The sequence below is a fragment of the Bradyrhizobium sp. R2.2-H genome (assembly GCF_004346455.1).
Lineage (GTDB): Bacteria > Pseudomonadota > Alphaproteobacteria > Rhizobiales > Xanthobacteraceae > Bradyrhizobium > Bradyrhizobium diversitatis.
Map to the genome: position 1 here is coordinate 732,057 of NZ_SMBR01000001.1, position 115,343 is coordinate 847,399.

97 protein-coding genes and 2 pseudogenes (1 of these 99 only partly in view) are annotated in these 115,343 nt (G+C 64.6%); 53 read left to right on the plus strand and 46 right to left on the minus strand.

Translation table 11 applies throughout. The features are described 5' to 3' along the window. Both EDE08_RS03495 and EDE08_RS03500 read left to right on the plus strand, forming a co-directional pair. Positions 1 to 1,106, plus strand: partial view of an efflux RND transporter permease subunit gene (locus EDE08_RS03495; protein ID WP_131867179.1) — the 3' end only. The gene continues 2,074 nt to the left of window position 1, outside the view; only the last 1,106 of its 3,180 coding nucleotides appear in the window; its start codon lies beyond the left edge, outside the window; it ends in the stop codon at positions 1,104 to 1,106. Continuing rightward, the gene (locus EDE08_RS03500; protein ID WP_131867181.1) at positions 1,093 to 2,289 is read left to right on the plus strand and encodes an efflux RND transporter periplasmic adaptor subunit; all 1,197 of its coding nucleotides are present in this window, start codon (positions 1,093 to 1,095) and stop codon (positions 2,287 to 2,289) included. The genes EDE08_RS03495 and EDE08_RS03500 overlap by 14 nt, the downstream gene beginning before the upstream one ends. A 151-nt stretch (positions 2,290 to 2,440) precedes the next feature. On the opposite strand, the gene EDE08_RS03505 is transcribed toward EDE08_RS03500, so the two are convergent. Then, entirely contained in the window at positions 2,441 to 3,946 is a 1,506-nt protein-coding gene (locus EDE08_RS03505) for an acetyl-CoA acetyltransferase (RefSeq protein ID WP_131867183.1), read from the minus strand. Between the two features lie 138 nt (positions 3,947 to 4,084). After that, the gene (locus EDE08_RS03510; protein ID WP_131867185.1) at positions 4,085 to 5,218 is read right to left on the minus strand and encodes a nitronate monooxygenase; all 1,134 of its coding nucleotides are present in this window, start codon (positions 5,216 to 5,218) and stop codon (positions 4,085 to 4,087) included. A 368-nt stretch (positions 5,219 to 5,586) separates the two neighbouring features. Between EDE08_RS03510 and yghU the strand changes: the two genes are divergently transcribed. Next, on the plus strand, positions 5,587 to 6,462 hold the full coding sequence (gene yghU, locus EDE08_RS03515; RefSeq protein WP_131867187.1) for a glutathione-dependent disulfide-bond oxidoreductase: 876 nt from the start codon (positions 5,587 to 5,589) through the stop codon (positions 6,460 to 6,462). A gap of 90 nt (positions 6,463 to 6,552) precedes the next feature. Here the strand turns inward: yghU and EDE08_RS03520 are convergent, their stop codons facing one another. The 6 genes and pseudogenes from EDE08_RS03520 to EDE08_RS03540 form a co-directional block, all read right to left on the minus strand. Next, a complete protein-coding gene (locus EDE08_RS03520; RefSeq protein ID WP_502700567.1) occupies positions 6,553 to 6,981 on the minus strand; it encodes a GFA family protein in 429 nt (142 codons plus the stop codon). Positions 6,982 to 7,023: 42 nt separating this feature from the next. Beyond that, a pseudogene (locus EDE08_RS38960) lies at positions 7,024 to 7,281 on the minus strand (GNAT family N-acetyltransferase); the annotation flags it as partial. Positions 7,282 to 7,298: 17 nt separating this feature from the next. Then, entirely contained in the window at positions 7,299 to 7,916 is a 618-nt protein-coding gene (locus EDE08_RS03525; RefSeq protein ID WP_131867191.1) for a flavin reductase family protein, read from the minus strand. Between the two features lie 172 nt (positions 7,917 to 8,088). Continuing rightward, complete coding sequence (locus EDE08_RS03530) at positions 8,089 to 9,366, minus strand: acyl-CoA dehydrogenase family protein (protein ID WP_131867193.1); 1,278 nt, start codon at positions 9,364 to 9,366, stop codon at positions 8,089 to 8,091. Between the two features lie 308 nt (positions 9,367 to 9,674). Next, complete coding sequence (locus EDE08_RS03535; RefSeq protein ID WP_131867195.1) at positions 9,675 to 10,055, minus strand: VOC family protein; 381 nt, start codon at positions 10,053 to 10,055, stop codon at positions 9,675 to 9,677. Between the two features lie 111 nt (positions 10,056 to 10,166). Then, positions 10,167 to 10,946: an SDR family NAD(P)-dependent oxidoreductase gene (locus EDE08_RS03540; RefSeq protein WP_131867197.1), complete on the minus strand. Its 780-nt coding sequence runs from the start codon at positions 10,944 to 10,946 to the stop codon at positions 10,167 to 10,169. 191 nt (positions 10,947 to 11,137) lie between these two features. On the opposite strand from EDE08_RS03540, the gene EDE08_RS03545 reads away from it, so the two are divergent. Genes EDE08_RS03545 through EDE08_RS03555 form a run of 3 tightly spaced genes read left to right on the plus strand, consistent with a single transcriptional unit; the run spans position 11,138 to position 13,290 of the window. Further along, a complete protein-coding gene (locus tag EDE08_RS03545) occupies positions 11,138 to 11,926 on the plus strand; it encodes an enoyl-CoA hydratase/isomerase (protein WP_131867199.1) in 789 nt (262 codons plus the stop codon). Further along, positions 11,923 to 12,909, plus strand: a complete 987-nt coding sequence (locus tag EDE08_RS03550; RefSeq protein ID WP_131867201.1) for a phosphotransferase family protein — start codon at positions 11,923 to 11,925, stop codon at positions 12,907 to 12,909. The genes EDE08_RS03545 and EDE08_RS03550 overlap by 4 nt, the downstream gene beginning before the upstream one ends. A 3-nt stretch (positions 12,910 to 12,912) precedes the next feature. Continuing rightward, on the plus strand, positions 12,913 to 13,290 hold the full coding sequence (locus EDE08_RS03555; protein ID WP_131867203.1) for a DUF6285 domain-containing protein: 378 nt from the start codon (positions 12,913 to 12,915) through the stop codon (positions 13,288 to 13,290). Positions 13,291 to 13,540: 250 nt separating this feature from the next. Here EDE08_RS03555 and EDE08_RS03565 read toward each other — a convergent pair whose 3' ends face one another. Beyond that, complete coding sequence (locus tag EDE08_RS03565; RefSeq protein ID WP_131867207.1) at positions 13,541 to 14,320, minus strand: enoyl-CoA hydratase-related protein; 780 nt, start codon at positions 14,318 to 14,320, stop codon at positions 13,541 to 13,543. Positions 14,321 to 14,533: 213 nt separating this feature from the next. On the opposite strand from EDE08_RS03565, the gene EDE08_RS03570 reads away from it, so the two are divergent. Beyond that, positions 14,534 to 15,808 (plus strand): acyl-CoA dehydrogenase family protein, encoded by a 1,275-nt coding sequence (locus EDE08_RS03570; protein WP_131867209.1) that lies wholly within the window; start codon positions 14,534 to 14,536, stop codon positions 15,806 to 15,808. A 197-nt stretch (positions 15,809 to 16,005) separates the two neighbouring features. Here the strand turns inward: EDE08_RS03570 and EDE08_RS03575 are convergent, their stop codons facing one another. Further along, positions 16,006 to 17,583: a fatty acid--CoA ligase gene (locus EDE08_RS03575; protein WP_131867211.1), complete on the minus strand. Its 1,578-nt coding sequence runs from the start codon at positions 17,581 to 17,583 to the stop codon at positions 16,006 to 16,008. A gap of 281 nt (positions 17,584 to 17,864) precedes the next feature. Further along, positions 17,865 to 18,737, minus strand: a complete 873-nt coding sequence (locus EDE08_RS03580) for an SDR family oxidoreductase (protein WP_131867213.1) — start codon at positions 18,735 to 18,737, stop codon at positions 17,865 to 17,867. Between the two features lie 105 nt (positions 18,738 to 18,842). On the opposite strand from EDE08_RS03580, the gene EDE08_RS03585 reads away from it, so the two are divergent. The 4 genes from EDE08_RS03585 to EDE08_RS03600 all read left to right on the plus strand — a co-directional run bounded on the left by EDE08_RS03585 (position 18,843) and on the right by EDE08_RS03600 (position 22,742). Then, positions 18,843 to 19,652 carry a crotonase/enoyl-CoA hydratase family protein gene (locus EDE08_RS03585; protein WP_131867215.1) on the plus strand — a complete coding sequence of 270 codons (810 nt, stop codon included), beginning with the start codon at positions 18,843 to 18,845 and terminating at the stop codon, positions 19,650 to 19,652. A 157-nt stretch (positions 19,653 to 19,809) separates the two neighbouring features. After that, positions 19,810 to 21,354 (plus strand): acyl-CoA synthetase, encoded by a 1,545-nt coding sequence (locus tag EDE08_RS03590; RefSeq protein WP_131867217.1) that lies wholly within the window; start codon positions 19,810 to 19,812, stop codon positions 21,352 to 21,354. Positions 21,355 to 21,461: 107 nt separating this feature from the next. After that, entirely contained in the window at positions 21,462 to 22,256 is a 795-nt protein-coding gene (locus EDE08_RS03595) for an enoyl-CoA hydratase/isomerase family protein (RefSeq protein ID WP_131867219.1), read from the plus strand. An 81-nt stretch (positions 22,257 to 22,337) separates the two neighbouring features. Further along, positions 22,338 to 22,742 (plus strand): YccF domain-containing protein, encoded by a 405-nt coding sequence (locus EDE08_RS03600; RefSeq protein WP_131867221.1) that lies wholly within the window; start codon positions 22,338 to 22,340, stop codon positions 22,740 to 22,742. Positions 22,743 to 22,845: 103 nt separating this feature from the next. On the opposite strand, the gene EDE08_RS03605 is transcribed toward EDE08_RS03600, so the two are convergent. After that, positions 22,846 to 23,847, minus strand: coding sequence for an AraC family transcriptional regulator (locus tag EDE08_RS03605; RefSeq protein ID WP_131867223.1), 1,002 nt, complete (start codon positions 23,845 to 23,847; stop codon positions 22,846 to 22,848). A 106-nt stretch (positions 23,848 to 23,953) separates the two neighbouring features. Here EDE08_RS03605 and EDE08_RS03610 point away from each other — a divergent pair, with 106 nt between their 5' ends. The 5 genes from EDE08_RS03610 to EDE08_RS03630 all read left to right on the plus strand — a co-directional run bounded on the left by EDE08_RS03610 (position 23,954) and on the right by EDE08_RS03630 (position 29,692). After that, entirely contained in the window at positions 23,954 to 24,508 is a 555-nt protein-coding gene (locus EDE08_RS03610; RefSeq protein WP_131867225.1) for a helix-turn-helix domain-containing protein, read from the plus strand. Positions 24,509 to 24,710: 202 nt separating this feature from the next. Then, entirely contained in the window at positions 24,711 to 25,370 is a 660-nt protein-coding gene (locus EDE08_RS03615) for a hypothetical protein (RefSeq protein WP_502700561.1), read from the plus strand. Positions 25,371 to 25,464: 94 nt separating this feature from the next. Continuing rightward, on the plus strand, positions 25,465 to 26,895 hold the full coding sequence (locus tag EDE08_RS03620) for a DUF1254 domain-containing protein (protein ID WP_131867460.1): 1,431 nt from the start codon (positions 25,465 to 25,467) through the stop codon (positions 26,893 to 26,895). A 148-nt stretch (positions 26,896 to 27,043) separates the two neighbouring features. Beyond that, on the plus strand, positions 27,044 to 28,483 hold the full coding sequence (locus EDE08_RS03625; protein ID WP_131867462.1) for a DUF1254 domain-containing protein: 1,440 nt from the start codon (positions 27,044 to 27,046) through the stop codon (positions 28,481 to 28,483). A 201-nt stretch (positions 28,484 to 28,684) separates the two neighbouring features. Next, positions 28,685 to 29,692, plus strand: a complete 1,008-nt coding sequence (locus EDE08_RS03630; RefSeq protein WP_245524693.1) for a SphA family protein — start codon at positions 28,685 to 28,687, stop codon at positions 29,690 to 29,692. Between the two features lie 79 nt (positions 29,693 to 29,771). On the opposite strand, the gene EDE08_RS03635 is transcribed toward EDE08_RS03630, so the two are convergent. Beyond that, the gene (locus tag EDE08_RS03635; RefSeq protein ID WP_131867229.1) at positions 29,772 to 30,233 is read right to left on the minus strand and encodes a hypothetical protein; all 462 of its coding nucleotides are present in this window, start codon (positions 30,231 to 30,233) and stop codon (positions 29,772 to 29,774) included. A gap of 797 nt (positions 30,234 to 31,030) precedes the next feature. Between EDE08_RS03635 and ppc the strand changes: the two genes are divergently transcribed. Beyond that, on the plus strand, positions 31,031 to 33,826 hold the full coding sequence (ppc, locus tag EDE08_RS03640) for a phosphoenolpyruvate carboxylase (protein ID WP_131867231.1): 2,796 nt from the start codon (positions 31,031 to 31,033) through the stop codon (positions 33,824 to 33,826). A 133-nt stretch (positions 33,827 to 33,959) separates the two neighbouring features. Here ppc and EDE08_RS03645 read toward each other — a convergent pair whose 3' ends face one another. The 4 genes from EDE08_RS03645 to EDE08_RS03660 all read right to left on the minus strand — a co-directional run bounded on the left by EDE08_RS03645 (position 33,960) and on the right by EDE08_RS03660 (position 37,825). Continuing rightward, positions 33,960 to 35,072 carry an SMP-30/gluconolactonase/LRE family protein gene (locus EDE08_RS03645; RefSeq protein ID WP_131867233.1) on the minus strand — a complete coding sequence of 371 codons (1,113 nt, stop codon included), beginning with the start codon at positions 35,070 to 35,072 and terminating at the stop codon, positions 33,960 to 33,962. A 115-nt stretch (positions 35,073 to 35,187) separates the two neighbouring features. Then, on the minus strand, positions 35,188 to 36,102 hold the full coding sequence (locus EDE08_RS03650) for an SDR family NAD(P)-dependent oxidoreductase (protein WP_131867235.1): 915 nt from the start codon (positions 36,100 to 36,102) through the stop codon (positions 35,188 to 35,190). 166 nt (positions 36,103 to 36,268) lie between these two features. Further along, the gene (locus tag EDE08_RS03655) at positions 36,269 to 37,408 is read right to left on the minus strand and encodes a thiolase C-terminal domain-containing protein (RefSeq protein ID WP_131867237.1); all 1,140 of its coding nucleotides are present in this window, start codon (positions 37,406 to 37,408) and stop codon (positions 36,269 to 36,271) included. A gap of 3 nt (positions 37,409 to 37,411) precedes the next feature. Continuing rightward, the gene (locus EDE08_RS03660) at positions 37,412 to 37,825 is read right to left on the minus strand and encodes a Zn-ribbon domain-containing OB-fold protein (RefSeq protein ID WP_061020211.1); all 414 of its coding nucleotides are present in this window, start codon (positions 37,823 to 37,825) and stop codon (positions 37,412 to 37,414) included. Between the two features lie 176 nt (positions 37,826 to 38,001). Between EDE08_RS03660 and EDE08_RS03665 the strand changes: the two genes are divergently transcribed. From EDE08_RS03665 to EDE08_RS03685, 5 genes are all read left to right on the plus strand, one after another. Further along, positions 38,002 to 39,351: an amidase gene (locus EDE08_RS03665; protein ID WP_131867239.1), complete on the plus strand. Its 1,350-nt coding sequence runs from the start codon at positions 38,002 to 38,004 to the stop codon at positions 39,349 to 39,351. Continuing rightward, positions 39,344 to 40,030, plus strand: coding sequence for a DUF2848 domain-containing protein (locus EDE08_RS03670; RefSeq protein ID WP_131867241.1), 687 nt, complete (start codon positions 39,344 to 39,346; stop codon positions 40,028 to 40,030). Before EDE08_RS03665 ends, EDE08_RS03670 begins: the two co-directional genes overlap by 8 nt. A gap of 104 nt (positions 40,031 to 40,134) precedes the next feature. Then, the gene (locus EDE08_RS03675) at positions 40,135 to 40,881 is read left to right on the plus strand and encodes a 2OG-Fe(II) oxygenase (RefSeq protein WP_131867243.1); all 747 of its coding nucleotides are present in this window, start codon (positions 40,135 to 40,137) and stop codon (positions 40,879 to 40,881) included. A gap of 9 nt (positions 40,882 to 40,890) precedes the next feature. Further along, positions 40,891 to 41,544: a DNA oxidative demethylase AlkB gene (gene alkB / locus EDE08_RS03680; protein ID WP_131867245.1), complete on the plus strand. Its 654-nt coding sequence runs from the start codon at positions 40,891 to 40,893 to the stop codon at positions 41,542 to 41,544. A gap of 77 nt (positions 41,545 to 41,621) precedes the next feature. After that, positions 41,622 to 42,866, plus strand: coding sequence for an MFS transporter (locus tag EDE08_RS03685; RefSeq protein ID WP_131867247.1), 1,245 nt, complete (start codon positions 41,622 to 41,624; stop codon positions 42,864 to 42,866). Here EDE08_RS03685 and EDE08_RS03690 read toward each other — a convergent pair. The 6 genes from EDE08_RS03690 to hpaH all read right to left on the minus strand — a co-directional run bounded on the left by EDE08_RS03690 (position 42,844) and on the right by hpaH (position 49,253). Further along, a complete protein-coding gene (locus EDE08_RS03690; protein WP_131867249.1) occupies positions 42,844 to 44,472 on the minus strand; it encodes a thiamine pyrophosphate-dependent enzyme in 1,629 nt (542 codons plus the stop codon). The two genes, EDE08_RS03685 and EDE08_RS03690, sit on opposite strands and share 23 nt — an antisense overlap. A gap of 25 nt (positions 44,473 to 44,497) precedes the next feature. Next, positions 44,498 to 45,367 carry a fumarylacetoacetate hydrolase family protein gene (locus EDE08_RS03695; RefSeq protein WP_131867251.1) on the minus strand — a complete coding sequence of 290 codons (870 nt, stop codon included), beginning with the start codon at positions 45,365 to 45,367 and terminating at the stop codon, positions 44,498 to 44,500. Next, a complete protein-coding gene (gene hpaD, locus EDE08_RS03700) occupies positions 45,367 to 46,350 on the minus strand; it encodes a 3,4-dihydroxyphenylacetate 2,3-dioxygenase (RefSeq protein ID WP_131867253.1) in 984 nt (327 codons plus the stop codon). The genes EDE08_RS03695 and hpaD overlap by 1 nt, the downstream gene beginning before the upstream one ends. Before the next feature lie 135 nt (positions 46,351 to 46,485). Continuing rightward, positions 46,486 to 48,024 (minus strand): 5-carboxymethyl-2-hydroxymuconate semialdehyde dehydrogenase, encoded by a 1,539-nt coding sequence (gene hpaE / locus EDE08_RS03705; protein WP_131867254.1) that lies wholly within the window; start codon positions 48,022 to 48,024, stop codon positions 46,486 to 46,488. Beyond that, positions 48,017 to 48,415 carry a 5-carboxymethyl-2-hydroxymuconate Delta-isomerase gene (locus EDE08_RS03710; protein ID WP_131867256.1) on the minus strand — a complete coding sequence of 133 codons (399 nt, stop codon included), beginning with the start codon at positions 48,413 to 48,415 and terminating at the stop codon, positions 48,017 to 48,019. Before EDE08_RS03710 ends, hpaE begins: the two co-directional genes overlap by 8 nt. 31 nt (positions 48,416 to 48,446) lie before the next feature. Then, positions 48,447 to 49,253: a 2-oxo-hept-4-ene-1,7-dioate hydratase gene (gene hpaH / locus EDE08_RS03715; RefSeq protein WP_131867258.1), complete on the minus strand. Its 807-nt coding sequence runs from the start codon at positions 49,251 to 49,253 to the stop codon at positions 48,447 to 48,449. A gap of 110 nt (positions 49,254 to 49,363) precedes the next feature. Here hpaH and hpaR point away from each other — a divergent pair, with 110 nt between their 5' ends. From hpaR to EDE08_RS03760, 9 genes are all read left to right on the plus strand, one after another. Continuing rightward, on the plus strand, positions 49,364 to 49,894 hold the full coding sequence (hpaR, locus tag EDE08_RS03720) for a homoprotocatechuate degradation operon regulator HpaR (RefSeq protein ID WP_131867260.1): 531 nt from the start codon (positions 49,364 to 49,366) through the stop codon (positions 49,892 to 49,894). A 115-nt stretch (positions 49,895 to 50,009) separates the two neighbouring features. Further along, a complete protein-coding gene (locus EDE08_RS03725) occupies positions 50,010 to 51,095 on the plus strand; it encodes a malate/lactate/ureidoglycolate dehydrogenase (RefSeq protein WP_131867262.1) in 1,086 nt (361 codons plus the stop codon). 162 nt (positions 51,096 to 51,257) lie between these two features. Beyond that, entirely contained in the window at positions 51,258 to 52,034 is a 777-nt protein-coding gene (locus EDE08_RS03730; protein ID WP_131867264.1) for an HpcH/HpaI aldolase family protein, read from the plus strand. A 174-nt stretch (positions 52,035 to 52,208) separates the two neighbouring features. Beyond that, the gene (locus EDE08_RS03735) at positions 52,209 to 53,732 is read left to right on the plus strand and encodes a UxaA family hydrolase (RefSeq protein ID WP_131867266.1); all 1,524 of its coding nucleotides are present in this window, start codon (positions 52,209 to 52,211) and stop codon (positions 53,730 to 53,732) included. 230 nt (positions 53,733 to 53,962) lie between these two features. Continuing rightward, positions 53,963 to 54,481 carry a PAS domain-containing protein gene (locus EDE08_RS03740; protein ID WP_131867268.1) on the plus strand — a complete coding sequence of 173 codons (519 nt, stop codon included), beginning with the start codon at positions 53,963 to 53,965 and terminating at the stop codon, positions 54,479 to 54,481. Further along, positions 54,459 to 55,763, plus strand: a complete 1,305-nt coding sequence (locus EDE08_RS03745; RefSeq protein WP_165935667.1) for a methyl-accepting chemotaxis protein — start codon at positions 54,459 to 54,461, stop codon at positions 55,761 to 55,763. Before EDE08_RS03740 ends, EDE08_RS03745 begins: the two co-directional genes overlap by 23 nt. A gap of 365 nt (positions 55,764 to 56,128) precedes the next feature. Beyond that, the gene (locus EDE08_RS03750; RefSeq protein ID WP_131867272.1) at positions 56,129 to 59,398 is read left to right on the plus strand and encodes a transglutaminase family protein; all 3,270 of its coding nucleotides are present in this window, start codon (positions 56,129 to 56,131) and stop codon (positions 59,396 to 59,398) included. A gap of 27 nt (positions 59,399 to 59,425) precedes the next feature. Next, positions 59,426 to 61,951: a circularly permuted type 2 ATP-grasp protein gene (locus EDE08_RS03755; protein WP_131867274.1), complete on the plus strand. Its 2,526-nt coding sequence runs from the start codon at positions 59,426 to 59,428 to the stop codon at positions 61,949 to 61,951. Beyond that, complete coding sequence (locus EDE08_RS03760) at positions 61,948 to 62,826, plus strand: transglutaminase family protein (RefSeq protein ID WP_131867276.1); 879 nt, start codon at positions 61,948 to 61,950, stop codon at positions 62,824 to 62,826. The genes EDE08_RS03755 and EDE08_RS03760 overlap by 4 nt, the downstream gene beginning before the upstream one ends. 170 nt (positions 62,827 to 62,996) lie before the next feature. Here EDE08_RS03760 and EDE08_RS03765 read toward each other — a convergent pair whose 3' ends face one another. The 3 genes from EDE08_RS03765 to EDE08_RS03775 are packed head-to-tail and all read right to left on the minus strand — an operon-like array spanning position 62,997 to position 66,711. Then, complete coding sequence (locus tag EDE08_RS03765; protein ID WP_131867278.1) at positions 62,997 to 65,108, minus strand: xanthine dehydrogenase family protein molybdopterin-binding subunit; 2,112 nt, start codon at positions 65,106 to 65,108, stop codon at positions 62,997 to 62,999. Next, positions 65,105 to 66,082, minus strand: coding sequence for an FAD binding domain-containing protein (locus EDE08_RS03770; protein WP_131867280.1), 978 nt, complete (start codon positions 66,080 to 66,082; stop codon positions 65,105 to 65,107). Before EDE08_RS03770 ends, EDE08_RS03765 begins: the two co-directional genes overlap by 4 nt. Positions 66,083 to 66,084: 2 nt before the next feature. Beyond that, entirely contained in the window at positions 66,085 to 66,711 is a 627-nt protein-coding gene (locus EDE08_RS03775; RefSeq protein WP_131867464.1) for a (2Fe-2S)-binding protein, read from the minus strand. Between the two features lie 235 nt (positions 66,712 to 66,946). Here EDE08_RS03775 and EDE08_RS03780 point away from each other — a divergent pair, with 235 nt between their 5' ends. Continuing rightward, positions 66,947 to 67,966 (plus strand): AraC family transcriptional regulator, encoded by a 1,020-nt coding sequence (locus EDE08_RS03780; protein ID WP_131867282.1) that lies wholly within the window; start codon positions 66,947 to 66,949, stop codon positions 67,964 to 67,966. Positions 67,967 to 68,109: 143 nt separating this feature from the next. Here the strand turns inward: EDE08_RS03780 and EDE08_RS03785 are convergent, their stop codons facing one another. The 5 genes from EDE08_RS03785 to EDE08_RS03805 all read right to left on the minus strand — a co-directional run bounded on the left by EDE08_RS03785 (position 68,110) and on the right by EDE08_RS03805 (position 73,237). After that, a complete protein-coding gene (locus EDE08_RS03785; RefSeq protein ID WP_131867284.1) occupies positions 68,110 to 68,934 on the minus strand; it encodes a phosphodiesterase in 825 nt (274 codons plus the stop codon). 68 nt (positions 68,935 to 69,002) lie between these two features. Next, entirely contained in the window at positions 69,003 to 70,283 is a 1,281-nt protein-coding gene (locus tag EDE08_RS03790) for an ABC transporter substrate-binding protein (protein ID WP_131867286.1), read from the minus strand. A gap of 29 nt (positions 70,284 to 70,312) precedes the next feature. Then, entirely contained in the window at positions 70,313 to 71,149 is an 837-nt protein-coding gene (locus EDE08_RS03795) for a carbohydrate ABC transporter permease (protein ID WP_131867288.1), read from the minus strand. Further along, a complete protein-coding gene (locus EDE08_RS03800; RefSeq protein ID WP_131867290.1) occupies positions 71,146 to 72,093 on the minus strand; it encodes a carbohydrate ABC transporter permease in 948 nt (315 codons plus the stop codon). The genes EDE08_RS03795 and EDE08_RS03800 overlap by 4 nt, the downstream gene beginning before the upstream one ends. Then, complete coding sequence (locus tag EDE08_RS03805; RefSeq protein WP_131867292.1) at positions 72,086 to 73,237, minus strand: ABC transporter ATP-binding protein; 1,152 nt, start codon at positions 73,235 to 73,237, stop codon at positions 72,086 to 72,088. Before EDE08_RS03805 ends, EDE08_RS03800 begins: the two co-directional genes overlap by 8 nt. A 151-nt stretch (positions 73,238 to 73,388) precedes the next feature. On the opposite strand from EDE08_RS03805, the gene EDE08_RS03810 reads away from it, so the two are divergent. The 6 genes from EDE08_RS03810 to EDE08_RS03835 all read left to right on the plus strand — a co-directional run bounded on the left by EDE08_RS03810 (position 73,389) and on the right by EDE08_RS03835 (position 79,818). After that, entirely contained in the window at positions 73,389 to 74,288 is a 900-nt protein-coding gene (locus EDE08_RS03810) for a LysR substrate-binding domain-containing protein (protein WP_131867294.1), read from the plus strand. A 225-nt stretch (positions 74,289 to 74,513) separates the two neighbouring features. Next, positions 74,514 to 75,341 (plus strand): HD domain-containing protein, encoded by an 828-nt coding sequence (locus tag EDE08_RS03815; RefSeq protein WP_131867296.1) that lies wholly within the window; start codon positions 74,514 to 74,516, stop codon positions 75,339 to 75,341. A 36-nt stretch (positions 75,342 to 75,377) separates the two neighbouring features. Continuing rightward, positions 75,378 to 76,274, plus strand: a complete 897-nt coding sequence (locus EDE08_RS03820; RefSeq protein WP_131867298.1) for an alpha/beta fold hydrolase — start codon at positions 75,378 to 75,380, stop codon at positions 76,272 to 76,274. A gap of 151 nt (positions 76,275 to 76,425) precedes the next feature. Continuing rightward, positions 76,426 to 77,001, plus strand: a complete 576-nt coding sequence (locus EDE08_RS03825; RefSeq protein ID WP_061878090.1) for an HdeD family acid-resistance protein — start codon at positions 76,426 to 76,428, stop codon at positions 76,999 to 77,001. A 210-nt stretch (positions 77,002 to 77,211) separates the two neighbouring features. Then, the gene (locus EDE08_RS03830; RefSeq protein ID WP_131867300.1) at positions 77,212 to 78,423 is read left to right on the plus strand and encodes an ABC transporter substrate-binding protein; all 1,212 of its coding nucleotides are present in this window, start codon (positions 77,212 to 77,214) and stop codon (positions 78,421 to 78,423) included. Between the two features lie 180 nt (positions 78,424 to 78,603). Next, positions 78,604 to 79,818 (plus strand): acyl-CoA dehydrogenase family protein, encoded by a 1,215-nt coding sequence (locus tag EDE08_RS03835; protein ID WP_131867302.1) that lies wholly within the window; start codon positions 78,604 to 78,606, stop codon positions 79,816 to 79,818. Positions 79,819 to 79,877: 59 nt separating this feature from the next. On the opposite strand, the gene EDE08_RS03840 is transcribed toward EDE08_RS03835, so the two are convergent. The 5 genes from EDE08_RS03840 to EDE08_RS03865 all read right to left on the minus strand — a co-directional run bounded on the left by EDE08_RS03840 (position 79,878) and on the right by EDE08_RS03865 (position 86,333). After that, complete coding sequence (locus tag EDE08_RS03840; RefSeq protein ID WP_131867304.1) at positions 79,878 to 80,318, minus strand: response regulator; 441 nt, start codon at positions 80,316 to 80,318, stop codon at positions 79,878 to 79,880. A gap of 26 nt (positions 80,319 to 80,344) precedes the next feature. Then, complete coding sequence (locus EDE08_RS03845; protein ID WP_131867306.1) at positions 80,345 to 80,818, minus strand: response regulator; 474 nt, start codon at positions 80,816 to 80,818, stop codon at positions 80,345 to 80,347. A 283-nt stretch (positions 80,819 to 81,101) separates the two neighbouring features. Next, complete coding sequence (arsA, locus tag EDE08_RS03855) at positions 81,102 to 82,856, minus strand: arsenical pump-driving ATPase (protein WP_131867308.1); 1,755 nt, start codon at positions 82,854 to 82,856, stop codon at positions 81,102 to 81,104. 71 nt (positions 82,857 to 82,927) lie between these two features. Continuing rightward, complete coding sequence (locus tag EDE08_RS03860) at positions 82,928 to 84,115, minus strand: acetyl-CoA C-acyltransferase (protein WP_131867310.1); 1,188 nt, start codon at positions 84,113 to 84,115, stop codon at positions 82,928 to 82,930. A gap of 478 nt (positions 84,116 to 84,593) precedes the next feature. After that, positions 84,594 to 86,333 carry a methyl-accepting chemotaxis protein gene (locus tag EDE08_RS03865; RefSeq protein WP_131867312.1) on the minus strand — a complete coding sequence of 580 codons (1,740 nt, stop codon included), beginning with the start codon at positions 86,331 to 86,333 and terminating at the stop codon, positions 84,594 to 84,596. 254 nt (positions 86,334 to 86,587) lie between these two features. Here EDE08_RS03865 and EDE08_RS03870 point away from each other — a divergent pair, with 254 nt between their 5' ends. The 4 genes from EDE08_RS03870 (at position 86,588) to EDE08_RS03885 (ending at position 93,071) form a co-directional block, all read left to right on the plus strand. After that, the gene (locus tag EDE08_RS03870; protein ID WP_131867466.1) at positions 86,588 to 87,970 is read left to right on the plus strand and encodes an ethanolamine ammonia-lyase subunit EutB; all 1,383 of its coding nucleotides are present in this window, start codon (positions 86,588 to 86,590) and stop codon (positions 87,968 to 87,970) included. 146 nt (positions 87,971 to 88,116) lie between these two features. Then, positions 88,117 to 89,703 (plus strand): B12-binding domain-containing radical SAM protein, encoded by a 1,587-nt coding sequence (locus tag EDE08_RS03875; protein WP_131867314.1) that lies wholly within the window; start codon positions 88,117 to 88,119, stop codon positions 89,701 to 89,703. Between the two features lie 6 nt (positions 89,704 to 89,709). Beyond that, positions 89,710 to 90,495, plus strand: a complete 786-nt coding sequence (gene eutC / locus EDE08_RS03880) for an ethanolamine ammonia-lyase subunit EutC (RefSeq protein ID WP_131867316.1) — start codon at positions 89,710 to 89,712, stop codon at positions 90,493 to 90,495. Between the two features lie 209 nt (positions 90,496 to 90,704). Further along, complete coding sequence (locus tag EDE08_RS03885) at positions 90,705 to 93,071, plus strand: efflux RND transporter permease subunit (protein WP_131867318.1); 2,367 nt, start codon at positions 90,705 to 90,707, stop codon at positions 93,069 to 93,071. 81 nt (positions 93,072 to 93,152) lie between these two features. Here the strand turns inward: EDE08_RS03885 and EDE08_RS03890 are convergent, their stop codons facing one another. Next, positions 93,153 to 93,650, minus strand: a complete 498-nt coding sequence (locus EDE08_RS03890) for a hypothetical protein (RefSeq protein ID WP_061878080.1) — start codon at positions 93,648 to 93,650, stop codon at positions 93,153 to 93,155. Between the two features lie 457 nt (positions 93,651 to 94,107). On the opposite strand from EDE08_RS03890, the gene EDE08_RS03900 reads away from it, so the two are divergent. From EDE08_RS03900 to EDE08_RS03925, 6 genes are all read left to right on the plus strand, one after another. Further along, positions 94,108 to 94,341 carry a hypothetical protein gene (locus tag EDE08_RS03900; protein WP_025035011.1) on the plus strand — a complete coding sequence of 78 codons (234 nt, stop codon included), beginning with the start codon at positions 94,108 to 94,110 and terminating at the stop codon, positions 94,339 to 94,341. A 191-nt stretch (positions 94,342 to 94,532) separates the two neighbouring features. Continuing rightward, on the plus strand, positions 94,533 to 95,417 hold the full coding sequence (hpnC, locus tag EDE08_RS03905; protein WP_131867320.1) for a squalene synthase HpnC: 885 nt from the start codon (positions 94,533 to 94,535) through the stop codon (positions 95,415 to 95,417). Continuing rightward, positions 95,407 to 96,246 (plus strand): presqualene diphosphate synthase HpnD, encoded by an 840-nt coding sequence (hpnD, locus tag EDE08_RS03910; protein ID WP_131867322.1) that lies wholly within the window; start codon positions 95,407 to 95,409, stop codon positions 96,244 to 96,246. Before hpnC ends, hpnD begins: the two co-directional genes overlap by 11 nt. After that, positions 96,246 to 97,514, plus strand: a complete 1,269-nt coding sequence (hpnE, locus tag EDE08_RS03915) for a hydroxysqualene dehydroxylase HpnE (protein ID WP_131867324.1) — start codon at positions 96,246 to 96,248, stop codon at positions 97,512 to 97,514. Before hpnD ends, hpnE begins: the two co-directional genes overlap by 1 nt. 65 nt (positions 97,515 to 97,579) lie before the next feature. After that, positions 97,580 to 99,532: a squalene--hopene cyclase gene (shc, locus tag EDE08_RS03920; RefSeq protein ID WP_131867326.1), complete on the plus strand. Its 1,953-nt coding sequence runs from the start codon at positions 97,580 to 97,582 to the stop codon at positions 99,530 to 99,532. Beyond that, positions 99,529 to 100,278: a phosphorylase gene (locus tag EDE08_RS03925; protein ID WP_165935666.1), complete on the plus strand. Its 750-nt coding sequence runs from the start codon at positions 99,529 to 99,531 to the stop codon at positions 100,276 to 100,278. Before shc ends, EDE08_RS03925 begins: the two co-directional genes overlap by 4 nt. A 122-nt stretch (positions 100,279 to 100,400) precedes the next feature. On the opposite strand, the gene EDE08_RS38970 is transcribed toward EDE08_RS03925, so the two are convergent. Continuing rightward, entirely contained in the window at positions 100,401 to 100,694 is a 294-nt protein-coding gene (locus tag EDE08_RS38970; RefSeq protein WP_245524682.1) for a cupin domain-containing protein, read from the minus strand. 520 nt (positions 100,695 to 101,214) lie between these two features. Between EDE08_RS38970 and EDE08_RS03935 the strand changes: the two are divergent. After that, positions 101,215 to 101,361, plus strand: a pseudogene (locus tag EDE08_RS03935) (phosphorylase); the annotation flags it as partial. Positions 101,362 to 101,585: 224 nt separating this feature from the next. Here EDE08_RS03935 and EDE08_RS03940 read toward each other — a convergent pair. The 5 genes from EDE08_RS03940 to EDE08_RS03960 form a co-directional block, all read right to left on the minus strand. Continuing rightward, positions 101,586 to 102,404 carry an outer membrane protein gene (locus tag EDE08_RS03940; protein WP_131867330.1) on the minus strand — a complete coding sequence of 273 codons (819 nt, stop codon included), beginning with the start codon at positions 102,402 to 102,404 and terminating at the stop codon, positions 101,586 to 101,588. Positions 102,405 to 102,584: 180 nt separating this feature from the next. Beyond that, entirely contained in the window at positions 102,585 to 103,358 is a 774-nt protein-coding gene (locus EDE08_RS03945) for an ABC transporter ATP-binding protein (protein WP_245524683.1), read from the minus strand. After that, the gene (locus EDE08_RS03950; protein WP_131867332.1) at positions 103,289 to 104,452 is read right to left on the minus strand and encodes an ABC transporter permease; all 1,164 of its coding nucleotides are present in this window, start codon (positions 104,450 to 104,452) and stop codon (positions 103,289 to 103,291) included. Before EDE08_RS03950 ends, EDE08_RS03945 begins: the two co-directional genes overlap by 70 nt. Further along, complete coding sequence (locus EDE08_RS03955) at positions 104,449 to 105,567, minus strand: efflux RND transporter periplasmic adaptor subunit (RefSeq protein WP_165935665.1); 1,119 nt, start codon at positions 105,565 to 105,567, stop codon at positions 104,449 to 104,451. The genes EDE08_RS03950 and EDE08_RS03955 overlap by 4 nt, the downstream gene beginning before the upstream one ends. A gap of 375 nt (positions 105,568 to 105,942) precedes the next feature. Then, the gene (locus EDE08_RS03960; RefSeq protein ID WP_131867336.1) at positions 105,943 to 106,251 is read right to left on the minus strand and encodes a cysteine rich repeat-containing protein; all 309 of its coding nucleotides are present in this window, start codon (positions 106,249 to 106,251) and stop codon (positions 105,943 to 105,945) included. Between the two features lie 287 nt (positions 106,252 to 106,538). Between EDE08_RS03960 and EDE08_RS03965 the strand changes: the two genes are divergently transcribed. The 3 genes from EDE08_RS03965 to EDE08_RS38975 all read left to right on the plus strand — a co-directional run bounded on the left by EDE08_RS03965 (position 106,539) and on the right by EDE08_RS38975 (position 109,358). Next, positions 106,539 to 107,255, plus strand: a complete 717-nt coding sequence (locus tag EDE08_RS03965; protein ID WP_131867338.1) for a response regulator — start codon at positions 106,539 to 106,541, stop codon at positions 107,253 to 107,255. A 32-nt stretch (positions 107,256 to 107,287) separates the two neighbouring features. Next, positions 107,288 to 108,607 carry a sensor histidine kinase gene (locus EDE08_RS03970; protein ID WP_245524684.1) on the plus strand — a complete coding sequence of 440 codons (1,320 nt, stop codon included), beginning with the start codon at positions 107,288 to 107,290 and terminating at the stop codon, positions 108,605 to 108,607. A 169-nt stretch (positions 108,608 to 108,776) separates the two neighbouring features. After that, complete coding sequence (locus tag EDE08_RS38975) at positions 108,777 to 109,358, plus strand: hypothetical protein (RefSeq protein WP_245524685.1); 582 nt, start codon at positions 108,777 to 108,779, stop codon at positions 109,356 to 109,358. Between the two features lie 123 nt (positions 109,359 to 109,481). Here EDE08_RS38975 and hpnH read toward each other — a convergent pair whose 3' ends face one another. Together hpnH and ispH are read right to left on the minus strand one after the other, a co-directional pair. Then, positions 109,482 to 110,642 (minus strand): adenosyl-hopene transferase HpnH, encoded by a 1,161-nt coding sequence (gene hpnH, locus EDE08_RS03985; RefSeq protein WP_131867342.1) that lies wholly within the window; start codon positions 110,640 to 110,642, stop codon positions 109,482 to 109,484. A gap of 35 nt (positions 110,643 to 110,677) precedes the next feature. After that, positions 110,678 to 111,604 (minus strand): 4-hydroxy-3-methylbut-2-enyl diphosphate reductase, encoded by a 927-nt coding sequence (gene ispH / locus EDE08_RS03990; protein WP_131867344.1) that lies wholly within the window; start codon positions 111,602 to 111,604, stop codon positions 110,678 to 110,680. A gap of 451 nt (positions 111,605 to 112,055) precedes the next feature. Between ispH and hpnN the strand changes: the two genes are divergently transcribed. Beyond that, positions 112,056 to 114,644, plus strand: coding sequence for a hopanoid transporter HpnN (gene hpnN / locus EDE08_RS03995; protein WP_131867346.1), 2,589 nt, complete (start codon positions 112,056 to 112,058; stop codon positions 114,642 to 114,644). Here hpnN and EDE08_RS04000 read toward each other — a convergent pair. Next, positions 114,612 to 115,265, minus strand: a complete 654-nt coding sequence (locus EDE08_RS04000) for a DUF2147 domain-containing protein (RefSeq protein WP_165935664.1) — start codon at positions 115,263 to 115,265, stop codon at positions 114,612 to 114,614. The genes hpnN and EDE08_RS04000 overlap by 33 nt on opposite strands. Positions 115,266 to 115,343: the final 78 nt, after the last annotated feature.

Consider the following 115,343-nt stretch of genomic DNA (forward strand, 5'->3'; position numbering starts at 1 on the left):
GCGGCGCCAATGTCAGCGCGAATTTCGCCTATGCCAACAGCCTGCTGGCGAAGGTCCGCAAGATTCCCGGCGTTGCCGATGCGCGCATCCAGCAGTCGCCGAACAACCCGACCTTCAACATCGATGTCGACCGAACCCGCGCGCAATATGTCGGCCTGACCGAGCGCGACGTCACCAACAGTCTCGTGGTCAATCTCGCCGGCTCCTCGCAGGTGGCGCCGACTTATTATCTCAATCCCGACAACGGCGTGTCCTATTCGATCGTGATGCAGACGCCGCAATACCAGATCGACTCGCTCAGTGCGCTGCAGACCCTGCCGATCACCGCGGCCAGCAATGCGCAGTCGCCGATCCTCGGCGGCATCGCCGACATCAAGCGCTTGACCTCGAGCGCCGTGGTCTCGCAATACGACATCCAGTCCATGGTGCAGATCTTTGCCACGACCTCGGGCCGCGATCTCGGCGCGGTTGCCGCCGACATCCGCCAGCTGATCGCCGACACCGCGAAGGATGTGCCGAAGGGCTCTTCCGTGGTGCTGCTCGGCCAGGTGCAGACCATGAACAGCGCCTTCACCGGCCTGCTGTTCGGCCTGCTCGGGGCCGTCGTGCTGATCTACTTCCTGATCGTCGTGAACTTCCAGTCCTGGTCCGACCCGTTCGTGATCATCACCGCCTTGCCGGCCGCGCTCGCCGGCATCGTCTGGATTCTGTTCATGACCGAGACCACGCTGTCGGTGCCGGCGCTCACCGGCGCCATCATGTGCATGGGGGTTGCCACTGCCAACAGCGTGCTCGTGATCTCCTTTGCCCGCGAGCGCTACGAGGAACTCGGCGATCCCATCGCCGCGGCGCTCGAAGCCGGCTTCGTCCGGTTCCGCCCGGTGCTGATGACCGCGCTCGCCATGATCATCGGCATGGCGCCGATGGCGCTCGGGTTGGGTGAGGGCGGCGAGCAGAATGCACCGCTCGGCCGGGCCGTGATCGGCGGCCTGATCTTTGCAACCTTCGCCACGCTGATGTTTGTTCCCGTGGTGTTCAGCATGGTTCACAAGAAACAAGGCGCCGAAGCCGCCGCCTCATTGGAGACTCCGCATGTCGCCCACTGAACCCCGCTCCCCGGTCTCGCACCGGAAACTGGGCATCTTCGGCGTGGTGGCGCTGATTGCGGCAGGCCTCGTCGTGGGCACGGGCATCAGAGCCCGCGAGGAGCAGGGCTCCAAGCTGAAAGAATGGACTGACGACCAGGCCATTCCCAGCGTGGCAGTGACGCTGCCCAATGCCAAGGAACTCAACGCCACCATCGAGCTGCCGGGCCGGCTGGAAGCCTACTACCGCGCCCCGATCTTCGCGCGCGTGTCGGGCTACCTGACGAGGTGGAGCGCCGACATCGGCGCGCGCGTCAAGGCCGGCCAGGTGATTGCCGAGATCGAGGCGCCCGACCTCGATCAGCAGCTGCTGCAAGCCCGCGCCGACCTCGCCAGCCAGCAGGCCAGCGCCAGGCTGTCGGAGGCAACGCTGAACCGGCGCAAGACGCTGGTCGCCTCCAACTTCGTTTCCGCGCAGGAGATCGACGAGCGCACCGCCGACCTCTCCAACAAGAAGGCCGCCGTCAATTCGGGGCAGGCCAATGTCGAACGGCTGGAAGCGCTCGCCGGCTACAAGAAGATCACGGCGCCGTTCGACGGCGTCGTCACCGCGCGCGACACCGACGTCGGCGCGCTCATCAATGCCGGCGGCGGCTCGGGCCCGGCGATGTTCGTGATCTCGGACATCACCAAGCTGCGCGTCTACGTCAACGTGCCCCAGAACTACGTGCCGGCGATCAAGATCGGGGCCAAGGCGATCATCACGCTGCCGGAATATCCCAACCGGACCTTTCAGGCGACGGTGGAGGCTTCATCGCAGGCCGTCGACGTCGCCTCCGGCACCACGCGCATGCAGCTCGGGCTCGACAATTCCAGAGGGGAGTTGATGCCCGGCGGCTATGCCAGCGTGAAGCTCAGCCTCCAGCGCGACTCCGCGCCGCTCAGCATCCCCGCCAGCGCCCTGATCTTCAACGGCAGCGGCCTGCGTGTTGCGACCGTCGGTGCGGACGACAAGGTGCTGTTCAAGCCTGTGACGATCGCGCGTGATCTCGGCCGGGAAATCGAGCTCGCGTCGGGCATTGCGCCGGACGATCGCGTCATCACCGCCCCGCCGGATGGTCTCTCGGATGGCGATCAGGTGCGCGTCGTCGGTGCCAAGGGTAAGCCGGCAACGGCGTCTGAGAAGCAGGCACCGAAGAGCTAGGGTGGTCTCGTGCCCCGGACGCGGCGCAGCATGCAATGATGCGCTGCTGAGCCGGGGCCCATCTCTCCTTCTGTGCCGTGCTGCCTTTTTGGGTCCCGGCTCTGCGGAGCGGCATTACATGCCGCACCGCGTCCGGGACACGAGAGCGAGATCACGCCATCCGCCACTCCGGCACGCCATCCGCGGCCATCGCGACCTCGCCGATTGAGCCGACCGGCGTGCGGTCCATGTCGAGCAGATGCGCGAGCGCCGCGCCGTCGGTCGCCGGAATCCGCGCCAGCGTGCGCCGGTCGTCTTCGGTGCGCAGCATCACCACGCCGTGCTCGACATCGCCGCTGCGGCCATAGAGCACCGTAAAGCTCTCGACCTTGCCTTTGCCTCCGGCCTCGGTGACGAACTCCGGCACCGCGCGCTTGTTGCGGTCAGCCTCCGTTTGCACGCTCGTCTCCTGGACCAGCGCCTCGCGCGGCGGGGTCTTCGACACCACCAAGGCATGATGCTTGGTGACGAAGCCGCCCTGGCCGTAGAGCAGGCCGAGCTCGGCGCCGCCGCGCAGGCGCCGCACCATCGCGCAGGCCGCATGCGTCATGTAGGTGTTGAGCGGCGCGCCGAAGAAGGTGAGGCCGCCGGTCACGGTCGGCTGCACGTCGTCGCCGAGCCCAAGCGTCCGCCGCGCCATCTTGGGCACGCAGGGGAAGCAGCTATAGAGCTCGATCGCATCGAACTTTCTGCCGTCGCCGCCGGAGAGGTCCATCACGGCGTTCAGCACCGCGTTCTGCGGATGGCTCTCGTAAAACTGGTCCCGCAGCAGATAGTCGCGCGGCTCCTCCGCCGAGGCGCCGCCGAGCGGGTAGACCAGCCTATCCTCGGGAATCCCCGCGGCGCGCGCCTTGGCAAGGCTGGTGAGCAGCAGCGCGCCGCCCATATTGACGCTCGGGTTGGCAACCATGAGCTTGTTGTAGGGCCATGCGATCAGGCGGTTGTCGGCGGTCGGCGTCGTGATCTCCTCGGGCGTATAGCACCGCTTCAGCCAGGCATTCGGATTGTGCGCGGCGGCTTCGGAATAACGCGACCACAGCACACCGGACTCGGCCATCGCCTCTCGCGGCGTCTGGCCCCAATGGGCAGAGGAGGCCGCCTCATAGAACGGATAGACCGTGACGGGACGGAACACGCCGAGCTTGACCGCCAGCGGCTTCTGGAACGCCGCGCCGCGCTTGGGTTCCTCGACGTCATGGGCGAACGGGGTCCATGGCAGATCGACGCTCGCACGCTCCGCCTTGGTCGCGGTCGACTGCGCCTCCGCGCCGCACACGGCCGCCACGGTGCATTCGCCGCGCGCAATGCGCTTTGCGGCCTCGTGGATGTAGCGGATCGGACTCTCGCCGCCGACCGGGCCGTAATAACAATGCGCGGGCGAGATGCCGAGACGCTGCGCCAAAAGCTGCTCGGGATCGCGATAGCGCCAGCTCAGGAAATTGACGACGTCGAGCGACTGCACCTCGCCGAGCAGTCTTGCGCCCGCATCGGCCTCGGCGCGCCGCAGCGCCTGTTCGAGCAGGTCGAGCGGCTCGAGGCCGTCGGTGATCTCCTTCGGTCGATCGACGATCTCGCCGATGCCGACGATGACGGGAATGCGGTCTTCGGAAACAGTCATTGTTCTTGCTTCTTTGCTCTTTCAGAAATCTCGACCTCATCCTGAGGAGCCTGCAAAGCAGGCGTCTCGAAGGATGGGCCGCGGGCTCTCATGGTTCGAGACGGCGCTTGCGCGCCTCCTCACCATGAGGGTCTACACCTACTCCGCCACCAGCGCATTCATGTGCTCGACGGCTTCCGCAAATTCTTCCTTGAATTCCTGCACCACCGCGCCTGCTGATTTCACGCTGTCGACAAGGCCGACGCCTTGGCCGACGAAGTAACTCACGAGATCGCGCGCCCTCGCATTCCCGCTCGCCGCCGCGCGGTCGATCGAATGGAAGGCGTCGCGGCTGATGATGCTTTGCATCGGCATCGGCAGCGCGCCGGGGCTTTCCGGCGCGCGATCCCAGGCATCGGTCCAGACCGAGCGGAGTTGCCGCGCCGGCTTGCCGGTGCGGCCCTTCGAGCGCACGGCGTCGCGCGAGGAGGCCGCGATCATCTTCTCGCGAAAGATCTCGGTGGTCTCGGCCTCGACGGTCGCAAGCCACACCGACCCGGTCCACGCGCCCGCCGCGCCCATCGCCATGCAGGCGGCCATCTGCCGTCCCGTCATGATGCCGCCGGCCGCGAGCACCGGCACGTCGCGGATCTTCCTGATCGCCTTGATCACCTCCGGCACCAGCACCATGGTCGAGACCTCGCCGCAATGGCCGCCGGCCTCGGTGCCCTGCACCACGAGGATGTCGACGCCGGCCGCGACCTGGCGCAGCGCGTGCTCCTTGGCGCCGACCAGTGCCGCAACGGGGACGCAGTGTTTCCTGCCCATCTCGATCATCGCCTTCGGCGGCACGCCCAGCGCGTTGGCGATCAGCCGGATCGGATGACGAAAAGAGACTTCGAGCAGCTCAAGCGCCGTCTTGGCATCGAACGGCTGCGGCTGGTCGTCCGCGACCTCCGTGGTGATCAGTTCGATGTCGTACTTCTTCAGGAGGTCGCGCGTATAGTTGCGATGCTCTTGCGGCACCCGCGCCTCCAGGCTCTTCCAGGTGACGTCCTTCTCGCCCGCGGTCGAGATGTTCTCGGGTATCAACACGTCGATGCCGTAGGGCTTGCCGTCGACATGCGCATCGATCCATGCCAGTTCGCGTTCGAGCGTCTCAGGCGTGTGCACGGTCGCGCCCAGCACGCCGAAGCCGCCGGCGCGGCTGACGGCGGCAACGACATCGCGGCAATGGCTGAAGGCGAGCAGCGGGAACTCGATACCCAGCATGTCGCAGATCGGCGATTTCATGGCTCTCTCCCGGCGGCTTTTGCGTTCGCGTTGCTTTCGCTCAGGAAGCAAAGTGACGCTAGCCGATCGACACGCGCGATGCCACGCCGGATTCGGCGATGCATCTTGCGTGTAGACGTTGCGCTGCTGCCTGCCCTCTGTCATCCCGGGCGGTCGCGAAGCGACGAGCCCGGAATCCATTTTTTCAGAGCATTCCTGGCGGCCCGATGGATTCCGGGCTCGCCCTGCGGGCGCCCCGGAATGACGGGGAGGGAGCTTGCCATGACGAAACGGTGAGATGCCCCGCCCGGCAATGCGTCTAGGAGGGCTTGCCATCGGCCGATCGCGGGCTAATTAATGCAGACGCATCCTTTTTCCCGGAGCCCCGCATGACCGATGCCCCCGCCTACGTGCCGCCCAAAGTCTGGACCTGGAACAAGGAGAACGGTGGGCAATTCGCCAGCATCAACCGCCCGATCGCCGGGCCCACTCACGAGAAGGAGCTGCCGGTCGGCAAGCACCCCTTGCAGCTCTATTCGCTGGCGACGCCGAACGGGGTGAAGGTGACGGTGATGCTGGAGGAGCTCCTGGCGCTCGGCCACAAGGGCGCTGAATACGACGCCTGGCTGATCAAGATCGGCAACGGCGATCAGTTCGGCAGCAGCTTCGTCGATATCAATCCGAACTCCAAAATTCCAGCGCTGATGGACCGCTCCGGACCCGAGCCGATCCGCGTGTTCGAGTCCGGCTCGATCCTGTTCTACCTCGCCGAGAAGTTCGGCGCCTTCCTGCCGAAGGACATCAAGACACGCACCGAGGCGATGTCCTGGCTGTTCTGGCAGATGGGCAGCGCGCCGTATCTCGGCGGCGGCTTCGGCCATTTCTATGCGTACGCGCCATTCAAGATCGAATACGCCATCGATCGTTTCGCGATGGAAGTCAAACGCCAGCTCGACGTGCTCGACCGCCGCCTCGCCGACAACGAATATCTCGCGGGCAAGGAATACACCATCGCCGACATGGCGGTGTGGCCCTGGTATGGCGCGCTCGCCAAGGGGCTGGTCTATGGCGCCGGCGAATTCCTTTCGGTGCAGGACTACAAGAACGTGCAGCGCTGGACCGACCAGATCGCCAAGCGTCCAGCCGTGAAGCGCGGCCGCATGGTCAACCGCATCTCCGGCGATCCCGCCAGCCAGCTCCACGAGCGGCACGACGCGAGCGATTTCGAGACCAGGACGCAGGACAAGCTCGCACCGGCGACGTAACTGCGTAGGGCGGATTAGCCGTAGGCGTAATCCGCCATTCTTCGTCCCGCATGTGTTCGGCGGATTACGCTTCGCTAATCCGCCCTACGGTCAATCCGGCAGCATCTCGCCGGAGCCGCCGAGCTCCGCCGGCAGGTCGGCATATTTCGGCAGGCCATCCCGGACCGACACCATCTTGCTCGCGTAGTTCGCGTGCAGGGTCGGCTGGTGCTGGTATCCCTTCAGCAGATTGGCGTAGACATCGATCAGCCGCATCCGCGGATGCTCGGTCATGACGTGGCCGCCGCAGCGCTTGCAGAACTTTCGATAGGAATGCTCGGTCTTGTTGAACGTCCCGAGCTCCGCCTCGCCCTTGGTGATGCGCACGCCGTCCGATTTCCACAGGCTGAACGCGTTGATCGGCGCCGCTGACCACGCCTGGCAGTCGGCGCAATGGCAATAGCCTGCAAACATCGGCTTGCCGGTCACCTCGACCTCCACGGTGCCGCAGAAGCAGCCGGCACGATAGCTCGGCTGCAGCTCGGCATGCGTGTCCCCGTCATCCACCAGGAGGTCGTTGTAGCCGGGATCTTTCCGCATGAAATTGCGGATGAAATCGCACTCGACCGAAAGCTTGCGTCGCTGCGCCCGTACCGCATCCAGCGTGGCGCGGCCGAGCTTCGAGCCGATGCCGCGGCCGCCCAGTTCCGGCGGCACCTCGGTGTGCACCAGCGTGATCGCACTGTCGGTCTTGCGGTACGTCACGAAGGCGATTGGTCCGTCGACGTCGAGCTCGAACCGGCTGCGTTCTTCGTTGTCGCGAAAAGCTTCCGGCATCATCTCGCTCCCGGGTTCGGTTATCTGGTCTTGGCGCCTTCGGCCGCCGGAAACACCACGCGATCATCGGTGCGGCAATAGCGGTCGGCGAACATGCGGCCGATCGGGTGATAGCGCTCCATGTGCACCCGCATCGCCTCGGGATCCCAGAGCTCGTCGCGGATGTGAAAGTGGATGCCTTCGCCCATGATCAGGCGGCGATCATCGTTGACGTCGATCAGCTTCCAGAGCTTGCACTCCATCGCCCATGGCGTGTCGGCGAGGCGCGGCACCGCGATGCTGGTGGATGGCGCCAGCTTCAGGCCGAGATAGTCGGGCTCGCCGATCTCGGGCGGAAAATCGCCGCTGCTCTCGTGCATCGCTTTCGCCAGCGGCTCGTCGGCGAGGTTGACCACGAACTCGCCGGTGCGCTGGATGTTGAGGAACGTGTCCTTGTCCTCGCCGTTCGGCTTGCGGTTCGCCGCGAACATGCAGAGCGGCGGATCCTCGCAGAAGGCGTTGAAGAAGCTGAACGGGGCGGCGTTGACCACGCCGGTCGGCCCGAGCGAGGTCACCCACGCGATCGGCCGCGGCAAGATGAAGGAGGTCAGCACCTTGTAGCGCTCGCGTGGCGTCAGGTCGCTGGCGGCGTAGTCCATGATGGCTCCAGGGGCTTGCTTTCTTCACCTCTCCCCCGCTTGCGGGGAGAGGTCGAATTCGATCGAAGATCGAATTCGGGTGAGGGGGTACAGGTGCCTCAGCGATCGCGAGTGCGGAGAGAGACCCCTCACCCAACCATCTCCCCGTAAGAACGGGGAGAGGGAGAGACCCTTACGCCATGCTCAGCTCGTGGCGGCCGACCACCATCCAGTGCACCTCGTCCGGGCCGTCGGCAAAGCGCAGGTGGCGCACGTCCTGATACATTTCGGCCAGCGGGGTCCAGTGCGAGATGCCGGTGGCGCCGTGCATCTGGATCGCCTGATCGATGATCTTGCAGGCGCGCTCCGGCACCATGGCCTTGACCATGGAGACCCAGACGCGGGCCTCCTTGTTGCCGAGCACGTCCATCGCCTTGGCGGCCTTCAGCACCATCAGCCGCATCGCCTCGATCTCGCAGCGCGCCTGCGCGATGATCTGCATGTTGCCGCCGAGATGGGCGATCTTCTTGCCGAAGGCCTCGCGGGTGAGGCCGCGCTGCACCATGAGGTCGAGCGCCTTCTCGGCCTTGCCGATGGTGCGCATGCAGTGATGGATGCGGCCCGGGCCGAGGCGGAGCTGCGAGATTTCGAAGCCGCGGCCTTCGCCGAGCAGGATGTTCTCCTTTGGCACGCGCACGTTGTTGAAACGCATGTGCATGTGGCCGCGCGGGGCATGGTCCTGGCCGAACACGTGCATGGGGCCGAGCACCTCGACGCCGGGCGTGTCGCGCGGCACCAGGATCTGCGACTGCTGCTTGCTCGGCGCCGCGTCGGGATTGGTCTTCACCATCACGATCAGGATCTTGCAGCGGGGATCGCCGACACCCGAGATGTAGTACTTCTCGCCGTTGATGACCCATTCGTCGCCGACGAGCTTGGCGGTGGTCGAGATGTTCTTGGCGTCGGAGGAGGCGACGTTCGGCTCGGTCATGACATAGGCCGAGCGGATCTCGCCGTTGAGCAGCGGTTTCAGCCATTTCTCCTTCTGCTCCTTGGTGCCGACGCGCTCCAGCACCTCCATGTTGCCGGTGTCGGGCGCGGAGCAGTTCATGGTCTCGGAGGCCAGCGGGCTCTTGCCGAGCTCGGCGGCGATATAGGCGTAGTCGAGGTTCTTCAGGCCCTGGCCGGTCTCGTCATCGGGCAGGAAGAAGTTCCAGAGACCTTCCTGCTTGGCCTTGTTCTTGGCCTTCTCCAGCACCTCGAGCTGCTTCGGCGTGAAGCTCCAGCGATCCTCCTTGCCTTCGCCCGCCTTGGCGAACTCGATCGACATCGGCTCGACGGTGTCGCGGATGAACTTCTTGACGTGGTCATAGAGCGGACGGACCTGGTCCGACATCCGGAGGTCGTTGAGCTCGTCGCCGGGATTGAGAGTGTAGTTGGTGGTGCGGGGAATGTAGGCGTGTTTTGTCATTGTTCCTCCCGGGGACGCTGAGATCGTTCTGGCGGCAGAATAGTGCCAGTGAGGCCAAAGTGCGAGCGCGCATTTGTTCGCGCCGAGCCGTGCCACGCGATGGAATATCGCGAGGTCGTTTGAAATGTTGTTTGAATGAGGCTGGAGAACTCTCTCCAGTGTCGTCCCGGACAAGCGAAGCGCAGATCCGGGACCCAGCCACAGGGAGACGTTTGGCGAAGACTCGGAGTGACCAACTTGTCCCATAACCGCTTCCTGGGGTTATGGGTCCCGGCGTTCGCCGGGACGACACCGAGTTTGGAGCCAGCTCAGTTCGGCATCCGGTGCATCGCGCAGATCTTGTTGCCGTCGAGGTCGCGCAGATAGGCGAGATAGAGCTTGCCGCCAGGGCCCTGACGCACCCCTGGCGGATCCTCGATGGATTTTGCGCCGGCTGCGACACCAGCCGCGTGCCAGGCGTCGACCTGCTCCGGGGAGCCGCAGGCAAAGCCGATCGTGCCGCCATTCGCGCAGGTCGCCGGTTCGCCGTTGATCGGCTTCGAGACCGAGAACACGCCGGTCTTGGTGATGTAGAAGATGCGATGGCCGTCGACCCTGGCTGGCCGGACCTCGAGCGTGCTCAGCAGATTGTCGTAGAACGTCTTGGCCTTGTCGAGGTCGTTGGTGCCGATCATGACGTGTGAGAACATTTGCCCATTCCCTCAGAGTTTGTTGCCCGGACGGAGCGTAGCGAAATCCGGGTCTGTTTTGCTTTGGCCGTCCCGGATCGCGCCTCGCTCCATCCGGCGGTACTCGAAAGATCAAAACGCCGTATAGCCGCCGTCGATCACGAACGTGTCCGCGGTGTGATAAGAAGAGGCCTTGCTCATCAGATACACTGCGATGCCGCCGAAATCGGACGCCTCGCCGAAGCGCCGCATCGGAATCCGCGGCATGACGTTGCCGACGAACTTGTCGTTGGCCATGAGCCCTGCCGTCATGTCGCTCTTGATCCATCCCGGCAGGATCGCATTCGCGGTGACTCCGTGGCGCGCCAGCTCGACGCCGAGCGCGCGCACCAGCGCGTTGATCGCCGCCTTGGTCGCCGCATAGTGCTCGTTGCGCGCGGTGCCGAAGATCGAGGCGAGGCTCGAGGTCGCGACGAGGCGGCCGAAGGGATCGCCGGCATTGGCGCGCTCGGTCATGTGTTTCGCCGCGGCCTGGAACGCGTGGAACACGCCGTCCAGATTGGTCGCGAACATCGTGCGCCATTCCTCCTCGGTGCGCTCGATGAAGGAGCGCCGGCCGCCGCCGCCGATGCCGGCATTGGCGAAGCAGCCGTCGACCCGGCCGAACGCATCGAGCGTCGCCTTCATCGCTGCGTTGACCGACGCGGGATCGGTGACGTCGCAGACGCGGGTGTCGACCTTGCCGGCAAGGCCGGCCAGGCTGGCGGCCGCAGCCTTGTTCTTGTCCGCATTGCGGCCCCAGATCGAGACGTTGCAGCCCTGGGCCGCGAGCGCCTGGGCGATGCCGAGCCCGATGCCGCCATTGCCGCCGGTGATCACGGCGACGCGGCCGGAGAGGTCGAAAAGGTTCATGCGCGTTTCCTGCTATTGGCAAGGTCTCGGCAAGTCATCCTGGCATGCTGCAGCATCAGCCGCTGCGCACAAGATTGCTTGCCATGCGCCGATCACCATGGACAAGGTCGCGACAAAAATCAAATATGCGCCCCGGCAAAAAGTAATTCCGGTCTGCGAAACTGTCGCAAGCCGCAACCGACGAGGAAACCATGCAGTTCAAACACGTCACGCTCGATTTCGATGGCGCGGTCGCAATCCTCAAGCTCGACCATCAGGAGGTGATGAACGCGGTCTCCGTCGACATGCTGGGTGGCCTTGCCGAGGCGCTCGATGCGATCGAGGAGAAGAGGGACGAGGTGCGCTGCGTGGTGCTGACCGGCGCGGGCCGCGCGTTCTGCACCGGTGCGAATCTGCAGGGCCGCAACAATCAGTCGAAGAAGACCAAGGCCGGCCTGACGCTGGAAACCGGCTTCCACCCTTTCCTGCGCCGCATCCGCAATCTGCATTGCCCGATCGTCACCGCGGTCAACGGTCCCGCCGCCGGCGCCGGCATGAGCTTCGCGCTGCTCGGCGACATGATCCTGTGCGCGCGCTCGTCATATTTCCTGCAGGCCTTCCGCCGCATCGGCCTCGTGCCGGATTGCGGCTCGACCTGGCTGCTGCCGCGGCTCGTCGGCCGCGCGCGTTCGATCGAATTGTCGCTGATGGGCGAGCGGCTTCCGGCCGAGAAGGCGCTGGAATGGGGGCTCGTCAACCGCGTCTATGACGACGGCGTGCTGATGGAGGAGGCGATGAAGCTCGCGCGCGATCTAGCGAGCGGCCCGACGGTGGCACTGTCGCTGATCCGCAAGCTCTATTGGGACAGTCCGGAAAATTCCTTCGAGGATCAGCTGAATCTCGAGTTCCAGTGCCAGCTCCGTGCCGGCGACACCCAGGACTTCCGGGAGGGCGTCGGCGCGTTCCTCGAGAAGCGGCCCGCGCAGTTCAAAGGCAAATGATCGAGGTCGAACTCTCTCGAAGCGTCGCGCGCTGGTGCAGCGGGGCGAGCGGCGTCACTGGAGCGGCCAAGCTGTCCGGCGGCGCCAGCCAGGAAACCTGGCGCTTCGACATCGTGCATCCCGATGGACCGATCGGCGCGATCCTCCGCCGCTCACCGAAGGGCTACGGCGCAGCACCGACGCGTGCGGCGGGTCTTGCCGCGGAAGCGCAGCTGATGCAGCTCGCCTACGAGGCCGGTGTGCCGTCACCGCGCGTGATGCATGTGCTGGTGCCGGAAGACGATCTCGGCACCGGCTTCATCATGCAGCGGGTCGAGGGCGAGACCATCGCGCGCAAGATTTTGCGCGACGACGAATACGCCACGGCGCGGCCGCTTCTGGCGCGGCAGATCGGCGGCATTCTTGCGGCCCTTCACAGGCTGCCGCAGGACAGATTGCCCGAACTGCGCATCCGGGGCGCGACCCAGGAAATCGCCGAATTCGAGCGCGACTATCGCAGCCTGAACTGGCCCAAGCCGGTGTTCGAGCTGGCGCTGCGCTGGCTGCGCGACCACGATCCCGGTCCCGCGCCCGAGACCACGCTGGTGCATGGCGATTTCCGCAACGGCAATCTCATCATCGGCGCCGAGGGCGTGCGCGCGGTGCTGGACTGGGAGCTCGCCCATCTCGGCGATCCCATGGAAGATCTCGGCTGGGTCTGTGTCAACTCGTGGCGCTTCGGGGAGATCGACAAGCCGGTCGGCGGTTTTGGCCCGCGCGAGGAGCTGTTCGCCGGCTATGAAGCGGCGGGCCGCAAGGTCGACGCAGCGCGCGTAAAATTCTGGGAAGTGATGGGCACCTTGCGCTGGGGCATCATGTGCGGCGGCATGATGCAGCGATTCCGCGAGGGACCCGACCATTCGATGGAACGGGCCATGATCGGCCGCCGCGCGAGTGAAACCGAGATCGATCTGTTGCGGCTCCTGGCGCCGCGCGGGAGCTGACACATGCAGGACGAGCCGACCCCGATCGAGCTGACCAAGTCCGTCGCCGATTTCCTCCGCAACGACATCAACCCGCTGATCTCCGGCCACCAAGCCTTCAAGCTGCGCGTCGCCGTCAACATCCTCGATCTCGTGACCCGGCAGCTGACGCGGGAGGAGGGGAGCGATGCCGCGGAAGTGGAGCGCCTGCGCGCGCTGCTTGGTGTTGATGGCTCGGTTACCGATCTCAACCGCGCGCTCGCCGAGCGCATCGCCAAGGGCGAGGTCGATCTCGCAACCCCAGGCCTCGCCGATCACCTCTGGGCGACCACGATGGACAAGCTAGCCGTCGATCAGCCGAACTATGCGTCCTATAAGCGTGAGCTATCGAGAGACAGGTAAACCTCTCCTCGTCATTGCGAGGAGCTCTTGCGACGAAACAATCCAGAATCTTTCCGCGGATGCAATTCTGGATTGCTTCGCTGCGCTCGCAATGACGGTGTTGAAGCAATCGCCCGCGCTCTCTGCCGTCATTCCGGGGCGACGCGTAGCGACGAACCCGGAATCCATTCATCCACGCGTTCTGGCGCCTGATGGATTCCGGGTTCGCGCCCAAGCGGGGCGCGCCCCGGAATGACCACGCAAAGCGGGGTCACTTCCCCACCCATTTCGGCGGCCGCTTCTCCGCAAACGCCTTCGGGCCCTCGATGTAGTCCTGCGAGGCGACCATCGCCTTCACCGCCGGATACTCGCGCTGCTCCTCGATCGCCTGTTCCAGCGACACGCCAAGCCCCTTCTGGATCGCCTGCTTCGAGGCCCGGATCGACATCGGCGAATTCTTAGCGATCATCTCGGCCCAGCGCAGCGCGCCCGCGAGTGCCTCGCCCTGCGGCACGACCTCGTTGACGAAGCCGAGCTCGAGCCCTTCCTTGGCGCTGACATGGCGCGCGGTCAGGATCATCCCCATCGCGCGCTTGAGCCCGATCTGCCGCGGCAGCCGGTGCAGGCCGCCGGCGAGGGCGGCGAGGCCGACGCGCGGCTCGGGCAGGGCGAAGGTCGCGTTCTCCGACGCAATGATCAGGTCGCACGCCAGCGCGATCTCGAAGCCGCCGCCCATCGCGACGCCATTGACCGCAGCGATGATCGGCTTGTCGCAGTCGAACCGCGAGGTCAGGCCGGCAAAGCCGCCCTTGTCCCAGCCGCGCTTGCCGCCGGCCGCCTGCCACTTCAGGTCGTTGCCGGCGCAGAATGCCTTGTCACCGGCGCCGGTGACGATCGCAATCCACTGTTCCGGATCTCCGGAGAAATCGTCGAACACCTTCTGAAGCTCGAAATGCGCATCGGTGTGCAGCGCGTTGTAGACCTCGGGCCGCGACAGCGTGACGATCGTGATCGGCCCCTTGCGTTCCACTTTCGAAAACTTCAGCTCCATGGTCGCTCCCCGCATTTTCTCGTCAAGGAATATTGGTGGCATAGTAGCGCGCGTCGGCGACGGAGCACCATCGAATTGCGCTGGCGTGCTTTGCGCAATCGTCACGCCTTGGCTTGCTTGACTTGAGCGCGCTCTTCTCCGCTTAATCGCGCGAAGGACTAACGCCCCTAGCGCCTTAACGCAAAACGATAAAATCATTCCGGGAGAGAACCCTTGGATTTCTCACTGCCTGCCGATCTCGTCGCCTATCTCGGAGAGCTCGACCGTTTCATCGAACGCGAGATCAAGCCGCTGGAGGAGGCCGACGACAACATCCGCTTCTTCGACCACCGCCGCGAATGGGCACGTACCGATTTCGAGAACGGCGGTCTGCCGCGCCACGAATGGGAAACGCTGCTGCGCCAGGCCAAGGATCTCGCCGACGCTGCCGGCCATCTGCGTTTTCCGGTGCCGAAGCAATATGGCGGCAAGGACGGGTCCAACCTCTGGATGGCCGTGATCCGCGAGCACTTCGCAGCGAAGGGGCTTGGCCTCCACAACGATCTCCAGAACGAGCACTCGATCGTCGGCAACTTCCCCGTCGTCACCATGCTCGACCGCTACGGCCGCGACGACCAGAAGGCGATGATCGACGGCTCGATCAGGGGCAAGTACCGCATCACGTTCGGCCTGACCGAGCCGCATCACGGCTCGGATGCCACCCACATGGAAACGCGCGCGGTGCCTGCGACCCGCGACAACGTCAAGGGCTGGATCATCAACGGCGAGAAGATGTGGACCACCGGCATGCATGTCGCCACCCACTGCGCGCTGTTCGCGCGCACGTCGGGCAACGACGGCGATGCGCGAGGGATCACCTGCTTCCTGGTGCCGGCCAAGAGCTATGGCGTCAAGGTCGAGGAATACATGTGGACCTTCAACATGCCGACCGATCATCCCCGCGTCAGCTTCACCGACGTGTTCGTGCCCGAAGATGCGCTGTTCGGAGAGGTCGGTCGCGGCCTGTCGCTGGCGCAGTGCTTCGTGCACCAAAACCGCATCCGGCAGGCGGCGAGCTCGCTGGGCGCTGCGGTCTACTGCATCAACGAGAGCGTCAAATATGCCCGCGAGCGCAAGCCGTTCGGCCGGGCGCTCGCCGAGAACCAGGCGATCCAGTTTCCGCTGGTCGAACTCGCCACCCAGGCCGAGATGCTGCGCCTGTTGATCCGCAAGACCGCCTGGGAGATGGACCAGCTCACCGAGGAACAGATCGAGCGCACGCTCTCCGATCGCGTCTCGATGTGCAACTATTGGGCAAATCGCCTCTGCTGCGAATCCGCCGACCGCGCCATGCAGGTCCATGGCGGCATGGGCTATTCACGCCACAAGCCGTTCGAGCACATCTACCGCCACCACCGCCGCTACCGCATCACCGAAGGCAGCGAGGAGATCCAGATGCGGAAAGTGGCGGGGTTCCTGTTCGGCTATATGGGGCCGGGGAAGCATTGAGTCGTTACCGCGCGTTATCTCTCCCGAGTCGTCCCCGCCTAGTGCGCAATTGCGCACGGGGGCGGGGACCCATAACCCCAGGGAGAAGTGTGGCGCGGGAAAGCAACTCCGTGTCGTCGCCAAACTCTACCCTGTGGATATGGGTCCCGGGCTCGCGCTACGCGCGCCCCGGGACGACGAAATGGATAGACCGCGGATCAATTCACCCTTCGATCCTTCCCCGCCCAATAGGGCTCCCGCAATTGCCGCCGCAGGATCTTGCCCGATGGATTGCGCGGCAGCGCCGGCAGGAATTCCACGCTCTTCGGCGTCTTGTAGCCGGCGATACGCTCGCGCGCGAAGTTGATGATGTCGGTGGCGGTCGCCTGCTTGCCCGGTTTCATCACCACCACCGCCTTCACCGCCTCGCCCCATTTGTCGTCGGGCACGCCGATCACGGCGGCCTCGGCGACATCAGGATGATCGCACAGCGCGCTCTCGACCTCGGCCGGGTAGATGTTCTCGCCGCCGGAGATGATCATGTCCTTGATGCGGTCGTGGATGTAGAGATAGCCGTCCTCGTCCATGTAGCCGGCGTCGCCCGTGCGCAGCCAGCCGTCGCTGCGCAGCGTCGCAGCGGTGGCTTCAGGCAAGTTCCAGTAGCCGGCCATGTTCGAGCCCGAACGCGTCACGATCTCGCCGACCTGGCGCGGCGGCAGCGGCTTGCCGTCCGGATCCAGGATCGCGATCTCGACGCCCGGTAGCGCCTTGCCCGCCGAGCGCATCCGTTCGAGTCCCTCGACGTGATCCTCCGGCGGCAGCGCGACGATGGTGCCGGTGGTCTCGGTCATGCCGTACATCTGCACGAAGCCGCATTTGAAGACGTCGATGCACTCCTTCAGCAGCGCCGCCGGAATCGGGGAAGCGCCGTAGAGCATGTATTTCAACCGCGAGAAATCGACCGTCCTGGCGCGCGGCTGCCGCACAACGAACTGCATCGCCGCCGGCACCATGAACAGCTTCGTGATGCCCAACTGCTCGAAGAAGTCCAGAACCTTGGTCGGATCGAATTCGCGCGCGATCACGCCGCGGGCGCCATGATAGAGCCCCATCACACCCCAGCCGGAGCCGCCGATGTGGAAGATCGGCATCGCGACCAGCGAGACGTCATCGGTCGACCACCGGTTCCATTCCGGCTTGTCCTCGGCATTGCCTGTCTGCACCAAGTTGAGGAAGTTCGCGTGGCTCAGCATCGCGCCCTTCGGCTTGCCTGTCGTGCCCGAGGTGTAGAGCTGGATCGCGATGTCCCTGGTGTCGATCGGCACTTTCGGGTCGTCGCCACTCTGTGCATCGCGCCAGGCCGTAAAGTCCGGCCACTCCGGTGCGCCGCCTTCGGTGGTGATGACGGTGCGCACGCCGGGCAGCCGGTCCCTGATCTGGCGGACCTGTGTGATGAACTCCGGCCCGACGAAAAGCAGCGCCGCTTTGCAGTCTTCGACGATGAAGGCGACTTCGGGCCCCGCGAGCCGCCAGTTCACCGGCGCCATCACGACGCCGGCTTTCATCGCGCCCATCAGCAGCTCGAAATAGAGATCGCTGTTCTTGCCGAGATAGGCGATACGGTCGCCCTTCTTCAGGCCCATCTCGATCAGGGCGTTGGCGACCTTGTTGGTCTTGATGTCGAACTCTGCAAAGCTGGTGCGGCGGCTCTCGAATTCATAGGCGATGGCGTTGCCGCGGCTCTTCGCGCGCTCGCGCACCATGTCGGCGAGGTTCGCCAATGGCTGTGTGGACATGTTTCTCCCGTGACGTCTTGTTCTTATGCCTGGGAGTGTGGCGTCATCTGCCAGTAAAGACAATACGCGAGAAGGCAAGCTGTCGTCCCGGACAAGCGCGCCATAGGCGCGCGCAGATCCGGGACCCATAATCACAGGAAGTGGTTTGGCGAAGACTCGGAGTTACCGACTCGCGCGACATTGTTCCCTGTGGTTATGGGTCCCCGCGTTCGCGGGGACGACAGGTGAGGGCGGGGCGAAAGACCTAGCCCCTTACATATGCGCGCACTCGCAACGCGTCCTCACCCCCGCTTCGCCCGGTCCTTCTCGTTCTGCGCCATGATGCTCTCGCGCGCGGTCTTCCAGTCGTCGTCGCTCCAGTCGCGGAGCTGATAGAAATTGCCGCCCATGGCGAGGGCCTGCGCGCCGTCCATCGCGATGGTCTCGCCGTTGATCCAGTCGCAGCCGCCGGAGATCAGGAACACGGCGACGTTCTGCAGTTCCTCCATGGTGCCGACGCGGCCCATCGGGTTCATCGCCTTGGTACGCGCGCCGGCCTCGTCACCGGGCTTGATGCGCTTGCTCATGCCTTCGGTCGGGATCTCGCCCGGGGCGATGGTGTTGAGGCGGATGCCGTAGCGGCCCCATTCGGTCGCCAGCGACATCGTCATGGCGTGGATCGCCGACTTGCTCATTGCCGACGGCACCACGTAAGGCGAGCCGTTGCGCACCCAGGTCGTGGTGATCGAGACGACGTTGCCGGGCTGCTTCAAGGCGATCCAGCGCTTGCCGACCGCATGTGTCACGTAGAAGGTGCCGTGCATGACGATGTTGGCGACGGCATCGAAGCCGCGCGGCGACAGTTCCTCGGTGCGCGAGATGAAATTGCCGGCGGCGTTGTTGATGAGGTCGGTCAGCGGAGCCTCGCGGAAGATGTTCTCCACCATCTCCTCGACCGCGAGCGCGTTGCGGATGTCGACGCCGTGGCTGGTGACGCGGCCGCCATGGCGATCCATCAGCTCGGTCGCGGTCTCGTCGCAGACGATCTTACGTCGGCCGCAAATGTGCACGTCGGCGCCGAGCTGGAGGAAGCGCGCCGCCATCGACTTGCCGAGACCTGTGCCGCCGCCGGTCACGAGAATGCTCCGGCCGGCGAGAAGATTTTCCTTGAACATGGCTGTTTCCCCCGTAGGGATTGTCAGTTAATTGGTCGATTGACTAAATCCGGCCGCCAGCGTCCTGTAAAGCGGCACTGAACAAGAACAGGGGAGAATTCGTCCATGGAAGAGCGCGTCTCGATCTCGATCTCGGAAGGCGTCGCCGACGTGCGGCTGGTACGCGCGGACAAGATGAATGCGCTCGATCAGGCGATGTTCGAGGCCCTTGTCGCCGCAACCGAGCGGCTTTCCAGGGAGAAAGGCCTGCGCGCCGTCGTGCTGTCGGGTGAAGGACGCGCCTTCTGCGCCGGGCTCGACATGGGGCGTTTTGCCGCCATGAAGGAGAAGGGCGGCAACGGAATTCCGGGTGGCGAAAATCGCGATCTCACCAAGCGCACGCACGGCCAGGCGAACTTTCCGCAAGCTGCGGTGTGGGGCTGGCGCCAGCTTCCGGTACCCGTGATCGCGGCCGTGCACGGCGTTGCGTTCGGCGGCGGTTTCCAGCTCTCGCTCGGTGCCGACATGCGCTTTCTCTCGGCGGATGCGCGGATGTCGATCATGGAGATCAAATGGGGCCTCGTGCCGGACATGGCCGGCACGCCGATCCTGGCCTCGCTCGTGCGCGACGACATCCTGCGCGATCTCACCTACACAGGGCGCATCTTCTCGGCACAGGAAGCCATGACATACGGCCTCGCCACGCGCATCTGCGACGACCCGCGCGCGAGCGCCCTCGAAGCCGCGCGCGAGATCGCCGGCAAGAGCCCCGATGCGATCCGCGCGGCAAAGCGCCTGCTCAACAATCTCGCGGTCGATCCCGGCCCGGCGCTGCTTGCCGAGTCCGTCGAGCAGCAGAAGCTGATCGGCAGCGCCAACCAAACCGAAGCGGTCCGCGCCAACTTGGAGAAGCGCGCGCCGAAGTTCGCGGATTAGCTTTCCGTCATTCCGGGGCGATGCGAAGCATCGAGCTCGGAATCCATAACCACGATCGGGAGTATGGATTCCGGGCCTGCGCCTTTGGCGCATCCCGGAATGACGACGGTAGGTTTGGCCGCATTCTCGAACCCGACGAAAGATCGGAAAAGCAACAATGAGCGAAACGCCCCAATTCCTCGGCATCGTCTCCGGCGAGCGCCGTCGTGCCCATGCCGAGGTCGCAGACCGTAGCGACCGCATCGCCTCCGGCCTCGCCAAGCTCGGCGTCAAGCCTGGCGATTGCGTCTGCATGCTGATGCGTAACGACATCGCCTTCCTCGAAGCCGCCTACGCCGCGATGCGGCTCGGCGCCTATGGCGTGCCGATCAACTGGCACTTCAAGCCGGAGGAGATCACCTACATCCTCGGCGACACCGGCACTTCCGTGCTGATCGGACATGCCGACATGCTGCATGCCTTGCGCGATGCGATACCGAAGGGCGTCACCGTGCTCAGCGTGCCGACGCCGCCGGAAATCCTCTCCAACTACAAGATCGATCCAGATCATCTGACGACGCCCGATTTCGCGATCGATTTTGAGACGTGGCTCGCGCAGCACCGGCCCTATGACGGCCCGATCGTGCCGCAGCCCATGAACATGATCTACACGTCGGGCACGACAGGCCATCCCAAGGGCGTGCGGCGCAACGCGCCGACGCCGGAGCAGGCCGCGGCCGGCGAGCGCATGCGCGCGATGATCTACGGGCTCAAGCCCGGCGCCCGCGCGCTGCTGCCGGGCCCGCTCTATCACTCGGCGCCGAACTCCTTCGGCATCCGTGCCGGCAAGCTCGGCGGCGCGCTGGTGCTGATGCCGCGCTTCGAAGCCGAGGAGTTCCTGGAACTGATCGAGCGCTATGAGATCGACACCATCTTCATGGTGCCGACCATGTTCATCCGCCTGATGAAGCTGCCCGAGCCGGTGCGCAGAAAGTACGACGTCTCCTCGCTGCGCCACGTCATCCACGCCGCCGCGCCATGCCCGGCAGACGTCAAGCGCGCCATGATCGAATGGTGGGGACCGGTGATCTACGAGTTCTACGGCTCGACCGAATCCAGCGCCGTCACCTTCGCGACGTCGGAGGACGCGCTGAAGAAGCCCGGTACCGTCGGCAGGATTTCGCCGGGCGCCGAATTGCGGTTCATCGGCGAGGACGGCCGCGTGCTTGGCGTCGGCGAGATCGGCGAGATCTATTCCCGCATGGCCGAGATGGCCGATTTCACCTATCACAACAAGCCGGAGAAGCGCGCCGAGATCGACCGCGACGGCTTCATCACCTCCGGCGACGTCGGTTACATCGACGAGGACGGCTACGTCTTCATCTGCGACCGCAAGCGCGACATGGTGATCTCGGGTGGCGTCAACATCTACCCGGCCGAGATCGAGTCCGTGCTGCATGCCGTGCCCGGCGTGCATGATTGCGCCGTGTTCGGCATCCCCGACGCTGAATTCGGTGAGGCGCTGATGGCGGTGGTCGAGCCGCAGGCCGGTGTCACGCTCGATGAAGCCGGAGTCCGCGCCGCGTTGAAGGCGCATCTGGCCGACTACAAGGTCCCCAGGCACATCGAGATCCGCTCCGGGCTGCCGCGCGAAGATTCCGGCAAGATCTTCAAGCGCCGCCTTCGCGATCCCTATTGGGAGCAGGTGGGCCGGAAGATCTGACGTTGCGTAGCCCGGATGAGCGAAGCGATATCCGGGACAGTGCGAGTTAAGGCCCCGGATGGCGCTTCGCTCATCCGGGCTACAAGAACCGATGAGGAGGGGCTCCCATGACCGACGCCGCCAACGAAGTCCTCTACGCAGTCGCCGACCACATCGCGACCATCACGCTGAACGCGCCGGAGCGCATGAACACGATCTCCGGGCCGATGCTGAACGATCTCGCCCGTCTGCTGACCGAGGCCAATGAGGACAGGAATGTCCGCGTCGTGATCCTCACCGGCAAGGGCAAGGCGTTCTGCGCCGGCCTCGACCTGCGCAAGGAGCGCGACGGAAACGGCCTCAGCGCGGCGTCCTCCCCGACCACGATCAACCTCCGCAACACCCCGCCGACGGTCCTGCATGCGATGGACAAGCCGACCATCTGCGCCGTCAACGGCGGCGCGGCTGGGTACGGTATGGATACTGCGCTGGGCTGCGACATCCGCATCATGGCTGAGTCCGCAAAGCTCGCCGCAGCCTTCGTCAAGCGCGGCGTGGTGCCGGAGTCCGGCGGCACCTGGCTGTTGCCGCGCATGCTCGGCTGGGCCAAGGCCTCCGAGCTGATCTTCACGGGCCGCACGCTTGGCGCCCGCGAGTGCCTGGAATGGGGCCTCGCCAACGAGGTGGTGCCGGATGCCGAGCTGATGAGCCGTGCCACGGCGATCGCCCGCGAGATCGCCGCCAACGCGCCGCTCGCGGTGCAGGCCTCCAAGCGCATGATGCGGATGGGCCTGAACGAAAACTTCCCCGACCACGTTCATCATGTCTATCTGCAGCTCCTGCCGCTGTTCAAGACTGAGGACATGGCCGAGGGCATCAAGGCCTTCATGGAGAAGCGCGATCCGAAATTCCAGGGGCGGTAGCGGGTTGTGCCTGGCGGGTCGTCTTAGCAGCGACAGATTTCGTGCCTATATGAGCGGGGTCATTGACCTCTGGATCATCCCATGACCCCCGTTTCCATGCTGCTCAACATCCTCTGGATCCTGATCGGCGGCGCCTGGATGGCGTTCGGCTGGCTGGTGGCTGCCATCATCATGGCCATCACCATCATCGGCCTGCCCTGGGCGCGGGCGGCGTTCAACATCGCCGTCTACACGCTGCTGCCGTTCGGCTCGCGCGCGGTCAATCGCTATGACGTCACCGGTGTCGAGGATATAGGCACCGGCCCGCTCGGGGTGATCGGCAACATCATCTGGTTCGTGCTCGCCGGCTGGTGGCTGGCGCTCGGCCACGTCCTGACCGCGCTGGTCCTCGCGATCACCATCATCGGCATCCCCTTCGCCTGGGCCCATCTCAAGCTCGCGGGCATCGCGCTCTGGCCGATCGGCAAGGTGATCGTGCCGGCTTGAGGCGCGCGGACGCGTCTATGTCGGTCGCGGGGGCCGGTGCGCTCCGGCGAAGCAGACTTTGGAGCCTCGCGGCAATCGACGCTCCTGTGGGACTTTCGCATCGCTAGGCTCGCGGCGAGTTCTCTCGAAACTCGCTTGGCGTTATGCCCGCCATGCGGCGGAACGCACGGGCAAAGTGAGCCGGGTCGGTGTAACCCGTGGCAAACGCAACATCGATTATTCTGGCGTCCGTCTTGCGCAGCAAGTCGGCTCCTTTCTCGAACCGGACCTGATCGAGCAAACGAGAGTATGTCAGTCCTGCGCTTGCGAGGCCGCGCTGAAGGCTTCTTACGCTGATCCCGGCGATCTCCGCCACCTCGGCGATGCCGGGGGGGCCCTCATCCAGGTACGATGGAAGCATCATCTTGAGCGATGTTATGGCATCGGTGCCGATACGCCGAAACTCGCGCTCCGATGGACCTGATGCCGCGGGCTTCACCGGATTGGGCAAGCTCAGCATTGAAATGGGCACATCAATCCATGAAACCTTCTGACCCGATAGGAAGCGGGTGTGAGGCCACCGGGATTGGGTCTCGGGACCAGGCGTGTATCGAGCTTCAAAGGCGATCGTCGCCGGCGCCCAATTCGGCCCTGCAAACTGGCGGATGACGTACACCATCATCACGTTCTGCAGCCATTGCGTATGCTCGAGATGCAGAGTTCCAGCAGTTCCGGAGATGCTGTTGCAAACCCTCAAGAGGTCATCATGACGCTCGAGCCAATAGCGGACGAAGTTGTCTTCGATCTGGATAAGCTGACACCATTGCTCCAAGACGGAAAACAGGGTCGGCGCGTGGCGAACCGCAGCTTGAAGTTGGTCACTCATATGACCAAAGTGCATTCGTTGGACGGCCCGAAATCCAAGATCCGTAATCCCCTGCGATGATTGTGCAATCGTTGCGAACTGAAGGGCGGGAATGAGCGGGAAATAGTCGTTGGGCTTCTGTTCGGGATGTGCTGGCAGGCCGAACCTGCTCAGCATCCGTTCAGCCGGGGCCCCGGCCTCGTTCAAAACCTCGACGAAAGGTGCAAGCAGGGCGCAACGCGCCACGACAATGGCCTTCATGGTCGTGCCCCGGGACGACACGGCTTTCCGCTGTCCCGGCCTCCCAAGGTGATGCAACCGTGCGCCTTGCGCATGATGCTACTTTAGACTGAGTTCGAGATCAACCTTGCCACGCTGCGGCATCATGCCGGTGCTACCCTTCGCAACGGTCGGCGAGGTCGCATTTTGGCGCGCGATGGCCATACGTCATGGCGTCTTCTGCGTAAACATTGGCGAATATGTCGGAAGAGCGGAGGTTTTGCGCCGCATCATGAAGCGAGTCTCCACGCCGTCCCGATACGCTGTCCGGGCGGCCATCGCCGCGTCGCTGCGCCAGGACCGTGCGGTGCTCCCGCAAACGGCGCACCGGCTCGGCATCAGTGCCCGCTCGCTGCAGCGCCGCCTTGCCGAGATGGGCACCACCTACGCTGAGCTCGTCGCGGAGGTTCGGCTCGACACCGCCTGCCATCTGCTCGCGGAATCGGACGAAAACATCGCCGACATCGCTGCGCGTTTGGGTTTCGCAGGTGCCAGCAGCTTCAGCCGCAACTTCGCGCGCTTGATGAAGATCCAACCCATTGCCTATCGGCGACAGCAGTCAAACCGGACGAATGGCTCGAAATGCGGTCCTTTTGCCCGAAAGCCGGCAGGCAAGCGCTTCTCAGGACCTCGAAATGACTAACTCGACCTCGGAATGATTGGCGCGAAATGGCAAGACGCGGCGACATCGAGAGATCATTCTGCACGCTGTGCGAGCGTGCCTCGATTGTCAGTGAACCGGGAAGCGCGTCATGCAGGCATTTGGAATACCTGCCGCTAACCATTGGGTTTTGGCAGGCAACAGCAAACGAAAAAGACGAGCGGCAAACAGGAGTGAACGTCACATGCGGATCGCTGGACTAGATCGGATTATCGCAATTCTCGCCCTGGCCATGACGTTTTGCAGCGCCAGTGCGTCGCTCGCCCAGAACGCGGCGGCACCGTCGTCCATGAAGACCATCGGCACGCCAGCAGCCTCAGCCAAACCCGAGATCGTGCCGTCGCTGTTCGTGCTCAACTCCCGCGGCGCCACGTTGCAAGGCGACACACTCACTTTGACCGGCGTATCGCCCAGCTCCATCATATTTGCCGACCGTCCAGTACGGTCCGCAGGCCACCAGGCGACCGCCGACGTGATCGCGGAGTGGGGATCGGGTGACGACAGTTTCACCAAAAATCCTCCGAACGCGACCGTTTCCGTGCTGGGCAAGGATGGTTCAGTCAAGGACGCCGTCGTGGTCCTCAAGAACCCGAAGCTCGAGGGCGACAAGCTCACCTTCCATGTCCAGACTCTGGAAGGCGATCTTGCCGACGCCGACGGTGGCGCTGCCCTCTTCATCGACATCATCGGGCGGCCATTCACGCCGATGTCGTTCGCCGGCGTTGCCCGGCGTAGCGCGTTCCGCGGCGCGATGTATGCAGGCGCCGCATATGGCGCGGCTGCGTACTATCACCCCTACGCGCGGCCGGCATGCGGCTATTACCCGTATCCGCCCTGCTATTGAGACGAGAGAGGAGCGGGTTTCCCCTTAGCTCGGTGAATTGAGCGACCAACGCATCGAAAGATTTCCAGTTCTTCATTTCAACGGAGTTCGTATGATGGATATCACCCGTCGCAACGTAACGATCGGCGGCATCAGCCTGCTCGCTAGTTCCTCGATAAGCACGATGGGCCACGCCGAGCTCGGCGAACTTCTCGGCATCGGCGAGGGACTCGAGGAGTTCGCACTCGCCACCGACGCCTATATCTTCGGCTATCCGCTCGTGACGATGGAGATGACGCGCCGTGTCATCACCAACGTTGCAACGCCGGTCGGCACGCGCGCGCCGATGGGCCAGATCATCAAGCTGCGCAAGTATCCTGATGCGTCCTTCCGCGACGTGACGGCACCAAATGCAGACACGCTTTACACCAGTGCGTTCTTCGACGTCGGCAAAGAACCGTGGGTGCTCAGCATTCCGGACATGAAGGGTCGTTACGCACTCTTCCCGATGCTGGACGGCTGGACGACGGTATTCCAGGTGCCGGGCAAGCGGACGACCGGCACCGGCGCGCAGACCTACGCCATCACGGGCCCCGGATGGAAGGGCACGCTGCCGCCCGGCGTCAAGGAATACAAGTCGCCCACCAGCATGGTGTGGCTGCTCGGCCGCATCTATTGCACCGGCACGCCCGAAGACTACGCCGAGGTGCACAAGCTGCAGGACGAATGCAAGCTGGTCCCGCTGAGCTCCTATGGCAAGCCCTACACACCGCCCCAAGGCAAGGTCGATGCTTCCATCGACATGAAGACTGCTGTTCGTGATCAGGTCAATCGCATGGATGCGACGGCCTATTTCACGTTGCTCTGCAAGCTCATGAAGGACAATCCGCCGGCGGCCGCCGACGCGCCGCAACTCGCCAAGTTCGCGAGGATCGGAATCGTGCCCGGGCAGGATTTCGACGCAAGCAAGCTCAAGGCAGATTTCGTCAAGCGAGTTCCGGAAATCGGCTTCGATCGCATCATGCTTCAGTTCAAGATCAACAAGGACATGAAGGACGAGAGCGGCTGGGGCTTCACCACCAAGACCGGCATCTACGGTACCGACTATCTGATGCGCGCGCTGGTGACCGCCATCGGGCTCGGTGCCAACCGGCCGCAGGACGCCGTATATCCGACATCGCTGAAAGACGCTGAGGGCCGCAAATACAACGGTGCCAACAAATACGTGCTGCGATTTGCCAAGGGGCAACTGCCGCCGGCGCTCGGGTTCTGGTCGTTGACGATGTACGATTCGAACTATTTCTTCGTGGCCAATCCACTCGACCGCTATTCGATCAGCGCGCGACAGAATTTGAAATCGAATCCTGACGGCTCCACCGATCTCTACATCCAGAAGGACTCGCCGGGGAAGGACAAGGAATCCAACTGGCTTCCCGCACCGTCAGGCGATTTTGTCCTGATGATGCGGCTGTATTGGCCGAACGAGAAGAGCCCCTCGATCATCAATGGATCTTGGAAGATTCCGCCGGTCAAGCAGGTCACCTGAGCCGAAGGCAAACGACAGCACAAACTCTCAAATACCTCGGCTGGTCCGGCCTGCGGCTATGGCCTCATCCGCTCCGACATCTAGGCCCAGCGCCTTGGCGCTGGCGGCCGCCGAACAAAAGAACAATGGTAACAAAGGAGAGCGTCCCATGTTGACGAAACGCGATCTGCTTCGCTCCGCTGCGCTGACTGCGCTCGCCGTCACGACGGCCAAGTCCACCCCGGCAATCGCGCAGAACAAAGCCGATTGGCCCGGGCTGTTGGAGGCCAAGGACATCGCCGAGGTAGGTTTCATCTATGGCCTGCCAATCGTGATGAACTATGCAATCATGTACGAATACGCGGTCGACCGCAATTCGGGGCAGTTCAAGGCACCGTTCAACCAAATCAAGAACGAGCCGAATGTCTACACCTACAAGGATACGGCAATCGTCACGCCCAATAGCGACACGCCCTATTCCTTCGTGTGGCTGGATTTGCGGGCGGAGCCGGTGGTGCTCTCGGTGCCGGCAATCGACCCGAAGCGCTACTACTCGGTCATGCTCTGCGACGGCAATACCTACAATTACGGGTATATCGGCACCCGAGCCACAGGGAGCGAGGCAGGCGACTACATGGTGGTCGGGCCCGACTGGAAGGGCGACACCCCGGCGGGCATCAAGCGGGTGTTTCGTTCGAGCACACAGTTATCCCTCGCGGGCTATCGCACCCAGCTTTTCGGCCCGGATGATCTCGACAACGTCAAGAAGGTGCAAGCTGGCTACAAGGTGCAGATGCTCTCGGCTTATCTGAAACAGACGCCGCCGCCGGCCGCGCCGACCATCGACTTCCCCAAGATCGACAAGGAACTCGTGAAGACCAACTTCTTCGATTATCTCGACTTCGCGCTACAATTCGCGCCGGCACAGGATAATGAGAAGGGGATACGCTCCAAGCTGGCACGCATCGGGGTCGGGCCGGGCAAGACCCTCAACTTCAAGGACCTGCCACTGGAGCACAAGCTGGAGCTTGGCCTCGGCATGAAGGAGGGGCAGCGGAAGGTGGACGAGGCCGTCGCATCTGCCGGCAAAGCGATCAACGGCTGGCGCGTTAGCGGTCTTCCAGGCGATAGCGCCCACTACAATGGCGACTGGTTGAAGCGAGCCGTCGCCGCTCAGGCCGGCATTTACGGCAATGACCCGGCGGAAGCGACCTATCCGTTCACGCGTGTTGACAGCGATGGCCGGACGCTCGACGGCAGCAAGCACAATTACACACTGACCTTCCCGGCGGGACAACTGCCACCGGTGAACTCCTTCTGGTCGGTGACGATGTATGACGGCAAGAGCCAACTCCTGGTCAAGAACCCGATCAGCCGCTACCTCATCAACTCGCCGATGTTGCCCGGCATGAAGAAGAATGGGGATGGCTCGCTCACCCTCTACATCCAGAAGGACAGCCCCGGCGCGGACAAGGAAGCAAACTGGCTGCCTGCGCCCAATGACACGATCTATCTTGTCATGCGCTTGTACTGGCCGAAGAGCGAAGCACCTTCGATCCTGCCGGCCGGCGAAGGGAGCTGGCAGCCGCCTGGCATCAAGCGGGTTTGACAGTCGTCCGAATGCAGATCGATTCGGCAAATGGTCCGGTCCGATCGTATGACGCATACTTTTGGCGCGGACCGTGACCACCCGTTGCAGTTCAGCGACGGCCATTTTGGGTTCAGATACCATTCGTGTCGGGGGCAGAGAATGACGCGATCCAAGCAAGAATCTCGGGTTTGGTTCATCCGCTCGAGTCTCGGCGCAGCCATGGTGCTGCTCGGCTGCGTGCCCGAAGCGGCATATGCCGATGAGGGTGGGGTTTCGTACTGGCTTCCCGGCCGGTTCGGCAGCCTCGCGGCGGCCCCGGCGGTGCCGGGCTGGTCGATGGCGGCGGTGTATTATCACACGACCGTATCCGCATCCGGGGCCACAGCTGCGGCGAAGGAAATCCAGATCGGCAGGTTTCCCGCGACGGTGAACAGCAGCCTCAATCTGCATCTCAATGCGCAGGGCGATCTCGTTCTGCTCAACCCCACCTACACCTTCGCAACGCCGGTGCTCGGAGGACAATTGGCCATTGGCGTAACCGGCCTGTTCGGGCGGTCGAGCGCCGACCTGAGCGGGATGCTGACCACGGCACTCGGACCGCTGGTGATAACGCGCAACGGCACCATCGCCGACTCCATCACATCGGTCGGCGACCTCTATCCGCAGGCGACATTGAAGTGGAACGCCGGGGTCCACAATTTCATGACCTATGTGACCGGGGACATTCCGGTCGGCGCCTATTCGCCAATCCGGCTTGCCAATCTCGGTATCGGCCATGCTGCTATCGACGGCGGCGGGGGCTACACCTACTTCAATCCGCAGACCGGCCACGAGTTTTCGGCTGTCGCGGGACTTACCTACAATTTCAAGAACCACGACACACAATATCAGAATGGCATCGACTTCCACTTTGACTGGGGCGCCTCCCAGTTTCTCTCCAAACAGCTTTTTGTCGGACTGGTGGGGTACGGCTATCAGCAGATCACCGACGACTTTGGACAACACCCGATCCTCGGTGGTTTCCGGTCACGGGTCGTTGGGGTAGGTCCGCAGGTCGGATACCTGTTTCCGGTTGACGACATGCAAGGTTATCTCAACCTGAAAGCATATGGCGAATTCGCGGCGGAGAACCGGCCGGCAGGATGGAATGCGTGGTTGACGTTCTCGATCTCGCCGATGGCTCCTGCCGGCACCGTGGCGCCGACCCGACGGATGGTGACGAAATAGGCCGTGGTCGCACACAATCCCTCGCGTTCCCCGGTCGGGCAAAGCACGGCATATGCAGGTCAAGGGGCCAGAACCGTCCTCAGATTTCGCAACTGGTCAGATTCAATGCCTTGAGCAAGCCACCAAACGCCTTGAGCCGACAAGGCTCGGTATTGTCGGCGGCCTTTGAACGCTGGACATTGGCAGTTCGCTTGATAGCGGCTGCCTTCGGTTTTGGCTTGGGACGTTCAGCGGTCGCGATCTTCTTCGAATGGTGCCGATGACGGGTAATCGTTTCCGGCTCGCGCGAACCGAGATGGATGTCTTCCGGCGCAGCAACGGGCGGTTCGACCAAAGCAGCCTGTGTCGGCATCTCGCTGCTCACAGCGACGACGTCAAGGCGATCGGCCTTCGCCAATGCGTCATGTGCAGCCGGGATGGCTGCGTTTTGCTCGGCAAGCGGCTGGACGATCGCGCGACGCGGTGGAGTTCTCAGCTCCATTGCCGAGAGCATTCCTACGCTCAACAGGATAAGGAGGCCCAACAACGCCATTCTCAGCATAATGCGCCTCTAACCAAGGTTAGTGCCGCTGAAAATTCTCCGCTGCAATAAGGCAACTTGTCGGCGGCTGCCGCCTCACGACGAATCATTTGCGCGACAGGGTTAACGTCGGTGATGCTCCTGCACGTGCCGAAAATGCCGCCGCTCACTAGCTCGTAGGATGGGTAGAGCGTAAGCGAAGCCCATCAAGCTCCGCCGATGACGCAACGGGACGGGTTTCGCAAGGGTTCAGCCCATCCTACGTGCTGAGCTCCTCAATCGCTCGCGGTGCCCGGAGGCAAAACACGCCGCATCGAGGTCAAGAGAATCGAGGTCAAGAGCCATGGGTGCAAACATTCCGGTTGATCGAATTTGCCGATTCCTGTGGTCACCCCGCGTGCGTTTTTCGCGGGCGGACCCTGGGTGCCGGCCGGCGTCCGGCCTTCCCTGCGCCCCCTTCTTATCGATGAGGGCGAAACGGACAGCAAAGCTCGGGCGAAACCGGCCGCGAGACCGCGAGACTATGTCCATTGGTGAGATTGCAGCAATCTCTCGTGCCCCGGACGCAGCGCAGCGCGCCGCGTCTTCGCGGCGTGACGCGCTGCAGAGCCGGGACCCATGTTGCGGCAATGTGCTCCGTGGCATATGGGTCCCGGCACGGCGCAGCAGCGCTTGCGGCGTTGCTGCTTGTCCGGGACACGCGATCAAGACCCCAGCCCCGCCGCGCCGCCACCAAGTTCATCTTGCACTGCGGCAGAAAAATATCGCACACTCGCCGTTGCCGGGCATCCAAGCGAGCTCGAACCAAGGAGCGAGCCATGTCCCTCCAGACCGTACCATCCGACAGCACTGAACCCCGCGCCAACCGCCCTGAAGACGTCCAGGCGCTGGAGGCCGACGCGCGCATGCGGGACGACATCCGCCTGCTCGGGCGCATCCTCGGCGACACCGTGCGCGACCAGGAGGGCGCCGACGTGTTCGACCTGGTCGAGCGCATCCGGCAGACCTCGATCCGGTTCCACCGCGACGAGGACCGGCTCGCTCGCCGCGAGCTCGAGCAGATCCTCGACAGCATGTCGACCTCCGAGACGGTGCGGATCGTCCGTGCCTTCAGCTATTTCTCGCACCTTGCCAACATCGCCGAGGACCAGAACAACATCCGCCAGATGCGCGCGCGCGCTGCCAGAAGCAGCGGCTCCGGCGTGCTGGCGGACACGCTGGCGCATGCCAAGGCGGCGGGCATTGGTCCCGATCAGCTCCGTAACTTCTTCAAGACCGCATTGGTCAGCCCGGTGCTGACCGCTCATCCGACCGAAGTCCGCCGCAAGAGCACCATGGACCGCGAGATGGAGGTCGCTGGCCTGCTCGACCGCCGCGAGCGGGTCGCGTTGACCGCGGAGGAGGCGGCCGCCAGCGACGAGCAGCTTCGCCGCGAGGTGCTGACGCTGTGGCAGACCAATCTCTTGCGCCGGACCAAGCTGACCGTGCTCGACGAGGTCGCCAACGGCCTGTCCTTCTACGACTACACCTTCCTCCGCGAGGTGCCGCGGCTCGTAAACGCGCTCGAAGACCGGCTGGAGGAGGACGGCGCACAGGCTGCCGGCGAGCTCGCCTCGTTCCTGCGCATGGGCAGCTGGATCGGCGGCGACCGTGACGGCAACCCTTTCGTCACGGCCGACGTCATGCGCGGCACGCTGCGGCTGCAGTCGAGCCGGGTGATGCAGTTCTATCTGAACGAGCTGCACGTGCTCGGCGCCGAGCTGTCGATCGCGGCTCATCTTGCCGACGTCTCCGAGGAACTGCGCAACCTGGCGGAGCGCTCGCCGGACACCTCGCCGCACCGAAGCGGCGAGCCTTATCGTCTCGCGGTGTCCGGCATCTATGCCCGGCTCGCTGCAACGGCCGAAATGCTGGAGGTCGAGATCACACGCCGGCCGGTCGGCAAAGCGGCGCCTTACGCCAGCGTCAAGGAGCTGCAGGCCGATCTCGACGTGCTGCACCGCTCGCTGATTTCCAACAACGCCCGCGTCATCGCCCGCGGCCGGCTGCGGCTGCTGCGCCGCGCGGTGGACTGCTTCGGCTTCCATCTCGCCCGGCTCGACATCCGCCAGAACTCGGCCGTGCACGAACGCACCATCGCCGAGCTGATGGACGCCGCCAATCCCGGCATGTCCTATCTCGCGCTCGGCGAGGATGCCCGCATCTCGCTGCTCACCAACGAATTGCGCTCGACGCGCGCGCTGGTCTCGCCCTTCGTCAAATACAGCGACGAGACCATGGGGGAGCTCAATGTCTTCCATGCCGCCGCGGAAGCGCATGCGAAGTTCGGCTCGGACGCCATCCCCCAATGCATCATCTCGATGTGCAAGGGCATGTCGGACATGCTGGAAGTGGCCGTGCTGCTCAAGGAGGTCGGCCTCGTCCATCCTTCCGGCCGCAGCGCCATCAACATCGTCCCGCTGTTCGAGACCATCGAGGATCTGCAGTCCTCATCCGGCATCATGGATCGCATGCTGTCGCTGCACGACTATCGCCGGCTGGTCGACAGCCGCGGCAGCGTGCAGGAAGTCATGCTCGGCTATTCCGACTCGAACAAGGACGGCGGCTTCGTCACCTCGGGCTGGGAGCTCTACAAGGCCGAGATCGGCCTCGTCGAGGTGTTCGAGCGCCACCACGTGCGGCTGCGCCTGTTCCACGGCCGCGGCGGCTCGGTCGGCCGCGGCGGCGGTCCGAGCTATGACGCCATCATCGCGCAGCCCGGCGGCGCCGTGAACGGCCAGATCCGCATCACCGAGCAGGGCGAGATCATCTCGTCGAAATATTCCAACGCCGAGGTCGGCCGCAACAACCTGGAGATCCTCGCCGCGGCGACGCTGGAAGCAAGTCTCCTGCATCCGCGCCAGAGCGCGCCGCGGCGCGAATATCTGGTCGCGATGGACGAGCTTTCCAATCTCGCCTTCAAGGCCTATCGCGGCCTGGTCTACGAGACCGACGGCTTCGTCGATTATTTCTGGGCGTCCACCGTCATCAACGAGATCGCGACGCTCAACATCGGCAGCCGTCCTGCCTCGCGCAAGAAAACACGCGCCATCGAAGACCTTCGCGCCATCCCCTGGGTGTTCTCCTGGGCGCAATGCCGCCTGATGCTGCCGGGCTGGTACGGCTTCGGCAGCGCAGTCGAGCAGTGGATCGCCGAGCATCCCGACAAGGGCATGCCGTTCCTGAAAGAGCTCTACCAGGAATGGCCGTTCTTCCGCATGCTGCTGTCGAACATGGACATGGTGCTGGCGAAAAGCTCGATCGCGATCGCCTCGCGCTATGCCGAGCTCGTGCCCGACGAAGCCTTGCGCGAGAAGATCTTCGGCCGTATCCGCCGCGAATGGCATTCCTGCATCGAGACGCTGCTCGACATCATGGGCCAGGACCGGCTGCTCCAGGGCAACCCGCTGCTGGAGCGCTCCGTACGCCACCGCTTCCCTTATCTCGACCCGCTCAACCACGTGCAGGTCGAACTCTTGAAAGAGCACCGCGCGCAGAAGCCGGACGAGCAGGTGCTGCGCGGAATTCAGCTGACGATCAACGGCATTTCGGCGGGGTTGAGGAATACGGGGTAGGGGACGACGCTGTCGCCAAATCCTCAGCCGTCATGCCCGGGCTTGTCCCGGGCATCCACGTTCTTCGTGCCGCGCGTCAAGGCGTGGATGGCCGGGACAAGCCCGGCCATGACGCGTGGTGATGCAGTGCCCCTCAACAGAAATGCGCGCCCTGCGTTTCCACATAGACCGCATAGAGCGACTGGCTCGCGGTCATGAACAGGCGGTTGCGCTTCTTGCCGCCGAAGCAGACATTGGCGCAGGTCTCGGGCAGCAGGATCTGCCCGATCCGCGCGCCGTCGTTCGGTGCGAACACCTGCACGCCGTCATAGCCGGGGCCGACCCAGCCGGCGCCGACCCAGATATTGCCCTCGGTGTCGACGCGAAGGCCGTCCGGAAAGCCTGACTTGCCGTCGAGCTTCATGTCGATCAGCTTCTTCGGGTTCGACAGCTTCGGGCCGTCGACGTCATAGGACCACACCACGTTCTCCGCTTGCGGGTAATGCGTGATGCCGGTGTCGCAGACATAGAGCTTCCTGTAGTCGTGGCTGAAGGCGATGCCGTTCGGCTTGAACGGTTCGTCGGCGACCTTCGCGACTTGGCCAGTCTGGGTGTCGAGACGATAGACCGCTTCCTTCTGGTGGGGCTGGAGCGAGCCCGTCTTGGCGAGCTTGCCTTCGTAGATGCTGATCGCGCCATAGCCGGGATCGGTGAACCAGATCGCCTTGTCGTTGGGATGGACCACCATGTCGTTGGGGCCGTTGAGCGGCTTGCCACCCGCCTGCTCGGCCAGGGTCGTGACCGAGCCGTCGTGCTCGTAACGGACGAGGCGGGTGCGTTCGGCGCTGAGCTGGCGGCCCTCGGTGTCGAACGAGTTGCCGTTGGATTCGTTCGACGGCTTGTGGAACTGCTCGGAGATATGGCCGTCATCGTCGAGATAGCGAAGCTGCCGGTTGGCGGGGATGTCGCTCCAGACCAGATATTGCCCCTGCGCATTCCACGCCGGCCCTTCCGCCCAGAGGCAGCCGGTGTAGAGCCGCTTGATCGCGGTGTTGCCGACCTTGGCCTTGAAGCGTTTGGGATCGATCACGACGATGTCGGGGTCGGGATAGCGCTGCGGTTCGGCATTGGCGCCGAAGTCGCGGGCATTGGCCTGTGAGGCAAGGATGGTGGACGCCGCGAGAGCCGCGGTGCCTTTGAGGAAAGTGCGGCGTCCAAGGCCGCCGGTCGCAGTGGTGTCGTCGGTATTGGTCAGTATTCTTGTCATGGTTTCCTCCCAAAGTTTGTTGGGAGGACACCATTCGCCCGCATTCGGGCGTAAACCGGGGCGATCTCTCGGCGAGACAACCAGAGATCGCAGGGCAGGGATGCCGGAAATGCAGCTAGACCGGATCCCAGGTGAAGATGTCGGCCGAGCGGTCGAGCTTGTAGAATGAACCCTTCAGCGCCGGCATGCCATGTTCCGCGATCGATTGCGGCGTCCAGCCTTCGCTCCGCTGCACCGAGCGGATCGGCCGGTTCTGGCTGAACAGGAAGATCTCGTTCATGCGCACGCCGAAGATCTGGCCGGTGACGTCCTTGGCGGAATCGCCGAGCAGATAGCCGCAGAGCGGGGCGATCTTCTCCGGTCCCATCTGCTTGATCTTCTCGACGCGCGCCTTCTCGGCCTCGGTCTCGGTCGGGATGGTCCCGATCATGCGGGTCCAGGCGAACGGCGAGACGCAGTTGGAGCGCACGTTGAAGCGGCCCATGTCGAGCGCGATGGACTTGGAGAGCCCGACGATGCCGAGCTTTGCGGCGGCGTAGTTGGCCTGGCCAAAATTGCCGATCAGGCCCGAGGTCGAGGTGAAGTGCACGAAGGAGCCCGACTCCTGCTCGCGGAAGACGCGAGCGGCGGCGTGGCTGACGTAGAACGAGCCCATCAGATGCACCTTGATGACGGCCTCGAACGCCTCCACGCTCATCTTGTGGAAGATCATGTCGCGCAGGATGCCGGCATTGTTGACGACGCCGTCGAGCCGGCCGAAATGATCGGTCGCGGTCTTCACGATCTTGCTCGCCGGGATCGCTTCCGCGACCGACTCGAAGTTGGCGACGGCCGTGCCGCCACGCTTCTTGATCTCCTCGACCACTTCCTCGGCCGGAGCAGCGTTCGCGCCGGCGCCGTCCGCGGCGCTGCCGGGATCGTTGACGACGACCTTGGCGCCCTCTGCCGCGCACAGCAGCGCGATCTCGCGCCCGATGCCGCGGCCTGCGCCGGTGACGATGATGACCTTGTCCTGCAGTGATTTCGTCATGTGGGTTTCTCCGCTATCCCTTCCAAATTCCGCTGTCATTCCGGGGCGCGCCTCTTGGCGCGAGCCCGGAATCCATTTCTCCGCCTCGCTTGCTGCACGATGGATTCTCAGGTGCGCAATTGCGCACCATAGTTCGTCGCTTCGCGCCGCCCCGGAATGACAGCTATTACCTCTCGTTCGTAAACACGATCGTGCCGCTTGCGGCGAACATGCCGCCGACGCCGTGGCACACCGAAATCTTCGCGTTCGGCACTTGCGCCGGCGCGATGCCGCGCATCTGGCGCACGCTCTCCTGCAGCGCGTACATGCCGTACATGCCCGAATGCATGTAGCTCAATCCGCCACCATTGGTGTTGAGCGGCAACTTGGCCCCGGGCCGCGTGTTGCCGTCCGCGATGAACTGGCCGGTTTCTTCGTACGGCATGAAGCCGAGATCGCCGAGCCCGAACAGCGGCAGATGCGCAAACGCATCGTAGATCATGAGATGGTCGACGTCCTCATGCGCGATGCCGGCTTCCTTGAAGGCGAGAGGGCCCGCGGTCTTGAACGCGCGCGAGGAGTTGAACGTCTCCATCTGGCTGACCATCGGCGTCTCCACGCTCTCGCCGGTGCCCATGATGTAGACCGGCTTGCGCGGAAAGTCCCGGGCGCGGTCCGCCGAGGTCAGGATCAGCGCGCCGCCGCCGTCGGTGACGAGGCAGCACTGGAGCAGGCGGAACGGATAGGCGATCATGCGCGAGTTGAGGACGTCAGCGACCGTGATCGGGTCCTTCATCATCGCGCGCGGATTCTTCGCCGCCCATTCGCGCTGCACCACCGCAACCGAGGCGAGCTGCTCGTGGGTGATGCCCCAGGTCTTCATGAAGCGCAGCACGGGAATGGGGAACATGCTGGGCGGCCCATAGACGCCATAGGGCGCCTCGAACTGGCCGTTGAGGCTGTCCGCCGGCGTCGAGCGCGGCAGCTTGCCGATCATCGACTTGCCGCTCTCGGCGTGGGTGATCAGCACGGTCTTGCACAGGCCCGCCTCGATCGCCGCTGCGGCATGGCGGACGTGGAGCATGAACGAGCAGCCGCCCACCGAGGTGCCGTCCACCCAGGTCGGCTTGATGCCGAGATAGTGGCAGACCTGCTGCGGCGTCTCGACCGCCGTGGCGAAGCCGTCGATGTCGGACAGCTTCAGCCCGGCGTCCGCGATGGCGTTGAGTGCGGCGTCCGCATGGAGCTGGAGCTGCGAGGCGTTGGGGATGATTCCGAGCTCGGTGGTCTCGGCCGCGCCGACGACGGCAACCTGGTTCTTGCGCATGGCTTACCCTTTCGCCGGACGGAAGACGGGGAGGGTGATCTTGTCGTCGAGCTCCTGGAAGGCGACCTCGAGCTTCATGTCGAGCTCGAGTGCCTCCGGCGTCTGCGGGCAGTCGATGATGTTGCTCATCATCCGCGGGCCCTCGTCGAGCTCGACCACGGCGATGGCGTAAGGCGGTGTGAAGCCCGGCGCGGCGGGGCGATGGTTGATCACGTAGCTGTAGAGAAAGCCCTTGCCGCTCGCCTTGAAGACCGAGACCTTGCGCGAGGCGCAGGAGGGGCAGAACGGGCGCGGCGGGAAGTAGACATGCGCGCAGGCGTCGCAGCGCTGCAGCCGCAATTCGCCCGCCTTCGTGCCGTCCCAGAAATGCTGGGTCTCCGGCGTCGGTTTCGGTCGCGCGCGCTGCGGTTCGGCCATTGGGGGCTCCTCCCAAAAGACAGGCTTCCCGCCTGGCTGTTTCGATCTTGATGCGACAATCGACTATGGTGCGTCAACGGTCCAGCAATACGCATGCATGCCATCATGCGCACAATGCTTGTGTCGAACTGAGCCAGCGCTATAGATTGCGCGCACCAATATTCCGTGAGACAGACATGCCCGATTTTCCGACACTGGCGAAGCTCGCCGAAGACCTCGAAAGCGGCCGCACGACCGCCCGCAAGCTGGTCGAAGCCTGCATGGCCAGGATCGCCGATCCCGCCGGCGAGGGCCAGCGCGCCTTCATCCATGTCGACAAGGACGCCGCGCTGGCGGCGGCCAACGCCATGGACGGCTTGCGCAAGGCCAAGGCGGCGCCGTCGCGCTTTGCCGGCATTCCGATCTCGATCAAGGATCTCTTCGACATCAAGGGCCAGGTGACGCGCGCCGGCTCGCGCGCGCTCGACGATTCCCCGCCGGCCGAGCAGGATGCCGCAACGGTGGCGCGGCTGCGCGGGGCCGGCTTCGTCGTGATCGGCCGCACCAACATGACCGAGTTCGCCTATTCCGGCATCGGCATCAATCCGCATTACGGCACCCCGAAGGGCGCCTGGAACCGGAGCGAGGGCCATGTGCCCGGTGGCTCCTCCTCGGGTGCGGCCGTTTCAGTGCTGGATGGCATGGCGCATGGCGCGCTCGGCACCGACACCGGCGGCTCCTGCCGGATTCCCGCGGCCTTCAACGGCATCGTCGGCTACAAGCCGACGCAGCGCCGCGTGCCGCTCGACGGCTCCGTGCCGCTCTCGTTTTCGCTCGACAGCATCGGCCCGCTGGCACGATCGGTCAGCTGCTGTGCCATACTCGACGCCGTGCTCGCGAACGAGCCGATCGTCGCATTGAAGCCGCGGCCGATCCAGGGCATGCGGCTCGCGGTGCCCACCACGATCGCGCTCGACGACCTCGACGCAGAAGTGGCCCAAACATTCGAGCGCGCGTTGAAGACGCTTGCCGATCACGGCGCCACCATCGAGCGCATCGAGATGGCGGAATTCCACGATGTCGGCCCGATGAACGCCAAAGGCGGTTTTGCGGCCTCTGAAAGCTATGCCTGGCATCGCTATCTCATCACGTCGAAGGGCGATGTCTATGATCCCAGGGTCGCCGTGCGCATCATGCGCGGCGAGTCACAGAGCGCGGCCGATTACATCGATCTTCTCAACGAGCGCCGCTCGCTGATCGCCCGCGTCAATGCGCGCATTGCGTCCTATGATGCGCTGGTGCTGCCGACCACCGCCAACACGCCGCCGAAGATCGCCGATCTCGCCGACGACAAGGCCTTCACCACCGAAAACCTGCGCGCGCTGCGCAACTGCACCCTGATCAACATGATCGATGGCTGCGCCATCTCGATCCCTGCGCATCGCCAGGGCGACGTCCCGGTCGGCCTGATGCTGGCGGGGGCGGGCGGATCAGACCGTCGCATTTTCGAGCTTGCTGCCGGCATGGAGACCGCAATTCGTGTTTGACCTGACCTTCACCGTCGATGCCCAGGACACCACCACGCCGCTGACGCTGGCGATCGACCAGATGGTCATCGCCGGCTGGACCGGCCGCGATCCCGTCGCCCGCGACAAGCACATCGCCGAGCTCGAGGCGGTCGGCATCGCACGCCCGGCCTCGACGCCGATCTACTATCGCGCCTCGGCGCGGCGACTGACCCAGGAAGTCCGCATCGAATGCACCGGCGGCGATTCCAGTGGCGAGGTCGAGTTCGTGCTGATCGGCTGGCAGGGCCGCATCTTCGTCGGCTGCGGCTCCGACCACACCGACCGCAAGGTCGAGGCGTACAACGTCACGGTGTCCAAGCAGATGTGCGACAAGCCCATTGCCTCCACCCTGTGGGAGCTCGAAGACGTCATCGAGCACTGGGACAAGATGATCCTGCGCTCCTACGCCACCATCAAGGGCGAGCGCGTGCTCTACCAGGAGGGGACGCTGGATGCGATGCTGCCGGTCGCCGACCTCATCGCGCGCGGCTTTGATGGCGGCAAGTTCCCCGACGGCTGCGCCATGTTCGGCGGCACCTTCGCCGCCAAGGGCGGCATCCGCCCCGCCGACCACTTCGACTTCGAGCTGGAGGACCCCGTGCTGAAGCGCACGATCAAGCACGGCTACGACGTGGTGACGCTGCCGGTGCGGGGTTAGGTCCCCTGCGTTGCGACGCGACTCTCTCCCCGTCATCGCAATGACGGGGAGAGAGTCGGAAATCGGGTGGCGGCGGACGGATGGGTTTTGCGAGAGTCATGGCCATGACAGCAACAGCACGCAAGTCGCCCGCCAACTCGCCCGTGGATATCGCCACCCACATCGAAGCTCTCGACTGGTCGCAAATCACCGCCGAGCTCGACTCCCAGGGCGGCGCCGTCCTGAAGAACCTGCTCACGCCCGATCAATGCCGCGACATCGCCGCGCTCTATCCCGATGACGCGCACTTCCGCAGCCGGATCGTCATGGGCCGCCACGGCTTTGGCCGCGGCGAGTACAAGTACTTCTCCTATCCGCTGCCCGACCTGATCGCACAATTGCGCCCGGTGCTCTACGCCCATCTGCAAGGCGTCGCCAATCGCTGGAACGAGGCGATGGGGATCGACATCCGCTATCCCGAAAGCCATGCGGCCTTTCTGAAGCGATGCCATGAGGCCGGACAGGCGCGGCCGACACCGCTGCTGCTGCAATACGGGGACGGCGACTACAATTGCCTGCACCAGGACCTCTATGGCGAGCACGTGTTCCCGCTCCAGGTCGCGATCCTGCTCTCCGAGCCGGGCCGCGATTTCACCGGCGGCGAGTTCGTGCTGACCGAGCAGCGCCCGCGCATGCAGTCCCGCGCCGAGGTCGTGCCGCTGGCGCAAGGCGATGCGGTCGCCTTCGCTGTGCATCACCGCCCGGTGCAGGGGACACGCGGCACCTACCGCGTTAATCTACGCCATGGCGTCAGCCGGATCAGGTCCGGCCAACGCCACACCCTGGGCGTGATCTTTCATGATGCCAAATGAGCGCTGCGATTGACGGGTGATCTGTTCGACAGTGTTGCCGAGGCGCAGCCGTCGCGTGAGGAGATCGCGGACGGCGCCGTGCTGCTGCGCGGCTTCGTCAAGCCGATCGAGAGCGAGCTGATCGAAGCGGTGCGCGCCATCGTGGCGCAATCGCCGTTCCGGCGCATGACGACACCCGGCGCGCATCTGATGTCGGTGGCGATGACCAATTGCGGCGAGCGCGGCTGGATCACCGATCACACTGGCTATCGCTACGATCCCGTCGACCCGCGCACCGGCGCGCCCTGGCCGGCGATGCCGCCTGTGTTCCGAGATCTCGCCCGCCGCGCTGCGGAGCAGGGCGGTTTCGCTGGCTTTGCGCCCGATGCCTGTCTCGTCAATCGCTACGAGCCCGGCACGCGGCTCTCGCTGCACCAGGACAAGGACGAGCTGGACTATGCGGCGCCGATTGTCTCGGTCTCGCTCGGGCTGCCCGCGACCTTCCTGTTCGGCGGCCTGGCGCGCAGCGACAAGCCGCGCCGCTTCCGGCTCGTCCATGGCGACGTCGTGGTCTGGGGCGGGCCGAGCAGGCTCGCCTATCACGGCGTGGCGCCGCTTGCCGACGGTGAGCATCCGCTGCTCGGACGGCGGCGCATCAACCTGACCTTCCGCAAGGTGATCTGAGGCATTCCCAAGAGGCATCGCCGTCGTCTAAGCTGCTGCGAGGGGGGGCGGCGACGCCTCTGCGAGGGGGCGGCGACATGACGACTGCACAGGTCTCGACTGGCGCGAGCACGAGTTCATCGCGCACGGGGCTCTATCTGGCCGTGCTGCAACTCGTGTTCACGCTGGGCTGGACGACTTATGTCGTCTACCTGCCGAAGCTCGCAGCGGATGTCGGCCTTGCGCCGGCGGCCGTGATCCTCATCCTGATGCTGGACCAGGCGATCTTCACCATCGCCGATACCGCGATGGGGATCGCGGCCGACAAGCTTGGGCCCGTCGTCGGAAGGCTCGGCCTGTTCGTCGGCGTGCTGGCGGCGATCTCCTGCGCGGCCTTCGTCGCGATGCCTTTCGTGGCCGGCATCGGCGCGGGCGCGCAGGTATGGTTGATCGCGCTGATCGTGGTCTGGTCGATCACGTCATCGGCCCTGCGCGCGCCGCCGCTGACCTTGCTCGGCAAGTACCGCGCCATGCCGCAGGTGCCGTTCCTCGCGGCGCTGGCCATGCTGGGCTATGGCGTTGCCGGCGCCGTCTCGCCCTATCTCGGCGTAGTGCTGCGCGAGCACGATGCGCGGCTGCCATTCGTGATATCGAGCGCGGTGCTGCTGCTGACGGCGCTGGGGCTGTCACGGATCGAGTATGACGTGGCGCGCGACACCGTGCGGCCGGCGCCGGCCAAGGCGGCCAAGCCGCTTGGCCTCGTCCCGATCGCCTTCATCGTCGCAATGGTGGCGCTCGCGCTCGGCTATCAGCTGCATTTCGCCATGAACAGCGCGCCGTTCTATCTGCGATTCGCCGAGCCGGACGATCTGCAATGGCTGATGCCGGTGTTCTGGATCGGCTTCAACATCGCGATGTTTCCGGCGAGCCTCGTCGTCAAGCACCGGGGCGGCCTGATCGTGATGGGCGCGGCCGGCCTGTTCGGTGCGGTGGCGATTGCCGCCGCCGAATTTGCCGGCAGCCTCAATACGCTGATCGTCGCCCAGTTCCTCGCCGGAGCCGCGTGGGGCTGCATGCTGATGAGCGCAGTCTCGGCTGCGCTTGCGATCGGCTCGACCGGCGCGGAGGGAAAGGTCACGGGCCTCGTGTTCTCGGCGCTCGCGCTCGGCACCTTCGCGCGGATGGCGGCGGTCGCGGGCGGCCTGCAGAAGATGCCGGAATACGCGCCGCTGCTGCACTGGGCGCCGGTCGCCTGCTGGTCGGTCGCAGGCGCGGGCCTGCTGGTGATTGCGGCCGCGCGGCTCCAGGGCGGTGTTCAGCTCAAGGCTTCGGCGGGTGGATGAAGGCCCAGGGGCTCACTTCCGAATCCCTGGTCACCTCGACCGAGATCAGATACGGCCCGCCATGGGCCAACGCCTTCTCCAGCACGGCCTTGAACTGCTCGGGTGCGGTGACGCGCGCGGCCGCGACGCCAAAGGACTCCGCGAGCTTGACGAAATCCGGATTGACGAGGTCCGATGCCACCACGCGGCCGTCGAAACGTTCGCGCTGGTCGCGGCGGACGTTGCCATAGGCGTTGTTGTTGAACACCAGCGTGACCACGCCGATGTTGAACTGCACGGCGGTCGAGAGCTCCTGCACGCCGAACATGAAGCCGCCGTCGCCTGTGATGGCGACCACTGGCTTGTCGGGGTTGGCGACCTTCGCACCAAGCGCGGTCGGAAAGCCCGAGCCGAGCGTGCCCTGATAGCCCGAGGTGATGAAGGTGCGCGGCTGGTAGACCGGGAAGCCGTACCAGGAGGCGAAGCCGACCTGCGACAGTTCATCGGTGACGATCGCGTTCGCCGGCAGCACCTCGCGCAGGATGTTGAGATAGGCCATCTGCGGCTGGATGCGCTGGATCTCGGCTTGCGCGGTCGCGGTCGCCTCGCCGATCGCCTCCCGCCGGCCACGGGTGCGCGCATAGCCGGCTTTCTTCACGGCCGCGACGAGATCGGCCGTGCCGGCCCTGGCGTCGGCGACGATGGCCGCATCGGAGGTGATCCGGCGCATCTCGACCGGGTCGATATCGATCCGAATGGATTTCAGTCCACTCGGTTGATAAGGCCAGCGAAAGCCCGAGGCCGGCAGTTCAGCGCGCGTGCCGATTGCGATCATCAAATCGGTTGTCGGCCAAAGCTTGTAGGCGGCGGCCATGGTCAGGCCGAGTTCGTGCGCGTTGGAGACGATGCCGCGGCCGCTGCGGAAGGCAACCACGGGCGCATCGATCATCTCGGCGAGCTCGAGGATCTCCTCGCCCGCCTCGATCGCGCCGCTGCCGACGAAGATCATCGGTGTCTTGCTGGTCTTGATGAGCGCGGCTGCCTGCCTGACCAGGTCGGGATCGGGCCGCGCCGCGGGCAGCGGCTCCAGCACTTGAGCAGCCGCCGTATCCGCCCGCTGGGTGAAGACGTCCCAGGGCATCTCGACGGAGGCAGGGCCGCGCCGTCCCGACATCATCTCCTGGAACGCACGCGCCACGACCGTCGGCGCGTTGCCGGGATATTCGATCCGCTCGGCCCATTTCACATAGGTGCGCAAGGTCGCGAGCTGATCCGGCATCTCGTGCAGATGACCGCGGCCCTTGCCGAGGAACTGCGTCGGCACCTGGCCGGTGACGCACAGCACCGGCTCGTTGCAGCCGAACGCCGTGAGCAGTGCCGCGCTGGCATTGAGCACGCCGGGGCCGGGCACGACGCTGAACACGCCGGGCCGGCCGCTGGAGCGCGCATAGCCGAAGGCCATGTAGCCGCAGGCCTGCTCGTGCCGAGCGCCGATCACCTTGAGCTGGGCCTGATGGAAGGCGTCGAACAGGCCGTAGACCTGCGCGCCGGGCAGGCCGAAGACTGTGTCGACGCCATGGGCGACCAGGCCGCTTACGATCGCTTCGCCGCCGGTGAGGGTGGTCATCTGGCTATTCCACTTCGATGGTTGTTCAGGCTTCGTCGACGACGCCGTTGCGCAAGCGGCCGATACCCTCGGCCTCGACCTCGACGACGTCGCCGGGCTTCAGGTACCGCGGCGGATCGAACCGCGCGCCCGCGCCGGTCGGCGTGCCCGTGACGATGATATCGCCGGGGACGAGGGTTGCGAAGGTCGAGATATAGTTCACGAGATAGCGGAACGGAAACATCAACCGGCTGGTGCGATCGTCCTGCCTGAGCTCGCCGTTGACATGCGTGGTGAGACGAATGTCCGCAATCTGCGATTCTGATGTGTAGGGCACGAGCCACGGGCCGAGGCTGCCGCTGGAGTCGAAGTTCTTGCCCTGGGTGACGTTGAACTTGGCGTGGCGCAGCCAGTCGCGTACCGAGCCCTCGTTACAGAGCGTCAGCGCGGCGATATGATCGAGCGCGGCGCTTTCGGGAATGTGCCGGCCTTGCTTGCCGACCACCAGCACGATCTCGCCCTCATAGTCGAGCTGCACGGACGCGCGCGGGCGCACCAGCGGCGTGTCGTGCCCGACGAAGGAGCGCGGCGAGCGCATGAACATGCTCGGATATTTCGGCGCGTCCTGGCCGTCCTTGTACTCGGCGTTGCGGTCGGGATAGTTGACGCCGATGCAGATGATTTTCTCCGGCGTGGGCACCGGCGGCAGCCAGCTGATTTCGCTGAGCGCGTGATCGGGTGCGCGGCCGGCAGCCTCTTCGGCGAGCTTCGTGAGCATGCCTGCTGCGATCACCTCGCGCAGCGTCGGATAGTCCTTGCCGTAACGCCCGGAGAGATCGACGAGGCCGCCGTCCACGACGGCGCCGTAGCGGGTGTCACCTTTGACGGAATAGGTGGCGAGGCGAGGCAGGGTCATCAGTCCGCCACCAGCACGTCGGCCACGAATTTCGGCTCGCGCACGGCCTGGCCCGTGAACGGCGAGCCCTGCTCGAACCAGGAACGCGGAGCAGGGGCGCCCCACAGCGTCTGGCGGCGCGGATCGCGCAGCGACCAGCGCAGCGGCTCGTGGTCGTGATCTCCCGTGAAGTAGTCGCTGGTGTAGAGCTCGAGGCGGTGTCCGTCGGGATCGCGGACATAGAGGAAGAACGCGTTCGAGATGCCGTGGCGTCCCGGTCCGCGCTCGATGTTCTTCACGAAACCTTGCGAGGCCATGACGTCGCAGAGATGGATGATGTTCATCGCCGTCGGCGTCCAGTAGGCGAAATGGTGCAGGCGCGGACCCTTGCCGTTGGTGATGGCGAAATCGTGGACGTTGCCCTTGCGGTGCATCCAGGCCGCGGCGATGCGGCCGTTCGGTCCGTCCTCCTCGGCATATTCGGTGAGGCGGAAGCCGAGCCGAGCGTAGAATTCCATCGTGTCCTGCACTTCGGCCGCGAAGACGTTGAAATGGTCGAGCCGCTGCGGATGGCAGCCCCGGTAGAGGTCGTAGCGGCGCAGCAGGTGCGGCCGCCGGTCCATCGAGGCGTAGAGCTCGATCTGGAAGCCGAAGGGATCGGTGAATTGCAATGTGCGGGCCTGGAACGGCTGATCGACGAAGGCGTAGGCAAGGCCGTTCTCGGAGAGAAAGGCGGCGGCCTTGTCGAGATCCCCGTCGTTGCCGACCTTGAAGCCGAGCCGCGCGCAGGCCGGCGCTGCCGCCTTGCGCAGGACGAGCGAGTGATGCTGGTGCTCCTCGGCCGCGCGGAGGTAAACGGCATTGTCGTCGGCGTCCTCGACATGCAGGCCGACGACGGTCTCGTAGAACTCCCGGCTCAGCTTCAGGTCGGTGACGTCGAGCACGACGTGGCTTGAGCGGATGATGTTGAACGGCGGCTCGAAGACGTGTTGCGGTACGGGCATGTGCGTTTCCCCTTTTCTCGGCTTCGTCATTCCGGGGCGTGCGAAGCACGAACCCGGAATCCATTCATCCACCAACTCTGCTGCTCGATGGATTCCGGGTTCGGCTCTTCGAACCGCCCCGGAATGACACCGCCGCTAAATCCCCAATCTCTGAATCTTGTGCGTGCCCCGCGCCAGCGAGACGTGCTTGGTTTCCATGTAGAAGTCGAACGAGTAATCGCCGCCGTCGCGGCCGATGCCCGAGGCCTTCATGCCGCCGAACGGCGTCGGCAGATGGCGGACGTTCTCCGAGTTCAGCCAGATCATGCCGGCCTCCAGCGCATCGGCCACGCGCAGCGCCCGGCCCATGTCGTTGGTCCAGACATAGCCGGTGAGGCCATAGCGGATGTCGTTGGCGATCTCGATCGCGTCCGTCTCGTCGCGGAACGGCAACACGGTGAGGAACGGCCCGAACACCTCCTCCTGCGCCACGCGCATCTTGCCATGCGCGCCGGTCACCAGCGTCGGCTCGACATAGTGCCCGCCGCCGGGGCCGTCATGGGCCTTGCCGCCGACCGCGATCGTCGCGCCGTCCTGGCGCGCGACGTCGAAATAGGAGCAGACCTTGGCGAGGTGCCGCTCGTGGATCAGCGGCCCGATCTCGGTGGCGGGATCAAGGGGATGGCCGACCTTCAGCGCCTTCACGCGCGCCGTCAGCTTCTCGACGAACTTTTCCGCGATGCTCTGCTGGATCAGCAGGCGGCTCGAGGAGGTGCAGCGCTCGCCGTTGAGCGAGTAGATCATGAACACGACGGCATCGAGCGCACGGTCGAGATCGGCGTCGTCGAACACGATGACGGGGTTCTTGCCGCCGAGCTCGAAATGCACGCGCTTCAGCGTCGGCGCACCCTGCATCATGATGGCCGAGCCCGTCGCGCTCTCGCCGACGAAGCCGATCGCCTTGATGGCGAGATGCTCGGTCAGCGCCTTGCCGGCCTCTTCACCGAAGCCGTGGACGGTGTTGAGCACGCCATCGGGCACACCGGCTTCCTTCACGAGCTTCGCCAGAATGGAGGCCGTCACCGGCGACCATTCGGCCGGCTTATGCACGACGGTGCAGCCTGCCGCCAGCGCTGGGGCGATCTTCCATGTCGAGAGCATGAACGGCGTATTCCAGGGCGTGATCACGCCGACCGGGCCGATTGGCACGCGGGTCGAGACGTTCCAGTGCTCGTCGCTCGGCGTGTTGAGGCCGTCGCGCGCCTCCGCGCATTTGTCGGCGAAGAAACGGAAATTCTCGGCGGCGCGGATCGCGGCCTTGGCCATGAAACGATAGGCTTGGCCGGTGTCGATGCATTCGAGCACCGCGATGTCCTCGGCGTTGTCCTCGATCGCGTCGGCCACCCGATGCAGCAGCTTGCGCCGCATCGCCGGTCCCATGTCGCGCCAGGACTTGAAGGCGAGCGCCGCCGCTGTTGCCGCCGCATCGATATCTTCCGCTTCGCCGCGGGCGACGTTTGCGAGCACAGTGCCATCGACCGGCGATTTGGTCTCGAACGTCTCGCCCGAGATCGAGGCAACGGTCTTGCCGCCGATCATGTGGCCGATGTCGTCGGCACGCAGTTTCTTCAGCAGCGGCGCGAGGCGGTCGCGATTGGCTTGGAATACATCGGCTTTCGGCGTGGGCTTATCCATGGGCGGCCTCCGCTTTCAGGGCGTCGTGGATGTTGTTGCGCTTCCAGCTGGTGTCCTTGTCGTTGATCTGCATGTCGAACGACAGGGCGAACCTGCTGGCGGCAAAGACGGGATCGAGATGTCTTGAGAGCGCCTGGAAGATTTGCTCGCCGGCCTTCTGGCGCGTTTCGAGATCGCGGCCCTCGCCGATGCGCAGCACCATGTCGAGAAAGCCGTAATCCTGGCGGGCGTCCGCGATCGCATAATGCTCGCACCTGACGGCGCGAACGCGGATGCCGCCGAGCGGGAAGATGCCGGTCTCGCTGGCTGCCTTGCGCACGATCTCACACACCGTGCCGATGTCGAGACGGCCGTCGAGATTGGCCGAATATTCGATCGTGAAGTGCGGCATCGCCGTTTCACTCCCTGTCTTGTTGTTCGCCTTAAGCGAAGTAGCAGCTCACCGAGCCGTAGGCGCCATAATCGGCCTGAATTGTGTCGCCCTTGCGGGTCTCGATCGGACGGATAAAGGATCCCGCGAGCACGACCTGGCCGGGCTCCAGCGCAAGGCCGAGCGGCGCGATCTTGTTGGCGAGCCAGGCCACGGCCGTGGCGGGATGATTGAGCACGCCGGCGGCAAGGCCCGTCTCTTCCAGCTGGCCGTTCTTGAAGCACAGCGCACCGATCCAGCGCAGATCCGCGTCCAGCGGACGGATCGGCCGTCCTCCGAGCACGATGCCGGCATTCGCCGCATTGTCGGCGATGGTGTCGAAAATCTTCCGCGTCGCTTTCGTGGTCGGATCGACGCGTTCGATCCGCGTGTCCAGGATCTCCAGCGCCGGCACGACGAAATCGGTGGCGTTGAGGACATCGAACATCGTGCAATCGGGCCCAGAGAGCCGTTTGCTCATGACGAAGGCCAGCTCGGCCTCGATGCGCGTCGCGATGAAACGCTCGGTCGGAACGATCCCGCCATCGGCGAAGAACATGTCGTCGAGCAGCACGCCGGAATCCGGCTCGTCGATATTGAGCGCGCTCTGCATCGCCTTCGAGGTGAGGCCGATCTTGTGGCCCTTGACGATGCGCCCTTCGGCGATCTTGACCTCGACCCAGGCCTTCTGAATCGCGTAGGCATCGGCGATGGTGATCTCGGGAAAATCCAGCGACAGCTGCCGGATCTGCGTACGGGTCTTCTCCGCCTGGTGCAGACGCCTCGCGCAAGCTCGGATATCGTCGTCGGAAAGCGCCATCTCTAGTCTGACAAATCGTGGTGCCGGAGATACTTAACATGTTAAGTGAATGCGTCAAACACAATTCGGGCTTGCTGCACTGCAAACATTCTGCGGCTTGAAGGGGCGTCATGACGAAGAAACCCGCCGATCCCGCCAACGGAGGCGCGTCTCCCGCAGGACCTGCCGCAAGACAGGTGCCGATGCGCGAGTTCTCGCGCTCGCTGCCGATGTCGCTGCTGCGGGCGCGCGAGGCGGTGATGCGGCAGTTTCGTCCCTCGCTGCGCGTGCACGGCTTGACCGAGCAGCAATGGCGCATCCTGCGCGCGCTCGCGTCCATCGAGGCGGTCGAGGTCACGGAACTCGCGCGCACGGCGTTCCTGCTCGGGCCGAGTCTGTCGCGCATCCTGCGCGATCTCGAAGCGCGCAATCTGATCGAGCGCAAGACCGCCAAGGCGGATCAACGCCGCAGCGTGGTCTCGATCTCGAAGGACGGCGTGAAGCTGATGGCCTCGGTTGCGCCGACGTCGGAGGCGATCTACGCGGAGATCACGCGCCGCTTTGGCGCACGCAAGCTTGCCGAATTGCAGGAGATGCTCGGCGAGCTCGAACGGAGTCTCGCAAGCCTTGGCGCCAGCGAGGAAGCAAGTCCCGAGGAGTGAGAGCAGATATGCGCTCCCATGCGGCAGCGGCCATGGACATGGTCGGGTTTTTTCGCTCAAGTGCCGCCCAAGCTGATCGCTGCAAAGTCGGCGCCGGGGAGACAGACAGGCCGTCATGGTCACCATTCAGGTCCAGAAGCTGATCGACTTCGTCACCGAAGTCTTCGCGCATGCGCAGTCCTCGCCGGAGGAGGCCAGGCGTATCGCCACCTATCTGACCACCGCGAACCTGACCGGCCATGACAGCCACGGCGTGATCCGCGTTCCCGTCTATATCCGCTGGCAGAAGACCGGATCGGTCGTCCCAAATCAGAACGCGGAGGTCGTGCTCGACACGCCCTCGCTTGCGGTGATCGACGGCAAGTTCGGCTACGGCCAGACCGTGACGCCGCAGGCGGTCCAGATCGGCATCGAGAAGTGCAGGAAGGCCGGGCTCGCCGCGGTCGCGCTGCGCAACGCCGGCCATATCGGCCGTGTCGGCGACTGGGCCGAGATGGCCGCGGCCGAAGGTCTCGTCTCCGTGCATTTCGTCAATGCCGCAGGCTCGCTGCTGGTCGCCCCGTTCGGCGGCGTCGAGAAGCGGCTGTCGACTGCGCCGTATTGCGTCGGCATCCCGCGTGAGGGCGAGGACCCGATCGTGCTGGATTTTGCGACCTCGGTCGTCGCCGAGGGCAAGGTGCTGGTCGCGAGCCGCGGCGGCAAGAAGCTGCCGAACGGCGCGCTCGTGGATTCCGACGGGACCTTGAGCGAGGATCCGGCCGTGCTCTACGGCCCCTACACGCCGGACGGGCCGCGCGATCACACCAAGGGAACGGGCGCAATCCGCGCCTTCGGCGAGCACAAGGGATCGGGCCTCGCCTTCATGTGCGAGCTCCTGGGCGGGGCGCTGACCGGAACCGGCGCCACCTCGGGCGGTCGGCGCTTTGCCAACGGCATGCTGGCGTTCTATGTCGATCCGAAGGTGGTCGACACCTCCAACCTTTTCGACGCCGAAGTCTCGCGCTATGTCGATTTCATCCGCGCCACCAAGCCGATGGCCGGGGTCGATCAGGTGCTGATTCCGGGCGATCCGGAGCGAAAGACCCGCGCTGAGCGGACCCGGAACGGCATCCCCTTGCCGGATGACACCTGGGCGGCAATAGTGAACACCGCCCGTGAGGTCGGCGTCAGCGAAGTCAGCATCCAGAGGGCGACGGCTTAGACGCGTTTCGTCATTGCGAGGCGCGCCAGTGACGGAGCAATCCAGAGTGTCATCGCGGAGAAATTCTGGACTGCTTCGCGGAGCCCGTCATCGGGCCGCGCTTCGCGCGGGCCCGGTGGCTCGCAACGACAGTGAGTGAGATCAACAAAGAAGGAAGGCAACGTGGCGAATAAAGTCAAAGAGATCTGGAAGTCGGGCAAGGCGGTTGTCAACGCGTGGCTTGCCATACCCTCCGGCTTCTCGGCCGAGATGATCGCGCAATGCGGCTTCGACAGCGTCACCGTCGACATGCAGCATGGCGTACAGGATTATCTGTCGATGGTGCAGTGCTTCCAGGCCATGGACAAGCATCCGATCACGCCGATGGTTCGCGTACCCTGGAACGAGCCTGGCATCATCGGCAAGGTGCTCGACGGCGGCGCCTATGGCGTGATCTGCCCGATGGTCAACACGCCGCAGGAAGCCCGGAACCTCGTCTCGTATTCGAAGTACCCGCCGAAGGGCGTCCGCTCCAACGGCCCGATCCGCGCCGGCATGTACGGCACCGCCGGCTCCTACCAGAAGACGGCCAACGACGAGATCGTGCTGCTGCCGATGATGGAGACCCGGACCGCGGTCGAGAACATGGAAGCGATCCTCGATGTGGAAGGCATCGACGGGGTCTATATCGGCCCGTCCGATCTCGGCTTCTCCTATGGCCTCGAGCCCAAGCTCGACCGCAGCGAGCCGGAGATCCTCGCGATCTACGACAAGATCATCAAGGAGTGCGGCAAGCGCGGTCTGAACCCGGGCATCCATTGCAGCGGCGCGGAAGGCGCGGCGCGCGCCATCAACATGGGCTTCAAGCTGGTGACGCTGTCCAACGAGGTCGGCCTGATGACGACCTACGCCAAGATGCAGGTGAACGCCACGCGCAAGGATTCAGGCGGCAAGGCCTGAGCTCTTTCCCTCTCCCCGTTCTTACGGGGAGAGGGTCAGGGTGAGGGGCCTCTCTCAACACGACTAATCTAACGATCGAGCGCGCGGCTTGCCCCTCACCCGGATCGCTGTGCGATCCGACCTCTCCCCGTAAGAACGGGGAGAGGTGAAGTAAGAGACCCCAAGGAGACTCCCATGACCATCAGCCCCGTCATCCGCCTGCATCCCGATGATGGCGTGGTCATCGCGCGCGCGAGCCTGCCGCCTGGAACAAGCGTGGCCGACGGCGTGACCACGGTCGATCGCATTCCCTCCGGCCACAAGGTCGCGATCAAGCCGATCGCGGTAGGCGAGCCGATCAGGCGCTACGGCCAGATCATCGGCTTTGCCACGGTGCCGATCGCGCCGGGCCAGCACGTGCACACCCAGAACTGCGGCATGGGCGATTTCGCCAAGGACTATGCCTATTGCGCCGACGTCAAGCCGACGCCGAACTTCGACCTGCCGGCGACCTTCGAAGGGATCCGCCGCCCGGATGGCCGCGTCGCCACGCGCAACTATATCGGCATCCTCACCTCGGTGAATTGCAGCGCGCATGTCGCAAGCCTCGTCGCCGACGTCTTCAAGAAGAATCCCTTTACCGGCGACAATCCGCTGGCCGACTTCCCCAATGTCGACGGCGTGGTCGCGCTGACCCACAAGACCGGCTGCGGCATGACGCAGAACGAGCCGCTGGCGTTGCTCCGTCGCACGCTCGGCGGCTATGCGCGGCACGTCAACTTCTCCCATGTCATCGTGCTCGGCCTCGGCTGCGAGGTGAACCAGATCGGCGGCCTGATGGAAGAGCAGAAGCTCGCCGGCCGCCTCCGCGCGATGGACATCCAGGAGGTCGGCGGCACCCGCAAGACGGTGGAGGCGGGCATTGCCTTCGTGCGCGAGGCGCTGGCTGACGCCGACAAGGTCAGGCGGGAAACGGTGCCGGCCAGCGAACTCACCGTGGCCCTGCAATGCGGCGGCTCGGACGGCTATTCCGGCGTATCCGCCAATCCCGCGCTCGGCGCCGCCAGCGACCTCGTCGTTCGCCACGGCGGCACCGTGATCCTGTCGGAGACGCCGGAGACCTACGGCGCCGAGCACCTGCTGACGCGCCGCGCCGTCAGCCGCGAGGTCGGTGAGAAGCTGGTCGATCTGATGCGCTGGTGGGACGAGTACACGACGCGCGAGGGCGCCGAGATGAACGCAAATCCCAGTCCCGGCAACAAGGCCGGCGGTCTCACCACGATCCTGGAAAAGTCGCTCGGCGCGATGGCCAAGGCCGGCACCACCAATCTCGTGGAGGTACTGCGCTACGCTGAGCCCGTCACCAAGAAGGGCTTCGTCTTCATGGACACGCCCGGCTACGATCCGGTGGCTGCGACTGGGCAGGTCGCCGGTGGCGCCAATCTGGTCTGCTTCACCACGGGCCGCGGCAGCGTGTTCGGCTGCAAGCCGGCGCCCTCGATCAAGCTCGCCACCAACACGCCCATGTACAAGCGAATGGAAGATGACATGGACGTCAATTGCGGCACCATCCTCGAAGGCGAGGAGAGCGTCGCGCAGTGCGGCCAGCGCATCTTCGATCTGATCCTGAAGACGGCTTCGGGAAAGCCCACCAAGAGCGAGAGTTTCGATTTCGGCGGCGCCGAGTTCGCGCCCTGGGTGCTCGGCGCGACGATGTAGTCGCACCGGGACCGAAGTGTAATCGCAACGCAGTCGCAATTGAGATAATTGATGACAGCGACGCGTGTAGTTGCAACCGGTGCAACGATCCCTCGCTAAGTATTGGTACGGAGGCGCGGATCTCGCCTGCCGGTTCCCGAACTTACATCTGGTTAACACTGTTGCCGTAGACAGGAGGTGATGCGGCTCCACATCGTTGTGGGGCCGGCCTTTACTTGAGGATCGAACCGATGCAGGCGATACGTCCCACTGGGGTGGAAAATCTCCTCGGTGAGGAGGAGCTGATCGTATCGAAGACCGATCTCAAGGGCCGCATCACCTACGCCAACGATGTCTTCATCCGGATGGCGAAGTACTCGTGGAAGGAGCTGATGGGCGCCCCCCACAGCCTGATCCGCCATCCCGACATGCCGCGCGCCGTGTTCAAGCTGCTGTGGGACACGCTCCAGTCAAAGCAGGAGATATTCGCCTACGTCGTCAATCTGGCGAAAGACGGTAGCCATTACTGGGTGTTCGCCCACGTCACGCCGACATTCGACGAGCGTGGCAATATCGTCGGCTATCACTCCAACCGCCGCAAGCCCGACCCTGCGCAGATCGAGCGCATCAAGCCGATCTACAGGACGCTGTGCGCGGAAGAGGCGCGGCATGCCAACGCCAAGGACGGCATGCATGCGAGCTTCGAGGCGATGGTCGGGCTGCTCAAGCAACAGGGTGTCGGTTACGATGAATTTGTGCTCTCTCTCTAAGGCGCAGGGAGCGACCGCGCTCGCGTGTGCTCTTGCCGTCGTTGCGTTCGTTCTCTCGCTTCTCGGTGCAACCGGAATCAGCAGTGCTGTCTTGCTCGGCGCGACGGTCGCGTTGCTCGGCTACGCCGTTTGGTGCCAGCATCGCACGGCGGTGGCCGTCGACGAGGTGGCCGATGTGTGCCGCAAGGCGGCGCATGGCGATCTCGAGGCGCGCATCATGAGTGAGCGGCAGGCCGGGCGGATCGGCGCGATCCAGAAATCGGTCAACGACATGCTCGACATCACCGATGCCTTCGTCCGCGAGGCCTCGGCGTCGATGGACTATGCTAGCCGCGGCAAGTATTTCCGCAAGATCCTCGCGCGGGGTCTGCCCGGCTCGTTCCGCCGTTCGGCCACCGTGATCAATTCGGGCACCGACAGCCTCGGCCGCCGCGTCGTCGAGATCGCCGAGCTCGCCAAGCAGTTCGGCACGCACCTCGATGAGGTCGCAGGCGGCCTGATGAGCGCGGCGACCGATCTCGAATCCGACGCCGGCCAGATGGCCGCGGCGGCCGAGACGACGAACCGTCAGACCTCCGGCGTGCGAAGCGCGTCCGATCAAGCTTCCAGCAACGTCGCGACGGTGGCGAGCGCGGCCGAAGAGCTGGCGTCATCGATCGCCGAGATCGGCCGTCAGGTGGCCGGCTCGACCGCGAGCACGGGACGGGCGGTGAACGAGGCCAATCGCGCCGGCAGCGAGATCCGCTCGCTCGCCGACGCGGCGCTGCGGATCGGCGACGTCGTCAGGCTGATCAGCGAGATCGCCGAGCAGACCAACCTGCTGGCGCTCAACGCCACCATCGAGGCGGCGCGGGCAGGGGAAGCCGGCCGCGGCTTCGCGGTGGTGGCCTCCGAGGTCAAGAGCCTCGCCAACCAGACCGCGAAGGCGACCGAGGAGATCAGCGCCAAGGTCGGCGAGATGCAGCAGTCGACGACCAACTCGGTCGCGGCGGTCGAGGCGATCGCGCAGACCATCGCCGAGATCGACGGGATCACCGCCGCGATTGCGACCTCCATCGAGCAGCAGGGTCTCGCCACCCGCGAGATCGCCCGCAATGTCCAGGAGGCCTCGGCCAGCACCACGCAGGTGTCCTCCAACGTCACCGGCATCAGCGAAGCCGCCGCCGACACCGGCCGTGTGGCAAGCCGCGTCAACAGCGCCTCCGAACGCGTCTACGGCGAGGTCGAGACGCTCCGGCGCGAGGTGACGCAGTTCCTGCAGCGGCTGACCTCGGCGGCGTAAGGCTGCGCTACCCACCGCCGTCGTCCCGGACAAGCGCGCCCCAAGGCGCGCGCCGATCCGGGATCCATAACCACAGGCAGTGGTTGAGTGCGAGCTGATAATTACCAGCCTTCGTCAAACGACTTCCTGTGGTAATGGGTCCCGGATCAGCGCTCCGCTCCGGGCAACGCTGCGCGTTGGCCGGAGCTCTGCTTGTCCGGGACGACGTGTGTAGGAAGAGCGCGGCGTAGCCACAATCTCCGTCGTCGCCCCGGCAAAGCCGGAACGACGGGGATACTTCCTAGGCACCCCGTGCCCGTTGTTAGTGCTTGATCGCATCCTCCTCAGGTGTTCTGCTCAAAAAAGCTGCTGGAGCATCGCATCCCGTGTCGATCTACGTCGCACTACACCACGTCACGCACTACAAATACGACCGCCCGATCGACCTTGGCCCGCAGACCATCCGCCTGCGGCCGGCGCCGCATACGCGCACGCCGATCCTGAGCTATTCGCTCAAGGTCACGCCATCCAATCATTTCGTGAACTGGCAGCAGGATCCGCAAGGCAACTGGCTCGCGCGCTACGTCTTCCCGGAGAAGACCACCGAGCTGAAATTCGAGGTCGACTTCACGGCGCAGATGACCGTGGTCAATCCGTTCGACTTCTTCGTCGAGCCCTACGCCGACAGTTTTCCGTTCGAGTACCCGAAGGATCTCAAGACGGAGCTGGCGCCGTATCTCGAGACCGTCAAGCCCGATCGCCTGTTCGCGCAATATCTCGACTCGATCCCGACCGAAGCCCCGAACACCGTCAATTTCCTGGTCGATCTCAATCGCGAGCTCCAGAAGAAGATCCGCTACATCATCCGGATGGAGCCGGGCGTGCAGACGCCGGAGGAGACGCTTGCTTCCTGCGCGGGGTCATGCCGCGATTCCGCCTGGCTCCTGATCCAGACGTTCCGCCATCTCGGCCTCGCCGCGCGTTTTGTTTCCGGCTATCTCATCCAGATCCGTCCCGACATCGATCCGATCGAGGGACCGCCCGAAGTCGAGAACGACTTTACCGATCTGCACGCCTGGGCCGAGGTCTATCTGCCGGGCGCGGGCTGGATCGGATTCGATGCGACCTCCGGCATGCTCGCCGGCGAGGGGCACATTCCGGTCGCCGCCACGCCGCATTATCGCTCGGCGGCACCAATTTCCGGTGGGGCGGGCTTTGCCGAGGTCGAATTCGCCTTCGATATGAGCGTGCGGCGCATCCGCGAGGCGCCGCGCATCACGAAGCCCTTTTCCGATGAGGCATGGGCGCGGCTCAACGATCTCGGCGAGCAGGTCGACGGCGATCTCGCCGCGCAGGATGTTCGGCTCACGATGGGCGGCGAGCCGACTTTCGTCTCGGTCGACGATCTCGAGGCGGCGGAATGGAACACCGACGCCGTCGGCCCGACCAAGCGCGCGCTCGGTGACGATCTGATCCGCCGCTTGCGCACGCGCTTCGCGCCGGGCGGCCTTTTGCATTACGGCCAGGGCAAATGGTATCCGGGCGAGAGTCTGCCGCGTTGGGCCTTCGGCCTCTACTGGCGCAAGGACGGCGTGCCGATCTGGAAGAATGCCGACCTCATCGCCAAGATCGAAAATCCGCGCCGCGCCGAGGTAAAGGACGCCGAGGCCTTCATGGAAGGCACGGCGGCCCGGCTCGGCCTCGATGCCGGCTACATCATGCCGGCTTATGAGGACACCGCGTACTGGCTCCAGAAGGAGGCCGAGCTTCCCGTCAACGTCGATCCCTCCGATTCCAAACTGTCGGATCCGGAAGCCCGCGTGCGGATGGCGCGCGTGTTCAACGAGGGCCTCAACACACCGCGCGGCTTCGTGCTGCCGGTGCAGCGCTGGAACGCGCCGCCGCGCTGGCGCAGCGAGCGATGGCAACTCCGGCGCAATCATCTGTTCCTGATGCCGGGCGATTCGCCTCTCGGTTTGCGCCTGCCGATCGGCTCGCTCGGTTACGTCCCGCCCAACCAATATCCCTACATCGTCGAGCAGGACCCGATGGAGGCCAGGGACAAGCTGCCGGTGTTCACGCTCGCCGCGCGTCCGGAATCCCCGCCGCGGGCCGCGCCGGAGCATCTCAACACCTCCGTCCCGGTTCGCACCGCGATGTCGGTCGAGGTCCGCGACGGCGTGCTCTGCGCCTTCATGCCGCCGGTCGAGCGCATCGAGGACTATCTCGAACTGGTCGCCGCGCTCGAAGCCACCGCGGAGGAAATGCAGCTGCAGGTCCATGTCGAGGGCTATCCGCCGCCGTTCGATCCGCGTATCGAGGTCATCAAGGTGACGCCCGACCCTGGTGTCATCGAGATCAACGTCCAGCCGGCGAAGAGTTGGCGCGACGCGGTGGAGATCACCTCCGGACTCTACGAGGACGCGGCGAAGGTGCGGCTCGGCGCCAACCGCTTCCTGGTCGATGGCCGTCACACCGGCACCGGCGGCGGCAATCACGTCGTGGTCGGCGGTTCGAGCCCGCAGGACTCCCCGTTCCTTCGCCGCCCCGATCTCCTGAAAAGCCTCGTGCTGTACTGGCAGCGGCATCCGTCGCTGTCCTATTTCTTCTCCGGCCTCTTCATCGGCCCGACCAGCCAGGCGCCGCGCATCGACGAGGCCCGGCACGACAGCATCTATGAGCTCGATATCGCGCTCTCGCACGTTCCGCCGCCGGGCACCCAGGCGCCGCTGTGGCTGGTCGACCGCCTGTTCCGGCATCTGCTGGTCGACATCACCGGCAACACCCACCGTGCCGAGATCTGCATCGACAAGCTCTATTCGCCGGAGGGGCCGACCGGGCGGCTCGGCCTTGTCGAATTCCGCGCGCTTGAAATGCCGCCCGATCCGCGCATGTCGCTGGCGCAGCAGCTCCTGATCCGCGCGCTGATCGCAAGATTCTGGCGCGAGCCGCAGGCCGGCAAGTTCGTGCGCTGGGGCACCGGGCTGCACGATCGCTTCATGCTGCCGCACTTCATCTGGGACGATTTTCTGGAGGTGCTCACCGAGCTGAAGCAGTTCGGCTACCCGTTCGAGCCGGAATGGTATCTGGCCCAGCTCGAATTCCGCTTCCCCGCCTTCGGCCGCGTCCATCATGGTGGGGTGACGCTGGAACTGCGCCAGGCGCTGGAGCCCTGGCACGTGCTGGGTGAGGAGGGCTCGGCCGGCGGCACCGTGCGCTATGTCGACTCATCGGTCGAGCGGCTTCAGGTCAAGGCGGAGGGCTTCGTCGAGGGCCGTCACATCGTCACCTGCAACGGCCGTCGCCTGCCGATGACCCCCACGGGTCGGTCGACCGAAGCCGTGGCCGGCGTCCGCTTCAAGGCCTGGCAGCCGGCCTCCGGCCTGCACCCGACCATCCCCGTTCACGCGCCCCTGACGTTTGATCTGATCGATACCTGGAACGGCCGCTCGCTCGGCGGCTGCGTCTATCACGTCGCCCATCCCGGCGGGCGCAGCTACGACACCAAGCCGGTCAACACCTACGAGGCCGAGGCGCGGCGGCTGGCGCGCTTCCAGGACCACGGCCATACCCCGGGTCCGATGCAACCGCCGCCCGAGGAACGCACAAATGAGTTTCCGCTGACCCTCGACTTGCGGACCCCGCTCCTGCAATGAGTAGGGTGCGGGGGCAAGGAGAGGCGCATGGGCGAGGGCGCAGCCGAACAGGATGACAGGGCGGAGAAGGCGCAGGGCCAGCGGGAAGGCCAGCGCCGCCTCGCGCAATGGGTCCGCGACTATAGCCGGCTGCCCGGTATCCCCGACGAGTTCTTAGGGCCGGACGGCGCCCCGCGCGCGGTCTGGAGCCGCTTCTTCGACGCCTTCGGCGCGCTGGCGCCCGACGAGATCGAGCGGCGCTTCGGCATGGCCGACCGCCATCTCCGCGAAGCCGGCGTCACCTACCGCGCGCCCGGCGACAGCGCCGACCGCCCGTGGTCGATCAGCCATCTGCCGCTTTTGATCGACGAGGCCGACTGGCGGCAGCTCTGCGCCGGCATCACCCAGCGCGCCGAGCTGCTGGAGAGCGTGCTGCGTGACATCTATGGCGAGGGCCGGCTCGTTGCCGAAGGCGCGCTGCCGGCGGCCGCGATCGCCGGCAGCCCCGAATATCTCCGTCCCGTCTGCGGCGTGCCGCCCCCCGGCGGGCGCTATCTCTCGCTCTATGCCGCCGATGTCGGCCGCGGGCCCGACGGCCGCTGGTGGGTGCTCGGCGACCGCACCCAGGCGCCGTCGGGCGCGGGCTATGCGCTGGAGAATCGCCTGGTGCTGTCGCGCGCCTTCTCCGACCTCTACAAGTCGATGAACGTGCCGCGTGTCGCGCCGTTCTTCGAGGCGTTCCGCGACAGCCTTCGCGCGCGCGCCGACCGCGACGAGCCGAGGATCGGCGTGCTCACCCCCGGCAGCTTCAGCGAGACCTATTTCGAGCATGCGACGCTGGCGCGCTATCTCGGCTTCCTGCTGGTCGAGGGCGACGACCTCGCGGTCAGCGACAACCGCGTCCACATCCGCACCGTGGCCGGCCTGAAGCGGCTCGACGTGCTGTTGCGCCGGGTCGATTCCAACTCGCTCGATCCGCTCGAGCTCGATGCCTCCTCGCGGCTCGGGGTCCCCGGCCTGATCGACGTGCTGCGCAAGGACGGCGTCGTCGTCGCCAACATGCCGGGCTCGGGCGTCCTGGAGGCGCGGGCGCTGCTCGGCTTCCTGCCGGCGCTCAGCCGTCGCCTGCTCGGGGAAGACCTGAAGATGCCGCACATCGCGACCTGGTGGTGCGGCCAGCGCGCGGCGCGCGACGAGGTGCTGGCGCGGCTCGACGAGGTCGCGATCGAAGGCGCCTACCGGCGCGGCGTTCCCGGTTTCGACAGCAACGGTCCGGTGCTCGCGAGCGAGCTGGACGCCGCCGACCGCCGGCGCCTGGTCGACGCCATCACCGCGCGCGGCATGGACTATGTCGGCCAGGAGGTGGTGCGGCTCTCGACCATGCCGGTGTGGGAGCAGGGCCAGCTCACGCCGCGTCCCTTCGTGCTGCGCGTGTTTGCCGCCGCCACGCCCGACGGTTGGGCCATCATGCCCGGCGGCTTCTGCCGCATCGCCGAGCAGCCCGATGCGCGTGCGGTCTCGATGGGCGACGGCGCGCGTGCCGCCGACGTCTGGGTGGTCTCCGACAAGCAGGTCCCGACCGCGACGCTGCTGCCGGCGACCGACAAGGTGCGCATCCGCCGCATCGCCGGCGTGCTGCCGAGCCGCGCCGCCGATAATCTGTTCTGGCTCGGCCGCTATCTCGAACGCGCCGAGGCGACGCTGCGGCTGGTGCGCGCCTTGGGCTCGCCGAGCGGGCCCAACAAGGGCACTGCGGCCTCGCTGCAATCGGCCGAACGCATCCAGCGCCTGCTGGTGGCCTGGGGCGCGGTCCCGCAATCCTCGCGCACGGCCGCGGGGCGCATCGTCGCCGAAGCGCTGCAGAGCGAGGAGCGTTTCGGCTCGGCGCTGTCGCTGGTGCGCGCGGCACAGCGCACCGCGACCTCCTTGCGCGAGCGGCTGTCGCCCGATGCCTGGCAGGTGATCACCGAAATGACCGAGCGCCTTGCCATCGAGGTGGAGGACGACGACAGCGCACTGAGCGCTGCCGAGCTGACCTTGCAGGAGCTGGCGAGCTTCGCAGGCCTGGCGCAGGAGAACATGAACCGCGCCGCCGGCTGGCGCTTCCTCGACATCGGCCGCCGCATCGAGCGCGCCATCAACACCACCCGCTTTGCCCGCCAGTTCGCCTATGACGAAGCCGGCGACGAGGACCTCGACATCCTGCTGACGCTGGTCGATTGCCAGATCACCTACCGCTCGCGTTACCTGCTGGCGCCGATCCTGGCGCCGGTGCGCGACCTCGCCGTGCTCGACGGCTACAATCCGCGGTCGGTGGCGTTCCAGGTGACGACGCTGAATGAGCACATTGCCGCGCTGCCGAGCCTGAAGGAGCACGGCCTGATCGAGAAGCCGCAGCGGCTCGCGGTGGCGATGCAGGCGATGCTCGCGACCGCGGAGGCCGAGAGGCTCGAGGTCAAGACCCTGTTCGCGCTGGAGCAGGATCTGCTCAGCCTTGCCGACGCGATCGGGCAGCACTACTTCCCGCACGGTCCCAATGCCAGCCGGCCGGAAAAGCTGACGGGGTTGGCGTGATCTACGACATCCGTCACGTCACCACCTACGAGTACGAGAATCCCGTCAGCTTCGCGCGCTGCACGCTGCGGCTGGAGCCGAGAAGCGGCGGCGGCCAGGAGCTGATCTCGCACGAGGTCGAGATCCATCCCCGCCCGGCCGAGCGCAACGTGCGGCGCGATTTCTTCGGCACGCTGACCGAGAGCGTGACGATCGAGGCTGCGCATCGCAATCTGCGCATCGACTCGCGCTCGCGTGTCTCGGTGTCGCGCCAGCCGCCGGCACGCGATGCGGCGAGCCCGTCCTGGGAGAGCATTCGCGACCTTGCCTTCGAGGCGACGAGCCTCGGGCCGTCCTCGCCCGTCGGCTATGTCTTTGCCAGCCCCCTAGTGCCGGTGCTGCGCCCGGTCAGCGCCTATGCCGCGGAGAGCTTTGCGCCCGGCGCGGGCATCCTCAAGGGCGCGGTCGATCTGATGCATCGCATCCGCAACCAGTTCCGCTACGATCCCAAGGCCACGGTGATCTCGACACCGCTCGACGAGGTCTTCGAGAAGCGTCACGGCGTCTGCCAGGACTTTGCCCATGTGATGATTGCAGGGCTGCGCGGGCTCGGCCTGCCCGCGGCCTATGTCAGCGGATATCTGCGCACCATTCCAGCGCCGGGCCAGCCGCGTCTGCAGGGCGCCGACGCCACCCACGCCTGGGTGTCGCTGTGGTGCGGGGCGGAGCTCGGCTGGGTCGATCTCGATCCGACCAACGATCTCCTGATCGGCAACGACCACATCGTGCTTGCAATGGGACGCGATTTTTCCGACGTCTCGCCGGTCGACGGCATCATCGTCGGCTCGCCCAAGCAGAAGCTCAGTGTTGCCGTCGATGTGTTGCTGGTGGAGTAGGGCGTGTACGCATAAGCGTCGGCTTGCCAACGCAAAGCGGAAGTCTGCTATCTAGATTGTGATTAGTAACTTGTGGCCCGAAGCTGACGTTTCACTGTCCCGATTCAGCTTCTTCGATGAAACACAACCGCATATCCAGGAGGGCGGCGTATGCTACCCTCTTTGCAACGCTAAGCGGTCAGCACGTCCTCGATCCGGATCGGCAGGGTGCGGACCCGCTTGCCGGTCGCATGAAAGACGGCGTTTGCGATCGCGGGGGCGATACCGACAAGGGCGATTTCGCCGAGACCCTTGACCCCGAGTTCGTTGACGTGCGGATCCGACTCCTCGACGAAGTGCGCTTCGACCTGGGGAATGTCCAGGTTGACGGGCATCAGGTAGTCGGCCATGTGAGCGTTGACCGGCCGACCGTCGCGAGCGTCGAGAACGGTGCGCTCCATCAGCGCCATGCCGATGCCGCCGACCATGCCGCCGGTGCATTGGCTGCGGGCAAGGCGCGGGTTGACGACGCGGCCGATGCCATAGGCGCCGACCGCGCGGCGGACGCGGATCGTGCCGACGTCGGGATCGACGGCGACCTCGACGAAGACGGCGCCGAACGAGTGCATCGAGAATCTGGCGGCGGCTTCGGGATCCCGCTGAGACGACGCCGTGGCTTCGATCGGTCGATCGTTCCGGCCCTTCGCGGCCTGTTCCCGCACGGCGATGCAGGCGGCGCGGATCGCGGAGCCGACCGAGGCCATGGTCCATGAACCGCCGTGGGACGGGGCAGGCGGATAATCCGAGCGACCAAGGCTGAAGCGCACCTTTTCGACGGGGAGTCCGAGAGTCTCGGCGGCGACCTGCGTCATCGACGTATAGGTGCCCGGACCCATGTCGCTGGCCGCGATCTCGACCTCGGCTGTCCCGTCGCGAAGCAGCCGCGCGCGCGCGGTGGCCGGCGCGTGAAAGGCCGGATAGCTTGCCGAGGCTACTCCCATCCCGATCAGCAGGCGGCCGTCGCGCATCGAGCTCGGTTCGGGCGTACGGCGCGACCAGCCGAACAGTTCGGCCCCGAGATGGTAGCATTTCATCAGCGATCGGCTGGAGAAGGGCTTGTTTTCTCCCTCGTCGATCTCCGGTTCGTTCCGGCGCCGCAGATCGATGGGATCCAGACGGAGCTTGTACGCCAACTCGTCCATGGCGCATTCGAGCGCGAAAACGCCGCTGGCCTCGCCAGGACCACGCATGTGGTTTGGCGTTCCGGTATCGAGCGGGATCAGACGGTAACGCGTCCGTACGTTAGGCGAGGAGTAGAGGAACGTCGTGACCGAGGTCAGGGCTTCCATGAATTCCTCGTAGCGACTGGTCTCGCCCATACCTTCGTGCACCACGCTGATGAGTTTTCCATCCGCCGTGGCGCCGAGAGCGATCCTCTGCACCGTGCGCGGCCGATGCCCGGTCGTGAAGAACATCTGCTTGCGCGTCAGGACGAGCTTCACCGGGCGCCCAACGTGGCGGGCGGCCATGGCCGCGAGCGTCACATGGGGCCAGGTTCTGAGCGAAGTCCCGAAGGCCCCGCCGATGAACGGGCAGATCACCGTCACTTTCTCGGGCGACAAACCGAAGATCGCCGCGATCTCGGCCTGCTCGTTGACGACGAACTGGCTCTTACTCCAAAGCGTCAGGCGGTCACCGTTCCAGCTGGCGATCGTCGCATGCGGTTCCATCGGATTGTGGTTCTCGCGCGCGATGTCATAGGTCTCATCGACTTTCACCGGTGCGCCGGCCAAAGCCTTATCGGCGCTTCCGCGCGCCTTGTCGGCGGGCAGCCGGGCGTCCGGCTGTTTGCCGGCCTCGGGCACGATGGGACGGGCTTCGGGACCTGCGGAATCGATGATTGGCCGCTCGGCCTTGTAGGTGATGCGCAGCGCCGAGGCGGCGCGCTCGGCCTGCGCGATGGTTGCGGCAACGACAACCGCCACCGGCTGGCCGTGGAAGCGCACATGGTCGTCCTGCAGCACATGCAGCCGCTCGCCCGTCGCCGGATCGATGTAGCTCTTGTGCAGCCCGTACGCCAGGCGTGGCGCGTTGAGATGCGACAGAACCGCGAGAACGCCCGGCATCTTCTCGACCGCCGCGGTGTCTACGCCGGTCACTCGTCCAAGTCCTACCGTGGCGCTGACGATCACGGCATAGGCCTGGCCCGGCTGATTAAAATCGGCCGCGTACCGCGCGGAGCCGGTGACCTTGGCGCGGCCATCCACGCGGGGCAGCGGCTGTCCGATGACGCTGATGGTCATGCAATTCCTCCCGTCATTTCGAAAGCGCGGACGATCGTCCGCGGCAGGAGTTCGAGCTTGTAATGATTGCCGGACAGCGGGCGGGCCCCTTCCAATGCCGATCGGGCGGCCGCCTCGAACACCTGCCGGCCCGGTACCTTGCCGATCAGCGCCGCTTCCACCGCGCGCATGCGCCAGGGTCGGGTGCCGACCCCGCCGACCGCGAGCCGCGCGCCGCGGATCACGCCGTCCACGACGTCGAGCGCCGCTGCCGCGGAGACCAGCGCAAATTCGTAGGACGCGCGGTCGCGCACCTTGAGATAGCGCGCACGGCGGCTATCAGGCCCCCCGGGGACCCGCACCTCAACGATGAGCTCGCCGGGCAGCAGCGTGTGTTCGAGATGTGGGGTATCGCCGGGCAAGCGAAACAGCTCCTCCACTGGGAAAGTGCGCTCGCCCTTCGGACCCCTGACCTGCATGGTGGCGTCGAGCGCGACCAGTGCGACCGCGACGTCCGAGGGGTGCGTCGCCACGCAGTGATCGCTGGTGCCGAGAATGGCGTGACCGGCATTCAGGCCGGCGAGGGCGGCGCAACCCGAGCCAGGGCTGCGCTTGTTGCAGGGTGCGTCGAGCATCCGAAAGTAGGGGCAGCGCACGCGCTGGAGCAGGTTGCCGCCGATCGAGGCCATGTTGCGCAGTTGCGGCGAGGCGCCCTCGATCAGGCTCTCGGCGATCAGCGGCTGCAGGCGCTGGACATCCGGATGGGCGGCCACGTCGGCCATTCTCGCGAGAGCGCCGATGACGAGGTCGGAGCGGTCGATGCGGATCTCGGAAAGCGGAAGCGCATTGATGTCGACGAGTTGCTGCGGCTGCTCCACCTCGTCGCGCATGAGATCGATCAACGTCGTACCTCCGGCAATAAGGCGGCGGCCGGAGGACGCGGCGGCGATGGCGGCCTCGACGGAGGTCACCTTCTCGATCGTGAACGGAAGCATGGTCAGACCCTCTTGGCGGCGTCGGCAACGGCGGCGACGATCCCGGGATACGCCCCGCAGCGACAGATATTGCCGCTCATCCAGAACCGAATGTCGTCCGGCGAGCCCGCATGGCCTTCGGCGATGCAGCCGACCGCCGACATGATCTGCCCGGGGGTACAGAAGCCGCATTGCAAGCCGTCGTGTTCGACGAATGCGCTCTGGAGCGGATGAAGCTCACCATTCTTCTCGAGACCCTCGATCGTCTCTACTGTGGCCCCGTCATGCATCGCGGCCAGCGTCAGACACGACACGACCCGCCTGCCGTTGAGCAGGATGGTGCAAGCGCCGCAGGCGCCCTGATTGCAGCCCTTCTTCGTGCCGGTGAGACCGAGGTCTTCGCGCAGGACGTCGAGCAGGGATTGCCGCGTATCCAAGTCGAGCTCGTGCCGTATCCCGTTCACTGCCAAGCGAACCCGTGACGTTGACGAGGATAGCCTGCTTTCGGATGCCGATTGCACGGCGAGTTGGGGCACCACCGCCATGGAAGCCGCTCCCCCGACGGTCAGCAGAACCGAACGGCGCGATATTCCTTCCCGCGTGCTATCGGTCTCAGCACCGTCGGCGGCGAACGGCTCTTGGTTTGTCATGGTGGTCGGGATCCCCCTCGGATGATCCTGCCCAGTAGGCCATGATCCCGACGGACGCACCGTTCCGATATTGCGGCGACTATCGCAATCTTGCGACGAAGTGACGCCAGCGCCTGTGGACTCTGCTTCTCGCCCATCGCGGCCAAGGCCGCCCAGCCGTGAGGGGTAGCGCAATGAGATCAAGCCCGACCCTCGCTCTTGCCATCGGAGTTGTCTCGACGCCCCGGTGTCAATCATGCGCACTATTTGTGCAATCCGCCAGATATTGCGACATTTCGGACCGCAGCTTCCATTCCCGCAATGTCGTGAAACATGGTATGTTGATGAAGCAGCCTGTCGCGGTGCGGTCAAATATTGCGTAACCAAAGCGATGCCTGATCGAAATCCTTTTCAGTCGATGGTCCGGCTGCTATCGGAGGCCCCGCCGCCTTTGGCACCCATCCAGTTAAACTGCGGCACACAACTCACTCATCGTTTTGTTCGCGGCACGCGTTATGGGTATGCCCCAGGCATGCCCGGACACCTCGTCGGCACCTACTATGGTGAGCCTCAGCACAGTGCGTGGACGGTTGAGCGACGGCGGCTCTCTGCCCCGCTGCGGCCGAATTCGATCACTGTGATTCCCGACCGGCATGATGGAGATTGGGAAGTTGAAGGACCGCTCCACGTGTCCCATGTCTATCTCACCAACGAACGACTAGAGCATTGCCGAACACTCATCGGTGGACGAGGCAATGTAGAGCTGACGCCACGCGTCGGCAGCGAAGACGCCGTGACCTCGCAGCTTCTCGCGATCCTCAGCGATCCCGCCGTCATTGTCGATCCTTCGGCAAAATTGCTGGTCGATCGCGCGGTCGACCTACTCTGCATCCAGTTATTGCGCTCGCACAGCATAGTACGGCTGCCGCAGAGGCTCGCCTATAGTCGCGGCGGGCTCGCGCGCTGGCAGCTCAAGCGTGTAACCGAATACATGCTGGCTCATCTCGATAAGCCGATCGGCCTCGAAGAACTGGCATCGCTGGTCGGCCGCAGCCGCTATCATTTCTGCACGGCGTTCCGTCTCTCGACCGGATTGACGCCGCATGCCTGGCTAACTCGGCAACGCATGTTGCTTGCACAACGGCTGCTGAATGATCCAAATCTATCGATCAGTGAAGTTGCGCTCGCAGTCGGATATTCAACGCCGTCGGCTTTCGCCCAGACCTTCCGCAGAAATGTCGGCACGACGCCGCGAAATTTCCGCCAATCCTTGTAGCCTCACATCGGATGTCAGCTTCTGGCCCATCTTCGACCTAGGGTGAGCGACGCAACGCGCCCCTATCAAGGTGGAGAGGACTCTGCAAGAAGTGCAGCGCTGCTTCATGCGTACACGGCTCGGTAATGGTCGGCGCTCGCCGGTCACCGAACCATGGTCTCGCGATCCCAGGCCTTGTAGTCGGGCGAACCCTGGGTGCGGATGGGGCCGTCATAGCCGTATTCCACCATGTGCACGGTCACATAGTCCTCCCCGAGAAATGCGACGCCGTAGGATTGCGGCAGGTCGCAGGCGCTCAGCAGCTTCGTCTCGGAAAAGAGCGGATAGCTCGCATGGTTGGTGCCGCGTAGCGACGAGACGGGGACGCCGGCAATCGAGCCGGCGAGAGGCAAGTGACAATGCCCGAAGAACACGTGGCGGATCTTGGCCCGATGGCGATTGACGAGATGCCGGAATGGAGCCTCGTCGAGCAGGCCGATCTGGTCGAACGGGACGAGATGCACCGGCATGGGATTATGGTGCATGAAGATCAGGAACGGCCCGTCATGCTCGGCCAGCCGTGCCTCGAGCCAACCGAGGCGATCTTCGCAATAGCGGCCGGCGTGCGTTTCAGGATGGGCGGTGTCGAGGAACAGGCAGCGGCCGGCTGGCGTATCGTGGATGCCCTGGACGAAACCGTTCTCGTCGGCGAGGTCGGGAAACACGCTCAGGAAGGCGGCGCGTCGGTCGTGGTTGCCGATGCAGAGCCGGACCGGCAGTGGATATTCGTCGAGGCGCTGCTTGAGCCATTGATAATCGGCGAGGTCGCCCCAGTCCGAGAGATCACCGGTGATCACCATCAATTCGGCGTCGTGATGATCGTTCAGCGCATGCGCGAGCGCCCGTTCGAAATTGACGCGCGGGTCGCGGCCGCCGATGGTCGAGCCGGGCGCGGTCAGGTGAATGTCGCTCAGATGCAGCAGTTTCATCGCCATCTCCAGTCACTGGTGCGGCACGGGGCGCCGATGGCGTCCCGTGCCGGCGGATATCAGGATATTCAGCGCGCCGCGCCGGTGGTCTTCGGCAGCAGCTTCTGCACGTCCGCGGTCATGTCGGCGAGGACGGCCTCGGGCTCCTTGGCGCGGGCGCCCGAGATGATCGCGTTGAGATGATCCTTGATCACGTCGGTGATCTTCAGGCCGTTGTCGCCGGGGAAGGCGTACCATTTGGTGAGCAGCGCGAGCTGGCTGACCGCGGTGTAGTTGTTGGGGTTCTTGACGTAGAAGTCCTTCAGATAGACGTCGTTGGCGACCTTGTTCGGCGGCATGTAACCGGTGGTCTCCGCCATGATCGCCGCGCCCTTGGGGCCGGTCCAGAACTTCACCGCTTCCCAGGCGGCGTCGCGCTTGGCCTTGTCCTTGGCGAGGATCAGCACGACATTGCCGCCGGCCGGCAGCCTGCCGGCCGGAGAGACGACGTCCGGGAACGGAATCGTCTTCAGCGCGAACTTGCCGCCGGTCATCTGCGTGACCTTGTTGAGGTCAGAGGTCGAGGTGATGTGGAATCCGGTCTTGCCGGCCGCGAACGCCGCGCGCATCGACGGCTGGTCGAGATTGGGCATGCCGCCCTCGTTGACGAGGCGCGCAATCGTGTTGATGGCGAACTTGCCTTCCGCCCCGTCGAACGCGACCTTGGTCTCGTCGGCATTGAGCATGGTGCCGCCGCGCGCGAAGACCGGCGCCTGCCACAGCCAGTTGCCGGTGATGTCCCAGGCATAGGTGACGCCGTTGGTGTCGTTGCCGAGCGCCTTGATCTTCTTGGCAAGCGCGATCAGCTCGTCCCAGCTCTTCGGCAGGTTGTTCACGTCGCCGCCGGCCTGCTTCACGAGGTCGAGATTGACGTAGACGATGGGCAGGGAGATCGCAAAGGGAAGGGCGTAGACCTTGCCGCCGGCGGTGCCGATGTCGTACATCGCCTGGTGGAAGCCCTGCTTGTCGAAGTCCTTTTCGGCCGCGATGTAGCCGCCGAGCTCGGCCGGGATGTTCTTGTCGACCAGGACGCGGATGCGGTTCAGGCCTTGGAAGGACACGTCCGGCATCTGGTTGGTCACGGCTTCCCGCAGCACCTTCTGGGTGGCGTCCTCGTAGGATTCGTAAGGAGCCCGCATGGTGACCTTGATCTCCGGGTGCACCTTGGCGAACTCCTCGGCGATGCGCTTGTGCGTCTCGGTGAACAGCTCCGGATAGGGATACTGCATCACGATCTCGGTCTGGGCCTGCGCGAGCGCAGATCCGGCCACGAGCGACAGAGCCGCCGCGGCGATGATGGACTTCAGCATGGATAAACTCCTTGGTTGAGGTGACGCGGTTACTTGATGCCGGTGAGGGTGATGCCCTCGATGAAACGGCGCTGGGCAAAGAGAAAGGCGATGACGAGCGGCGCGATGATCACCATCGCCGCGGCCATCAGCGGGCCGTAGCTGGTGCCGGCCTCGTTGTTGCGGAAATGCGCGACCGCGAGCGGCGGCGTACGCAGCTGCTCGCTGTTGAGCACGATCAGCGGCCAGAAGTAGTCGTTCCAATGCGCGACCACGGAGAAGATTCCGAAGGCGGTCACTGCGGGAATCGCGGCCGGCAGCATCACCCGCCAGACGATGCCGAATTCGGAGATGCCGTCCATGCGCGCGGCATCGACGAGATCGTCCGGCACAGTCTTGAAGAACTGGCGCATCAGGAAGATACCGAACACCGAGATCGTGAAGGGCAGGACCAGTGCGGCATAGCTGTCGAGCAGGCCGGCCTTGTGCAGCAGCAGGAAAACGGGGATCGCGGTCGCCTGCGGCGGGATCAGGATCCCGAACAGCACGAGCGCGAACAGCGTCTCGCGGCCGAGGAAGCGAAGCTTTGCCAGCGCGTAGGCCGCCGGCAGCGCCACCATGACCTGCAGCACGAAGATCGAGACCGTGACGATGACGCCGTTGAGCAGGAAGCGCAGCAGATTGGCCTTGGCGAAGGCCTCGCGCAGGTTCTCGGCCAGCGCGAACTGGTGCGGGATCAGGTGCAGCTCGCTGGAAAAGATCTCGGTCTGCGGCTTGGACGCGGTCGAGATCATCCAGATGAAGGGTGCCAGCATGAGCGCGGCGCCCGCGATCAGCAGCACGTGGCGGAGGATCGCCCGGAACGGGATGGGATGCGCGTTGCTCATGTGTAGTGCACCCCGCGATCGGCGAGCCTCGATTTGACCAGCGTGAGCAGGAGAACGAAGACCAGGAAAACGACGGTGATCGCCGCGGCATAGCCCGAGCGGAAGAACTCGAAGCCTTCCGTGTACATGGTGTGGATCAGCACCTCCGTGGATTTCGACGGGCCGCCCTTGGTCAATACGTGCACGGTGTCGAACACCTGGAAGGAGCGGATGCCGGAGATCACGACGACGAAGGTCGTCACCGGCCCCAGCATCGGCCAGGTCACGAGCCGGAAGCGCGCCCAGCCGCTCGAGGCGCCGTCGATCTCGGCCGCCTCGTAGAGCTGCTTGGGAATGGAGACGAGGCCGGCGAGAAACAGGACCATGTTGAAGCCGACCGCCTGCCAGATGCCGATCGCGCACAGCGCGTAGAGCGCTGTGCTGCGGTCCTGCAGCCAGGCGAAAGCCGGCAGGCCGGCGCCGCGCAGCAGCCCGTTCACCAGGCCGAATTGCGGATGCAGCATGAATTCCCACACCACGGCCATGGCGATCAGGGTGGCCATGACGGGCAGGAAGTAGATCGTCCGGTAGAGGCTGCGCAGGCTGGTGCCGCTCTGGATCAAAAGCGCAATCGCAAGGCCGGCGATCACGGCGCCGGGCACCACGATCACGACGTAAGCCAACGTGTTGCGCAGCGCGGTCCAGAACACCTTGTCGGCGAACAGGTCCTGGTAATTGGCGAGGCCGATCCAGGAGAAATGCGGCGCGCCGAGCTGATAGTCGGTGAAGGAAAGGGCGATCACGCCGGCGAGCGGGCCAAGCAGCATGATCAGCATCAGCACTGCCGCCGGCGTCACCAGGGCGTAGGCGGCATAGGTGCGTCGGCTGCCATGGGCCGGCAGCGCGCGCCTCGTCGCGGCCGCGGGGGCGATGGCCGTGCCCAGGGTCATCGAGCCGTCAGACATGGGCGGGCTCACGGATGCGCTCGGCCTGCTCAAATCGGAGCTCGATCCGTTTCCCGGCCGGATCGAAAACCCGCACCGAGTCGGGCGCGAACCCGAAGGTGACGGAGCTTCCCATCGCGGGCAGGTGCCGGACGTCCGCGAGCCGCGCGATCAGGCGCAGTCCCGCGCCTTCGATCGCAAGGTGAACGAAAGCTTCCGCACCCAGATTCTCCAGATGGACGACGGTGCCGGAGAACGGCCCCGTGCCGACCTCGATCCGCTCCGGACGGACGCCGACCCGGCATTCGCCGGCCGCCGCATTGCACGACAGCTTCAGGGCAGTCCCGAGCACGTCGACGCCGCCGTCCTTGCGGATCCGGCCGGGGAGGACGTTGATCTTGGGGCTGCCGATGAATTCGGCGACACGGATGTCGCCGGGGTCGTTGTAGATCTCCGCAGGCGTGCCGGCCTGAATCAATTCACCACCCATCATGACGGCGATCCGGCTCGACATCGTCATCGCCTCGGCCTGGTCGTGCGTGACGTAGACGAACGTCGCCTTGAGGCGGCGATGCAGCTCGGCGAGCTCTGCGCGCATATGGACACGCAGCTTTGCGTCGAGATTGGAGAGCGGCTCATCGAACAGGAAAGCCAGCGGCTCGCGCACCATGGCGCGTCCGACCGCGACGCGTTGCCGCTGTCCGCCGGACAATTGCCCTGGCTTGCGCCGCAGCAATGGAGCGATGTCGAGCTGCTCGGCGATCGCTTCGACGTCGGCGCGAATGTGCCGCTCCTTGGCACGCCGGCCCGGCAGCAGGGCACCCAGCAGCGGCAGCCGTTCGATCGCCGAGAGGCGCCGCATCCTGAGCGGCACTGCGATGTTGTCGAAGGTACTCAAATGCGGATAGAGCGCATAGGACTGGAAGACCATTGCGAGGTTGCGCGCGCTTGGGCGAATGGCGTCCACGTGGCGGCCGTCGATGTGGACCTGGCCGGAATTCTGCGGCTCGAGGCCGGCAATGATGCGGAGCAGGGTGGACTTGCCGCAGCCGGACGGACCGACCAGGGAGATGAACTCGCCGTCCTCAATTCGGAAATCGATGCCCTTCAGGACGTCGGTGCCGTCAAAGGATTTGCGGATTGCGGAAAGCTCGATTTGCGCCATGCGCGCTGATCCCCTGCTGGCCCGTTGCGGCGCATCAGGAGTAGGAAGCGCGTCTGACATTCACATAACGGTCAATGGCCTTGCTTATGGTCATCCCAGGTTTTGCTTTCGGGGCCGGAAGACGGGGAATGTCGATCTTGGGTTGCTTGTCGTGGCGTTGACGTCCTCGCGCGTCCGGGCGGTCAATGCGGTGTTCGAGACCGGCAGTTTTGCCGCAGCGGCGAGGCGGCTCGGCGTGTCGCAGCCGGCGGTGGCGCAGCTCGTGCGCGACCTCGAGGCCGAGTTCGCGGTCGCACTGTTCGATCGGCACGGCCAGACCCTGATTGCGACGCCGCTGTGCCGGCGGCTCTACGCTGCAACGAGCCGCATGCAGGCGGTCGAGGCGGATGCGCTGGCCATCCTGCAGCAGCGCGACGAACTCACGGGCGGCGAGCTTCGCATCGGGCTCGGCAACGCCATGCCGGGCATGGCGCTGATCGCGGCGTTCCGCAATCTCTATCCGAAGATCCAGATCAACATCGAGATCGGCAGCTGGTCGGCGATCATGGCCGCCGTGGTCGACCAGCGCGTCGACGTTGCCGTCTTGCCGGAGGTGCCGCAGGACAACCGCTTCCGGCGCGAGCCCTGCGTGCAGCAGCGCGTCGTGGCGATCTGTCATCCCGTTCACGAGCTCAGTCGTGAATCGCGCGTGTCCATCGCCGGCCTCGTGCAATATCCGCTGGTCTTTCGGACCCGGGATTCCGCGACCCAGCGCGCCGTGGACAGGGCCCTTCGCGCCGTCAACCTGCGCGCAACTCCCGCGATCATCGTCAATACACGCGAGGGGATGCTGGAGGCGGTCGCCAATCGGCTTGGTGTCGGTTTTGTCTGGGAGCACGGCTCGAGCCGCATCGACCGGATCGCGAAGGTGGCGATCGCGGAGATCGAGGCGGAGTCACCCGAATACATCTTCTCGCTGGCCGGCAAGCGCGGCAAGCTGGTCGAACTGTTCTATCTGGCCAGAAGTCTTTCGCGCTCGGCCGAAGGAGCCGCCATGCTGGCCGCGCCCTGATGCGGCAGTCGGGCCTGGAGTCGACCCCGGCCCTCCGGCGCCTTCGGTTGTGGTGTACTGTGGCGTCAACCATGATGCCGCGCGGCGGGACGGCAAGATATTTACGTATTTTTGCTTCGGAGTTTGGTGACCCGGCCGAAGATGGGCTATGCTCCCCGCTGCGTCGAGGAGAAGAATGACGTCGGGAGATAGCATGGGATACCAGCGGCGGACGGGGCTGCATCCATGATGACGTTACCGAGACTGGCGGCCGAAACCCTGGAGAAGATGCTGGGTCGGTTCATGCGTCGCCGGTATGACGAACCTTCCGCCCGGGTACTGGAGGGATCGACGCGCACCGCGATGGAGTGTATCGGCAACAGCGACGCGCTCTACCACAACATCGAGCATACCATGCTCGTGACTCTGGCCGCTCAGGCAATCCTCTCGGGACGCAATCTCCATGCGCATCTTGCGGCGGAGGACTACCTCCACATCCTGATCGCCTGCCTGGCGCACGACATAGGCTATGTCCGCGGCCTGTTCCCGGAGGATGACGAAGACGGCTTCATCATCGACGAGGCCGGGACCAAGGTGTCGCTACCGCGCGGTGCATCGGATGCCAGTTTGATGATGTATCACGTCGATCGCTCGAAACTGTTCGTCCTGCGGCGGCTGCCTCCGGTCCGCGGTCTCGACCCGGAGCGCATTGCGAGCGCCATCGAAGGGACGCGCTTTCCCGCCCGTGAAGGCCAGGAATATGACGAGGAGGCCTCGATCCTGCGCGCGGCCGACTTCATCGGCCAGCTCGGCGATCCCAACTATCTGCGCAAGGCCAACGCGCTGTATTACGAGTTCGAGGAGGTCGGCATCAACCGTCAGCTCGGCTACGATTCGCCTGCCGACATCGTAAATCGCTACCCGCAATTCTATTGGAACAGTGTCGCACCGCACATCCAGACCGAGATCGGCTATCTCAACAAGACCGAGATCGGCCGGCAATGGATCGCCAACCTCTACAGCAACGTGTTCCGCGCCGAACGCGACATCTCGCTGTCCGGTCCGCAGAGATAGGCCGGGTTACGATCGTGGTCACTCCGCGAGACACGCATGCAACAGAAAAACATCGCCACTGACGTCCTCGACATCGCCTACCGCGAATACGGCGTGCCGGAGGGCTGGCCCTGCATCCTCGGGCACGGCTTTCCCTATGACGTGAACGCCTACGCCGAGACCGCGTCGATCATTGCACGAGCCGGCGCACGGGTGCTGGTGCCCTGGCTGCGCGGCTATGGCCCGACGCGGTTTCGATTCCCGGAGACGCTGCGCTCCGGCGAGCAGGCGGCGCTTGGCGCCGATCTCCTCGCCTTCATGGATGCGCTCGGCATCGAGCGCGCCGTCGTCGGCGGCTATGATTGGGGCGGGCGCGCGGCCTGCGTGGTCTCGGCGCTCCATCCGGAACGCGTGATCGGGCTCGTCTCCGGCAATTCCTACAACATCCAGAACATCGCCCGCGCCATGGAGCCGGCCTCGCCGCCGGAGGAGGCGGCACTCTGGTATCAATATCTCTTCCACAACGAACGCGGCCGCCGCGCGCTGGAGCGCAACCGCCGCGGCTTTGCCCGTCAGCTCTGGGCGATGTGGTCGCCCAAATGGGCGTTCGACGACGCGACGTTCGAGACAAGCACTGTGTCCTTCGACAATCCCGATTTCGTCGATGTCGTGATCCACTCCTATCGCCACCGCTACGCGCTGGTGGCGGGCGACCCCGCCTATGCCGCGATCGAGGCGAAGCTCGCCGCCCAGCCGCCGATCCGCGTTCCGACGATTGCGATCGACGGCGACAGCGACGGCGTCAATCCCGGCACGGCCCACCACGCGCGCAAGTTCGAGGGGTTTTTCGAGCGGCGCGTCTTCAAGGATGCCGGCCACAACCTGCCGCAGGAGCGGCCCGCCGAATGGGCCCAGGCCGTGCTCGACGTTCGCAACGCAGCCGGGCGCGCCTGATCATTGCAGCACATGGAAGACATATTCGCCGCATTCGATCTTGATTTGCGTCAATGTTGCTGCCGATGAGGAGTGTTCTGCTGGCTGTCGTCCCGGTCCGGTTCGTGCTATCTTGAATTGTGCCTCCGGGCTTTGCACAGGAGTGGCGGCCATGACGAGTGCTTCGGATACGTCTCACCAAGCGAGCCTCGGTTCAGGCATCGCCGCGTTACATGCCAAATGGGGCTGGATCGTCGCGCTCGGCGTCGTCTATCTGATCGCCGGATTCGTCGCGCTCGGCAGCGTCGTGATGGCGACGGTGGCGAGCGTGATCGTGGTTGGCGCGATGATGATCGTGGCTGGTGTCGCCGAGGTGATCGGCGCATTCCAGATGAAGAGCTGGGGCAAATTCCTGATCTGGGCGTTTCTCGGCGTGCTCTATATCGTCGCCGGCTTCCTGACCTTCGCGAATCCGCTGCTCGCGGCAGTCCTGCTGACGCTGTTTTTGGGAGCATCGCTGATCGCCTCGGGCGCCGTCAGGCTGTTTCTCGCCTTCAGCATGAAACGAGAGAGCCCGTGGGTGTGGGTTGCGCTCTCCGGCGCGATCACGTTGCTGCTCGGCCTGCTCATCGTGGCGCGCTGGCCCGTGAACAGCGTCTACATCCTCGGCCTGTTTCTCGGTATCGACCTGATCATGGCCGGTGCCGGGTGGATCAGTCTCGGCTTTGGCCTGAAGCGGCGAGGCTGAGCGCAGGCGCGCGCAGCTCTCTCTTTATCTCCATCTCTTCCGTCGGGAGAGGTGAAGCGACGGCTTCATGCGCCAGGCCGACGCGGGCCATCAGCAACTCGACGCAAGACCATCCTGCAGAACTCCGCTGATCTGACGCGCTGACAAGAAAGCAGCACGCCGCGCAGGCGCTGACCGCCTCGCGCGGGCGATCATCACCGGGGAGAAACCATGAGAGCCGCTTTGGCCCTGGCCGCAGCGCTGGCTGCCGGCTGCCTGTCCACGCCCGTTTTCGCGCAAAAGTCCTACGGTCCCGGCGTCAGCGACACCGAGATCAAGATCGGCAACACCATGCCCTATAGCGGCCCGGCCTCGCCGCTCAGCATCACGGGCAGGGTGATCTCCGCCTATTTCGACGAGATCAACGAGAAGGGTGGAGTTGGCGGCCGCAAGCTCAATCTGATGTCGCTGGACGATGCCTTCTCTCCGCCCAAGACCATGGAGGCCGCGCGGCGCCTCGTCGAGGGCGAGGGCGTCGCCTTCATCTTCGCGACCATGGGCACCGCGCCGAGCTCGGCCATCGCGAAGTATCTCAACAGCAACAAGGTGCCGCAGCTCTTCTTGATCAGCTCGGCCTCGAAGTGGAACGATCCGGCCAACATGCCCTGGTCGATGGCGCTGCCCTGGGCGCCGAACTACACCAGCGAGGCCGCGATCGACGTCGCCTATGCCCGCGCCAAGAACCCGAACGCGCGCTTCGCGGTGCTCTATCAGAACGACGATGCCGGCAAGGAATATCTGCGCGGCGTCAAGGAGGCGCTCGGCGCCGACGCCGACAAGGCGATCGCGATGGCCTCGAGCTTCGAGGTCGCGGACCCCACCGTCGATTCCCAGGTGCTGACGCTGGCCAATACCAAGGCCGACGTCTTCCTGATCTATTCGGTGACGCCGCGCGCCTGCGCGCAGGCGATCCGGAAAGCCCATGAGGTCGGCTGGAAGCCGACGCGCTTCATCGCCAGCGGCTGCGCCAACAAGGCGACCGTGATGGTGCCGGCCGGCCTCGACGCGGGCAAGGGCGTGCTCTCGCTCGGCTCGCTCAAGCCGTTCGTCGCCGAGCCCAAGGACGATCCGGCGATGACGGCCTATATCGACTTCATGAAGCGCCGCCTGCCCAATGCCGACGTCAACAACGTCGCCGGCCTCTACGGCTACACCGTCGCCGAGGCGCTGGTGGTGCTGCTGAGGCAATGCAAGGACAATCTGACGCGCGAGAACATCATGGCGCAGGCGGCCAATTTGAAGAACGTGCCGCTGTCGCTGCTGATGCCCGGCATCACGCTGAACACCACGCCGCAGGATTTCCGCCCGATCAAGGACGGCTACATGCTCCAGTTCGACGGCAACGACTGGGTTGTGGCGAGCGAGCTGTTGAAGGGGACGTGAGGGGCATAGCGCATCCTTCGGGACGCCCGCTCCGCGGGCTCCTCAGGATGAGGACGGAGCGTGCGGCGACACGTTCAATGGGTGCAAAGCGCTGCTTAGCCTCACCCTGAGGAGCCCGCGGAGCGGGCGTCTCGAAGGGCGAGGCGTGCGCTCCTCGCTCGGCGTGAACAGGAGACCACCATGGACTTCCACCACTCTCCCCGTTCGCTGGAGCTCCAGGACCGCGTTCGCCAGTTCATGCGGACGCATGTCGAGCCGGTCGAGGAGCTCTATTACGAGCAGGTCAAGCCGGAAGCATCGCGCTACAAGACGCCGCCCGTCTTGCAGGACCTGAAGCGGCTGGCGCGGGAGCAGGGGTTCTGGAACCTGTTCCTGTCAGGCGAGCATGGCCCGGGCCTCTCCAATCTCGAATATGCGCCCGTGAAAGAGATCATGGGCCGCATCCTCTGGGCGCCGGAGGTCTTTAATTGTTCCGCCCCCGATGTCGGCAACATGGAGGTGCTCGCCAACTACGGCACGAAGGCGCAGCAGGAGCGCTGGCTGAAGCCGCTCCTGGAGGGCCGCATCCGCTCCGGCTTTTCGATGACGGAGCCGCAGGTTGCCTCCAGCGACGCCACCAACATCCAGTGCGAGATCAGGCGCGACGGCGGCGACTACGTCGTCAACGGCCGCAAATGGTTCACGTCAGGCGCGATGAACGACGATTGCGAGATCCTGATCGTGATGGGCAAGACCGCGCCGGATCATCCCGACCGCCATCGCCAGCAATCGATGATCCTGGTGCCGAAGAATACCCCGGGCGTGCGCATCGTCCGCGACATGCTCACTTACGGTTATGACGACGCGCCGGTTGGCCACCCCGAGATCGTCTACGAGAATGTCCGCGTGCCCGCCGAGAACATTTTGCTCGGGGAAGGCCGCGGCTTCGAGATCGCGCAAGGCCGGCTCGGCCCCGGCCGCATCCACCACTGCATGCGGCTGATCGGCTGCGCCCAGCGTGCGCTGGAATTGATGTGCCAGCGCGCGGTCTCGCGCACGGCTTTCGGCAAGCCACTCGCCGAGCAGGGCTCGGTGCGCGAGGACATCGCAAACTCCTTCTGCGAGATCGCGCAGGCGCGCTTATTGACGCTGCAGGCCGCCGACAGGATGGACCGCGAAGGCAACAAGGCCGCGCGCGACCTGATCGCGGCCGCCAAGATCGTGGTGCCCAGCATGGCCGCCCGCGTCATCGACCGCGCCATCCAGATCCACGGCGCCGCCGGCGTCTCGCAGGATACGTTCCTCGCGCGTGCCTATGTCTACGCCCGCTTCATCCGCATCGGCGATGGGCCGGACCAGGTGCATCTCGCCGCGGTGGGCAAGGAGCTGATCAGACGGGGCGGGGTGATGGGGTAGGGATATTGTGAGATCGACGAAGGGCGGCACGTTTCCTGGCGGTCAAGCCGATCTCCTAGTCATCCCTTCGACACTTTCGCCATCGTCCGCCGTCCTTCCTGGGGGCGCGGCTGGCGCCCGCCCGTCAATCGCAGTATTCGGCGATGGAGAATTTGAGCGTCGTACGGCGCCGGAAGCGGCCCTCCGTCGCACAGCGACGCCGCTACGTCGACGGCTCGTTTGGTGGTGCCGGTGAGGCGCAATTCGAGATCGGGCCGATGATCCCTGAGCCATTTCGCGATTCCGAAGCCGTCGCCAGCCAGCTCGACACTGCTGATCACGACATGTGCCGGGATGCTGCAATCTTCGAGCAACCGGATCGCCTCGTCGGCGGATCGCGCCTCCAGCACCTTGTACCCGCACCCTCGCAGATAGTCGGCGAGCGACATCCGCACCAGGACGTCCTGTTCGGCGAGTACAATCGTGCGGGAACCGGTGGTTCGATCGATCTGCATGCCCAACAACCGGCAAGCGGTCGTCTTCGTTCCTATGCGCCGACGATCGATTTGATGTGCCGGATAACGTTGGGAATATCCCACGGCTTCGCGACGAAATGATCGAACTTGGCGCCGTCGGGCGGTCGTTCGGATGATGTGATTATTACCTTCAGCTCGGGATATTCACGCTTGATGACGCTCGCGAGGCCGACCCCGTTCATCGATCCCGGCATCTGTATGTCGGTGACGACGAGCGAAACCTGGGTTCTCGATCGAAGAACCTCCAGAGCTTCATCCGCGTCGCCGCACTCGATCACGGAAATTCCGTTCGCTCTCAGCTCGTCTGACACCATGGTGCGGACCAGAACGTCGTCCTCTACGAGCAGCACAGGAGCTTTCGAAAGGGGATTGGTGTCGGTATCCAGCATCCTGCCCGTGGTCACTTTTGACACCCATTCAACAGCTTGGCCGGAAACAACCGTTCGCGGGAGGGTTCGTTCCAGGCAGCGATTTTTGTCATTCAAGCCGGTGCTGCCGCCTTGAGCCTTAGCCTATGTTAAGGCCCGACAACGCGGCCCCCGCCGCATCCATCATTGCAATGCGGTCGATCGGCTGTACCCAGCGCGCTCGGAAGATGTGCCAGCGGTCCGCGTCGCGTGCAGCCTTCGGCAAGCCGCCGGCCGAGCAGGGCTCGGTACGTGAGAATATCGTGCGCGCCTGCTGGCCGTTCAGGCCGCCGACCAGATGGACAGCGAGGGCACTTCGTCTTTTTGGCCCAGCAGCAGACATCACGCAGTCGAACTACGTTCATGACAGACGACGCAGCTCTTCCACACCGATTGGCGGCTTTGCTCGCCACCCGACGATGAAAGCGCGTTTTGCGAGCCCGTTCTGAACGCGAGCGATCTGCGTTCGCTCTCTGTCGAGCCGAAGCCGCAGCAGGGGATCGCGAGTTCCCGAGACGGCGAGGCTCTTGTTGATGACCCAGCCGTATGGCTCGACGCCGGCGCGCCGCAAGTCATCCTGAAGGGAGGCGGCTTCGGAAACCGGCGTCGTCTCCGGCAGCGCCACGAGGATGACCTTTGTGTGATTCGGGTCCTGCAGCCTCATCAACGGGGTAACGATACGTCCTGCACCGGTCGGTGCAACCTGGCTCGTCATCTGGCGGTGATAGGCGCCGGTCGCGTCCAGCAGCAGGAGCGTGTGGCCTGTCGGCGCCGTGTCGAGCACGACGAACGCGCTCCGCGCCTCCCCTACAATGTGTGAGAAGGCGTGGAACACGGCGACCTCTTCCGTGCATGGCGAAGCGAGATCTTCGAGCAGCAGGGCTTTGGCCTGCTCGTCCAGGTTCCGGCCCCGGCTCGCCAGTATCTTTGCGACATACCGCTCCGTTTCAACCCGGGGATCGATCCGGTCGACCGTCAGACCGGGCATGACGCCATCGACGACGAAGCTGACGTGAGCTGCGGGATCGGTCGTGCTGAGATGAACGGCATGGCCGCGCTTGGCCAATCCCGTGGCGATGGCCGCGGCGATCGTCGTCTTTCCGACGCCCCCCTTACCCATGACCATGATGAGGCCATGCTTGCCCTGCGCGATGTCATCGACCAGCCGATTCAGTCCCGGCAGGTCGATCGGTTCAGTGCCGGGCTCGGTGGATACAGGCGATGGCTGATTGGCCGGCGATAAAAGTGCCCGCAGAGCCACCAGGCCGACGATGTCGAACCCAAGCAGAGGAATTTCGTCGCGCAGCAGGTTCGTGAGAGATGCAGGCATTGCGGCCAGTGCCTCGTCCTGATCCCGCTCGATGGCAACTGCAACGACATCGGTCGGGTCCGTGGCATGAAAGCGCCCGTTCACCACGAGAAGCTGGTTCGACAGATTGAGCGCGTCAAGTTCGGCCGCCGTTCTGGCCGCCTCGCGGATCGCACCCCGGTCGGCGCGGGTGACCAGAATGATGGTGGTCTGCTTGGAATCGCCCAAGGCTTGGAGCGCCTTGCGAAAGCGGTCCTCCTGCATCTTCAGACCTGAATGCGGCCCGAGGCAGGATGCTCCCCGATCGTTGTCCTTGAGAAAGCCGGTCCATGCCTTTGGCAGGCTCAGGAGCCGCAACGTGTGACCGGTCGGGGCGGTGTCGAATATGATGTGATCGAACCCCGCGATATCGCCGTCCAGCAATCCCACGAATTCGTCAAAGGCAGCTATTTCGGTGGTGCAGGCGCCGGAGAGCTGCTCGCGCACGGTCGATCGCTCGTCGGGAGGAACCTCCGGTCCGAGCTGTTCAAGCACTTTACTGCGATAGTTTTCGGCCGCAGCCTCGGGATCGATATTCATCGCCGAAAGTCCGGTCGCGTTTGGCACCGGGGTGGGACGATCGTTCAAGGTGACCTCGAGCATCTCGTCGAGATTCGACGCGGGGTCGGTGCTGACGATGAGGACGCGCAGTCCACGGTCGGCCAGGCTAACGGCCGTGGCGCACGCAAGAGAGGTCTTGCCGACTCCGCCCTTGCCGGTAAAGAACAGATATGGGGTTGGGGCGGTCAGCGCGCGAAAGTGGGGCAATATAGGCAGTCCTCAGGCCGCAGAGGTCACGCGGCATTTTCCGATCGGTCGGGATGCCGCGTGAGCATGGTTCAATTGATCGACTCAAGCGCAAGCGCAATCCCCTGGCCGCCGCCGATGCAAAGAGTAACGATACCGTTTTTGATGCCGTCGCGTTTCATCGAATGCAGCAATCGAGTGGTCAGGACCGCGCCGCTGGCTCCGATCGGATGACCATGCGCGATTGCACCGCCTTCCACATTGACGATACTGGTGTCGAGACCCAGGTCCTTCGCAACCGCAATTGCGATCGCCGCGAAGGCTTCGTTGATCTCGATGCGCTGGACATCCGATACCTTCCAGCCGGCCCGTTCGAGCGCCTGCTTCACTGCCGGCACCGGCCCCAACCCGAACATGCCTGGTTCGACAGCGCCTATCCCGTAGGCAACCAGACGCGCCATCGGCAGTAAGCCCTTCTTGTCGGCCCAGGCGCGATCGGCGACGATCATCGCCGATGCGCCGGTATTGAGCCCGGGCGCGTTGCCGGCCGTAATGGTGCCGTCTTTACGGAACGCTGGCTTCAGCTTGCCGAGGCTTTCCATCGTCGTATCGGGCCGGTTGTGCTCATCCTTGTCGAAATGAGTTGGACCCTTGCGGGAGGCAATTTCGACGGCAGCGATTTCTGCGGCGAACTTGCCGGCAGCCTGGGCTGCGGAAAATCGCTTCTGCGAGCGCTCGGCCCAACGGTCCTGCTCTTCGCGGGTGATCTGATGCGAGGCTGCGAGATCCTCGGTATGCCATCCGGAATGTTGCCCGGAGAAGGCGTCATTCAGGCCGTCCATCAGCATCGCATCGAAGATCTTCGCATCGCCCATGCGATAGCCCCACCGCCCGGAACCCATGAGATACGGCGCGCGGTCCATGTTCTCCATGCCGCCGGCAACCGCGCTCTCAACGAACCCGAGCATCACCTCCTGGGCGGCGCTTGCAATCGCCTGCGCACCCGAGCCACAGACCCGGTTGACTGTCAGTGCCGGAACAGCGACGGGAACGCCGCCATTGATGGCCGCTTGCCGGGCTGGATTCATCTTGTTGCCGGCCTGGATCACGTTGCCCATGACGATGGTGCCGACATCGCCGGGCGACAGCTTCGCGCGCTCAAGCGTTGCACGGATCGCCACGGCGCCGAGATCGGCGGCCGGAAAATCCTTCAGCGTGCCTCCATACGTGCCGATGGCGGTGCGCACGGGTGAACAGATCACGACTTCCTTATTGGCCATTGGTCATCTCTCGCTTCCGCTGCATCGCTGTGCGATAGGCATTTTGTAAATTATGAACAACTCGGCCGAGGCTCTGTTGAGATGGATCAACGGAGCGGAGGAACCAATCGATGTCCGATCTCGGCCTCAGGCTGGCGGCCATCGTCGCTGGGGCTGTTGGGCCGAGGGCCGCCGTCGACCCCATTGGACTCAAGCGCTGCCTTCTGAGCGCATGGCCAACGCGACGATTCTTGGGATCAGGCCTGCCCTGCACGCGCGCACCGATAGCAGCTGGGTCCGTCTACGTCGACGGAAGGACGGTGCGCCAATGATGACATCATGCCGGTGTTTTGCCCGACGAGTCAAATTGACTTCGCAAAATCCGCAGCGTTTCGCGGCGGCAGCTAACCCATTGATTCAGTTGCCCCCGCCTACTGTGCATGGGGTTGTTTTTGCACTTTTTGTGTCTGCGTGGGCTTCGCGGCCCGCGCCCGCGCCGTCATCCCGCCTTGGCGAGGCGGCCGTCCGCCGAACCTGCGCGCAGGTTCTGGAAGAACTTCTCCACCTCGCGCGACAGCGTGTCCGCCGTCGCCGTCAGGCTGCTCGCCGCCGTCAGCACCGAGGATGCCGCCGTGTCGGTCTCGCCGATGGCATCGCGCAGCGAGGTGATGTTCGCCACGAGCGTCTCGTTGCCCTGCGCGGCCGACTGCGCATTTGACGAGATCTCGCGCGTGGCGGCGTCCTGCTGACTGACGGCGCCGGCGATCGCCGAGGTGACCTCATTGATCTCGCGCACCGCGCCGCCGATCTCGCGGACGGCATCGACGGCGTTGCGGGTCGAGGCCTGGATCATCGAGACGTTCTCGCTGATCTCGGCGGTGGCCTTGGCGGTCTGGCCCGCGAGCGCCTTCACTTCGTGGGCGACGACGGCGAAGCCGCGGCCGGCATCGCCGGCGCGCGCGGCTTCGATGGTGGCGTTCAGCGCCAGCAGATTGGTCTGCTCGGCGATGGCCTGGATCAGGCTGAGCACGCCGTCGATGCGCTGCGTGGCCGCGGCCAGGCTCTCGATCTCGGAGATCGACTTCTCGGTGCGCTGGCCGGTCTGCTCGACCGCGCCGGCGCTCTGCCGCACCTGGCGGCCGATCTCCACCACCGAGGCGGACAGTTCTTCGGCCGCGCCCGCCACCGCCGTGACGTTGTGCGAGGCCTGCTCGGTCGCGTTCGCCGCGGTGCCGGCGCGGCTGTTCGCATCCGCGGTGACGCGGGTGATGGTCTGCGCGGTCTCGCGCATCACCGAGGCGTTGTCGCTGAGGCCGCGCATGATCGCGCCGATCGCCTCGCGAAACTGCTCGACGGACCGTTCGACGTGGCGGGCGCGCTCCTCGCGGGCGGCGGCATCGTGCGACACTTGCGAGGCCAGGTTGCGGTTGCGGCCCATGGCGTCCTGGAACACCTGGATCGCGCGGGCCAGTGCGCCGATCTCGTCGCCGCGCTCGGAGTGCGGCACCACGATGTTTTCGGCGCCGTCGGCGACCTGCTTGATGGTGGCGGTGATCGAGGCGAGCGGCCGAGCGATCGAGCGAGCGATGATGACGATGCCGATCACGACGAGGGCCAGCGCCACGCCGCCGAGGCAGGTCAGCACGAACGACAATCCGCGATTGGTCTCGGTCTGCTGCGCGATCTGCCGGGCGCGCTCGGCATAAACCTTGGACAGCGCCTCGAGGTCCTTGTTCAGGGCCGAGCGCACCGCGCGGTTGGCGTCGTTGTCGCCCCATTCGCGGCCCGCGGCTGCATTGATTTCGACGCCGCGGCGCACCAGCTCCTTGCGGAACTCGACGAACTGCTCGATGCGCTTCTTGAAGGTAGCAAACTGCTCGGCGTCGTCGGCCTTGACGATGGTCTCCCAACGCTTCACGACGTCCAGGATCTGCGCGTTGAACTTGAGCAGGCCATCGCCGTATTTCTTCACCACGGCCGGTTCGGTCGACATGTAGACGCCGCGAGATTCCATCACGACCGCATAGACCAGCGAGTTGACCCGCTCGACGTTCAGCGCGGCGGCATTCGCCGTCTCGATCGCGCTGGTCAGGTCGGCGCTGCGGCGGCTGTTGTAGTCGGACAGCATCGCGATCGCGGCCGTGAGCAGCGCGAACAGCGCGAAGATCGCATAGAGCTTGGTGGCAAGCGTGAAACGGCCTGCCAGCTTGGTGGCATTCCCAGGTCGGTCTGATGTCATGGTGTGCAGGCGCCCGGAATGGCCTGAAGCGGCCGGTGAGCGGGGTCGTGTAGAATTGATGCAAAACTTTGCAGGAGGAAGGTGGATGTGGCGTTAACGCGCCCGTCAGGCTCCCTCCGTCCTTGGTCGAACGAAAGGTAAGATATTTCAGCGTCTTGATCCCAGGGTATAGTCTCGGGATAGTCTTTCAGCATAGTCTTTCAGCATAGTCCTGGAGTCGGCCGTTGGCCGACGACCCCCCCCTGGAGAGCCCCGTGGTCTACCGCCACAGCATCGACGCCACGACCTACACCTTCCCGGATCTGCGCGACCTGCTCGCCAAGGCGACACCGCCGCGCTCCGGCGACCGGCTGGCCGGAATTGCCGCTGCCAGCTCCGAGCAGATGATCGCGGCACGGATGGCGCTGGCGGATGTGCCGCTCGGCCAATTCCTGCAGGAAGCCGTCATTCCCTATGAGACCGACGAGGTCACCCGCCTCGTCATCGACAGCCACCACGCCAAGGCCTTCGCGCCGGTGGCATCGCTCACCGTCGGGGCCTTCCGCGACTGGTTGCTGTCCGATGCCGCAACGCCCGAGATCCTGCGCAAGCTCGCGCCCGGCATCACGCCGGAGATGGCGGCCGCAGTGTCAAAGCTGATGCGCAATCAGGATCTGATCCTGGCGGCGCGGAAATGCGAGGTCACCACCGCTTTCCGCAACACCATCGGGCTGAAGGGGCGGATGAGCACGCGGCTCCAGCCGAACCATCCGTTCGACGACGCCAGGGGCATCACCGCCTCGATCCTCGACGGCATTCTGTTGGGGGCCGGCGATGCCTGCATCGGCATCAATCCTGCGAGTGACGATCCTGCCGTCATCGCCCAATTGCTGCGGCTGCTCGACGAGGTCGTCGCGCGGCTGAAGATCCCGACGCAAGGCTGCGTGCTGACCCATGTCACGACGACGCTGTCGCTGATCGGGCAGGGCGTGCCGGTCGACCTCGTCTTCCAGTCGGTCGCCGGCACCGAGGCCGCCAACCGCAGTTTCGGCATCGATCTCGCGCTCCTGAAAGAAGCGCAGCAGGCCGGGCTGTCGCTGCGGCGCGGCACCGTCGGGCAGAACGTGATGTATTTCGAGACCGGCCAGGGCTCGGCGCTGTCGGCGGGTGCCCATCACGGGGTCGACCAGCAGACCTGCGAAGCGCGCGCCTATGCGGTCGCCCGCGCGTTCGCCCCGCTCCTCGTCAACAGCGTGGTCGGCTTCATCGGCCCGGAATATCTCTATGATGGCAAGGAGATCATCCGGGCTGGACTGGAGGATCATTTCTGCGGCAAGCTGCTCGGGCTGCCGCTGGGGGTCGACATCTGCTACACCAACCATGCCGAGGCGGACCAGGACGACATGGACAACCTGCTGACGCTGCTCGCAGCCGCCGGCGTCACCTTCATCATGGGCGTCCCCGGCGCCGACGACGTCATGCTGAACTACCAGTCGACCTCTTTTCACGACGCGCTCTATGTTCGCGACGTCTTCGGCTTGCGCCGCGCGCCGGAATTCGACGACTGGCTGGTGCAGTCGGGAATTACAGGCGCCGATCTCCGCCTGGCCGGCGATGCAGGCCTGCTGCCCGATTTTGCCTCACGGTTGATCGCGTGAGGGCGCCAACTCGCACACCGATGAAACTATCGGCGCCCCCCGGAATTGTGCTTGTGCCACAATATTGAGAAATTCCGGCGACAGCATTACTCTGAGTCTGGCTGGCAATTTCCGCACTATCGGTCGAGCGTGGCGGGGGAGCTTTGATGCGAGCTGAAAGTAACGGAACGTCCCGGCGGATTCTCTGCGTGTTTCCGCGCTACACCTCGTCCTTCGGTACGTTCGAGCACTCCTATCCCTTGACCGACGGCGTCCGCGCCTTCATGCCGCCGCAGGGGCTGCTGCTGATTTCCGCCTACCTTCCGAAAGAGTGGCAGGTCAAATTCGTCGACGAGAACCTGCGCCGGACGACGAAGGAGGAATTCGAATGGGCCGAAGCGGTCTTCGTCAGCGGCATGCACATCCAGCGCCAGCAGATGAACGACATCTGCCGCCGCGCCCATGAATTCGATCTGCCGGTCGCGCTCGGCGGGCCCTCGGTCAGCGCCTGCCCGGATTATTATCCCTCCTTCGACTATCTGCATGTCGGCGAGCTCGGCGACGCCACCAACCAGCTGATCGATATCCTGGCGCGCGACACCTCGCGTCCCGAGCAACAGGTGGTGCTGACCACCAAAGACCGCGTGCCGATGACGGAGTTCCCGATCCCGGCCTACGAGCTCGTCGACGTGAAGAAGTACTTCCTCGGCAGCATCCAGTATTCCAGCGGCTGTCCCTATCAATGCGAGTTCTGCGACATTCCCGGCCTCTACGGCCGCAATCCGCGCATCAAGACGCCGCAGCAGATCATCGCCGAGCTCGACCGCCTGCGCGAATGCGGCATGACCGACACGGTTTATTTCGTCGACGACAATTTCATCGGCAATCGCAAGGCGACGCTCGACCTGCTGCCGCATCTGATCGAATGGCAGAAGCGGACCGGCTACGTGGTGCGCCTCGCCTGCGAGGCGACGCTCAACATCGCCAAGCGGCCCGAGATCCTCGAGAAGATGCGTGAGGCCTATTTCATAACCATCTTCTGCGGCATCGAGACGCCGGATCCGGACGCCCTGAAGGCGATGCAGAAGGACCACAACATGATGGTCCCGATCCTCGAGGGCGTGCGCACCATCAACTCCTACGGCATGGAGGTCGTGTCCGGCATCATCATGGGGCTCGACACCGACAAGCCGAATACGTCGGAGGCGCTGCTCGCCTTCGTCGAGGAGTCCCGGATTCCGCTGCTCACCATCAACCTGCTCCAGGCGCTGCCCAAGACGCCGCTGTGGGACCGGCTGGAGCGCGAGGGTCGCCTGGTCCACGACGACGGCCGCGATTCCAATGTCGACTTCGTGCTGCCCTATGACGAGGTCGTCGCATCCTGGAAGCACGCGATGGCGGTCGCCTACGCGCCGGACAAGGTCTACGCGCGCTATCAGCATCAATGCGACAACGTCTATGTGAATCGGGTCAAGGTGCCGGTGCCGGACGAGATGAAGACCTGGCGCAACATCCGGCGCGGCCTCGTCATGTTGCGCAACATCTTCTGGAAGGTCGGCGTGCTCGGCGACTACAGGCGCGTGTTCTGGAAGTTCGCGCTCGGACGCATCAAGCGCGGCGACATCGAAGGCCTGATCGGCTGTACGCTTATTGCGCACCATCTCATCACCTTTGCGCGCGCGGCCTCCAGCGGCAAGCAGAACGCCTCGAACTATTCGATCCGGCTGCGCGAGGCAGCCGTTCCGGCTGAATGATGCGACATGTCTGATCCGTCTCCGCCGCGCCGCCCGACCCTCGATCTGCGGGCGTTCACGCCCGCGCGCGTCGCGCTCGGGCGCAGCGGCGCGAGCATGCCGACGAGGGCGCTGCTTGATTTCACACGGGACCATGCCCGCGCGCGCGATGCCGTGCATGCCGCTTTCGACACGCCGCGCCTGGTCGCCGACCTCGGCGCGCTCGGACTTGCCGTGACCGAAGTGAGGAGCCGGGCCGTCGATCGCAGCGACTATCTGCGGCGGCCGGATCTGGGACGACAGCTTGAACCCGGTTCGGCGCAGCTTCTGGCACGAAGCGCCTCGGCGCCGTGCCGGGTCGCGATAGTGATCGGAGACGGCCTGTCCGCGGCGGCGGTTCAGGCCCATGCGGCGATCGTGGTGAGGCGCCTGTTGCCATTGCTTGCGCAAGGGGATGACGTCGCGATCGGCCATGTCGTTGTCGCATCGGGCGCGCGCGTCGCGCTCGGCGACGAGATCGGCGCCATTCTCGGGGCGCGCATGGTCGCGATGCTGATCGGCGAACGGCCCGGCCTGTCCGCGCCCGACAGTCTCGGCGTCTATCTGACCTTCGCACCGAAGCCGGGCCGGACCGATGCCGAACGCAATTGCGTGTCGAACATCCACCATGCCGGTCTGAGCTACGACGAGGCCGCCTTCAAGATCGCCTGGCTCATCCGTGAGGGGCTCGCGCGCGAGACCACCGGCGTGGCTCTGAAGGACGAGAGCACGGACCGGGCGCCGCGTCGAATTGGCACGCCGCCGCCGGGATGATAGGCGGTCGGGACCCGAAATCGCCGCTTGTTGATCGATTCGGGCGCGCTTCGCCTGCTTGCGAGAAGACCTGTTGACCTGCTAAACCCCTCGCGGCGATTTTCCGCGCATTTTCAAAGGGCAAGCCTCCCATTGGTATGGCGTTTTCAAGCCGTTCGCGGGGCGCAACAAGCTCTCAAGACCGAGCCGATTTAGGAACTGGACAAGGCATGCTCGAAAAGCACAGCGAGAATGAGGTTCATGTCGACAAGGTCGAGCAGGGACCTGCGTCCTCGATCGCCTTCGGGCTGGAGCGCCTCGGGTTGATCGCCGTTCGGGCGCCGATCGTCTCCTGCATCGTTCTGCTGGCGCTGATCGTCGGCGCCGTGTTCGGCATCCACCGGATCAAGATCGACGATTCGCTGTCGCAGCTCTTCCGCTCCGACACCCGCGAATTCAAGCAGTATGAAGAGGTGACGAAGAAGTTCCCGGCCGAGGAGTTCGACGTCCTCGTCGTGGTCGAGGGCAAGTCCCTCCTGGAGCGCAGCAACCTCGAGAAGCTGCGTGACTTCGTTACCGACCTGCAACTGGTCGATGGCACGCGCGGGCTGGTCTCGCTGTTCTCGGCACGTCAGGCGCCGGCCCCGGGAAAGCTGCCGGCGGCACTGTTCCCGGCCGAGCTCCCCGAGGGGGCCGCCTATGACAAGTTCATCGAGACCGTCAAGAACAACGAGATCATCCGCGGCAAGCTGCTGTCGGAGGACGGCACGCTGGCGCTGATCGTGCTCTCGCTCGATCCCGATGTGGTCGGCTCCAACAAGCTGACCAAGACCGTCGGCGACATCCGCGCGCTGATGAAGGAGGACCTCGGCGACACCGGGCTCAACGTGCAGCTCTCCGGCGTTCCGGTGATGCAGCTCGAGATCCGCAACGCGGTCGAGCGCGACGGGCTGACCTACAACATCCTCGGCATCCTCGCCGGCTGCATCATCGCCATCATCTTCTTCCGCAAGATCTCCTTCATGGTCGCCGCGGCATTCCCGCCGATGATCGCGATCCTGCTGGCGCTCGGCGCGCTCGGCTGGGCCAATTTCAATCTCAACATGTTCCTGAACGTGATGACGCCGCTCATCATGGTCATTAGCTTTTCGGACTCGATGCAGCTCACCTTCGCCGCGCGCGACCGGCTGATTGCAGGACAGGACAAGTTCACCGCGTTCAAGAACGCGGTGCTGGTGGTGGGACCCGCCTGCGTGCTGACGCACGGCACGGCCGGCATTTCCTTCATCGCGCTGCAATTCTCCGACTCCGACCTGATCCGCAAGTTCGGCGAGGCCGGGCTCGCCGCCACCATCATCGCGCTGGTCGCGGTGCTGTCGCTGGTGCCGGTGTTCGGCGTGCTGCTCGTGCGCAACGAGAAGGTGTTCGCCGTCAAGTTCCAAAGCGCAGATGCCGGCGTCCAGGCCCTGCGCAATTTCTGCTACTGGATCGCGGTGCGCATGGTCGGCCGTCCCGGCCTGTTCAGCCTGATCGCGGTGCTGTTCGTCGGCGGCCTCGGCGTCATCTATGCCAATCTGGAGCCGCGCTACCGGCTCGCCGACCAGGTGCCGGACAAGCGCCAGGCGGTCGCCGCCAGCGACCGGCTCGATGCCAAGCTGACCGGCGCCAACCCGGTCAACGTGCTGATCCAGTTCCCCAAGGGCGAATCGCTCTATTCGCCGGAGACGCTCCAGACCATCGCCGACGTGCATGCGACGGTGGAGAAGACGGCCGGTGTCGGCAACGTCTGGTCGCTGGAGACGCTGCGCCGCTGGCTGGCAGAGAAGGCGGGCAGCGCCGACGTCGCGACGTTGAAGGAATATGTCAACGTCATCCCCGAGCATCTGGTGCGGCGGTTCATCGATGCCGAGCAGGATGCCGTCGTGGTCGCCGGCCGCGTACCGGACAAGGATTCCAGCCAGCTCCTGCCGATCGTCGACAAGCTCGACCACGAGCTCGACGCCGTCCGCAAGAAGCATCCCGGCTACGAGATCGCGGTGACGGGTCTTGCCGCCATCGCTGCGCGCAACTCGGCCAGCATGATCGAGAAGCTGAACCACGGCCTCACCATCGAATTTGCGCTGGTCGCGATCTTCATCGGCCTCGCGTTCCGCTCCTGGGTGGTGATGTTCGCCTGCATTCTGCCGGGTATCTTCCCGGTGGTGATGTCGGGAACGGTGCTGTGGGCGATGGGCGAGGGCCTGCAATTCGCCAGCGTCGTCGCGCTCACCGTCTCGTTCGGCCTTGGCTTGAGCGCGACCATCCACTTCCTCAACCGCTTGAGGCTCGAGAGCAAGCCGGGCGTCGGCTCGGCGCTCGCGGTGGAGCGGGCCACCGTGCTGGTCGGCCCGGCGCTGATCCTGACCACGGTGGTGCTGGCCTGCGGCCTCGTCGTCACCGTGTTCTCGGACCTGCCGTCGCTGCGGCTGTTCGGCTGGCTCAGCGCCTTCTCGATGGTGATGGCCCTCGTCGCCGACCTCTTCATCCTGCGGCCGACGGCGATGTGGCTGATCAATCTGCACGCCAGGCTTCAGGGCCCCGACAAGCCTGCGATCTGAGCGGCTTCATCTGATCCAGGTCAGCAAAAAGCCCCCGGCCCGCGAGAGCCGGAGGCTGTATCCTTTCGAGCGGAAAGGGCGTCAGCCCTTCGTCATCGTGATGTTGACGCCGCGGATCTCGCCCTTGGAGCTGATCTGCACCGTCTGCTTGCTGCCGTTGGTGCGCAGCGAGAGGTTGGCGGCAAAGCCGTTGGCCTCGACGAACACGTCGATCTGGCCGCCGCCGGCGGTGCCCTGCAGATTGCCGAAGATGTTGCGGCTGGACTCGCTCCAATTGCCGGAGATGCGCTCGCCCTGGCTCGTCACGTCGCTGGTGAGGTTGAACTTGTAGCTGTCGGACGCGCAGTGCAGCGCCTGCTTCAGGTTGAGGCCGCTGCCGCCGACCTTGTAGTCCGCCTTGCAGCGAATGCGCTCGGTGGAGCCGTCGGACAACGACACCGTGCCGGTGCCGGTCCATGCGCCATCGAAACCGGCAAACGGTCCGGACGACTGAGCATGGCTCGCCGAAACCGAGAAGAGCAGCGCCGCCCCGATGCCGGCCGCCTTGATTGCCAGTCCAGTTCGCCCAATGAATTTCATCGCAATTATCCCGTTTTGGAACGACGCTCGCTTACGATTGAGAACGTCTCGCCACATCGAAAGTTTAGTGCTCCGAGCAAGTCGCAGGTTCAAAGCCTGACCGCCCGGCATGACGGGTCACGACGCCTCGCGCCAGGCTTGATCGCCCGATTTGCCACGTTTCGGCATGTTTCCGGCGGGAAAGGCAAGGCGGACAGATGCAGCGCTGCAACAGGTATGCAGTAAAACGCAGATGTTCTGAATTATGACGTAGTATCAATCGCTTACATCTGCGAATGAAGGCGCGGGGAAGTCCCGATTCGGCGCGTGCGGTGCCAATTTGGCCGCATTTGCCGGTGCTTGTGCTTTCTCTGGGCCGCCACTCCTGCGGCGACTTGCCATCAGAACAATCCGCTCCGGTCGTTCGCCCTGTGCAGCCGGGTCCGGTATTATTCTGCCGTCAGAATGAAGGAATACAATGCGTAATCTTCTCGTCGCTCTCACCCTGCTGTCGGCATCCCTTTCGACGGCGGCGTTCGCTCAGCAAGGGCGTGGCACGGACGCCGAGCAGAAGGCCTGCACACGCGATGTGCAGAAGTTCTGCCGTCCGGTCATCGATCAGGGCGATTTCACGATCCTCGCGTGTCTCAAGGAGAACCGGGCCAAGATCTCGCAGGCCTGCGACCAGGTGCTGAAGAACCACAACCAGTAAGCTTGGCCATTGGCTCCCAAAGGTGGATCCCGGAGCCGCCTTTGGGGTCCGATCCGCAAAGGGCGGCCATCGACAGACAGGATTGGTTTTGCGGCATTATTCCCCTATATGGGGGCCGCGGCGGCATCGCCGGCATGAGCCCGCGCGAGCGAAAAAGCCTTCCTGTCCAAACGATTGTAAACCAGCCCTCGATGACCTCTGCGAGCGAATTGCGATCCGGCAAGGGTGACCGCGACGAGAATTTTCCCGTCGCGTCCTGGATCATTCATCCGCGTCATCGCGCCCTGATCCTGGCCTATTACAATTTCGTCCGCACCGCCGACGACATCGCCGACCACGCGACCCTGCCGCCCGACCAGAAGCTCGCTTATCTCGACCTGCTCGAGGCGGAACTGCTTGGCAAGGGCGACACCCAGGCCGAAGCCGTCACCCTGCGCCGTGCGCTGGCCGAGCGCGGCATGGCCCCGCGCCATGCGCTCGACGTGCTCATCGCCTTCCGCATGGACGTGACCAAGCTGCGATATGAGAATTGGGACGAGGTCATCAACTATTGCCGTTACTCGGCGATGCCCGTAGGCCGCTTCATGCTCGACGTCCACGGCGAGAGCACCTCGACCTGGGCCGCATCGGATGCGCTCTGCGCAGGCTTGCAGATCAACAATCACCTGCAGGATTGCGGCAAGGATTTTCGCGAGCTCAACCGCGTCTATCTGCCGCGCGATGCGCTGGCAGCACACGGCGCCTCGGTCGAGCAGCTCGGGCTTGCGCAGTCGCCGCCGGCGATGCTGGCCTGCCTGCAGTCGCTTGCCGCACGCAACGAAGCACTGCTCAACGAGGGCAGGTCGCTCGCTGCGGAAATCCGGGATTTCCGTCTCGGCGTCGACGTCTCGGTCATCCAGGCCTATGCGGACCGCATCGTGCGCCTCTTGAAGGTGCGCGATCCCCTGCGCGAGCGCGTTCATCTGAACAAGTTCGAGCTGCTCGCCTTCAGCCTCGCCGGGATGATCGGCGAAGCCGGTCGCCGCGCGATCGGACGCAAGGCCATTTCCAGACCGGGGACTGCACATGACGCTTGAGGCGACCACGCCCGGCGCCAATTACGGCTCGGCCGCATCCGGCAGCTCGTTCTATGCCGCGATGCGCATCCTGCCGCACGACCAGCGCGAAGCGATGTTCCAGATCTACAGCTTCTGCCGCCAGGTCGACGACATCGCCGATTCCGACGGACCGCGGGAGGAGCGGCTCGCCGCACTCCAGCAATGGCGCGACGACATCGACGCGCTCTATCAGGGCCATCCGCCGCCGCGGCTGAAGGACTACGTCGCCTCGGTGAAGGCCTTCGGGCTCAAACGCGAGGATTTCCTCGCCATCGTCGACGGGATGGAAATGGATGTGCCGCAGGACATCCGCGCGCCCGACATGGCGACCCTGGATCTCTACTGCGACCGTGTCGCCAGCGCCGTGGGGCGGCTGTCGGTGCGTGTGTTCGGAATGCCCGAGGAAGACGGCATCCTGCTCGCGTACCATCTCGGCCGCGCGCTGCAGCTCACCAACATCCTGCGCGACATCGACGAGGATGCGGGCCTCGGCCGGCTCTATCTGCCGCGCGAAGCGCTGCTGCATGCCGGCATCACCTCCGATGATCCGGACCGCGTGATCTCCGAGCGCGCGCTGCCGAAGGTCTGCCTGCCGCTGGCGCAGCGCGCGAAGGTGCATTTCGAGAAGTCGGACGAGATCATGAACCGCAACAAGCGCCGCGCGGTGCGCGCGCCGCGGATCATGTCGAAATATTATCATTCCATTCTGGACCTGCTGATCGCGCGCGGCTTCACCGCGCCGCGCGAGCCGGTGCGTGTGTCGAAGATCACACGCATCCTGATCCTGCTCCGCTACGCTTTCATCTGATGCAAAAGACAGCTCACATCATCGGTGCTGGAATTTCCGGCCTCTCCGCCGCTGTGCGGCTCGCCGATGCCGGCTTCAAGGTCGCCGTGCACGAGGCCACGCACCAGGCCGGCGGCCGCTGCCGTTCCTATTTCGACGGCGCCACCAACCTCACTATCGACAACGGCAATCATCTGCTGCTGTCGGGTAACGGCCATGCGCGCGCCTATGCGCGCGCGATCGGCACCGAAGCGGGTCTCGTCGGCCCCGAGAGCGCGCAGTTTCCCTTCGTCGACATCAAGACGGGGCAGCGCTGGCAGATCGATCTCGGCGCTGGCCGGCTGCCGACCTGGGTGCTCGACGAGAGCCGCCGCGTGCCCGACACCGGCCTCACCGATTATCTGAAGCTGGCGCCGCTGATCTGGGCGTCGGAGGAGACGCTGGTCGGCAAGTCCATTCCTTGCGAAGGCATCCTCTATCAGCGTCTGGTGCAGCCGTTGCTGCTCGCGGCACTCAACGTCGATCCGCCCGAGGGCTCGGCGGGGCTCGCGGGCGCCATCGTGCGCGAGACGCTGCTCGCGGGCGGGCAGGCCTGCCGTCCCTTGATCGCGCGCGACGGTCTCAGCGCGGTGCTGATCGAGCCTGCCGTGAAGTTCTTGGCTGAGCGCGGCCACTCGGTTCAGCTCGGCCATGAGCTGCGCTCGTTTGCGACCACCGACGGCAAGGTCGGCGCGCTGAATTTCGGCGGCGAGGATGTGATCCAGATCGGTGAGGGCGATGTCGTCGTGATGGCGGTGCCGCCGCGCGCCGCTGCGAGCCTGCTGCCGGGCCTGAAGACGCCGACCGAATTCCGCGCCATCGTGAACGCACATTTCCGCTTCACACCGCCGCCGGGCTCGGCGCCGATCCTCGGCGTGATCGGCGGCGTGGTGGAATGGCTGTTCGCGTTCCCCAATCGGCTTTCCGTCACGATCAGCAATGGCGACCGTCTGGTCGACATGCCTCGCGAGGAACTCGCGCAGGCAATCTGGAACGACGTCTGCAAGGCCGCCGGCCTTTCGGGTGAGCTGCCGCCGCAATTGCCCCCCTGGCAGATCGTGCGCGAGCGCCGCGCCACCTTTGCCGCCACACCGGCCCAGAATGCCCTGCGTCCGGGGCCGGTTACTGCGCTGAAAAACCTGTTCCTTGCCGGCGACTGGACTGCTACGGGATTGCCAGCAACCATTGAGGGATCGGTCCGGTCCGGCGATCGCGCCGCCGATCTGGTTCTGGCCGCCAAAGGATCCTGAAAGGCGGCCCTGACGGGCAGATGTCCCGGTCAACTTTCAATCGACTATCGGAGCAATCGAGCGACATGGATTCCGTGAACGCGACCAGCCGCGAGACCCTGGAATCGAGCATTGAGTCGGCTACGCAGGGCGTTCTCGGCTTCCAGCAGTCCGACGGCCATTGGGTGTTCGAGCTCGAGGCCGACTGCACGATTCCGGCCGAGTACGTCCTGCTGCGCCACTATCTCGCAGAGCCCGTTGACACGGTGCTCGAAGCCAAGATCGGCAACTACCTGCGTCGCGTGCAGGGAGCCCATGGCGGCTGGCCGTTGGTGCACGACGGCGAGTTCGACATGAGCGCCAGCGTGAAGGCCTACTTCGCGCTCAAGATGATCGGCGACTCCGTCGATGCGCCGCACATGGTGCGCGCGCGCGAGGCGATCCGTGCCCGAGGCGGTGCGATCAACAGCAACGTCTTCACGCGCTTCCTGCTGGCGACGTTCGGCGTCGTGACCTGGCGCGCGGTGCCGGTGCTGCCGATCGAGATCGTGCTGCTGCCGTTCTGGTCGCCGTTCCACCTCAACAAGATCTCCTACTGGGCGCGCACCACCATGGTGCCGCTGATGGTGATCGCCGCGCTGAAGCCGCGCGCACGGAATCCGAAGGGCGTCGGCATCGACGAATTGTTCCTGCAGGACCCGCGCTCGATCGGCATGACCGCGAAAGCGCCGCACCAGAGCATGGCCTGGTTTCTGTTGTTCCGCTCGCTGGATGCGATCCTGCGCGTGGTCGAGCCGCTGTTTCCGAAGAGTCTGCGCAAGCGCGCGATCGACGCCGCGCTCGCTTTCATCGAGGAGCGGCTCAACGGCGAGGATGGCATGGGCGCGATCTATCCGCCCATGGCCAACATCGTCATGATGTATGACGCGCTCGGCAAGGACGAGAACTATCCGCCGCGCGCGACCACGCGGCGCGGCATCGACAAGCTGCTCGTGATTGGCGACGACGAGGCCTATTGCCAGCCCTGCGTCTCGCCGGTGTGGGATACGACCCTGACCGCGCATGCGCTGCTGGAAGCCGGTGGAGACATGGCGGTGCCCGCGGCCAAGCAGGGCCTCGACTGGTTGATTCCGAAGCAGGAGCTCGAGGTGAAGGGCGACTGGGCCGTGAAGCGGCCCGACGTGCGCCCGGGCGGCTGGGCCTTCCAGTACAACAACGCGCATTATCCTGATCTCGACGACACTGCCGTCGTGGTGATGTCGATGGACCGCATGCGCCGGGAGCACGGCGTCGCCGGCTATGACACTGCGATCGCCCGTGGCCGCGAGTGGATCGAGGGCATGCAGAGCGACGACGGTGGCTGGGCGGCCTTCGACGTCAACAATCTCGAATATTACCTGAACAACATCCCGTTCTCGGACCATGGCGCGCTGCTCGATCCGCCGACCGAGGACGTCACCGCGCGCTGCGTATCGATGCTGGCGCAGCTCGGCGAAACCGCGACAACCAGCAAGCAGGTGGCCGCCGGCGTCGCTTACCTCAGGAAGACCCAGCACCCGGAAGGGTCCTGGTACGGCCGCTGGGGCATGAACTTCATCTACGGGACTTGGTCGGTTCTGTGCGCTCTCAACATGGCCGGCGTCGACCGCAAGGATCCCATGATCCGGAAAGCCGCCGCCTGGCTGACCTCGATCCAGAACGAGGACGGCGGATGGGGCGAGGACGCCGTCAGCTACCGGCTGGACTACCGGGGATGGCAGGCCGCCCCCTCGACGGCCTCGCAAACGGCATGGGCCTTGCTTGCCCTGATGGCGGCAGGCGAGGTCGATCACCCGGCCGTCGCCCGCGGGGTGGAGTACCTGATTGCAACACAAAACAAAAAAGGACTGTGGGACGAGCAGCGGTACACCGCCACAGGCTTCCCCCGTGTATTCTATCTACGGTATCATGGTTACCCGAAGTTCTTTCCGCTGTGGGCGTTGGCGCGGTATCGGAACTTGCGGAACACCAACAGCAGGGTGGTAGGGGTCGGAATGTGACTTTGGGGACGGGGGACTATTTTACCGCGGGTCAGGCCATCGACCCGCGGCCGATACTGATCGTGACCGGACTGGTTCAGGAGGCCCGCATTGCGGCCGGGCCCGGAATGGCGGTCATCTGTTCATCCAGCAGCCCGACCCAGTTGCGGGCCCTGCTGACGGTGGTGGATCCTGATACGATTCGCGGCGTGATCTCCTTCGGCGTGGCCGGCGGGCTCGACCCGACGCTGCGGTCCGGCGACGTCGTGCTGGCGACCGAAGTGCTGTCCGGCGATACCCGCTGGGCCGCCGGCCTGTCGCTCGGCGACGACCTGATCGAGCGCCTGACCTCGGGCCGTCGCCGTGTGGTGCGCGGCAGCCTCGCCGGCGCCGAGGAAGTGGTCACCGGCCGGTCCTGCAAGGCGGCGCTGCATTTGGAGACGGGGGCGTTCGCCGTCGACATGGAGAGCCACATCGCGGCCGCCTACGCCGCCGAAGCCGGGCTGCCCTTTGCCGCCGTCCGCGTCATCAGCGATCCCGCCCATCGCGCCCTGCCGGCGCTCGCCCGCGCCGCCATCAAGCCGAACGGCCAGATCGATCTCGCCGCCGTGCTGCGCGGCATCGTCCGCAACCCGACCACGTTGCATGCGCTGGTCTCGACCGGCATCGACTTCAACCGCGCGCTGCGCAGCTTGCGCGGCTGCCGCGATTTTCTGATCGGGACGGAGCTCATCGAGAGCGAGGCCCTGGTCTCCAAGGCAGCCTGAGCGCAAGAGAACAAGCGACGACGGAACAGGTGAAGCTCCGATCTCCATTGGAGGTCGGAGCTTTTTGCACTGACAGCCAAGTGTGCGTGCAGACCAGGCGCCGCCTCGTCGCTTGGAGACGCTCAGTCGGCCTTCAGGACCGTAGCAACTGCGCCCTTCGGCTTCACGTCGATGACCAGGAGCTTGACCGGTTCGCTCCCGATATTCTCTGCCTTGTGCCATTGATCGACCGCTTCGAGAATGAAGCTGCCGGCACTGTAAGTCTCGGTCTTGTTGACGTCGAGATTGGTCACCCGCAGCGTACCCGATTGCATGTAGCCATAGCGGGGATGTGGGTGCTTGTGCTCAGGCAGTTTCGCGCCCGCCGGGATGTCGTAGGTTGAAACGGAGATCTGCACGTCCTTCTGCGGCATCATGATTGGCTGTCCGCTCGATGTTTTCGAAGTCGTGAGTATCGGAGTCACCTTCACGGCCTTCGCGCTATCGGCTGCCTGAACATTTTCCGCCAGGGCCGGCGAAACAAGCAGAACAAGACCCGCTGCAATTCCTGGCAGTCCGCGGTAATTCAACTTTGACACGTTGCGTCTCCTTTGTAGTCGTCGCGGATAGTCGATGCGCCAAAGGCGCTGACGGCGGCGACCATCCCGTGGGAGTGGATGCATGTCGCCCGCTACGAAAGTATTTCTGTCTCCTTCAGTGTCGTTACCAATGCAACGCTGTTGCGGATACATGTCGTCTTGAACAGCACGCCTACTGGCGTCGGCCTGCCGAATGGCTTTGGGGAATGATGCGGCAAAGGGAATGCAGGACGCTTGCGCCGAACAAGCAAAAGGCCCGGTCGCGATGGCGACCGGGCCTTTGTGTTTCGATGTTGGTGGTCCGCTCTTACGCGGCGGTCGAAGCCTTCTGCGCGGCCTTCGCCTGCGCCGCTGCCGCCTCGTCCGCAATCCGGCGACGCTGCATGCGCCGGTCTCGACCGGCATCGACTTCAACCGCGCGCTGCGCAGCTTGCGCGGATGCCGCGATTTTCTGATCGGGACGGAACTTGTGGGCAGCGAGATTCTGGTGTCCGAGACGGTCTAGATCAGGTGGTTCTGCCGGGCGCAGGAACTTCCGGTTCCGCCGATGCCCTGATCGCCGATTGTGCTAATCGGGGCGCGAGGGCCGGTGAGCCTTCGCGCGGCACCAAACGTCGAGCCGTGCGCTCCGGGTGCTCTGAGAGCGCGCCGGCAGCGCGCGCCATCTGCCAAGCGCTGATGCACCCATAGCCTTGCGGATCGGAGTCGGCGCAATCGTTCCAGTTCCGATCAGAAGCCCGACAAGGCAAGGCCATCGAACTTTACGTTCATCCGAACCAGCACTTGCGACGATTTCAGACCGACATCGGCGGTGACGTTGCTGACATCGCCGGCTGCAGATGTGACTGTGCCGAGATTGTAGGTTGCCTTGTTGAGTGTCAGGTAGCGGTACTCGACGCCGAATGAGACGTTGTTGGTGAAGGCGTATTCGGCGCCGGCCCCGACCGTATAGCCGAACTGGAGCTTGCGGGTGTCCTCGAAGCTCAGCGGCGCGCCGGCGCCGATGCCGGTTCGGGGCGCATAGTTGGCGGTAACGTCCACGCGTCCCATCTCCAGGCCGCCGGCCACATAGGCCACGACGCGGTCCCAGGCGTAGCCGACCTTCACGCGCGTTGCGCTGAGATAACTGACCTTGGCATTGAAGCTGTCTCCCTCGGCAAACGGGGCCGCGACACCCGATCCGGTCGTGATGCTGCCGTTCAGTTTGGTGAATTGTGCATCGTGCTCGAATCCAAGTACCCACCGACCAAACTGCCAGTTGCGGCCGACCTGAAATCCGCCGATGAAGGCATCGTTGCCGTTCGACGATGTATCGCCGAAAGATGTGCCGGCACCGCCAAGCGCCGGCGACGCGATCGGGCTGAAGCTGAAATCGCCCTTGGCGCCGCCGATATGGACCCCGACATAATTGCCGGTCCAGTTGAAGGCAGTCTGCTCGGCCGTCAGGTAGGGAGGTATCTTGTAGGACGGCGTCGCGACGCCAATATCCGCCGCCATCGCGGGACCAGCAAGGACAGCGGTGAAAGCCGAAACGATAGTCCGACGCATCTGATATCTCCGGGGATTGGACGGCGCGTAACAAAGGATGCAGGACGACTGTCAATGCCGTTTCGTGCTGATGCGGCGATTTGTGGGATCTTGTAACGATGCGTAACATCTCGCCGGATCGGCGGCTCTCGACTGGCAGAGCCGATCGCTTGAACGACTCCGTCACCCATGATCGAAGCATCAGAGCTGAGACTCAGCCTTGATTGCCGAAATTCGTCCATCCTCGAATTCGACGATGCGATCGAACAGATCGAGCGAACGTGGATCGTGCGTGACCACGGCGACGCCGGCTCTGCGCTCGGTCGCAATCCGACGGAAGAGCTGCATGACCTGACGTCCGCGCACGCTGTCGAGTGCGGCGGACGGTTCGTCGGCAAGGATCAGCGGCGGATCGTTGGCCAGCGCACGGGCCACCGCCACGCGCTGTTGCTCTCCCCCCGAGAGCTGGGTCGGCCGGTTGTCGGCTCGGTGGGCGAGGTCAAGCGCGCGCAGAAGCTCGATGGCATATTCACGCGATGGCCTCGCGGGGACGTCGTCGATCTCCAATGCCAGCGCGACATTCTCGACGGCCGTCAGGAACGGGATCAGATTGGCTTTCTGGAAGACGAAGCCGATATGACGTCGCCGGAAATCACGCAGTCGTTCGAGTTCGGCGGTGGGGTCCGATACGTGCTCGCCGGCCACGATCACCTCGCCGCCCGTCGGTAGTTCCAGAAGTCCGGCAATCAGGAGAAATGTGCTCTTGCCGGAACCGCTCGGACCGAAGATACCGACCAGCTCGCCAGCGCGGAGATCCAGGGAAACGCCATCGAGCGCGCGCGTGATGGAATCTCCGCTCGGATAATATTTTCGCGCGTTCCGGACGGAAAGGACGACGTCGGTTTTCACGATAGCACCTCCCGAGCGTTGACCTTGAGGGCGCGGGCAATGCCGACACCGCTCGCAATGGCGCAAATTGCAGCCAGCACGGCAGCCAGCATGCCGGCATCCGCGATATCGATGATGATCCGTCGCGGAAAAAACGGGAAAATCACCATGGACATGACCAGCGCCAGCGCAAAGCCGGCTAAGCCGATCAGCCCGGCCTGCTGGCCGATCATCTTCACGATCACGGAATTGCGCGCGCCGATCAACTTCAGCATCGCAATCTGATGCAGTTTCTCGATCGTCATGGTGTAGATGATCAGCGAGACGACGATGCAGGTGATCAGCAAGATCAGAACCGTGAAGGCAAGGATCTGAATTCGCAGCTTCCACAGTCGCGCGTTGAGAAGAAGATCGCGCTGATCCGCGCCGCTCAGGACGTCCGCATCGCCCCAGAGTTTGATCGCGGCGGCGACCCTGGCAGGGTCCGCGGCGGAATCGAGCGTGACCAGGACGGCGGAGATCTTGCTATCCTGCGACACCGAACTCTTGTCGCCTGCCTGTGGTGTCTGGCCTCCCATGGCGGCTCTGGCCAGAAGAACTTCCTCGCTGGTACGCCGCTGGGCGATGGTGATGGCATCGTTGATGCTCACGAAGATCAGCCCGTCTCCGCCCGAATCCACCATTTGCCGCGTAGCGCCGACGATCTCGTAAAGATCGAGGCCGAGCCGGACGTGGTCGCCAATCGCGAGCCCCGTGCTCTCGTCGGCAATTGCTTCGTAGTGGCCTGAAGCCAGACAACGACCCGCGATCAGGTGGATCCAGTCGCCGCTGTCTTGCGGAAAATCGAGACCTGTGATGGTGGCGCGATGCGATTGTCGCTCGAAGCTGTATTGCTGGCTGAACTGCACGAAGCGGCGGACGGCTGCGACGCCCGGGACGCCCTCGACGCGGCGGTCCATTGTCGGGGAAAGTGCCGAGCTTTCGGCGAAGGGGCCCGAGCGGTCACCCTGGACGACCCAGAGGTCAGCTCCGATCGTGTCGACGATCAGAAGAGCATCCGCGACGATGCCGCGATAGAGCCCCGTCATCCCGATTGCCGCCGTCATCAGAAAAGCGACGCCGATGGCGGTCAGACCGAAGCGCGTGGGGTTATGCCGGATATCCTTCCAGCCGAGATTCATGTGGGGGCACCCCGTACCTGCACCCTCATGAAGCGGTAGATGCCGTCCGGCACGAGAGTGATCTCGCCCGGCGCCAGTCCTCGACGAATCTCCACGCGATGTACGCCTGCGGCGCCGGGCTCGACGGTCCGCCAGTGCGCTCTGCCGCCCTCGACGACCCATAAGCCCGCCTGTCCATGCCTGCGCACCAAGAATGACTTCGGGACGGTCGGGACTTGGGCAAGGGTCGCGACGGTAACGCTCGCGAGCCCGCGCTGGCCCAGCGCCCAATTTTCCGGCAGCGTGTCGAGCTTGACGTCGAGCGTGAATTCACGCGTCTCGGTGTCGACGATACGGCCAAGGCGCAGCACGTGACCCGACAAGTTCTTGCCGGCCTGCGAGCCGAATGAGATGCACACAGGTTGCCCCGGCTTCATCGACTGCATCGTGCTTTCGTCGAACCTTGCTGTCAGCACGATCGTGGCCGGGTCGACGAGCTGCAGGATCGAAGCGCCGATTGTCAGTGTGTCACCGACGTTTCTGTCGCGCGAGACCACAATGCCGGGAAAGGGGGCGCGCACGATCGTATCGTCGATCTGCGCCTGCACGACACCGACATTGGCCGCCGCACTTTGTGCCTGAGACCGAGCCTGCTCGATCGCCTGATCGTCATGCGCAAGGTCGGCGACCGCCTGGCGAAAGGTGGCTTCCGCCGCATCGAAGTTCTGCCGGCTGGTGAAGCCCTTGTCGAGAAGAACGGCTTGTCGCTGGTAGTTGTTCCTGGCGTTGACCAACGCCGCATCGGAACGTGTTCGACCGGCCTTGGCAACCTCGATAGCACGGATAGCGGCCTGCTCGCTGGCTTGTGCTGCTGCGAGCTGGTGGCGCAGATCATAGGACTCGATGCGAGCCAGAATCTGTCCCGCCGTTACGGCATCGTTGCGGTCGACGGTGATTTCGGTGAGGCGGCCCTGGCTACGGCTGCTGACGACGATCTTGTTGGTTGCGTCGAGCGTACCTGGCCCGCTGACGCTGACCGCTAGGTTCGAGGGAACGATCGTCGCCCCCTCGACGGAATGTGGGTATAAGTATCGGAACGCTAAGAAACCGGCCGCTCCGACGCCGAGCACGGCCATCAGCCAGAACGCGGGCGAAATGCGTCTGGGTCGTGGCTGTGGACGGTCCACTGTCAGGAGAGAGTTGACTGGCTGCTGAACGTTCATGGTTTGACGGGCTGCACGCGAGAATTGGCAACATTGAAGCCCGAGACGAACATCCGGATAGTCGTGTCGGCTTCCGTATCCTCGGCGGGAACCGAACGTCGCCGACGGCCGACATGGAGCAAAGGCGCATCGCAGATGCTCCGCACCATTGCGGCGATCAGGCTACGCAGCCGAAAGGGAGCTGCGTCCAGCGGTTCGAAGCGCGTTGCCGGGGCGGGTCCGGTGGTAACCGTCTTTGCCGGCCTCTTGCGCGTGGTCTTCACCGACATTGACATGTCCCGCCAGCGCTCACTTCGGCAATGTGCCGGCCCCGGCAGCCTGCGATCTGAGCAACTCGGCCTTCGGCATGGCGTCGCGGCATGACGGCGTCAGTTCACCGGAATGGCCTTGCAGGCAGGCCAGAATGCGGCCGCCGCCGCGTTGTACGTTTGCGCAGTGCTGACCGATGTCGACGCGACAGGCCTGAGCCATGGCCATGACCTGGGCCTGCATCTGAGATGAGGCTTGGGCCCGAGCCGTCGTCGAGCAAGCGGCCGTTGCGGCAGCCGCGACCAGCGAGAAGGCAGCGATGCGATAGCGATATGCACTTGTAGCCATGGTCTTCATTCTCCGATGATCGGTGCAGGGACGTCGTTCGGCCGGCTGTCGGCCTTTTGCTCTCGCGATCACGAGTGCGTACATGGTCAGAGCTTTCCCATCGCGCTATCGCCGAAATCGCGTCGGCCTCCAAAGACGGCGAGCCGTCGTGAGGAAAATGCTGGAGCAATGTCAGCGCCGTTTGATCCGGACGCCTAGTTTCTTGGAGTTTGGTCAGTGGTTGTAACGGTTTGTAAAATCCGGCCTGTGCCCTTGTTTCTCCTTGTCAGATGTTCATAAAGTTCCGGATGGGCGCGATTGACACCACGATCCTGATTGTCGAGGACGATCCGGAGATCCGAAGGCAGGTCAGTAAGCTGCTGCGCAACGAGGGATTTTGCGTCGAGGAAGCGGAGGATGCCGCTGCAACCGGCGCAGTACTTGCTCGCGCGCAGCCGGATCTCATCATCCTCGACCTGATGCTTCCTGGCGAAGACGGGTTGTCGATCTGCCGCAGGATACGAACGAAGGACGTCACGCCGATCATGATGCTGACTGCCAAGAGCGACGAGATCGACAAGGTCATCGGGCTCGAAATGGGCGCCGACGACTATCTCGTAAAGCCGTTTGCGCCACGCGAGTTGCTCGCTCGTGTGCGGGCATTGCTGCGGCGCGCGAACATAAAGCCCGTCGCTTCGACGGCGAGGCGTTTTGCCTTCGACCGATTCATCATCGATCTGGACGCGCGGCAGCTCGTCGACGACGGGGGGGGCGAAGTGGTGCTGACCACCGCGGAGTTCGATCTTCTCGCCTGTTTCGTGCAGAGGCCGCGTCGGGTGTTGACGCGCGACCAGATTCTCGATTGGACTCGCGGACGCGCGGCTGACCCGTTCGATCGTACCATCGACATGCTGGTCTCGCGCGTTCGCAAAAAATTCCAGGCGAAAAGCCCCGGTTCAAGCCTTATCAGCACGGTCCGTAACGGCGGTTATCTCTTCACCGCTCAGGTGAAGGCGGTGATGTGATGCTTCGTGTGAGTCTCACGGCCCGCGTCACGATGATCGTCGTCACCGCCCTGATGGCCGTCTGGCTCGTCGCGATAGCGACGTTCTACCGCTCGGGGGACTGGGGCGCGCTGAATGTCCGTCCGGCGGCACGACAGATCTCTGCACTGGTGGATCTCCTCGAACGGGCGCCGCGCGAGCAAGTACCTGATATACTCGACGTAGCCACGTCGAGCACTCTGACCGCCCGGTTGGAAGCCGGTCAGGCAGTTGGAAAATCCGACGAGGCCCTCGACGTTGACGCGAACTTGCGCCAAACATACGCCGACGCAATCGGCAGCCGACCATTTGCGATCAGGTTGAGCCCAAACGTTGCCGAGAACGGTCGCTATTACTGGTTGCCTCCAGGAGCCAGGAAGGCACTCGAAATCCGTATAGGGCTGAATGCGGGGGACACGCTCATCGTCGATTCGACGAGCCCGTTGGCCGTCAACCGGATCGGCCTCCCGATTGGGTTCGGCGCCGGCTTGCTTGGGACCTTGATTGCTCTGGTCGCGCTCGTCGTCACTCTTCGAGAGACGCGGCCTTTGTCGAAGCTTGCCGCGGCCGTCGACAGAATGGACCTCACAGGCGCGCCAGTATACTTGCCACAGCCACGGGCCAGCGCGCCCGAAATACAGGCCGTCATCGCGGCCTTCAACCGGCTGCAGACACGTCTCGCTCTGCTCCTGCGTGCCCGGATGGCGTTGCTCGGAGGCATCTCGCACGACGTTCGATCCTTCGCGACGCGATTACGTCTGAGCGTCGATTGCATTCCGGAAGCGACGGAGCGCGACCGGGCAGTCAACGGAATCGCGGACATGATCCGTCTGCTGGACGACTCGCTCCTTGCCAGTCGCGCGGGAGCCGGCGAACTCGAAGAGGAGCTGTTGGAGTTCGACGAAATTGTTCGCTCCGAAGTTCTGGACAGGCGGGCGGCGGGAGCCGCAATCGACCTGCGCGTCGGTCCGGGCGTGGAGGGTTCCAATATCCTTGGTGATCGCCTCGCGTGCCGGCGGATCGTCGCCAACCTTGCTGACAATGCACTCAAGTACGGTTACGTTGCGCATCTCGCTATGGAAAGAGAGGCGCATTTCGTTCTCTTGATGGTTGACGACGAAGGCCCCGGCGTTCCGCTCAGTCAACGCGATATCTTGCTCGAACCCTTCGTGCGCCTGGAGCAGTCTCGCAATCGGTGCACGGGCGGGGCGGGTCTCGGCCTCGCCGTTGTTCGCAGTCTGGTCGAGGTCTGCGGCGGGACGATTGCGATTGGCGATGCGCCCTCTGGCGGGGCGCGCTTCTCCGTCCGGCTGCCGGTGTTTGCCGCAGGCTGAGGATTGCATCGCCGAGGGCGATTGCCGGACCTGGGACAAGCGGATTCATCGGGCCGGATTCTTACAGAACGTTACGTGCCGTTGACCAAACTCCAAGCAACGATGAATCAGGATCAAAAGGCGCTGACATTGTCCCTGCATTCTCCGTGACACGGACCTGCCGCAGCGCATGGCCGTCAACTCGTTCACGGAGAATGCCATGATGAAGAAGCTCCTGACCATGTCCGCGCTTGCAGGAGTGCTGTCGGTGGCCGTCGTCGCCGACGCCAATGCTTGGACGCGCAGCCGCTCGGTGTCCGGCTGGCGCGGTACGGCGTCCGTCAACGCCTCGGGCAGCTGCGCCAACGGAACCTGCTCACGGCAGATCACGCGCACCGGTCCGCACGGCAACAGCGTAAGCCGCCAAGGGACGGTCACCTGCAGCGGCGGGGTCTGCACCGGCAGCCGCACCACGACCGGGCCGAATGGCAATTCCGTCACCCGTGAGGTAACGGCGGCCCGCTGGGGATCGGCCGGCGCTCCGCGCTACTATGGTCCGGGTGTTGCCGCAGCCGGCTTCGCGGTGGGGAGTGCCGTCGGCGCGGCTGCGGTCGCCCCGGCATACGCTGCGCCGGCCGTTGTATATCCGCCCGCGCCGGTCGTTTATGCGGCCCGCCCGGTTGTCTATGGCCCGCGCCCCTATTACTACGTGCCTTGGTACCATGCACGCTGGGCCTACTACCATGCCCCGCGAGCCTACTATTGGCGCTAACCCCAGGGCCTCGAAAAGTGACGCCGCAATCGTCCCGAAGGCGCTGACTTGCACTTAGCCAACGAAAAGGCCCGGTCGCGATGGCGACCGGGCCTTTTGTGTTTCGATATTGGTGGTCCGCGCTTACGCCGCGGTCGAAGCCTTCTGCGCGGCCTTCGCCTGCGCCGCTGCCGCCTCGTCCTTGCGGATCTCGGAGAGCTTCTTCTGGACCTGCTCCGAGAAGATGTACTGTGCCGGGCGCTGCTTGCTCATGTCGATCTCCGGCGCCATCGGACCCGTGGTCCTGATGCCGCGCAGCGACACCCACATCGCCTTCAGCGGGTTGTTGAGCGCTGCGGTCGCCGCCGTCGGCTCGTAGCCGCAATGGGCCATGCAGTCGGCGCACTTCTCGTAACGTCCGGTGCCGTAGGAATCCCAGTCGGTGGTCTCCATCAGCTCCTTGAAGGTTTTCGCGTAGCCTTCACCCAGCAGATAGCAAGGCTTCTGCCAGCCGAAGATGTTGCGCGCGGGCATGCCCCAGGGTGTGCACTCGTATTCCTGGTTGCCGGCGAGGAAATCCAGGAACAGGCCGGAATGCATGAAATTCCACTTCTTGCCCTTGCCCATGGCAAAAACGTCGCGGAACAGCTTCTTGGTCTTGGTGCGGTTGAGGAAGTGCTCCTGGTCCGGGGCGCGCTCATAGGCGTAGCCCGGCGACATCGAGACACCGACGCCGAGTTCGACGGTGAGGTCGAGGAATTTCGCGATCTCCTCGGCCGGATGGCCGTCGAAGATAGTGGCGTTGACGTTGACGGTGAAGCCGCGCGCCTTGGCCGCCTTGATCGCGGAGACGGCGCGGTCGAACACGCCCTTCTGCGACACCGCCTTGTCGTGGTGGTCGCGCAGGCCGTCGAGATGCACGGAGAAGAACAAGTACGGCGAAGGCTCGAACAGATCGAGCTTCTTCTCGAGCAGCAGTGCGTTGGTGCAGAGCGAGACGAACTTCTTGCGCGCGACGAGGCCGCGCACGATCTCGCCGATCTCCTTGTGGATCAGCGGTTCGCCGCCGGGAATGGCGACCATCGGCGCGCCGCACTCGTCGGCCGCGTCCCAGCACTCCTGCGCCGTCATGCGGCGGTTGAGGATCGCGTCGGGATAGTCGATCTTGCCGCAGCCGACGCAGGCGAGGTTGCAGCGAAACAGCGGCTCCAGCATCAGCACGAGCGGATAGCGCTTGCGGCCAAGCAGTTTCTGCTTGAGCAAATAGCCGCCGATACGCATTTCCTTGAAGAAGGGGATAGCCATTACACGTTTCTTTCTGGGCTTGAAATTCGGGTGGGTCAGCTCGCAGCCAATTGGGCCGGAAGCCGAAATTCGATGTTCTCCTCGCGGCCCGGCAGCACCGAGACCTTGACCGGTCCGAGCCGCCGCATCGCTTCGATCACGTCATCCACGAGTACCTCGGGCGCCGAGGCGCCGGCCGTGATGCCGACGGTCCTGGCATTTTTCAGCCACTCCGGATTGAGCTCGCTGCCGTCGGCAATCAAATAACTCGCGACGCCGGCCTCGGTGCCGATTTCGCGAAGCCGGTTCGAGTTCGAGCTGTTGGCAGCGCCCACCACCAGGATCACGTCGACCAGTTTGCTCAAGTCCCTTACCGCAGATTGGCGGTTCTGTGTCGCATAGCAGATATCCCGGATATCCGGACCTTGAATGTCTGTAAAGCGGGCCTGCAGGGCGGCGATGATGTCCTTGGTGTCGTCGACCGACAGGGTGGTCTGGGTGATGTAGGCCACCGGCGTATCCGCCGCCAGCGTGAGCGCCTTAACCTCTTCAACGCTCTGGACAAGCTGCACGGGCCCGGGGACCTGGCCCATCGTGCCCTCGACCTCGGGGTGACCGGCATGGCCGATCAGGATCAGCGTGCGGCCCTTGCCGATGTAGCGCTTCCCCTGATTGTGAACCTTCGTGACCAGGGGGCAGGTGGCATTGAGCACCGGAAGATCGCGCGCGGCGGCCTCTTCCTCGACGCTGCGGGCGACACCATGGGCGCTGAAAACCGTCACCGCCTTCGGCGGAACCTCGGAGAGTTCCTCGACGAAGATCGCGCCTTTGCTCTTCAGGCTCTCGACGACGTATTTGTTATGCACGATCTCATGGCGCACGTAGACCGGGGGGCCGTATTTCTCCAGCGCCCGTTCCACGATCTCGATCGCGCGCACCACGCCTGCGCAGAAGCCGCGCGGTTGCGCCAGATACACTTCCATTGGACGCCCATTACGCAAGTTGCACCAATCCGCTTTTGTAAGTCCCCGACGGCATCCCGATACTGACCAATGAGCTGCAATATCCGCACCATTGGTTCGCGTACGCGGTAGCTGCCCACCCCCGGAGGGGGCTCCGCGCATGGAGGCGCAATACTTTGTGTCAAAAAATCGGCATTAAGGAAAGGTCGGACCGCTACGGGTCCAATGTTGAGGTATCATAGTAGGATATGCGATGGGTACAAATGCGCGACATTCGTGCATCGTCCTTCGTCACTTTCCCGCCTCAACTCCCCGGCTATACCGGCCGCCCGCATGATTTTGCCCCGGTCTCCCGCCGTTTACCTCGAACCTTCTCGCGGCGAGAACCACCCAAAACAGCAATAGGTTTCGCCTGGGAACTCCGATAAACAGCGGGCGTTTCCGGCAAGCTGTAACCGCAGAAAGAAAAGAAGTGCTGCAAAGCGTCGTCGTTGCCATCGTCAGGGCCTGCACCCGGTTTGCCCCCCTCGTCGTCGTTCTCGGGCTCCTGCTGGCGGTGGGTGCGGGCTATTACGCGTCCCGGCACTTCGCCATCAACACCGACATCAACTCGCTGATTTCCCAGAATCTCGACTGGCGGAAGCGTGACCAGCAATTCGACAAGGCGTTCGATCAGAACGAGACGATTCTCGCCGTGATCGAGGCCCGGACGCCAGAGATGGCGAGCGCCGCAGCAGACGCGCTCTATGCAAGGCTGAAGGACGACAAGACCAACTTCCAGTCGATGCAGCAACTCGGTGGCGGCGAGTTCTTCGAGAAGAATGGACTGTTGTTCCTGCCGACGGAGGAAGTCGCCAAGACGACCGGCCAGCTCGAATCCGCCGCGCCCCTTATCGAGATCATGGCCGGCGATCCCTCGATCCGCGGCCTGACCGGTGCGCTGGAAACCGGCCTTGCCGGCATCAAGCGAGGCCAGGTCAAGCTCGACAACACCGAACGGCCCTTCAACCTGATCGCGCAGACCGTCGAGACCGTGCTCAACAAGGGCAATGCCAGCTTCTCCTGGCGCGAGCTCGTCAGCGACGAGCCGTTGAAGGATTCGGACAAGCGCGCCTTCATCGAGTTCAAGCCCATCCTCGATTACAACGCGCTGGAGCCTGGCAAGGACGCGACCAACGCGATCCGGAAAGCGGCGGCTGATCTGGACTTCCCCAACAAATACCAGGCGCGGGTGCGGCTGACCGGCCCGGTCCCGATCGCCAACGAGGAATACGCGACCGTCCAGGAGGGAGCCGTCGTCAACGGCGTCGGCACGATTCTCGTCGTGCTGGTCATCCTGTGGCTCGCGCTGCATTCGTCGAAGATCATCTTGGCGGTGTTCGTCAATCTCTTCGTCGGTCTTGCCATCACGACAGCGGCCGGCCTGATGATGGTCGGATCGTTCAACCTGCTGTCGATCGCGTTCGCGGTGTTGTTCGTCGGCCTCGGCGTCGATTTCGGCATCCAGTACAGCGTCCGCTATCGCTCGGAGCGCTACAAGCACAACGATCTTGCGGGCGCGCTGGTGCTGGCCGCGAAGCGCTCGGCAGTTCCGCTGTCGCTGGCGGCGATGGCCACGGCCGCAGGCTTCCTCTGCTTCATGCCGACCGACTACCAGGGCATCGCCGAACTCGGCCAGATCGCCGGTGTCGGCATGCTGGTGGCGTTCATCTCGTCGATCACCGTTCTGCCGGCCATGCTGAAGCTTCTGAACCCGCCCGGCGAGCCGGAGCCCGTCGGTTACGCCTTCCTGGCGCCGCTCGATCACTTCCTCGAAAAGCACCGCGTGCTGATCGTCGGCGGGACGCTGCTGCTGGCGCTCGGCGGCCTGCCGCTGCTCTACTTCATGAAGTTCGACTTCAACCCGATGAACCTGCGCAATCCGAAGGCCGAATCGATCGCCACCTTCCTCGATTTGCGCAAGGATCCCAACACCGGCGCCAATGCCATCAACGTGATGACGACGTCGGAAGAGCAGGCGAGGCAGGTCGAGGCGAGGCTCGAGAAAGTGCCCGAGGTGCTCAGGGTGATGTCTCTCGCCAGCTTTGTGCCGCAGGACCAGCCGCCGAAGCTGAAGCTGCTTGCGCAGGCGGCCAAGGTGCTGAACCCCGCGCTGAACCCCGATCAGATCGATGCGGCGCCGTCGGATCAGGAAAATGTCGAGTCGCTGAAATCCTCGGTCGACAATCTGCGCCGGACCGCGGGTGACGCAAAGGGGCCGGGTGCGGTCGCCTCGCGCCGTCTTGCAGACGCGCTCGAAAAGCTCGCCGATAGCGACGAGGCCACGCGCAACAAGGCGCAGGACGTGTTCGTCACGCCGATGAAGATCGTGTTCGACCAGCTCAGGAACGCCATGCAGGCCGAGCCGGTCACCCTGAAGTCACTGCCGCCCGAGCTCGTCAACGCCTGGAAGAGCAAGGACGGCATCATCCGCGTCGAGGCGCTGCCCAAGGGCGATCCCAACGACAACGACACGCTGCGCAAATTCGCGGCGGCGGTGCTCGCGGCCGAGCCGACCGCGATCGGCGGACCGGTCTCGATCCTGAAATCCGGCGACACCGTGGTGAAGGCGTTCATCCACGCCGGCATCTACGCGCTGGTCGTGATCGGGCTCTTGCTGTGGATCACACTGCGCCGGTTCGTCGACGTGCTGATGACGCTGGTGCCGCTTCTGGTTGCCGGCGCAGTGACGCTCGAAATCTGCGTGTTGATCGGCCTGCCGCTGAACTTCGCCAATATCGTTGCATTTCCGCTGCTGCTCGGCGTCGGTGTCGCCTTCAAGATCTATTATGTCGTCGCGTGGCGCTCTGGCAGAACAAACCTGCTCCAGACCAGCCTCACGCGCGCGATCTTTTTCAGCGCGCTGACGACGGCAACAGCGTTCGGCAGCCTTTGGCTCTCGAGCCATCCCGGCACGTCCAGCATGGGCAAGCTGCTGGCACTCTCGCTGGTGACGACGCTTGCCGCCGTGCTGCTGTTTCAGCCGGCCCTAATGGGCAAACCCCGCAATCTCAGGGAGTAGGCAGATGTCGCCGACGGGGTCGGCGGCGCCCTTCTGACCGGGCTTGGCGGCGCCGGCGGCCTTCGGAGCTGCAGGCGCAGGCGCAGGTGCCGTGGCGCCTGTCGTGGCTTGAGCTGCCTGCGCACCTTGAGCCTTCGGCGGCGTGGCGCCGCCGGATTTCGGTGCGCCCTTGGCCATGGCGTTGACGGGACTCGAGGGGATTGGCGGGCCGACCCGGGTCCAGGTCTCGCCGCCGCAGAGGAAGCCCATCACGCAGCCCTTGATTTCGAGTTGGTCAGGACCAGCCGGCGTGATGGTCGCGCTGTAGAGCTGTCCATCCTTGGCGTTGTAGACCTGTCCTTCCCACTGATCGATACCGGGCTTCTTCTTCATGTCGATCAGGGTTGCCATACCCAGCGTCGGCCTGTTCTTTTTCGAGACATCCGGATTGTTCTCGTCGCGCCCGCCGGGTTGCTTTTCCCAGGAGACCGCGCCCCACATGCTGCCATAACATTGGGCGACACGAATGTTGGCAACGCTGTCGGCCACCCGCCAGTCGCCGGTCGGGTCTGCAGCGAGCGCGGGTGTCAGGCAGGTGTAACCGCCAGCCAGTATTAGTCCGGTGTAAAGGGCTAAACGCATGATGGTTCCTTGGCAGTGCAACATGATCTAAAAGCTGTGCTTGCGAAGATGGTCCGAAAAAGGGCAAAAGGCCACACA

Coding starts and splice junctions, on each gene's coding strand:
- EDE08_RS03725 (WP_131867262.1), top strand. CDS start 50,010: ATGGTCACCATTCAGGTCCAGAAGCTGATCGACTTCGTCACCGAAGTC.
- EDE08_RS04000 (WP_165935664.1), bottom strand. CDS start 115,265: ATGCGTTTAGCCCTTTACACCGGACTAATACTGGCTGGCGGTTACACC.
- EDE08_RS03825 (WP_061878090.1), top strand. CDS start 76,426: ATGACGAGTGCTTCGGATACGTCTCACCAAGCGAGCCTCGGTTCAGGC.
- EDE08_RS03625 (WP_131867462.1), top strand. CDS start 27,044: ATGTTGACGAAACGCGATCTGCTTCGCTCCGCTGCGCTGACTGCGCTC.
- shc (WP_131867326.1), top strand. CDS start 97,580: ATGGATTCCGTGAACGCGACCAGCCGCGAGACCCTGGAATCGAGCATT.
- EDE08_RS03775 (WP_131867464.1), bottom strand. CDS start 66,711: ATGACAAACCAAGAGCCGTTCGCCGCCGACGGTGCTGAGACCGATAGC.
- EDE08_RS03805 (WP_131867292.1), bottom strand. CDS start 73,237: ATGGCGCAAATCGAGCTTTCCGCAATCCGCAAATCCTTTGACGGCACC.
- EDE08_RS03875 (WP_131867314.1), top strand. CDS start 88,117: ATGCGAGCTGAAAGTAACGGAACGTCCCGGCGGATTCTCTGCGTGTTT.
- EDE08_RS38970 (WP_245524682.1), bottom strand. CDS start 100,694: ATGATGCCGCAGAAGGACGTGCAGATCTCCGTTTCAACCTACGACATC.
- EDE08_RS03540 (WP_131867197.1), bottom strand. CDS start 10,946: ATGAACCTTTTCGACCTCTCCGGCCGCGTCGCCGTGATCACCGGCGGC.
- EDE08_RS03555 (WP_131867203.1), top strand. CDS start 12,913: ATGCAGGACGAGCCGACCCCGATCGAGCTGACCAAGTCCGTCGCCGAT.
- EDE08_RS03745 (WP_165935667.1), top strand. CDS start 54,459: ATGAATTTGTGCTCTCTCTCTAAGGCGCAGGGAGCGACCGCGCTCGCG.
- EDE08_RS03865 (WP_131867312.1), bottom strand. CDS start 86,333: ATGACATCAGACCGACCTGGGAATGCCACCAAGCTGGCAGGCCGTTTC.
- EDE08_RS38975 (WP_245524685.1), top strand. CDS start 108,777: ATGGCCGTCAACTCGTTCACGGAGAATGCCATGATGAAGAAGCTCCTG.
- EDE08_RS03585 (WP_131867215.1), top strand. CDS start 18,843: ATGGAAGAGCGCGTCTCGATCTCGATCTCGGAAGGCGTCGCCGACGTG.
- EDE08_RS03770 (WP_131867280.1), bottom strand. CDS start 66,082: ATGCTTCCGTTCACGATCGAGAAGGTGACCTCCGTCGAGGCCGCCATC.
- EDE08_RS03550 (WP_131867201.1), top strand. CDS start 11,923: ATGATCGAGGTCGAACTCTCTCGAAGCGTCGCGCGCTGGTGCAGCGGG.
- eutC (WP_131867316.1), top strand. CDS start 89,710: ATGTCTGATCCGTCTCCGCCGCGCCGCCCGACCCTCGATCTGCGGGCG.
- EDE08_RS03955 (WP_165935665.1), bottom strand. CDS start 105,567: ATGGCCGTGCTCGGCGTCGGAGCGGCCGGTTTCTTAGCGTTCCGATAC.
- EDE08_RS03735 (WP_131867266.1), top strand. CDS start 52,209: ATGACCATCAGCCCCGTCATCCGCCTGCATCCCGATGATGGCGTGGTC.
- yghU (WP_131867187.1), top strand. CDS start 5,587: ATGACCGATGCCCCCGCCTACGTGCCGCCCAAAGTCTGGACCTGGAAC.
- EDE08_RS03500 (WP_131867181.1), top strand. CDS start 1,093: ATGTCGCCCACTGAACCCCGCTCCCCGGTCTCGCACCGGAAACTGGGC.
- EDE08_RS03510 (WP_131867185.1), bottom strand. CDS start 5,218: ATGAAATCGCCGATCTGCGACATGCTGGGTATCGAGTTCCCGCTGCTC.
- EDE08_RS03565 (WP_131867207.1), bottom strand. CDS start 14,320: ATGGAGCTGAAGTTTTCGAAAGTGGAACGCAAGGGGCCGATCACGATC.
- hpnH (WP_131867342.1), bottom strand. CDS start 110,642: ATGGCTATCCCCTTCTTCAAGGAAATGCGTATCGGCGGCTATTTGCTC.
- EDE08_RS03800 (WP_131867290.1), bottom strand. CDS start 72,093: ATGTCTGACGGCTCGATGACCCTGGGCACGGCCATCGCCCCCGCGGCC.
- EDE08_RS03755 (WP_131867274.1), top strand. CDS start 59,426: ATGGGCGAGGGCGCAGCCGAACAGGATGACAGGGCGGAGAAGGCGCAG.
- EDE08_RS03660 (WP_061020211.1), bottom strand. CDS start 37,825: ATGGCCGAACCGCAGCGCGCGCGACCGAAACCGACGCCGGAGACCCAG.
- EDE08_RS03890 (WP_061878080.1), bottom strand. CDS start 93,650: ATGAAATTCATTGGGCGAACTGGACTGGCAATCAAGGCGGCCGGCATC.
- EDE08_RS03960 (WP_131867336.1), bottom strand. CDS start 106,251: ATGGCTACAAGTGCATATCGCTATCGCATCGCTGCCTTCTCGCTGGTC.
- EDE08_RS03965 (WP_131867338.1), top strand. CDS start 106,539: ATGGGCGCGATTGACACCACGATCCTGATTGTCGAGGACGATCCGGAG.
- EDE08_RS03780 (WP_131867282.1), top strand. CDS start 66,947: ATGCGCACTATTTGTGCAATCCGCCAGATATTGCGACATTTCGGACCG.
- EDE08_RS03710 (WP_131867256.1), bottom strand. CDS start 48,415: ATGCCGCACTTCACGATCGAATATTCGGCCAATCTCGACGGCCGTCTC.
- EDE08_RS03900 (WP_025035011.1), top strand. CDS start 94,108: ATGCGTAATCTTCTCGTCGCTCTCACCCTGCTGTCGGCATCCCTTTCG.
- EDE08_RS03595 (WP_131867219.1), top strand. CDS start 21,462: ATGACCGACGCCGCCAACGAAGTCCTCTACGCAGTCGCCGACCACATC.
- EDE08_RS03635 (WP_131867229.1), bottom strand. CDS start 30,233: ATGCTGAGAATGGCGTTGTTGGGCCTCCTTATCCTGTTGAGCGTAGGA.
- EDE08_RS03690 (WP_131867249.1), bottom strand. CDS start 44,472: ATGACCACCCTCACCGGCGGCGAAGCGATCGTAAGCGGCCTGGTCGCC.
- EDE08_RS03675 (WP_131867243.1), top strand. CDS start 40,135: ATGACAGCAACAGCACGCAAGTCGCCCGCCAACTCGCCCGTGGATATC.
- EDE08_RS03685 (WP_131867247.1), top strand. CDS start 41,622: ATGACGACTGCACAGGTCTCGACTGGCGCGAGCACGAGTTCATCGCGC.
- EDE08_RS03655 (WP_131867237.1), bottom strand. CDS start 37,408: ATGCGCAAGAACCAGGTTGCCGTCGTCGGCGCGGCCGAGACCACCGAG.
- EDE08_RS03650 (WP_131867235.1), bottom strand. CDS start 36,102: ATGACGAAATCACTGCAGGACAAGGTCATCATCGTCACCGGCGCAGGC.
- EDE08_RS03590 (WP_131867217.1), top strand. CDS start 19,810: ATGAGCGAAACGCCCCAATTCCTCGGCATCGTCTCCGGCGAGCGCCGT.
- EDE08_RS03605 (WP_131867223.1), bottom strand. CDS start 23,847: ATGAAGGCCATTGTCGTGGCGCGTTGCGCCCTGCTTGCACCTTTCGTC.
- hpaE (WP_131867254.1), bottom strand. CDS start 48,024: ATGGATAAGCCCACGCCGAAAGCCGATGTATTCCAAGCCAATCGCGAC.
- ppc (WP_131867231.1), top strand. CDS start 31,031: ATGTCCCTCCAGACCGTACCATCCGACAGCACTGAACCCCGCGCCAAC.
- hpaH (WP_131867258.1), bottom strand. CDS start 49,253: ATGGCGCTTTCCGACGACGATATCCGAGCTTGCGCGAGGCGTCTGCAC.
- EDE08_RS03940 (WP_131867330.1), bottom strand. CDS start 102,404: ATGCGTCGGACTATCGTTTCGGCTTTCACCGCTGTCCTTGCTGGTCCC.
- EDE08_RS03535 (WP_131867195.1), bottom strand. CDS start 10,055: ATGTTCTCACACGTCATGATCGGCACCAACGACCTCGACAAGGCCAAG.
- EDE08_RS03505 (WP_131867183.1), bottom strand. CDS start 3,946: ATGACTGTTTCCGAAGACCGCATTCCCGTCATCGTCGGCATCGGCGAG.
- EDE08_RS03600 (WP_131867221.1), top strand. CDS start 22,338: ATGACCCCCGTTTCCATGCTGCTCAACATCCTCTGGATCCTGATCGGC.
- EDE08_RS03740 (WP_131867268.1), top strand. CDS start 53,963: ATGCAGGCGATACGTCCCACTGGGGTGGAAAATCTCCTCGGTGAGGAG.
- EDE08_RS03630 (WP_245524693.1), top strand. CDS start 28,685: ATGGTGCTGCTCGGCTGCGTGCCCGAAGCGGCATATGCCGATGAGGGT.
- EDE08_RS03765 (WP_131867278.1), bottom strand. CDS start 65,108: ATGACCATCAGCGTCATCGGACAGCCGCTGCCCCGCGTGGATGGCCGC.
- hpnC (WP_131867320.1), top strand. CDS start 94,533: ATGACCTCTGCGAGCGAATTGCGATCCGGCAAGGGTGACCGCGACGAG.
- EDE08_RS03815 (WP_131867296.1), top strand. CDS start 74,514: ATGATGACGTTACCGAGACTGGCGGCCGAAACCCTGGAGAAGATGCTG.
- EDE08_RS03620 (WP_131867460.1), top strand. CDS start 25,465: ATGGATATCACCCGTCGCAACGTAACGATCGGCGGCATCAGCCTGCTC.
- EDE08_RS03860 (WP_131867310.1), bottom strand. CDS start 84,115: ATGGCCAATAAGGAAGTCGTGATCTGTTCACCCGTGCGCACCGCCATC.
- EDE08_RS03785 (WP_131867284.1), bottom strand. CDS start 68,934: ATGAAACTGCTGCATCTGAGCGACATTCACCTGACCGCGCCCGGCTCG.
- EDE08_RS03525 (WP_131867191.1), bottom strand. CDS start 7,916: ATGGACTACGCCGCCAGCGACCTGACGCCACGCGAGCGCTACAAGGTG.
- hpaR (WP_131867260.1), top strand. CDS start 49,364: ATGACGAAGAAACCCGCCGATCCCGCCAACGGAGGCGCGTCTCCCGCA.
- hpaD (WP_131867253.1), bottom strand. CDS start 46,350: ATGCCCGTACCGCAACACGTCTTCGAGCCGCCGTTCAACATCATCCGC.
- hpnE (WP_131867324.1), top strand. CDS start 96,246: ATGCAAAAGACAGCTCACATCATCGGTGCTGGAATTTCCGGCCTCTCC.
- EDE08_RS03575 (WP_131867211.1), bottom strand. CDS start 17,583: ATGTCCACACAGCCATTGGCGAACCTCGCCGACATGGTGCGCGAGCGC.
- EDE08_RS03885 (WP_131867318.1), top strand. CDS start 90,705: ATGCTCGAAAAGCACAGCGAGAATGAGGTTCATGTCGACAAGGTCGAG.
- ispH (WP_131867344.1), bottom strand. CDS start 111,604: ATGGAAGTGTATCTGGCGCAACCGCGCGGCTTCTGCGCAGGCGTGGTG.
- EDE08_RS03830 (WP_131867300.1), top strand. CDS start 77,212: ATGAGAGCCGCTTTGGCCCTGGCCGCAGCGCTGGCTGCCGGCTGCCTG.
- EDE08_RS03665 (WP_131867239.1), top strand. CDS start 38,002: ATGCCCGATTTTCCGACACTGGCGAAGCTCGCCGAAGACCTCGAAAGC.
- EDE08_RS03545 (WP_131867199.1), top strand. CDS start 11,138: ATGCAGTTCAAACACGTCACGCTCGATTTCGATGGCGCGGTCGCAATC.
- EDE08_RS03835 (WP_131867302.1), top strand. CDS start 78,604: ATGGACTTCCACCACTCTCCCCGTTCGCTGGAGCTCCAGGACCGCGTT.
- EDE08_RS03645 (WP_131867233.1), bottom strand. CDS start 35,072: ATGACAAGAATACTGACCAATACCGACGACACCACTGCGACCGGCGGC.
- EDE08_RS03790 (WP_131867286.1), bottom strand. CDS start 70,283: ATGCTGAAGTCCATCATCGCCGCGGCGGCTCTGTCGCTCGTGGCCGGA.
- EDE08_RS03530 (WP_131867193.1), bottom strand. CDS start 9,366: ATGACAAAACACGCCTACATTCCCCGCACCACCAACTACACTCTCAAT.
- EDE08_RS03580 (WP_131867213.1), bottom strand. CDS start 18,737: ATGTTCAAGGAAAATCTTCTCGCCGGCCGGAGCATTCTCGTGACCGGC.
- EDE08_RS03950 (WP_131867332.1), bottom strand. CDS start 104,452: ATGAATCTCGGCTGGAAGGATATCCGGCATAACCCCACGCGCTTCGGT.
- EDE08_RS03695 (WP_131867251.1), bottom strand. CDS start 45,367: ATGACCCTGCCTCGCCTCGCCACCTATTCCGTCAAAGGTGACACCCGC.
- EDE08_RS03615 (WP_502700561.1), top strand. CDS start 24,711: ATGCGGATCGCTGGACTAGATCGGATTATCGCAATTCTCGCCCTGGCC.
- EDE08_RS03795 (WP_131867288.1), bottom strand. CDS start 71,149: ATGAGCAACGCGCATCCCATCCCGTTCCGGGCGATCCTCCGCCACGTG.
- EDE08_RS03970 (WP_245524684.1), top strand. CDS start 107,288: ATGATCGTCGTCACCGCCCTGATGGCCGTCTGGCTCGTCGCGATAGCG.
- hpnD (WP_131867322.1), top strand. CDS start 95,407: ATGACGCTTGAGGCGACCACGCCCGGCGCCAATTACGGCTCGGCCGCA.
- EDE08_RS03820 (WP_131867298.1), top strand. CDS start 75,378: ATGCAACAGAAAAACATCGCCACTGACGTCCTCGACATCGCCTACCGC.